The organism is Mycobacterium sp. NGS58, from assembly GCF_059812385.1.
In genome coordinates this window covers 1-107,414 of record NZ_JCALCO010000008.1, presented here as the reverse complement: position 1 = coordinate 107,414, position 107,414 = coordinate 1, and the positions used below count along the sequence as shown (strand labels likewise).

Here is a 107,414-nt window from a genome sequence, read left to right as displayed (position 1 = left end):
TGGGCATGTACAACGCCACCAAGGCCGCGCTGATCCACGTCACCAAGCAACTGGCGCTGGAACTCTCGCCGCGCGTCAGGGTCAACGCCATATGCCCGGGTGTGGTACGGACCCGGCTGGCCGAGGCGCTGTGGAAGGACCACGAGGACCCGCTGGCGTCGTCGATCGCGCTCGGGCGCATCGGGGAGCCGATCGACGTGGCCGCGGCCGTGGCGTTCCTGGTGTCCGACGCGGCGAGCTGGATCACCGGCGAGGCCATGGTGATCGACGGTGGCCTGCTGCTCGGCGCCGCACAGGGATTCCAGTCCGCACCGGGCGGCGGCCGGTGACGGCCGCCGATGTGGCCGACCTAGACGCGCGGGTTCAGGCACTGCTCGACGAGCACGATCCGGCCACCAGTGATCCGCGGGATTTCCTTGGCGCGCAATACGATGCGGGCCTGGCCTGGGTGCACCTTCCGCACGGATTCGGCGGGTTGGATCTGCCGCGCACCGCTCAGGAGCGAGTCGATGCAAGGCTGGCCGCCGCCGGTGCACCGGTGGGCGGCACCCGCAAGAATTACATCGGGATGGGCATGGCTGCGCCGACGATCGCGGCGTTCGGCACCGACGAGCAGAAGCGAAAGTTCCTCCGCCCGTTGTTCACCGGTGAGCAGATCTACTGTCAGCTGTTCAGCGAGCCGGGTGCCGGCTCGGATCTCGCCGGCGTGGCCACCCGCGCGGTGCGCGACGGTGACGACTGGATCGTCAACGGGCAGAAGGTGTGGACGTCACAGGCGCAGCACGCCCAGATGGCCATCCTGGTTGCACGGACCGATCCGACCGTGCCCAAACACCATGGTCTGACCTACTTTTTGTGTGACATGACGCAACCGGGCGTCGAGATCCGGCCGCTGCGCCAGATCACCGGCGAGGCGGAATTCAACGAGGTGTTCCTCACCGATGTCCGGGTGCCCGATGCGAATCGGCTCGGCCCTGAGGGCGGTGGCTGGCGGGTCGCCACCACCACCCTCAACAACGAACGCGTCGCCATCGGGTCGCGCGCCGGGGTTCCGCGGGAAGGCGGCCACATCGGCAAGGTCACCGCGGCCTGGCGCGACGAGCCGGCGCTGCGCAACCCCGCGATGCACGACCAGCTGATGCGGCTGTGGGTTGAGGCGGAGGTCCTTCGGCTGGCCGGTGAACGGTTGCGGCAACAGGCGGCCACCGGTCAGCCCGGCCCGGAAGGCGCCGGCATGAAGGTGGCGTTTGCCAAATTGGCACAAGCGATTTCGGGCTTCGAGATCGAGATGCACGGCGAAGCGGCGCTGCTCTACGATGACTGGACCATGCGCAGGCCCGAAACGGTGGACCTGGTCGGCCGCGGCCCCGGCTACCGCTACCTGCGGGCGCGCGGCAATTCGATCGAGGGCGGCACGTCAGAGATACTGCGCAACACCATTTCCGAGCGGATCCTCGGCCTGCCGGGCGAACATCGTGTCGATAAAGAATCCGCGTGGAAGGACCTCCCCCGATGAGCGCGCACACCGCCGACCTGCTGTACTCCGACACCGAGGAGGCATTGCGGGCCGGCGTCCGCCAGCTCTTCGCCGAGCGGTGCCCGCCCGAATCGGTGACGCGCCTCTACGACCCCCAACCACAAGACTTTTCGGGCGTGTGGCGCACCCTGGCCGCCGAACTGGGCGTGGCCGGCCTGCTGGTTCCGGAGTCGCTGGGCGGTGCCGACGCGAGTGTCCGCGAGGCCGCCGTGGTCATGGAGGAGATCGGCCGGGCCGTTGCGCCGGTGCCGTATTTATCCAGCGCGGTCCTCGCCACGATCGCGCTGCTGCGTGCCGGAGACACCGCGACCGTGCCTGCCCTCGCCCAGGGCGAGCTGACGGCGGCACTGGTGGTCCCGCTGTCGAGCGCACCGGGCGACCCGATCACCGGGTTGCGCGCCGGCGCCGACGGTCTGAGTGGGTCGGTCACCAGCGTGGCCGGTGCCGACGCCGCCGATGTGCTGGTGGTGCCGGTCGCCGGGCGCGACGGACTCGAGCTACACACGGTGGCCCGCGACGCCGCGGGCGTGCAGATTTCACCGCTTCTCGCCCTGGATATGACCAGACCCCTTGCCGCCGTGTCCTTTTCGGGATCTCCGTCGTCCCTTGTCGGCGCCGGCGACGAGCCGGTCACAGAAGCCATCCGGACCGGCGCGGCGCTGCTGGCCTCCGAGCAACTCGGTGTCGCCCAATGGTGCTTCGAAACGACGCTGGAATACGTCAGGCAACGCAGGCAGTTCGGCCGCACGATCGGCTCCTACCAGGCGATCAAGCACCGGTTGGCGGATCTGTGGTTCGAGGTCGGCGCGGCGACCGCCGCGGCGCGGTATGCGGCCGACACCTGCGCCCTGGGCGCGCAAGACGCGGACGCGGCCGCGGCGATCGCCCAGGCCTACTGCGGTGAGGTCGCCGTGCATGCCGCCGAGGAGTGCGTACAGCTGCACGGCGGGATCGGAATGACCTGGGAATATCCCGCGCACCTGTACCTCAAGCGGGCCAAGAGCGACCAGTTGGCATTCGGCACCGCCTACCGTCACCGCGCCCGACTGGCCGAACTGGTGGATCTGCCCGCGTTCTGACGTTCGCGGCGCCTGCGGCTTCGCGCGCGCGAGGCCATCGAGGCGGTACGCATGCTGGGCCATCGCGCCGTGGTCTCCCGCGGCTGGGCCGGACTGGGCCCGATCGACGACCGGCACGACTGCTTCGCCGTCGACCGCGCTCACGGCGGTGGTCATCGCCTCCCAATGCCGCTCGGCCGCGGCGGCGTCATAGGGCGCGTTGTCCGGAACCGCGAATCCGTGACCGGCCGGATACCACTCGATGGTGTGCTCGACACCGGCCGCCGTCAGCGCTTTGTCGAGCTGTTCGGCGTGATCGGCCGTGAACGACGCGTCGTCCTTGGCGCCGCCCACGTACACCGTGGCGCGCATCCGGTCGGCGAGCAGGTGCGGGCTGTCGTCGGTGTCGGTCACCAGACCGCCGCCGTGGAAGGACGCCGCCGCGGCCACCCGGTCGGGCACCCGCCCGGCCACCATGAGCGCCGTCCGGCCGCCCATGCAATAACCGCACACCCCGAATCGCTCGCCGGCCACCTCGGGGCGCGCCGCCAGATAGTCGAAGAACGCGCCGGCGTCCGCGGCCATCCGGTCCGGGGTGACGCTGCCGATCATCGAGAACAGGCGTCCGCGTTCTTTCGGGTCGCTGAAGACCGTCGCCATGTCGAACGGCGCCCAGTCCGCGGTGCGGTAGTAGACATCGGGAAGCAGCACGGCGTAACCGAACCCGGCCAGCTTGGCGGCCATCTGCTCGAACGTGTCGCGCACGCCGCCGGCGTCGGGATACATGACCACCGCGGGCCACGGGACTTGGGATTCCGTGCCGTCGGGGGTGAACAGGTGCACCGTGCAGGTGCCATCGGATGTGGTGACGACGTCGATGATGTTCGGCATGGCACCCGTTCTACTCCGCGCGCCTAGACCCAAATTCATCGGCGCCGACCCGCCGCGCCCGGCCGCGCCGCGCTTGCGATCGCCGCTAAGCTGGCGGCGTGCCGATCCCGACCCCCTACGAGGACTTGCTCCGCTTGGTGCTCGATCAGGGAACGGTCAAAGCCGACCGCACCGGCACCGGGACCCGCAGCCTGTTCGGCCGGCAATTGCGCTACGACCTGTCGGCCGGGTTCCCGCTGCTCACCACCAAAAAGGTGCACCTGAAATCGGTGATCTACGAATTGCTGTGGTTCCTGCGCGGCGATTCGAACGTCGCGTGGCTGCACGAGCACGGAGTCACCATCTGGGACGAATGGGCAAGCAGCACAGGCGATCTCGGGCCGATCTACGGTGTGCAGTGGCGGTCCTGGCCGACGCCGTCGGGCGAGCACATCGATCAGATCAGTGCGGCCCTGGACCTGTTGCGCACCGATCCCGACTCGCGGCGCATCATCGTGTCGGCCTGGAACGTCGGCGAAATCCCGCAGATGGCGTTGCCGCCGTGTCACGCGTTTTTCCAGTTCTACGTGGCCGACGGGCGGCTCAGTTGCCAGCTCTACCAGCGCAGCGCCGACCTGTTCCTGGGTGTGCCGTTCAACATCGCCAGCTACGCGCTGCTGACGCACATGATGGCCGCCCAGTCCGGCCTCGCCGTCGGCGACTTCGTGTGGACGGGTGGGGACTGCCACATCTACGACAACCATGTGGAGCAGGTGCGGCTGCAGCTTAGCCGCGACCCCCGGCCATACCCGGAACTCGTTCTGGGCCCGCGGGATTCGATTTTCGATTACACCTACGACGACGTTGTCGTGAAAAACTACGACCCCCATCCGGCGATCAAAGCCCCAGTCGCAGTATGAAGCGCGCCGGCGGCGTCGCCGGCTCGGGCGGCCTGCAAGCCGGGATCAAGGAGTAGCGCGTATGACCGAGGTGGGCCTGGTGTGGGCTCAGTCGACCTCCGGCGTCATCGGCCGCGGCGGCGACATCCCCTGGAAAGTGCCGGAAGATCTCTTGCGGTTCAAAGAGGTGACCCTGGGGCACCCGGTGATCATGGGCCGTCGGACATGGGAGTCGTTGCCGGCGAGAGTGCGCCCCCTGCCGGGGCGGCGCAATGTGGTGCTGTCCCGCGACACCGGTTTCGCCGCCGACGGGGCGCGGGTGGCCCGCACCCTGGACGAAGCCCTTGCCCGCGGCGGCGGGCCCGAGACGTGGGTCATCGGCGGCGAACAGATTTATTTGCTGGCGCTGCCGTACGCCACCCGCTGCGAGGTCACGGAGATCGAAATCGATTTGCGACGCGACGACGACGATGCGCTGGCGCCGACGCTGGACGACACTTGGCTGGGTGAAACGGGGGAGTGGCAGGCCAGCCGCTCGGGACTGCGGTATCGCTTCCACAGCTACCGTCGGCCCGCCGCGCACCCGTTCGCGCCCACGGCCTGACCTGACATACTCGGACCCGGTCGGACCGGGCAACCACGCGTTTGGAGAGATAGGGGGAATTAGCAGTGACACCCGAACCCAGGACGTTCTCTCGAAAATTCATGGGCTACGACTCGACCGCCGTCGATGCCCACGTCGAGATGCTGACCACCAAGCAGCAGCTGCTGCTCGCCGACGTCGAGAGCCTGCGGGCCCGACTGCAGGAATCCGGCGACCAAACGGCCGCGCTGCGCAAGGAGGTCGCCGCACTGACCGACACGTCGCCGTCGCCGCACGCGGTGCAGCAGCGGTTGGCGAAGATGCTCAGCCGCGCGGTCGACGAGGTGGCCGAGATGCAGGCCGAGGCGCGAGCCGAGGCGGATGCGCTGATCGCGGCGGCCGAGGCGGAGGCCGAAGAAACGCAGCGGAAGCGCGAGCAGATGTTGTCCGACATGGCCGCGCAGCGGGAGGCCATGGAAGCCGAGTATCAGGAGACTAAGGAAAAGCTCGAAGCCGAGCTGACCAGCCTGCGCGAAGACGCCCAGCAGGCGCGTGAGCAGCTTCTGGCCGAGGCCAGGGAGAGGGCCGACCGGGATCGTGACGAGGCTCGGCGGGCCGTGGACGAGGCGAGTCGGCAACGGATCCGGATTCTCGAGCAACTGATGGGCGTCTACCGCGACCTGAAAACGGTTCCGGACGCTCTCGAGGCCGCATACGACGAACAAAAGAACGCGCCTGAGACGGTGCGGTTGGACGAGAAGGTCAGCGCGGGCTCAGCGTCGTAACGCAGGACGTCGGACACGACCGGTATTCTCTGCGCCGTGTCGTCCCGCAGGCTATCGGCCGCCCAAGCCCGGCGGATAGCCGTTGCGGCCCAAGGATTTAGCGAGCCCCGGCCCACCGGCCAGATCACGCGGGCGCACCTGAAACGGCTGATTTCCAGGATTCAAGTGCTGCAACTGGATTCGGTCTCGGTGGCGGTGCGCGCACACTATGCTCCGGTGTTCAGCCGGCTCGGCCCCTACGACCGTGACGTACTCGACCGCGTCGCCTGGGGTCCCCGCTCGTCGCGGCTGCTGGCGGAGTACTGGGCGCATGAGGCCGCGCTGATGGCCGTCGAGGACTGGCCGCTGTTGCGCTGGCGGATGCGCCAGTACCGGCACGGCCGGTGGGGCACCCACATCGTCAAGGCCAACCCGCGGCTCGCCGACGAGATCATCGCGGCCGTCGGCGAGCTCGGACCCAGCACGGCGGGGCAGATCGAAGCGCATCTGGCCGCCGAGCCGCGCAGGAAAAAGGGCACGTGGTGGACGCGCAGCGACACCAAGTGGGTGGCCGAGGCGCTGTTCTCCGCCGGGGTGCTCACCACCGCCACCCGGGTGGGCTTCGCCCGCCACTACGACCTGGTGGAACGGGTGCTGCCGGCCGCCGTGCTGGCCCGCGAGGTCGACGATCACGAGGCGATCCGCGAGCTCACGCTGCGGGCGGCCACCGCGCTGGGCGTGGGAACCGAGGCCGACATCCGCGACTACTTTCGGCTGTCGGGCCAGCAGGTCAAGCCGGCGATCGCCGCATTGGTGGCCGCCGGCGACATCGAGCCGGTCGACGTCGACGGCTGGTCCGCACCGGCCTATCTGCGGGCGGGGCGCGCGGTGCCCCGCGCCGACCGCGGCACCGCGTTGCTGTGCCCGTTCGACCCACTCATCTTCTTCCGCCCGCGCGTCGAGCGGCTATTCGAATTCCATTACCGCATAGAGATTTACACCCCGGCCCGCAAGCGGCAATACGGCTACTACGTATGGCCGCTGCTGATGGACGGACGATTGGTGGCGCGGGTCGACCTCAAGGCCGACCGCGCCGAAAACTCGCTGCAGGTCCTCGGTGCGTTCGGCGAGCCCGATGCGCCCAAGTCCCGCGTCGCCGCGGCACTGGCCGGTGAACTGCAGTCCATGGCGTCGTGGCTGGGCCTGGGCGGATTCCGTGTCGATGGTCGCGGTGATCTGTCCGGCGAGCTGGGCGCGGCGGCCAAGCGGGTCAGCTGATGCCCGCGGCGGCGTCCACTTGCGGCGCTGCCGTTGCCGGTCTCCGGGAAGGAGCGGGTCACCGACGCCGATCCGGCCGGCACGCCTTAAGGTGAGCGCCGTGGCCGAGATCGCGCCGCTGCGCGTGCAACTGATCGCCAAGACCGACTTCTTGGCGCCCCCCGACGTGCCGTGGGCCACCGACGCCGACGGCGGCCCCGCGCTGGTCGAGTTCGCCGGCCGGGCCTGCTACCAGAGCTGGTCGAAACCCAACCCCAAAACCGCGACCAACGCCGGCTACATCAAGCACATCATCGACGTCGGCCACTTCTCGGTGCTCGAACACGCCAGCGTGTCGTTCTACATCACCGGCATCTCGCGGTCGTGCACCCACGAGCTGATTCGGCATCGGCATTTCTCCTATTCGCAGCTGTCGCAGCGCTACGTCCCCGAGAAGGCATCGCACGTCGTGGTGCCGCCGGGCATGGAAGCGGATCCGGAGCTCCAGCAGATCCTGGCCGCCGCCGCGGACGCCAGCCGCGCCACCTACACCGAGTTGCTGACGAAGCTGGAGGCGAAGTTCGCGGATCAACCCAACGCGGTGTTGCGTCGCAAGCAGGCCCGCCAGGCCGCCCGCGCCGTGCTGCCCAACGCGACCGAGACCCGCATCGTCGTGACCGGCAATTACCGAGCGTGGCGCCACTTCATCGCGATGCGCGCCAGCGAGCACGCCGATGTGGAAATCCGGCGGGTCGCCATCGAGTGCCTGCGCCAGCTGACGGGTGTGGCGCCGGCGGTGTTCGCCGACTTCGAAATCTCCACCCTGGCCGACGGCACGGAGGTCGCGACCAGCCCATTGGCGACCGAAGCCTGATGCGCGGGCACGCGGCATCGCGCGGCCACGTGGATGCTAATTACCTTGCCGGGGCCAGGTAACCTGAACACCGTGAGCACGGTCGGATTCGACGCCAAAGCGCGGTTGGGGACATTGCTGACCGCCATGGTCACACCGTTCCGCCGCGACAGCTCCGTCGACACCGACGCGGCCGCACAGCTGGCCAATCACCTGATCGACGCGGGCTGTGACGGGCTGGTGATCTCCGGCACCACCGGCGAATCCCCGACGACGACGGACGACGAGAAGCGCGAGCTGCTGCGCGTCGTGCTGGAAGCGGTGGGCGACCGGGCCCGCGTCATCGCCGGCGCGGGCACCTATGACACCGCCCACAGCGTCCGGCTGGCCAAGGCCTGCGCGGCGGAGGGCGCCCACGGGCTGCTGGTGGTTACGCCGTACTACTCGAAGCCACCCCAGAGCGGGCTGATCGCCCACTTCACCGCCGTCGCCGACGCGACCGGCCTGCCGGTGCTGCTCTACGACATCCCACCGCGTTCGGTGATACCGATCCAGCCCGAGACCATCCGTGTGCTGGCCGCCCACCCGAACATCGTCGGAATCAAGGATGCGAAGGCCGACCTGCACAGCGGCGGCCAGATCATCGCCGAGACCGGCCTGGCCTATTACTCGGGCGACGATGCGCTGAACCTGCCGTGGCTGGCCATGGGCGCCACCGGATTCATCAGCGTGATTTCTCATGTGGCGGCCGGACAACTGCGGGAGATGTTGTCCGCCTTCGGCTCCGGGGACATCGCCACCGCCCGCAAGATCAACGCCTCCGTCTCTCCGCTGTGCGACGCGATGACCCGCCTGGGCGGGGTGACCCTGTCCAAGGCCGGCCTGCGTCTGCAAGGTATCGATGTCGGCGATCCGCGGTTGCCGCAAATGCCCGCGACCCCTGAGCAACTCGACGCGTTGGCCGCCGACATGCGAGCGGCCTCGGTGCTGCGGTGACCCGAGGAGTTTCCGAGAAGTGGATGTAGACCTCGCCCCGCCAGGCCCTTTGGCCACGGGAGGGTTGCGGGTCACGGCTCTCGGTGGCATCAGCGAAATCGGCCGCAACATGACGATTTTCGAGCACCTGGGCCGGCTGTTGATCATCGACTGCGGCGTGATGTTCCCCACCCACGACGAGCCTGGGGTGGATCTGATCCTGCCGGATCTGCGCCACATCTCCGACCGGCTCGACGACATCGAGGCGCTGGTGCTCACCCACGCCCACGAGGACCACATCGGCGGCATTCCGTTCCTGCTCAAGCTGCGCCCCGACATCCCGGTGGTCGGTTCGAAGTTCACGCTGGCGCTGGTCGCCGCGAAGTGCCGTGAGCACCGGATAAAGCCGGTGTTCGTCGAGGTGGCCGAGGGGCAGAAGAGCAGTCACGGCGTGTTCGAATGCCAGTACTTCGCCGTGAACCACTCGATTCCCGACGCGCTGGCGATCGCCGTGCACACGGGAGCGGGGACGATCCTGCACACCGGTGACATCAAGCTCGACCAGCTCCCCCTGGACGGCCGCCCGACCGACCTGCCCGGCATGTCCCGTCTCGGCGACGCCGGGGTGGACCTGTTTCTCTGCGACTCAACCAATTCCGAGCATCCCGGTGTGGGGCCGTCGGAAAGCGAAGTGGGCCCGACGCTGCACCGGTTGATCCGCGGTGCCGACGGCCGGGTCATCGTGGCGTGCTTCGCCTCCAACGTGGATCGGGTGCAGCAAATCATCGATGCGGCAGTCGCTTTGGGCCGGCGGGTATCGTTCGTCGGCCGATCCATGGTGCGCAACATGGGGATCGCCCGGGAACTCGGCTTCCTGCGGGTGGCCGATTCGGACGTGATCGACATCGGCGCGGCCGAGATGATGCCGGCCGAGAAGGTGGTGCTGATCACGACCGGCACCCAGGGCGAACCGATGTCGGCGTTGTCGCGGATGTCGCGCGGCGAGCACCGCAGCATCACGCTGACCGCGGGTGACCTGGTGGTGCTGGCGTCGTCGCTGATCCCGGGCAACGAGGAGGCGGTCTACGGCGTCATCGACGAGCTCGCCAAGATCGGTGCCCGCGTCGTCACCAATGCCCAAGCCCGCGTGCATGTCTCGGGCCACGCGTACGCCGGGGAACTGTTGTTCCTGTACAACGGGATTCGGCCACGCCACGTCATGCCCGTGCACGGGACCTGGCGCATGCTGCGCGCCAACGCCAAACTGGCGGCCCGCACCGGTGTGCCGGAGGAGTCGATTCTGCTGGCCGAGAACGGGGTGAGCGTCGACCTGGTCGCCGGCACGGCCTCGATCGCGGGCGCGGTGCCGGTCGGCAAGATGTTCGTCGACGGCCTGATCAACGGCGACGTCGGCGACATCACTCTGGGCGAGCGGCTCATCCTGTCGTCGGGTTTCGTGGCGGTGACCGTGGTGGTCGCGCGCGGCACCGGGCGTCCGGTCGCCCCGCCGCAGCTGCATTCGCGCGGATTCTCCGAGGACCCCAAGGCGCTGGAGCCCGCCGTGCGCAGGGTGGAGGCCGAGCTGGAAGCGCTACTGGCCGAGAACATCACCGATCCGAGCCGCATCGCCCAGGGCGTGCGGCGCACCGTCGGCAAATGGGTGGGCGAAACCTACCGAAGGCAGCCGATGATCGTGCCGACCGTCATCGAGGTCTGACCCGGTCCGCTAGATCTTTTCGGCGTAGGCCGACCACTCCAGTTGCGACGCTTTGAGTTTGCGGCCGGTGGGCTCGACATAACGCTCGACGAGCTCGTCGGGACCGGCCTGCTCCACCAGCCGCCAGCCGTACTCGCCGAGGAACGCCGCGACGTCGTCGGGCTGTAAGCCGAAGTGCCACAGCTGCCGCCGCTGGCGCACGTTGCGATACAGCGTTCGGGTGCCATACCGGTTGGTGCCGTCGATGAAATCCCTGCGGACGTAGGTGAACACCAAACGGCTGCCGGGCGCGGTCGCGCGCAGCCCGTCCAGCGTGCGCCGGACGGTCGCCTCGGTGAGGTACTGGGTGACGCCTTCGCAGATGAAGAACACCCGGTAGTCGGTGCGATAACCGTGCTCGGCGAGCGAGGTGAGCAGGTCGTCATGCTCGAGGTTCAACGCCACCGATCGAACCGACAGAGGCGGCTCGCCGAGCACCCGGCGGACGGCCTTGAGTTTCCTCGCGACGTTCACCGGCAGATCGACCTCGAACACCGGTATGCGGACCCGCCGCGTCAACTGGTAGGCGCGGGTATCCAGGCCGGCCCCGAGGATGACGACGGCGTTGATGTCGTCGAGTGATTCCTTGAGCTTGTCGGTGATGAAACGCTTGCGGCAGGCCAGATTGGCCCACAATCCCGGACCGGTGAACTCCGAGCCGCGGATCATCATGCGGCGAACCGGGGCGAACCGGGTCGCCCCGACGAGCCACCGCAGGGGCGCGGGCAGGAAGAGTTCGGCGAAGTCGTCGTCGACCAGGCGGCGGCCGGGCGGCTCGTTCTGTTCGACGGCGGCCAGCACCATCGGGCCAAATGCTGTCTGCGCAACCAGGTTTCGTGCCATGACGGTTACTTGTTCAAGAATCCCGCGTCGACGGGCAACGTCACCCCGGTGATGTAGCGCGCCTGGTCGGACACCAGCCACGCCACCGCGTTGGCGATGTCCTCGACGTCCAGCACCTCCACCGGCATGGCGTTGCCCATGGCGCCCGGCGTGTCCGTCGCGGCGGCCATCTTGGCGAGCCACTCCCGGGTGAATTCGTTGTTGATCATCGGAGTCTCTACGCCGGACGGGTGAATCGAATTGACCCGAATCATCTGTCCCGCAAGCAGATTTGCGTAGACGCGCATCAGCCCGACCACCCCGTGCTTGGCGGCGGCGTAGCCGACCGAACCGGCGTCCGGGCTGCCGACCCCGGCCAGTCCGGCGCTCGAACTGATCAGCACGATCGACCCGCCGGTGCCCTGCTTGACCATCGTCGGTATCGCGACCTTGATGGTGTGGTAGACGCCGGTGAGGTTGACGTTGATGACGTCGTGCCAGCCGTCGTCACCGGATTGCATGGGGGCGATCCCGGCGTTGGCTACCACGATGTCCAGTCGGCCGAACTCGTCCAGTCCCGCCTGCAACGCGGCAGCCAGCGATTCGCGGTCGCGGACGTCGCCGCGGGCGGCCACGATGCGCGCGCCGGTGTCCTGCACCAGCTTCACGGTGGCGGCCAAGTCCTCGGGCGTGGCCAGCGAGTAGGGGACGCTGGCGATCTGGTCGCACAGGTCGACGGCGATGATGTCGGCGCCGTCGGCGGCCAGGCGCACCGCGTGCGCGCGGCCCTGCCCGCGTGCGGCGCCGGTGATGAAGGCGACTTTGCCCTTCAGCGGGCCTTCTGGCGAACGGGTCATCAGGGCCGCAGCTGTCCTTTGGCCGGGTCGCCCGCCGATACCGGCTGCAGCATCTTGATGTCGGGGGCCCCGACCAGGTGCTCGCCGGCCGCGGTGAACATCTTGGTGACCGCCGGCGCGGTGCTGTGCGCCTTGAGCGCCTCGGCGTCGGCCCACTGCTCGACGAAGACGAAGGTCTCGTCCGACTGGTGCAACGCGTACAGCTGGCAGCCCGGCTCGTCGTGCACTTCTTCGACTGCCCGCGTGAGAATGTCGCGAACGGTGTCGATCGACTCAGGTTTCACAGTCATGGTGGCGACGACGACAACGGGCATTGATGGGCCTCCTGGGGCGCTGTGGGGGTGGGTGACGAGGACGACTTCAAGCAACCGAATGTCACCCTACTCACGCGATTTGGCGCCCGGGTCGCACCATGCCTGACCCGGCCCCACGGTTACCAGTGTGGCGGGTGGTGTAGATGATGCCGTTGCGACTACTCTTGCCGTCATGCCCAGTAAGACCGCCGCCCGCTCCCGAAGCCGAACGAGCAGGTCAAAGGCCAATTCCCGCGCCAGTGGGTCCCGGGGTGCGCGTCCGGCGGCACCCCGCAAGAAGGCCGGCAAGCCCGCGAGGCGGCGCCATCAGGCGCCGCTGGTCGGGGCGGGGCTGACCTGCGGTCGCGCCGTGCGCGCCATCTGGTTGATGGCCGCCCGGGGGACCGGCGGCGCAGCCCGATCGATCGGGCGAGCCCACGACATCGATCCCGGGCATCGCCGCGACGGCATAGCGCTGCTGTTGCTGGGCTTTTCCGTAGTGGTCGCGGCGAGCTCGTGGTTCCACGCCGCCGGACCGGTCGGCACGTGGGTCGACACGCTGCTGCGGACCTTCATCGGCGCGGGCGTGCTGGCCCTGCCGGTCGCCACCGCCGCGGTGGCGGTGACCCTGATGCGCACCGAGCCCAACCCGGATGTGCGGCCCCGGCTGATCCTGGGTACCAGCTTGATCACGCTGTCGGTCCTCGGTTTGCGCCACTTGTGGTCCGGCTCGCCGGGAGACCCGGAAGCGCGCCGCCGCGCGGCCGGTTTCATCGGCTTCGCCATCGGCGGGCCGCTGTCGGACGGGCTCACGCCCTGGATCGCCGCGCCGTTGTTGTTCATCGGGTTCATGTTCGGGCTGTTGCTGCTGACCGGAACCACCATCCGGGAGGTGCCCGACGTGGTTCGCGCCATGTTCGGCACCCGACTGGTCGGCGACGACGAGCCGTACGACTATGCGGACGAGTTCGACGACGACGCCGAAGCGGGCCGTGACGACTACTACGACGACGCGTCCTCCGTCCCCGGGCCGCCGGCGTGGTCGCCGGACGACGACGCCCAGGCCGCGCTGCAGGACGACATTCCGACCGTGCCCGAACCCGCCGTCCAGCCTGCCGTGGCGGCCTCGCGGGGCCGCAAGCGTGGGCGGCCGGCGGGCAAGCACGACACCGTGGAACTGGACCGCATCGTCGAGGGCCCCTACACGCTGCCCTCGCTCAGCCTGCTGGTGGCGGGCGATCCGCCCAAGAAGCGCAGCGCCGCCAACAACGTCATGGCCGACGCCATCACCGAGGTGCTCACCCAGTTCAAGGTCGACGCCGCCGTGACCGGCTGCACCCGCGGCCCGACGGTCACCCGGTACGAAGTTGAGCTGGGACCGGGCGTGAAGGTCGAGAAGATCACCGCCCTGCAGAAGAACATCGCGTACGCGGTGGCCACCGAGAGCGTGCGCATGCTGGCCCCGATTCCCGGCAAGTCGGCCGTGGGCATCGAGGTGCCCAACACCGACCGCGAAATGGTGCGGCTGGCCGACGTGCTCACCGCCCCATCGACCCGGCGCGACCACCACCCGCTGATCATCGGGCTGGGCAAGGACATCGAGGGCGACTTCATCTCGGCCAACCTGGCCAAGATGCCGCACCTGCTGGTGGCCGGTTCCACCGGATCCGGCAAGTCCAGCTTCGTCAATTCGATGCTGGTATCGCTGCTGGCGCGCGCCACCCCGGAGGAGGTCAGGATGATCCTGATCGACCCCAAGATGGTGGAACTCACGCCGTATGAAGGCATTCCGCACCTGATCACCCCGATCATCACCCAGCCCAAGAAGGCGGCGGCGGCGCTGGCGTGGCTGGTCGAGGAGATGGAGCAGCGCTACCAGGACATGCAGGCATCCCGGGTGCGGCACATCGACGACTTCAACGAGAAGGTCCGCTCCGGCGTCATCACGGCGCCGCTGGGCAGCCAGCGCGAATACCGGCCGTACCCGTATGTGGTGGCGATCGTCGACGAGCTGGCCGACCTGATGATGACCGCGCCGCGCGATGTCGAGGACGCCATCGTCCGCATCACCCAAAAGGCCCGTGCCGCAGGCATCCACCTGGTGCTGGCCACCCAGCGCCCGTCGGTGGACGTGGTCACCGGTCTGATCAAGACCAACGTGCCCTCCCGGCTGGCGTTCGCCACGTCGTCGCTGACCGACAGCCGCGTCATCCTGGACCAGGCCGGCGCCGAAAAGCTGATCGGCATGGGCGACGGCCTGTTCCTGCCGATGGGGGCGAACAAGCCGATCCGGCTGCAGGGCGCCTTCATCACCGACGAGGAGATCCACGCCGTCGTCACCGCCTGCAAGGACCAGGCCGAACCCGAGTACACCGAGGGCGTCACCACCGCCATGCCCACCGGGGAACGCACCGACGTCGACCCCGACATCGGCGACGACATGGACGTCTTCCTGCAGGCCGTCGAGCTGGTGGTGTCCAGCCAGTTCGGCTCCACGTCGATGCTGCAGCGCAAGCTGCGCGTTGGGTTCGCCAAGGCCGGCCGGCTGATGGACCTGATGGAGACCCGAGGCATCGTCGGCCCCTCGGAGGGTTCCAAAGCGCGCGAGGTGCTGATCAAGCCCGACGAACTGGCCGGAACGCTGGCGTTGATCCGCGGCGGCAGCGACGCCGACGGGAGCGACCCCGAGGACTGACTAGAGCCTCAACAGCATCCGCGAGTTGCCGAGGATATTCGGCTTGACGTAGCTGAGGTCCAGGAATTCGGCGACACCGATGTCGTAGGAGCGGCACATCTCCTCGAACACCTCGGCGGTCACCGGCGTGCCCTCGATCTCGGTGAATCCGTGCCTGGCAAAGAACTCGGTTTCGAACGTCAACACGAACAGCCGCTTCAACTGCAGCTCACGGGCTACGTCCAACAGCCGGTCGACGATCGCGTGGCCGATGCCATGGCCGGTCAGCGCCGGGCTGACCGCGACGGTGCGCACCTCGCCGAGGTCCGACCACAGCACGTGCAGCGCCCCGCAACCGACCACCTCGCCCTCGTGTTCGGCCACCCAGAATTCCTGCACGGACTCGTACAACGTCACGAGGTTCTTCTCCAGCAGGATCTTTCCCGCATAGGTGTCGACCAAGTGCTTGATGGCCGGAACGTCGGACGTTCGCGCGCGCCGAATCACCGCCTGATGGCGCTGGGGACTTCTGCTCACGGCTAACAGTATCGACATCGCGGACGGCTGTGCTGGTCAACCGTTATTCTGTTGCCGTGTCGGGGCAGCCGCAGACGGGTCCGGTGGCAGGCCGCGCAAACATCGCCAACCTCGCCAATACGCTGACCCTGCTGCGGCTCGTCCTGGTGCCGATCTTCCTGCTCGCGCTGTTCGCCGGGGACGGCCACCAAAACGGTTTCCGGGTGGTGGCTTTCGTCATCTTCGCGGCCGCCTGCATCACCGATCGGCTCGACGGCCTGCTGGCTCGCAACTACGGCATGGCGACCGAATTCGGCGCATTTGTCGATCCGATCGCGGACAAGACGCTGGTGGGGTCGGCGCTGATCGGGCTGTCGATGCTCGGTGAACTGCCGTGGTGGGTCACGGTGCTGATCCTGGTCCGCGAATTCGGGGTCACCGTGCTGCGGCTGGCGGTCATTCGCCGCGGCGTCATACCTGCGAGTTGGGGTGGCAAAGTCAAGACCGTGGTGCAGGTGCTGGCCATCGGATTGTTCGTGCTGCCCCTGGCGGGGTCGTTCCGGGTGGCCGCGGCGGTGGTGATGGGCGCGGCGATCGTGCTGACCGTCATCACGGGTATCGACTACGTCGTCTCGACCGTCCGGGAAGTACGCCGCACGCCCCGCTGATTCCGGCGGCACCGATCGGGAACCAGACCACCGCCGGCCGCGTTCACCTAGTGAGCACCTGCCGGAGGCAAGCTGAGTACGTGCCGCGCAGGGCCGACTGGACGAAGGAGGGCGGGATGCCGCCATTGGTGCGCGAGGTCATCGGCGACGTACTGCGTGAGGCCCGTACGACACAAGGCAGGACACTGCGTGAGGTGTCCGATTCGGCGCGGGTGAGCCTGGGATACCTGTCCGAGGTGGAGCGCGGCCGCAAGGAGCCGTCCAGCGAGCTGCTGAACGCGATCTGCGACGCGCTGGACGTCCCGCTGTCGTCGGTTCTCACCCACGCCGGCGAGCGGATGGCCAGCGAGGAGCGGGCCGCCGTCGGCGCACCCGTGGACGGGGCGGCCAGCACCAGCATCAAGGTCGTCATTCCGCCGGTAGCGTCGCTGGCGCTGGCCTGAGCGCCGGGCAGCGATCCCACGTAAGGGGTGGGGCGATCGGCGCCGACCCGTTAAATTGAGCGACAGGCGCAGAGCCCGTTCAGGCCCATCCGGGTCCTCAAGAAGCGAAGGTGGAGCTATCTCATGGCCAATCCGTTCGTCAAGGCGTGGAAATACCTCGCGGCGCTGTTCAACGCCAAGATCGACGAGCATGCAGACCCCAAAGTCCAGATCCAGCAGGCCATCGAGGAAGCGCAACGCACGCATCAGGCGCTGACCCAGCAGGCCGCGCAGGTGATCGGCAATCAGCGGCAACTGGAGATGCGGCTGAATCGTCAGCTGGCGGATGTGGAGAAGCTGCAGGTCAACGTTCGTCAGGCCTTGACGCTGGCCGATCAGGCGACCGCGTCCGGTGACGCCGCGAAGGCCACCGAGTACAACAACGCCGCCGAGGCGTTCGCCGCCCAGCTGGTGACCGCCGAGCAGAGCGTCGAAGACCTCAAGACGCTGCACGACCAGGCGCTGGGCGCGGCCGCGCAGGCCAAGAAGGCGGTCGAGCAGAACGCCATGGTGCTGCAGCAGAAGATCGCCGAGCGCACCAAGCTGCTCAGCCAGCTCGAGCAGGCGAAGATGCAGGAGCAGGTGAGCGCGTCGCTGCAGTCGATGAGCGACATCGCCGCCCCGGGCAACGTCCCCAGCCTCGACGAGGTGCGCGACAAGATCGAGCGGCGGTATGCCAACGCGATCGGGGCCGCCGAGCTCGCGCAGGGTTCGGTGCAGGGCCGGATGCTCGAGGTCGAGCAGGCCGGCGTCCAGATGGCCGGCCATTCCCGGCTGGAACAGATCCGCGCCTCGATGCGTGGCGAGGCCCTGCCGACCGGTGGGACGCCGGCCGCGGGGACAACGCCCCCCACCCCGGCGCCCGCCGAAAGCGCGGGCGGCTCGGTCACCGAGAAGCCGCTTGGCCAGTAGTCGAAGCGTCGTTGCGGTGAAAGCGGCACAGCCAGGACCGTGGCGCGCGCTGCTGCACCGCGGGCTGGCCACCGCGGCCGACGTCTCCGACATGGTGGCCCGCAGGATCAGCGCGGTCGCGGATCCGCGCGCACGCCAGCTGCGCCGCCGCCGCCGCGCGCTTCGGTGGGGCCTGATCTTCAGCGCCGGCTGCGTGTTCTGGGCGGCGGTGACGATGCTCCTCGCGGCCTGGGGCTGGTTCGCATTGCTGCTGGAAATCACCGGCGGCGTCGCGGTTTTCATGGCCATCCCGGCGACGCTGTTGCTGCTTCGCTATCGCTGGCTGCGGTCCGAGCCGTTGCCGACCCCCCGGACGGCCGGCGTGCGCAGGCTGCCGCCACCGGGTTCGGCGGCGCGCCCGGCGATGTACGCGCTGGGCGCCTCGGAGCGAGGATTTACCTCATTGCTGGCGGTGATCGAGCGGGGCGCGATGTTGCCCGCCGCCGAGATCCACGACCTGACCGCGGCCGCCACCAGGACCTCGGCGGCCATGGCATCCACCGCCGCGCAGGTGGTCTCGATGGAGCGGGCGGCGCAGGCCAGCGAGGAATCACGGTCGTATCTGGTGCCCACCATCAACGCGTTCACTGCGCAGCTCAGCGCCGGCGTCCGTCAATACAACGAAATGGTAACCGCGGCAGCGCAATTGGTGTCCTCGGCGAACGGCGACGGATCGGCCGCGTCGCAGCAGTATCGCGCCGAGCTGGCGGGCGCAACGGACCGGCTGGTCGGCTGGGCACAGGCGTTCGACGAACTCGGCGGATTGCGCGGGACGGGCTAGCTTCCCCGGCTCACCGGCGTGGCCCGCGGATCACGTTGCTAGAACGATGCTTTGAGCGACGGCAGCAGCAGCGCCGCCAGACCGCGTGCGGTGGCCTTGAGCATGTCGAAGAAGTCGAAGTAGTCCCGCCACAACGTGATTCGCCCGTTCTGGACCTCGAACACGCCGCACACCCAGAACTGTAGCCGCAGCGGGCCGAAGATCAGCGCGTCGGTGCGTTCGGTGAGCACCGCGCCGCCGTCGGCCGCGATGCGGTGGATCTTCACCTCGAAGGCGGCGCGCCCCTCCATCTGGCGAAACAGCTTCATGGCCCTGGCCCGGCCACGGATGGTGGGCAGGCCGACGTTTTCGTAGACGAGGTCCTCGGCCAGCGCGGCGTCGGCGGCGTCGTAATCCGCGTCCTGCAGGGCGTAAAGGAATCCTTCGACCGTACGGATGTTCGCAACGGTTGTGCCAGTTAGCTCGGTCATCTTGCCAGCGTAGGCGCGTGGCGATCGGGCGCTGTGGCAGGGTGAGCACGATGCGTGTCGCCGTGGTCGCCGGGCCCGATCCCGGGCATTCGTTCCCCGCGATTGCGTTGTGCCGGCGCTTCGCCGCAGCCGGCGATGAGCCCACGCTGTTCACCGGCGCCGAATGGCTCGACACCGCCCGCCGCGCCGGCATCGGCGCCGTCGCGCTGGACGGGCTGGCGGCCACCGACGACGACGTCGACGCCGGGGCCAGAATTCACCGGCGCGCCGCGCGAATGGCCGTGCTCAACGTGCCCGCGCTGCGCGGACTGGCGCCCGACCTGGTGGTGTCGGACGTCATCACCGCCGGCGGCGGCATGGCCGCCGAACTGCTGGGCATCCCGTGGATCGAACTCAACCCGCATCCGCTGTACCTGCCGTCGAAAGGACTGCCGCCGATCGGCAGCGGGCTGGCACCGGGCACCGGCATCAGAGGCCGGCTGCGCGACGCCACGATGCGCGCGCTGACGGCGCGATCCGTGCGCACGGGCCTGCAGCAGCGCGCCAACTCGCGCGTCGAGATCGGGCTGCCGGCACGCGATTTCGGGCCGTTGCGGCGGCTGATCGCGACGCTGCCAGCGTTGGAAGTGCCCCGCCCGGACTGGCCCGCCGAGGCCGTCGTCGTCGGGCCGCTGCATTTCGAGCCGACCGACCGGATCCTCGAGGTCCCGGCCGGCTCCGGGCCGGTGGTGGTCATTGCGCCGTCGACCGCCGTGATCGGGACGGAAGGCCTTGCCGAGGTCGCATTGGGGTGTTTGACGCCGGGGGAGACCCTGCCGGCGGGATCGCGCCTGCTGGTGTCGCGGCTGGACGGACCGGAACTGAGGGTGCCGCCGTGGGCGAAGGTCGGACTGGGACGTCAGGACGAGTTGTTGACGCATGCCGATTTGGTGATCTGCGGCGGCGGCCACGGCATGGTGGCCAAGACGCTGCTGGCCGGGGTGCCGCTGGTGGTGGTGCCCGGCGGCGGCGACCAGTGGGAGATCGCCAACCGTGTGCTGCGCCAGGGCAGCGCGCGGCTGATCCGGCCGCTGACCGCCGACGCGCTGGTGGCCGCCGTCAACGAGGTGCTGTCGTCGCCGGGCTACCGGGCGGCGGCGCAGACGGCGGCCGCCGGCATCGCCGACGTCGCCGATCCGGTCCGGGTGTGCCGCGACGCGCTCGCGGTGGCCGGATGATCCGCTGCGCGCCGTCCCGGCCGACCTATGCTTCGACGGGAGGCACCCGATGAGGATCATCACCACGATCGCCGGCGCCCTGCTGGCGGGCTCGCTGGCCGGCGCGGCGGTAGCGCACGCCGACAGCCCCGAGGAACAACAGGCGTGCCAGTTGATGGACGATCCGGCCGCCGCCCAACAGGGACTCGCGCCGGCCGAATACGCCTTCATGCAGCTGCGCGCCACCATGTCGGCCCAACGCGCGCGCGACGTCATGTCCATTGCGGTGCAAGAGGACTGCCCGAACCACATCATCGACCTGCCCGCCAGCTGGAGGTAGCGGCTTCGAGCTCAGGTGTCTCATGCGCGCGGGCTGGGTATGTTGACTGGCGTGCGGCTAACGGAGTTTCACGAGCGGGTCGTCCTGCGCTTCGGCACCACCTACGGGTCCTCGGTGCTGGTGGATCACGTGCTGAGCGGCTTCGACGGACGCACGGCCGCGCAAGCCATCGAGGCCGGCATCGAGCCCCGCGACGTCTGGCGGGCGTTGTGCGTGGACTTCGACGTGCCCCGGGAACAGTGGTGAGCGCGGGGCGCTATTCGTATGCCGGGTAGGTGTTCTGCCGCAACACCGTGGCGAGGTGCACGGCGTTGCCGACCGCATTGCCGGTAGCGGATGCAAACGGCGTCCGGCACCGGGCTCTTCTTCAACGAGTCTTCAACGAGCAGACCAGAGCGATGGCGCGCAAGGATTGCGTAGCGGCTGAGGACATGCCGGTCACTTACCCTGATGCGGCGAGGCCAAACGACGCCCACATCGTCCGATCGGCCCTACCGCCGTGTCCGATGCAGTCCGCAGTCGCCGCACAACGAGCCCCCGGGCAGACGGTAAAAGAGGCAGCAGCTGCGACGCCGGAATGCCAGCTGCCGCCCGGTGAGAACACCGGATCCGGCCATCATTCCGGTGTCCAGCAACAACCGGGTCGTCCGCACAACCGACGGCCGCAGGTCGGGCCGCGCCGTGAGCAGGGCCTGCGCGGCTCCGACGAGCGCGGAGGCGACGTTCCCGGCGACCAGGGCGGGCGCCAGCTTGACCGGTAGGCCGGCGGCGAGCGGCAGCATGTGGTCGGTCACGACGATGCGATACAGCACTTCGGGCGCGGGCAAGGCGATGGGTTCCCCGGCGGGTTGGGGCAGCCGCAGCTGTGCGCCGCCCTTTGCGCGTTGCAGGTCGTCGAGGTCGGGCAGTACGCCGTGACCGATCGAGCATGCGAGCACCGGTGACCACAGCCGGGTGGCGTGCCCCAGGTGAACCAGCGAGGCGCCGATCCGCAGATCACTCGTGCGGTAGCGCCGTGCGGTGGCGTCGATCAGGTCGGCGCAGCCGTCGGCGTAGGACGGCCCGACCGGACGCCATCCCGCCGGGTCGCCACCCACGGTCAACGCGAAAAAGCCACCGTAGGAAGCTATTTCGGCTAGCTCGGTGGAAATGTCCACTTTGGTGCGACCCCCTCTTGGGGAAATCCGGCCCCGTCGTCGTGCGCCCCGGCCGTCATGGGGAGGCGCCGACGGCGAGTACCCGGCTCTCTCGGGTGCAAGAAGATCACAGTGGCGGGACCGCATCGGGCTCGCACCGATTTCTGTCGGCGCGCCCTTTCGGTAGCCGATGCTGCCACAGAGGTGGCGTGCGCGGCGTGTCGGACTTGAATCGAACACCTGTTCGGCTACTGTGGTGAACGTTCGGCCAGTCAACTTGTCGGTGGCTTTCTCTAATGTCACCGACAACCGACCGATACCGGTCAGACGAACACCGACTATAGGAGAGGCACCATGGCGCAAGCCCCCGACCGCGAGAAGGCTCTCGAACTGGCGATGGCCCAGATCGAAAAGAGCTACGGCAAAGGCTCAGTGATGCGTCTCGGCGACGAGACGCGTCAGCCGATCTCGATCATCCCGACCGGATCCATCGCCCTGGACGTGGCCTTGGGCATCGGCGGGCTGCCCCGCGGCCGGGTCGTGGAGATCTACGGCCCGGAATCCTCGGGTAAGACCACCGTCGCCCTGCACGCGGTGGCCAACGCACAGGCCGCCGGCGGCGTCGCCGCCTTCATCGACGCCGAGCACGCCCTGGACCCGGAGTACGCCAAGAAGCTCGGCGTGGACACCGATTCCCTGCTGGTCAGCCAGCCTGACACGGGGGAGCAGGCCCTCGAGATCGCCGACATGCTGATCCGCTCCGGCGCCCTGGACATCCTGGTCATCGACTCGGTGGCCGCGCTGGTGCCGCGCGCCGAGCTCGAAGGCGAGATGGGCGACAGCCACGTCGGGCTCCAGGCCCGGCTGATGAGCCAGGCCCTGCGGAAAATGACTGGCGCACTCAACAATTCGGGCACCACCGCGATCTTCATCAACCAGCTACGCGAGAAGATCGGGGTGATGTTCGGCAGCCCCGAAACCACCACGGGTGGAAAGGCTTTGAAGTTCTACGCGTCGGTGCGCATGGACGTACGCCGGATCGAGACGCTCAAGGACGGCACCAACGCGGTCGGTAACCGCACCCGGGTCAAGATCGTCAAGAACAAGGTGGCGCCGCCCTTCAAGCAGGCCGAGTTCGACATCCTCTACGGCCACGGGATCAGCCGGGAGGGCTCGCTGATCGACATGGGTGTGGAGCAGGGCTTCATTCGCAAGTCCGGTTCCTGGTTCACCTATGAGGGTGAGCAGCTCGGCCAGGGTAAGGAGAACGCCCGCACCTTCTTGATGGAAAACGACGAAGTCGCCAACGAGATCGAGAAGAAGATCAAGGAAAAGCTCGGCATTGGCGCGGTCGTGACCGATGACGAAGTCCTGCCCGCCCCCGTCGATTTCTGAGCCCTCCCGCGAGGAGCAGGCGCGGGCGCTGTGCCTGCGCCTGCTCACCGCGAGAGCGCGCACCCGGGCCGAACTCCACGGCCAGCTGGCCAAACGCGGCTACCCCGGCGACGTCAGTGAGCGGGTGCTCGGCCGGTTGGCCTCCGTCGGCTTGATCGACGACGTCGACTTCGCCCAGCAGTGGGTGCAGTCCCGCCGGGCGAACGCCGGGAAAAGCAAGCGCGCGTTGGCCGCCGAGCTGCAGACGAAGGGTGTCGACGACGACGTGATCACCTCCGTGCTGGCCGAGATCGACTCCGGCGCCGAACGGGACCGGGCCGAGCGGTTGGTCCGGTCCAAGCTGCGCCGGGAGACGCTTGACGGTGACGACGCGCGGGTGACCCGCAGGCTGGTGGGACTGCTGGCGCGCCGCGGCTACAGCCAGAACTTGGCGTGCGAGGTTGTTTTCGCCGAGTTGGCCGCCGAGCGGGACCGCCGCCGGGTGTAGGCCCTTTGACGTGCGGTTTCCCGTGCGCCTACCCGTCGCCGTACCATGGCCCCGTGACTTCGATGGTGGCGCAGGGCGCGGTGCCCGCAGACGCGGCGGCTTACGCCGTGCCGCCGCGCACCTACCAAGTCCGCACCTATGGCTGTCAGATGAACGTCCACGACTCAGAGCGGTTGGCAGGCCTGCTGGAAGCGGCCGGATATCACCGGGCCGCCGAGGGTTCGGACTTTGGAGACGCCGACGTGGTGGTGTTCAACACCTGCGCGGTGCGGGAGAACGCCGACAACAAGCTGTACGGCAACCTCAGCCACCTGGCTCCGCGCAAGCGGGGCAATCCCGAGATGCAGATCGCCGTCGGCGGCTGCCTGGCCCAAAAGGACCGGGACGCGTTGCTGCGCAAGGCCCCCTGGGTCGATGTCATCTTCGGCACCCACAACATCGGGTCGCTGCCCACGCTGCTGGAGCGCGCCCGGCACAACAAGGTCGCCCAGGTCGAAATCGCCGAGGCGCTGCAGGAGTTCCCGTCGTCATTGCCCAGCGCACGCGAATCCGCCTACGCCGCTTGGGTTTCCATCTCGGTCGGGTGCAACAACAGCTGCACGTTCTGCATCGTCCCGTCGTTGCGGGGCAAAGAGGTCGACCGCAGTCCGGATGACATCCTGGCCGAGGTCCGCTCGCTGGTCGACGACGGCGTGGTCGAGGTCACGCTGCTGGGCCAGAACGTCAACGCCTATGGCGTGTCCTTCGCCGACCGGGCCCTGCGCCGCGACCGTGGCGCCTTTGCTCGCCTACTGCGGGCGTGCGGCGACATCGACGGGCTGGAACGGGTGCGGTTCACCTCGCCGCATCCGGCCGAATTCACCGACGACGTCATCGAGGCGATGGCGCAGACGCCGAATGTCTGCCCAGCCCTGCACATGCCGCTGCAGTCCGGATCGGACCGGGTGCTGCGCGCGATGCGACGGTCCTACCGCGCCGAGCGCTACCTCGGCATCATCGACCGCGTCCGGGCCGCCATGCCGCACGCCGCCATCACCACGGACCTGATCGTCGGATTCCCCGGAGAGACCGAAGAGGACTTCGCCGCCACGCTCGACGTGGTGCGCCGTGCCCGGTTCTCGGCCGCGTTCACCTTCCAGTACTCCAAGCGGCCCGGCACCCCCGCCGCCGACCTCGACGGGCAGATACCGAAAGCCGTTGTGCAGGAACGGTATGAGCGGCTGATCGAACTGCAGGAGGCGATCTCGCTGGAGGGCAACCAGGCCCTGATCGGACAGACCGTCGAACTGCTGGTCGCCACGGGCGAAGGGCGCAAGGACAGCCGAACCGCGCGGATGACCGGGCGGGCCCGTGACGGCCGGCTGGTGCACTTCGCCGTCGACACGCCCCCCGACGCCCCGGTGCGGCCCGGGGACGTCATCACCACGGTGGTCACCGGGGCCGCGCCGCACCACCTGATCGCCGACGCGGGGGTCGTCACGCATCGCCGCACCCGGGCGGGTGATGCGCAGGCCGCCAAACAACGCCCTGGCGGCGTCGGCCTCGGCATGCCCGCCGTCGGGCCGCCCGTCGGCCCACCCGAACCCCTTGGATGTGCACTGTGAAAAAAGAAATGGACAACGACGACATACAGCTCGGCGCCCTGCGGACCGAGATCGAGGCCGCAGAACGTCGGGTGGCCCGAGGAATCGACCCCGGCCCACGAGCCTTTTTCGTGTCGATCCTGGTGTTCGTGCTGCTCGCGTCCTTCGTCCTGCCGCACACCGGCGACGTGCGCGGCTGGGATGTGTTATTCGGTAGCCACCACGCCGGCGCGGCCGCCGTGGCCCTGCCGTCGCGCGTGTTCGCATGGCTGGCACTGGTGTTCGGCGTGGGCTTCTCGATGCTGGCGCTGGTGACGCGGCGCTGGGCGCTGGCCTGGGTGGCGTTGGCGGGCACCGCCATTGCGGGCGCCGCGGGCATGCTGGCGATCTGGTCGCGTCAGACCGTTTCCGCGGGGCACCCGGGACCCGGCTGGGGCCTGATCGTCGCTTGGCTCACCGTGCTCGTGCTCATCTACCACTGGGCACGCGTGGTCTGGTCGCGCACCATCGTGCAGCTCGCCGCCGAGGAGCAGCGGCGCCGCGTCGCGGCGGCGCAGCAGTCGATCACCCTGCTCGACGGCCTGGACAACCCGGCCACGCCCGCAGCCCCGGAGACCCGCGACGATCCCGGCGCCGACAAAGGGGCCTGACCTCCGCTAGGGCTTGCGGGTCAGGGCGTCGACGGCCGCCTGCGCCCACTGCCGCCACTGCTCGGCGTTGGCCTTGGCCTCTTCGGCCTCCTTGGTCCGCCCCGCCACCGCGGCCTTCTGAGCCTGCTGTTCGTATTGCTCCGCGCGGGCCTGGAATTGCTCGGCCCGAGCCTGCGCCTGCGGGTCAGACCAGCCCGTGTCCCCGGCGTCGCGCACCTTCTTCTCCACCGCACGCAGCCGCCGCTCCAACTCGGCGGACCGCTCGCGCGGGACTTTGCCGATCGCGTCCCACTTCTCGGTGATCGTGCGCAGCGCCGCGCGGGCGGCGTCGTGGTTGCTGGTGTCGAGCTTCTCCGCCTCGGCCAGCAAGGCCTCCTTGGCGGTCGCATTAGCCCGGAACTCGGCGTCCTTTTCCGCCGTCACCGCGTTACGCGCGGTGAAGAACACGTCCTGGGCGGCCTTGAAACGCCGCCACAGCGCGTCGTCGACCTCCCGGGTCGCCCGCCCGGCCGCCTTCCACTCGGTGAGCAGCTTGCGGAATTCGGCGCTGGTCGCGGTCCAGTCGGTCGAGTCGGACAGCGCTTCGGCCCGCTCGCACAAGCGTTCCTTGGCCTGGCGGATCCCCGAGCGTTCCCGGTCCAGCTCGGCAAAGTGCGATCCCCGGCGCCGGTTGAAGGTTTCCCGGGCCGCGGAGTACCGCTTCCACAACGCGTCGTCGACCTTGCGGTCCACCCCGCTGATCGTCTTCCACTCGTCGAGGATCGCGCGGAACCGGTCGCCCGCGGCCTTCCACTGCGTCGCGTTGGCGGCCAACTCCTCGGCCTCCGCGGCCAGGGCCTCCTTGCGGGCGGTCTGCGCGGCCCGATGCTCCTCGCGCCGGGAGCGGTCCGCGGCGACGGCCGCCTCGGCGTGTTCGACGATGGTGCTCAACCGGCTCGCCAGCGCGTCGATATCGCCGAGCACGGCGGCGGTCGGCAGCGCCTCGGTCAGCTCGGCCGCATGGGCCCTGATCTTGCGTGCGTCACCCGTCCCGGAGGTCAGGCGCTCCTCCATCAGGGTGACCTCGGTGGCCAGGTCATCGAAGCGACGGCCGAAGTGGGCGAACGCCGCCTCCCGATCGCCGGCCTGCCAGGAGCCGACGATGCGCTCGCCGGCGGAGCTGATCAGCCATACCGTGCCGTCGTCGTCCACGCGGCCGAACTGGTGCGGATTGCTGGGCGGCGGCATCACCAGTGGGTGAGCGGTGGTGGGCCGCGGAGTCGGCCGGGGACCGGGACGTGGTCCCGGACGCGGCGCGGGCCGAGCTGAATCGTCGCGAGGCTCGTCCGTCATGCGCTCGTCACTACCCTTTCCCAACCCGTCCGCGCGGTCCATGTCCCGCGCGCCTGCCGCGCGTAGCGGCACCGTCTTCCTGCGTCTGCCGGATGCCCGTCGCCGGGTTCTCCCAACAGGTGCTTAACAGTATTCAAGCAGCTTGCTCTGGCACGCGCCGCCACCTTCCCATTCCCGACCGACCCGACGGCATCGCGCGTGTTGCGCTTCGAATCGTGCACCGGGCGGGACGTGACGCACGCGCCCGGAGATGCCGCACGCGCGGGCGCGGTCGCCGACTCGCCGAACGGGTCAGGGCGATGTTGTGACGCTGATCGCATCGCATGCGGTACGGCGGGCCGGTAAGCGGCTGGTAGCGGGCGCCGCGGTGGCACGGGCTTAGCCGGCGCTCGCCGCCGGCTGTGTCGTTCTCTTAGAGTTCTCCCACGCGTTACATAGATTGCTGAAGTAATAGTTGAACGGTTACCTGCGGCGTTATTCGCAACGTGTTGAACGTCATAGATTCGTAGTTGAACTGAACGCGAATTGTGCGTGTATTTGCTTGCGCCACGGGGAAAGCTGGGTCGAACGGTCTTAAGGCGGAGGGGTCGGTCATGTCAAAAGTTGACGTCGCGGCGTTACTGGCTTTGTGTGCGGCCCTGGCATCGGCGGTCGGCGACGTCATCCGTCAGCGCTCCGCGCACGAGATCACCGACAAGCCGGTCGGCCACCTAGAACTGTTCCGGATGTCGCTGCGGGACACCCGCTGGTGGCTGGGCGGCCTGGCCGCGATCACCAACTACAGCCTGCAGGCCGCCGCCCTGGCGTGGGGTTCGGTCGTCCTAGTGACCGCGCTGCAGGTGACTGCCCTGCTGTTCGCTCTGCCCATCTACGCGCGGCTGGCCCATCACCGGGTGAAGCCCCGGGAGTGGGCGTGGGCGCTCACCCTGGCCGCCGCCCTGGCGGTCGTCATCATCGTCGGCGATCCCGCCGCCGGGCACCAGCGCGCGCCGCTGCAAACCTGGATGATCGTCGCCGTGGTCATGGTGCCGCTCCTGGTGGCCTGCGTGGTGACCGCGCGGCTGCGCGCCGGCAGCCCGTTCTCCGCCGTGCTGCTCGCGGTGGTGGCGGGCTCCTCACTGGCGCTGTTCGCGGTGCTGACCAAGGGTGTCGTCGAGATGTCCGAGAACGGCCCGCTGCGTGTGCTCACGTCGCCGGAGTTCGTGCCCTGGCTGCTGGTGGCCCTGGCCGGGATGATCTTCCAGCAATCGGCCTTCCGCGCCGGCGCGCTGACCGCCTCGTTGCCGACGATGACGGTGGCCAAGCCGGTGGTCGCCGGCCTGCTCGGGGTGCTGGTGCTGGGCGAGACGCTGAACGCCAACGGCCCCAAGGCTTTCGTGCTGATCGGGGCGGTAGCGGTGGTGCTCATCGCCACGATCGCACTGGCCCGCGGCGAAGCCGCCACCATCGACCGGGCCGAGCCAGGGTCAGGTGGTGCCCCGCGAGAAGTACCGGCCCCGGAGGTGACCGAGGCCGACGGCTTCGGTCCCTTCAGTGACCGTCTGGTTGTGGCGGACAGCTTGCGTCGTTGATGCCCGGCTGCCCGGGCACACCGAACTGATGCCCGGGCACGTTAGTTTGGTGGCGTGCTGAGCGCCATCGCGATCGTCCCGTCGGCGCCGGTCCTCGTCCCCGAACTCGCCGGAGCGGCCGCCGCCGAGGTGGCCGACCTCGCCGCGGCGACGCTTGCGGCGGCCGCATTGCTGCCCGACCGCTGGGTGGCGATCGGGACGGGCCCCGACGACGGCCTGCTGAGCCCTGATGCGGTGGGCACCTTCGCGGGTTTCGGCGCCGACGTACGCGTCCGGCTTTCGCCGTGGGCCGACGAGGCCGCCGCACCGGTTGCGTTCCCGGTCTGCGCGCTGCTGGCCGGCTGGGTGCGCGGCCAGGCGCAGCCGCACGCCAGCGCGCAGGTCCGGATCTATCGCACCGATATTGACGCCGACGCAGCACTGGACCGCGGTAAACGTCTGCGCGCCGAGATCGACGGGCTGGCCGAGCCGGTGGGGGTGCTGGTCGTCGCCGACGGCGCGAACACGCTGACACCGGCCGCCCCCGGCGGGTACAACCCGGACAACGCCGCCGCGCAACAGGCGCTGGACGACGCGCTGGCCCTCGGCGATATCGCCGCGCTGTGCCGCCTGCCGCGCCAGATCCTGGGGCGGGTCGCATTTCAGGTGCTGGCCGGAGTGGCCGAGCCCGGACCCCGATCGGCCAAGGAGCTGTACCGCGGAGCGCCCTTCGGGGTGGGTTACTTCGCCGGCGCCTGGCAGCTGTGACGGCCGCCGTGCGCCCCCTGGCGATCATCGGCCCGACCGGCACGGGCAAGTCGCAGTTGGCCCTCGACTTTGCGGACCGGGTCGAGCGGCTCGGCGTCCGCGCCGAGATCGTCAACGCCGACGCGATGCAGCTCTATCGCGGCATGGACATCGGCACCGCCAAGCTGCCCGTCGACGCCCGCCGCGGCATCCCGCATCACCAGCTCGATGTCCTCGACGTCACCGAGACCGCGACGGTCGCCCGCTACCAGGGCGCCGCCGCCGCCGACGTCGAAGCCATCGCGGCCCGGGGTGCGCTGCCGATCATCGTGGGCGGCTCCATGCTCTACATCCAGTCGCTGCTCGACGACTGGTCGTTTCCCGCCACCGATCCCGCGGTGCGCGCGCGCTGGGAGCAGCGCCTGGCCGAGATCGGGGTGCGCGAACTGCACGCCGAGCTGGCCCGGCGCGACCCCGCCGCGGCGGCGTCCATTCTGCCCACCGATGCCCGACGCACGGTGCGGGCGCTGGAGGTGGTCGAGCTGACCGGTCGCCCGTTCGCCGCCTCCGCGCCGCAGATCGGCGCGCCCAGGTGGGACACCGCCATCGTCGGGCTGGATTGCGACACAACACTTCTCGATGAGCGTCTGGCCCGCCGCACCGACGCCATGTTCGACCGGGGCCTGGTCGGCGAGGTGATCGCGCTGCTCGACAAGGGCCTGCGCGACGGGGTCACCGCCTCGCGCGCGCTGGGCTACGCCCAGGTGCTGACCGCCCTGGATGCCAGCGGTCCGGCGGGCCCCAGCGCCGATCAACTGCGGGACGCGCGCGAGCAGACCTTCTTCGGCACCCGACGCTACGTCCGGCGCCAGCGGTCCTGGTTTCGCCGGGATCACCGCGTACGGTGGCTCGATGTCGGTGCGGCGAGCCCGGCGGAGGACACCGCGGTCGTCGACGCCGCCCTGCGGGCGTGGCGCCACGTATCCTGAGCAGGTGAATTTCGCGAAGGGCCACGGCACCCAGAACGACTTCGTGGTGCTGCCGGACCCCCAGGCCGAGCTGAGCCTGACCGAGTCGCGGGTGGTCGCGCTCTGCGACCGGCGCCGCGGTCTGGGCGCCGATGGGGTGCTGCGCGTCACCACCGCCGGTGCGGCGCTGTCCGCCGGCGTGCTCGACCGGGTGCCCGACGGAGTGGGCGCCGGCGACTGGTACATGGACTACCGCAACGCAGACGGGTCCGTCGCCCAGATGTGCGGCAACGGCGTGCGGGTCTTCGCCCACTACCTGCGAACCAGCGGTATGGAGTCCCGCGACGAATTCGTGGTCGGGTCGCTTGCGGGTCCGCGGCCGGTCGCGGTGCACCGCGTCGACGCGACGACCGCCGACATCAGCGTCGACATGGGCAAGGCCAACACGCTGGGCCCGGGCGAAGCGGTCGTGGGCGGCCGGCGGTTCGCGGGCCTGGCCGTCGATGTGGGCAATCCGCACCTGGCCTGCGTGGACCCACAACTGACGGCCGAGGCGCTGGCGGCGCTGGACGTCGCCGCGCCGGTGAGCTTCGATCGCGCCCAATTCCCGGACGGGGTGAATGTCGAGATCCTCACCGCACCGGACGATGGGGCGGTGCACATGCGCGTGCACGAGCGGGGAGTGGGCGAAACGCGCTCGTGTGGCACCGGAACGGTTGCGGCCGCGGTCGCCGCGCTGGCCGGTGCCGGCGCGGCCACCGGCACCCTGACCGTGCGCGTGCCCGGCGGCGACGTCGTCGTCACCATCACCGACGCCACCAGCTTCCTGCGCGGACCGTCCGTATTGGTAGCCCATGGAGAACTCAGCGAGGAATGGTGGCGCGAACAGCAGCGTTAAATCAGGTGCGCGACACCGCTTTCGCGTGCATCATCTCTTATTGCCTATGACAGAACCTGAATTTCGCGACCACGCTCCGGCAATCCCGGAGCCCAGCACGGGCGAACTCGCCCTCGAAGATCGGTCGGCGCTGCGCCGCGTCGCCGGCCTGTCGACCGAACTCACCGACGTCTCCGAAGTCGAATACCGCCAGCTCCGGCTCGAGCGGGTCGTCCTGGTGGGCGTGTGGACCGACGGCACCGCCGCGGACAGCGAGGCCAGCATGGCCGAGCTCGCGGCGCTGGCCGAAACCGCCGGCTCCGAGGTGCTCGAGGGGTTGATCCAGCGCCGTGACAAGCCCGACCCGTCGACCTACATCGGTTCGGGCAAGGCGGCCGAACTGCGCGAAGTGGTGCTGGCGACCGGCGCCGACACCGTCATCTGCGACGGTGAACTCTCCCCGGCGCAGCTGACCGCACTGGAGAAGGCGGTCAAGGTGAAGGTCATCGACCGCACCGCCTTGATCCTCGACATCTTCGCCCAGCACGCCACCAGCCGGGAGGGCAAGGCGCAGGTTTCGCTGGCCCAGATGGAGTACATGCTGCCGCGGCTGCGTGGCTGGGGTGAGTCGATGTCGCGGCAGGCCGGTGGCCGTGCCGGCGGCAGCGGGGGAGGCGTGGGCCTGCGCGGTCCCGGTGAAACCAAGATCGAGACCGACCGGCGGCGCATCCGCGAGCGCATGGCCAAGCTGCGCCGCGAGATCAAGGACATGAAGCAGGTCCGCGACACCCAGCGCAGCCGGCGGGTGCACAGCGATTTGCCTGCGGTCGCCATCGTCGGCTACACCAACGCCGGCAAGTCGAGCCTGCTCAACGCGCTGACCGGGGCCGGAGTGCTGGTCCAGGACGCGCTGTTCGCCACCCTGGAACCCACCACCCGACGCGCCGAGTTCTACCCCAATTCCAAGACGCCCGGCTCTTATGTGCTCACCGACACCGTCGGATTCGTCCGGCACCTGCCCACCCAACTGGTCGAAGCCTTCCGCTCCACGCTGGAAGAAGTGGTCGACGCCGACCTGTTGGTACACGTCGTCGACGGCTCCGACGTCAACCCGCTGGCGCAGATCAACGCGGTCCGCCAGGTGGTCTCGGAAGTCGTCGCCGATTACGGGGCCGACCGCGATGGTGCCGCGCCCCAGGAGCTGGTGGTGGTGAACAAGGTCGACGCCGCAAGCGATTTGACGCTGGCCAAGCTTCGCCATGCCCTGCCGGGCGCCATGTTCGTGTCCGCGCGCACCGGCGACGGTATCGACGCCCTGCGCCGCCGGATCGCCGAGCTCGCCGTTCCGGCCGACACCGCCGTCGACGTGGTGATCCCGTACCACCGCGGCGACCTGGTGGCCCGCTTGCACGCGGACGGGCGCGTCCAGCACGAGGAGCACAACGCCGAGGGCACCCACATCCGGGCGCGGGTTCCGCTGGCCCTGGCCGGCAGGTTGCGCGAGTTCTCCGCGTCCTGAACGCACCCGGGGAACTCCGCGGCGCTCGCCGTCCCGACCTGCTCGACCCGACGCTAGGCGACCCCGCCGGCTGTCTACCAACCGTCCGGTTGGTATATCTTGGGCTGCAGGAATCCCAGTCGCCGGAGGTCTTTCATGAGCAGCGCCATCAAATACCAGCGCACTCTTTTCGAATCAGAGCACGACCTGTTCCGCGAGTCCTACCGCGGCTTCCTCGAGCGCCACGTCGCGCCGTACCACGACGAGTGGGAGAAAGAGAAGATCGTCGACCGCGGTGTGTGGCTCGAGGCCGGCAAGCAAGGCTTCCTCGGCATGGCGGTGCCCGAAGAGTACGGCGGCGGCGGCAATCCCGACTTCCGGTACAACGCGATCATCACCGAGGAAACCACCGCCGGCCGCTACAGTGGCATCGGTTTCGGCCTGCACAACGACATCGTGGCGCCGTACCTGTTGGCCCTGGCCACCGAGGAGCAGAAGCAACGCTGGCTGCCGAAGTTCTGCACCGGCGAGCTGATTACGGCGATCGCGATGACCGAACCGGGAACTGGTAGCGATCTGCAGGGCATCAAGACCCGTGCCGTCAAGCAGGGCGACCATTACGTGCTCAACGGCTCAAAGACCTTCATCACCAACGGAATCAACTCCGACCTCGTGATCGTGGTCGCGCAGACCGACCCGGAAAAGGGCTCTCAGGGCTTCTCGCTGCTCGCCGTCGAGCGGGGCATGGAGGGCTTCGAGCGCGGGCGCCACTTGGACAAGATCGGGCTCGACGCCCAGGACACCGCCGAGCTGTCGTTCACCGACGTCCAGGTGCCGGCCGAAAACCTGCTGGGCAAGGAGGGCATGGGATTCATCTACCTCATGCAGAACCTGCCGCAGGAACGCATCTCGATCGCCATCATGGCCGCCGCGGCCATGGAGCAGGTGCTCGACCAGACCGTGCAGTACACCAAGGAGCGCAAGGCATTTGGCAAGCCGATCGGCAGTTTCCAGAACAGTCGCTTTGTGCTGGCCGAGCTGGCCACGGAGGCGACCGTGGTCCGCATGATGGTCGACGAGTTCCTCCGCCTGCACCTGGACCACAAGCTGACGGCTGAGCAGGCCGCGATGGCCAAGTGGTACTCGACCGAAAAACAGGTCCATTTGATCGACCGCTGCCTGCAACTGCACGGTGGCTACGGCTACATGCGTGAATATCCCGTTGCCCGTGCCTATCTGGATGCGCGGGTGCAAACGATCTACGGCGGCACGACCGAGATCATGAAGGAAATCATCGGCCGCGGCCTCGGCGTCTAGCATTTCGTTTGCTGGATCGCGGGCAGCGATCGCAACACCCGCGGACGATATCGGCGCAGGGATGTGCGGCAATCGCTGCGCGCGACGGAGATTCGTCTGCTGTCTCGCACCGCGCCGCGAGCGTCAAACCGAGCTGATTGTTCGGGGGTAGAGCGTGAATGCGCTGATGGCTCACGTACCGTCGGCGCATGTGTTTCGGGTGCGCCGACCGTGACATCGCGCATTGTCAGCCCCGTGCTCGCGCTACCGGCTCATGCCCGCCGCGCGACCGCGGCCTTCGCAATTCTGGTGTGCGAGTCGGCAGTCCGGCGGCATCACTCGATGGGGCATTCCCGCCGCATTTCCGTGCGATATCCGCGACACCACGCGAACGGTGCCAGGGCGGATCGCGATTGGGCCATGGGCCGGCATCATTTCGACATCGGTGGGGTATCCGTTTTTGTAAAATTCGTGATTTGACTTCGCATTTCTTCTTGGCTGGAGCAAAGTTATGCGAGCCCGACGATAAGGCCGATCGAGCGCGGGTCCATTTCCGGCGCAAGTACCGCCCGGTCGCCGGTTATGCAGGTGTAGTCGCAGAAAGAGCCATGTCCGCCGGCTGGGAGGCTTGGTGAAGGTGCAGAGAGGTCACATGCGCAAGCTGATCGGAAGCGCGCTGGTCAGCTTGACGACCACCGCACTGGCCGCGGTATTGCTGGCCCCCACCGCGGTGGCGAGTCCGATAGGCGACGCCGAGGCGGCGATCATGGCCGCATGGGATAAGGCCGGCGGCGACACCTCGCCATTGGGCGCCCGCAAGGGCGACGTATATCCCGTCGGGGATGGTTTCGCCCTGGACTTCGACGGCGGCAAGATGTTCTTCACCCCGGCGACCGGAGCCAGGTTCGCCTACGGACCCGTCCTGGAGAAATACGAGTCGCTGGGCGGCCCGGCCGGCAGCGATCTGGGCTTCCCGGCCATCGACGAAGTTCCGGGTCTCGCCGGCCCGGACAGCCGGGTGATCACCTTTTCGGCCAGCGACAAGCCGGTGATCTTCTGGACGCCCGAGCACGGCCCGCACGTGGTGCGCGGTGCTCTGAACACCGCCTGGGACAAGCTGGGCAGCTCGGGCGGGGTTCTCGGTGTGCCGGTCGGCGACGAGACCTACAGCGGTGAGGTGTCCTCACAGAAATTCAGCGGTGGCCAGGTCTCGTGGAACCGGCAGACCAAACAGTTCACCACCGAACCGCCGGCGCTGGCCGACCAGCTCAAGGGCCTGCAGGTGGCGATCGATCCCACGGCGGCGATCAACACCGCCTGGCGCGCGGCGGGCGGCCCCACGGGACCATTGGGCGCCAAGCAGGGCGGGCAATACCCGGTCGGCGGCGACGGCATCGCCCAGAACTTCGCCGGTGGCAAGGTGTTCTTCACCCCGGCCACCGGCGCGAACGCCCTCAAGAGCGACATCCTGGCCAAGTACGAGTCACTGGGCGGGCCGGTCGGCAGCGACCTGGGATTCCCCACCACCAACGAAACCGACGGCAACATCGGGCGTTCCAGCCGCATCGCCACCTTCTCCGCGGCCGACAAGCCGGTCATCTTCTGGACGCCCGACCACGGCGCCTTCGTTGTGCGTGGGGCGATGAAGGTTGCGTGGGACAAGCTGCGCGCTCCGGCCGGCAAACTCGGTGCCCCGGTCGGCGACCAGGCCGTGACCGGCGACGTGGTCTCCCAGCAGTTCACCGGCGGCAAGATTTCGTGGAACCGGGCGAAGAACACGTTCAGCACGGAACCGTCCAACCTGGCGCCGCTGCTGTCCGGCCTGCAGGTGTCGGGTCAGGACCAGCCGAGCAATTCGGCCATGCCGGCGCATGCCAAGAAGTCCGCCTGGCACTGGTGGTGGCTGGTGGCCGCCATTCCGGTGGTGGCGCTGCTCGTGCTGTTGGCGTGGTTACTGTTCGTTTCCCGGCGGCGCCGGCCCGTCCACGACGAGGCCGCGGCCTACGCGCCGGGCCGCCGGGGGGACTTCGGCTACGACCCCGACGATCGCTGGGGGCACGACGACGCTGACGTCAGCGCGGACTCGTTCGGGCTCGGCGCGACGCACCAGCCTGAACCGGAACCGGACGCCGGGCGGGTCAGCTGGCAACGTCAGCGTCCTGCCGAAAGCGACTACGGGTTCGAGGAGGAAGACCCCGACGCGGTGGACACCGACTCGATCCCGGTCGTCTCCGGGGAGATGCTGGCAGAGGCCGACTATTCCGAGGCCGGGGCCGACTACACGGACTACACCGACGCCGTCCCCGAGGTTGCCGAGCCCGAGACGGCGGACGACGCCGCCTACGCCGACGCGGACGGCCCCGACGCGGCTTATGTGGCGGAGACGTATCCGTACGACGAGTCTCCCGACGTCGCCGTTCCCAGCACCCCGCCGGAAGGCGACGCCGTGGACGGCGCCCTGGAAACCGCTGAGCCGGAAGACGAATACCTTGACCTCGCCGCGCCGGAACCGGATGTCGAACCGGCAGCGGACACCGCGACGGAAGCCGACGTGGCGGACACCGCGGTGGGAGCCGCCGTGGTCGCCGATGCGGTCGAGGCCGGGCGTCCGGCACGAAGCGGCCGGCACGCCGCGGACGACGCCTCGGAGAACGGCCTGGCTGGACCGGACGGGCGACCGACGATCCACCTGCCGCTCGATGACCCGTACCAGGCGCCCGACGGATACCCCATCAAGGCCAGTGCTCGCTACGGCTTGTACTACCTGCCGGGCAGCGATCTGTATCAGGACACGCTCGCCGAACTCTGGTTTTCGAGCGAAGAGGTCGCGCAGGCCAACGGCTTCACCAGGGCTGACTGACTCAGCCCGCGCGCGTCAGACCTTGCGGATGACGGTGACGACCTTGCCCAGCACGCTCGCATCGTTGCCCGGGATGGGATCGAACGCGGGGTTGTGCGGCATCAGCCACACCTGACCGCCGGCGCGCTTGAACGTCTTGACCGTGGCTTCGCCGTCCAGCATCGCCGCGACGATGTCGCCGTTGTCGGCGACGTTCTGCTGACGGACCACCACCCAGTCGCCGTCGCAGATCGCGGCATCGACCATCGAGTCGCCGACGACCTTGAGCAGGAAGAGCGTGCCTTCACCGACCAATTCGCGCGGCAGGGGAAAGACGTCCTCGACGGCCTCTTCGGCCAGGATGGGTCCGCCGGCCGCGATGCGCCCGAGCACTGGGACGAACGTCGGCTCCGGCAAGGCGTCCGAGCCGGCCACCTCGGTGGCGGGCGCCGCCACGTCGTCGTCGGCCCCGCGGACATCGACGGCTCGCGGACGGTTCGGGTCGCGGCGCAGGTACCCCTTGCGCTCGAGGGTGCGCAGCTGGTGCGCGACCGATGACGTCGACGTCAGACCGACTGCGTCGCCGATCTCCCGGATGCTCGGCGGGTAGCCGCGGCTCGTGACCGAGGCGCGGATGACATTCAGAATGGTGCGCTGCCGTTCGGTCAGCGAGGAATCCACGGAGTGCAGCCGACCCTCGGGGCCGGCCGATGAAATGTCGTTGCTGTCGCCCATGGCACTGAATGTAGCCGCACCGCGAACGAGAATCAAACATGTGTTCGAGTGGCGTGTCGCGTCGTTCGGCCGCTCGGCGGAAAGCGTCCGAATTCGCGCGAATCACAAATGTGTAACTCTTCGAGATATCGGGTATTTGTGTCCTCGTGACAGTGGTAGAGGCCGACGAACTTGTCGGTGGTGTGATCTAGCGTTTGCTCGTGCGACACGCTTCGCTCAAATGTTCGGATTCGAACATACAGGCGATTACTGTCGAACACACGAGCGAGAGCTAGTTGACCGGAGGAAAGAAGATGACAGTCATCCACACGCCAGCGCCGCGGACCAGCAGTCTTCGGCGCCCGATCAATGGACCCGTCCAGGGGGCTCGCTACGGACGGGACGGGCTGGCCCGGTCCCGCCGGCCCGTGCCGTCGCGGCCGGCGGGCGCCGCCACGCGCTACTACGGCACCGGGGTGGCAATGTCGGTCGCTCCGCACCGCAGGCGCGCCACTACCTGGGCGTCGACGATTGGGCTGGCGCTGGCCGCCGGCGCAATCACGCTGTGGCTGGGCCTCGTCGCAAACGTCGGTCAGGTGCTCAACGGCGATTCCACGAACTCGGCGGCCCACGTTCCCGACCGGCTCGCCGTCGTCCGTGTCGACGCGGGGGAGTCGCTGCAGGATTTCGCGCACCGGGTGGCGCCCGGCGCGCCGACCATCCAGGTCGCCGACCGCATCCGCGAACTCAACGATCTTCGCTCGCCCAACCTGATGGCGGGCCAGACCCTCATCGCCCCGGTCGGCTGAGCACCGTTGTGCAGAAACCGCTTTGGGCCGACAGTTGCTGACGCCGGCGGTGACCCCACACGCCCGGCGGCTCCATTAGCAGTGCTGGTCAGCGCGCGGGTACGCTCAAGGTCCTGCGGTACCTTGTCGGCGCGATGAAGGAGCGGTCATGCATTGTCCGTTCTGCCGCCATCCCGATTCGCGGGTGATCGACTCGCGCGAGACCGATGAAGGCCAGGCCATCCGCCGCCGCCGCTCCTGTCCCGAATGCGGACGACGTTTCACCACCGTGGAGACTGCGGTCCTGGCGGTGGTCAAGCGCAGCGGCGTCACCGAACCGTTCAGCAGGGAGAAGGTCATCAGCGGCGTCCGCCGGGCCTGCCAGGGACGTCAGGTCGACGACGATGCGCTGAACCTGCTGGCCCAACAGGTCGAAGACACCGTCCGTGCCGCGGGCTCGCCGGAGATACCCAGTCACGAGGTCGGTTTGGCCATTCTCGGGCCCCTGCGCGACCTGGACGAAGTCGCCTACTTGCGGTTCGCCTCCGTGTACCGGTCGTTCGAGTCCGCGGACGATTTCGAACGCGAGATCCAGGCCCTGCGCGATCACCGCGGAGTGGCAGCCCCAGGCTGACGCCGCCGGCCGTCCCGGCCCGCATCGTCACCGGGCTAGGCTCGCTCTCATGCCCATTGACTTGCATCCCGACCTTGCGGCGCTGGCCCCGCTCCTTGGGACCTGGTCCGGCAAGGGAGCGGGTAAATACCCGACCATCCCGCCCTTCGACTATCTCGAAGAAGTCGTGTTCGCCCACGTCGGCAAGCCCTTTCTGAGCTACGGCCAGAAAACCAAGGCGGTAGCCGACGGCAAGCCGTTGCACGCCGAAACCGGTTTTCTTCGGGTGCCACAGCCCGGTCACATCGAACTGGTTCTGGCGCACCCCAGCGGTATCACCGAAATCGAGGTCGGCACCTACTCGGTCACCGGTGACCTCATCGAAATGCAGATGTCGACCACGGCGGTGGGGTTGACGCCCACCGCCAAAGAGGTGACCGCGCTCGGCCGTTCGTTCCGCATCGACGGCGACGAGCTCTCCTACACGGTGCAGATGGGTGCGGTTGGGCAGCCGCTGCAGGACCACCTCGCCGCCGTGTTACACCGGCAGCGCTAAAGCACCCGCCCGGCGGGGCGTCGTCAGTCGAGTTGTCTCACACCGTCGTTGACGACCCGCCCGGTTACGGCGACCCAGCCCTCGGCGCTCCACCTCGTGTCGATCACGGAGCCCTTGCCCTGAATGATCCGCAGGCTCTGGCTCAGGTAATCGGTGATCCGCATCGCCGCGGACCCGGTCGCCTCGTCCTCGACCACACCGAGGTTGGCGGCGAACATGCGCGCCCGCACCGACCCGGCCGCGCGATCGGTCCAGGCCCACAGGTAGTGCGCGGTGTCGTCGGGATAGTCCGCCGGGTCGGCGGCGAGAATCTCGTCGGCGGAAGAGAATTCGTGCAGGGCGAAGTCAGGCGCCCATTCGGCGCGAGCGTTGATGCTGGCGCGGTCGTCGTCGTAACCCACCTGCAAAATCCCGGCCCGCACTTGCAGGGTGTTGATCGGCGAACCGTTCTCGCGCAGCCACCATGTCGCGCCGACGGCCGGGTGGCCGGCGAAGGGCAGTTCGGTTCGCGGCGTGTAGATGGCGGCGTGCGCGCTGGCGGAGCCGGGGGCCGGGAAGTCGACGAAAACCGTCTCGCTGTAGCCCAATTGGGTTGCCAACCGCTGCCGCTGGGCGGGCTGGACCTGGCGGGCGTCCACCACGCCCAGCGGATTACCGAAGTTGCCGTCCGAATCGGCGAACACCCGCAGCACCGCCACGCGGATCCCCATGGGCCGACTGTACGGCGCCTGCACGGGCCGCGTCGATCGAGGTGATCAGGTGGCGCTGCGCTCGTCGGAACCCATGGCGTTCAGCACGGCGACGCGAGTGGGAGCGGGGCCCGAGACGGCCTGCTCGCCGCCGCCGGTGCGCAGCAGTTGGCGTAGGCTGGCCTGGTCGTACTCGGCGGGGTCTGTGGAATCGATGAAGCGCTCGACGACGTCGATGAAGCGGGCGGGGTCGTCATGGAAGGGGAAGTGCCCCGAGCCTTCGAAGATTTCGAGACGGGAGCCGGGCATCGCGGCATGCGCCATCCGAGCGTGCCGGACTGGAACCACCACATCCTTTGTGCCCCAGACGATCTGCACCGGGATGGCTTCGGTCAAATAACATCGGTCGAGCATGGTGACGATCTGCCCGCGCCAGTCCACCACGGCGCGCAGCGTCCGGCTGAACGCCGCGGACGCCGTCGGTTCGGGCAGGTCGTCGAGGATGCGCAGCACATTGGGCAGGTCGCGACCCAGCCCGCTGCTGCCCAGCGCCGCGCCCAGAACACGTCCCATGATCTGAACCGCCGGCAGCACCAGCGGCAACCGCAGCAGGGCGATCGCTTCGCTGCCCATCGGCAGCGAGGCCCAGCGCAGGACGAAGTTGACGTCCTTGGTGACGCCGCCGGCCCCGACCAGGATCAGTCTTTCCACCAAATGCGGGAATTGGTAGGCGAATTGCATCGCCACACCCCCACCCAGCGAGTGGCCGACGATAGTGACGCGCTCGATGTCGAGCACGCTGAGCAGGTCACGCATCCCGTTTGCGTACGCCGCGATCGAGTAGTCGGCGCGCGGCTTGTCTGATTGCCCGTGGCCGAGCAGATCGGGGGCGATCACCGTGAAACGCTGGGCGAGCTTGGCCTGCACGGTATTCCAGGTGGTGGAGTTGTCGCCGATGCCGTGGATCAGCAGTATCGCCGGCCCGGAACCCGCGATGCGGTAGGCCCGCTTGTAACCGTGGATGGTGCGGAACTCGAGTCTGGGTGCGGTTACTTCACGCACCGGGCGGAGCGTGGGATTGCGCTTCCGCTCGGTCATATCGCCAACCTTGGTGTCGGGCCGGGCTAAGGGCGGTCGGGCTAGGGCGTCATGCTGAGTGGGTCAGGACTTGTCGTCGTCGTCGTACTTCTTCTCCGCCTGCTGGGCCAGAAATCGCTCGAACTCTGCGCCCAGCTCATCGCCGCTCGGCAGATCCTCGTCGCGCGCTAGTAACGATCTGTTCTCCTGAGCGTCGATGAAGGCATCGTACTGGCGCTCCAGCGCGGCCACCACTTGAGCGACCTCGGCGCTCGCTTCCACCTGCTCGTCGATCTTGGCCCGAATCACCTCGGCCGCTTCGGTTAACGCGGTCAGCGGCAGCTCCAGTGACGCGGTCTTGGCGACCTGCTCGAGCAAGGCCTGCGCGGCGGCCGGGTAATCGGTCTGCGTGAGGTAGTGGGGGACGTGCACGGTGTAGCCGACGACCTCGTGACCGTGCTGGCCCATCCGGTATTCCAGCAGGTTGGAGGCGCTACCCGGGACCTGGATCTCGGAGATCCAGGGCTGGAAGTTGGCGATCAGCTCAGGGTTGTTCGAGTGCGCGGTCATAGTGGTGGGCCGGGTGTGCGGTACCGCCATCGGGACCGTGCCGAGGCCGATGGTCTGGCGCACTCCGAGGCGCTCGGCCAGCAGCTGCACCGCGGTGATGAAGCGCTCCCACTTGAGATCCGGTTCCATGCCGGCCAGCAACAGGAACGGTGTGCCGATCGTGTCGCGCATCGAGTACAGGCTCAGCTCGGGATCCTCGTAGTGGGTGAAGTGATCCGTCTTGAACGTCATCAGTGGCCGCCGCGAGCGGTAGTCCAGCAATTCGTCGATCGCGAAGGATGCGACCAACTCGGTGTCCAATACCGCCTTCAAATGCGCGGCCGCCAGCTTGATGGCATGACCGGCGTCGGAAAATCCCTCCAGGGCGTGCACCAGCACGGGGCCGCGACCATCGGACGTCGACAATTGCGGCGCCGGCAACTCGAGCTCATACATGCCAGCCTGCCCTGGCTGGTACTCGTCATCTGGGTCCTGATGGTGAGCCATTTCCGATCGCCTCCTCTCGAGGTTCTCTCCAGGGTGCCCTACCAAGTGTCCCTCGAATCGGTCGGCACCAACATCTATCAGCGAACATCGCGTTCACCCTGTTAGCTGGAACGCGATAATTCTCACTCCTCATCCGCAAACGACACCCGCAGGGTCGCCCGGGCGCTCGCCGGTAAACCGCTTGGCGCACCGCGATGTGTGGGAGTCGGCTTGCCGCCCGCCGGTCAGGCATGATGAAGGCGATGCGCATTCGGATCCTGATGCTGTGCTCGGTGGTGGGGGTGGCGACGTTGTTGACGTCGTGTCACCGTCCGGTCGACCACGTTTCGGGTGCTCCGGTCTCCGCCCCGCGCGTCGGCGGCCCGGTGCAGCGGCTCAGCCAGCCCGAGCAGAAGGCCGTCGCGGGCCCGGTCGAGCCGGACCGGCGCATCGGGGCGATTTTCATCGACGGGGGCCCGCTGCACGTGTGCACCGGTTCGGTGGTGCATTCGACGGGCGGCAACCTGATCATGACCGCCGCGCACTGCCTGGCCGGAGCCTCGCTGATCACCTTCGTTCCCGGTTTCGCCGGGGACGCGCCACCCGGCCCCGCCGACGTGTGGAAGGCCGACGCGGTCTACCTCGATCCGCGCTGGACGGCCAGCAAGGACCCGCACGCCGACTACGCGATCGCGCGGGTCAGCAACGAGGCCGGCGCTCCCGTCGAGTCCCGGGCCGGCCTGGCGCTGACGCTGGGTGTGACGCCGCCGGCGGGCAGCCGCGTCACCGTGCTCGGGTATCCGGCCGGCGTGGGCGGCTCGCCCATCGGGTGTCAGGCCAGCACATCAGTCACCGACACCGGCTTTCCCGCCTTGGCGTGTGAAGGGCTGGTGGACGGCACCAGCGGTGCACCCTGGGTCAGCGGCACCACGCTCATCGGGGTGATCGGTGGTCTCGAGCGGGGCGGCTGCGCCGCGAACATGTCGTACTCGGCGCCGTTCGACGCGCAGACCGCGGAGCTCCTGGCCCGCGCCGAGGCCGGCGGACCCGGCGATCCGGTCCCGAACGACCTCCAGGACGCCTGTTAGTGCTGATCGCCGGCTGAGCCGGGCGTTGGGGGCACACCGCGTGCGGGGGACGGGCCGCCATCGTCGGGTTAGTGCCGGAACTGGTTGAGCGCCCGAACTTTGTTCATCACGTCGAGCGCCGCCACCTTGTAGGCCTCGGAGAACGTGGGGTAGTTGAACACCGCGTCCACCAGGTATTCCACGGTGCCGCCGCAGCCCATCACGGCCTGGCCGATGTGCACCATCTCGGTGGCGCTGGTGCCGAAGATGTGCACGCCGAGCAGCTTGAGGTCCTCGGTGGAGACCAGCAGTTTGAGCATCCCGTAGGAGTCGCCGGCGATCTGGCCGCGGGCCAGCTCCCGATATCTGGCCACGCCGACCTCGTAGGGCACCGAGTTCTTCGTCAGCTCCACCTCGGTGGCGCCGACGTAGGAGACCTCGGGGATGGAGTAGATGCCGATGGGCTGCAGCTCGGTGATGCCGTCGGACGCCTCCCCGAACGCGTGGTAGGCGGCCAGCCGTCCCTGTTCCATCGACGTCGCGGCCAAGGCGGGAAAGCCGATCACGTCGCCGACGGCATAGATATGCGGCACCTTGGTCTGGAAGTTGTCGTCGACGAAGATCCGCCCTCGGTTGTCGGACTCCAGCTCGGCGTTGTGCAGATCAAGATGGTCGGTTTGGCCTTGCCGCCCGGCCGAATACATCACCGTCTCCGCGGGAATCTGTTTGCCGCTGGCCAAGGTGGTCACGGTGCCCGCCGATCCGACGTCGACCGCGGTCACCTCCTCACCGAACCGGAACGTCACCGCCAGGTCGCGCAGGTGGAACTTCAGCGCCTCGACGACCTCCGGGTCGCAGAAGTCGAGCATGTCGTCGCGCTTCTCCACCACGGTGACCTTGGTGCCCAGTGCGGCGAACATCGAGGCGTACTCGATGCCGATGACGCCGGCGCCGACCACCACCATCGACGTCGGCAGCGACTTGAGATCGAGGATCCCGTCGGAGTCGAGCACCCGGTGTTCGTCGAACTCGACGCCGGAGGGCCGCGCCGGCCGGGTGCCGGTGGCGATGACGACGTATTTTCCGGTGATGGTGATCTTTTCGCGCCGCGACGGGTCTTCGACCTCGATGGTGTGCGGGTCGACGAAACGCCCGTGACCGATCAGCAGGTCGATGCGGTTGCGCATCAGCTGGTTGCGCACCACGTCGACCTCCTTGCCGATCACGTGCTGGGTGCGGGCCAGCAGGTCGGCCGGGGTGATCTTCTCCTTGACGCGGTAGCTCGCGCCGTAGAGTTCGCGCTGGCTCATCCCGGTGAGGTACAGGACCGCCTCGCGCAACGTCTTTGACGGGATGGTGCCGGTCTGGACGCACACACCGCCGAGCATCTGGCCGCGTTCGACGACGGCGACCGACTTACCGAGTTTGGCCGATGCGATGGCGGCCTTCTGTCCGCCGGGCCCGGACCCGATGACCACCATGTCGTACTCTGGCGCCGAACTCATGGCTTAAACAGTAAGGCAGCACAACGCACAGTGCTGGGTTCATCCACAGGTCGGCTGCCGGGCCCGTGCCCGTGCGCACCGATTGACGGTGGCGCCCGTCAGCGTGGGTGCTCATGACGACGCATCGAGATGACTTCGAACTATCCCGCCCCGGTGCACTTATCGCCGCGCTGCCGGCCGTTCTCGGCTTCGTACCCGAAAATTCATTGATATTAGTGTCATTGGGCGACGGGAAACTCGGCTCGGTGATGCGCGTGGACCTCTCCGAGGAGCTTGTCGATCGGGTTGAGCATCTGGCGGAGGTCGCCGCCGCGGCCGCCCCCGGGGCCGTGATCGCGGTGATTGTCGACGCAGACGGGGCCCACTGTCCAAGCTGCAACGAGGAATACCGGCAGCTGTCGGTGGCGCTCGCAGAAGCCTTGTCACAGCACGACATCGAGCTGTGGGCCACGCATCTGGTCGACCAGGTCGCGATCGGCGGTCGCTGGCATTGCGCCGAGGGCTGCGGGTCCAGCGGCCTGGTCGACGATCCCGCGTCCTCCCCGCTGGCGGCCGCCGCGGTGCTGGAAGGCCGACGGCTCTACCCGAGCCGCGCCGATTTACAGGCGGTCATCGCGGCCGACGACCCGGCCCGCAGCGAGGCGCTCGTCGGTGTGATCACGCGCCAGGCCGCCCGGCGCCGGGCGGCGAACCCCGCGCAGCCGGTCCGCTGCACCCGCGCCGATGTGGAGACGGCGATGTCCGCCGCCGGCCGGGTCGCGGCCGGGGAATCGCTGTCCGACACGGAGTTGGCGACGCTGGGCTGTGCGATGAGCGACGCGCAGGTGCGCGACATCCTCTATGCCCTTGCGGTCGGGGAGAGCGCCGGCGAAGTCGAGTCGTTGTGGGCGCTGTTGGCGCGCACGTTGCCCTCGCCGTGGCGGGTCGAGGCGCTGGTCCTGATCGCGTTCAGCGCCTATGTCCGCGGCGACGGTCCCCTCGCCGGCGTGTCGCTGCAGGAGGCGCTGCGCTGCGAGCCCGGTCATCGGATGGCCGACATGCTGGACACCGCCCTGCAATCGGGCCTGCGGCCCGAGGACATCAGGGATTTGGCGCTCACCGGCTACCGCCTGGCCACGCGGTTCGGCGTGCAGCTACCGCCGCGCCGGCCGTTCGGCCGCAGGGCGGGATAGGGCTAGAACAGCTCGGGTCAGACCTTCTCGACCTTGACCGCGTGTGCCATCTCGTGCGGCAGGGTGACGTTCTCGTGACCGGGAATGACGATCGTCACCCCGGCGGAGCCGGTCTCGACGGTGACGCGGGCGTTCGGGACGACGCCGGCGTCCTTCAGGCGTGAGATCAGGTCGATGTCGCCCTGGACGTGTTCGGTCAGCTGACGCACCACCACCGCCACCGGCGCGCCGGGCGGCAATTCGGTCAGCCGGACCAGGGGACCGTCCTCGGACCAGGACTCGGGGCCCACGCCCAGGTCGAGCAGCCCGGGGATCGGGTTGCCGAAGGGGGATGTGGTCGGGTTGTTCAGCACCTTCACCAGGCGCCGCTCGACGTCCTCGCTCATCACGTGCTCCCAGCGGCACGCCTCGGCGTGGACCTCTTCCCAGGGCAGGCCGATCACGTCGACCAGCAAGCGTTCGGCGAGACGGTGCTTGCGCATCACGGAAATGGCCAGCGCCCGGCCCTTGTCGGTGAGCTCCAGGTGGCGGTCACCGGCGACGTGGAGTAAACCGTCCCGCTCCATGCGCGACACGGTTTGGCTGACAGTCGGCCCGCTCTGATCGAGGCGTTCGGCGATGCGGGCACGCAGCGGCGTGACGCCCTCTTCCTCGAGGTCGTAGATGGTCCGCAAGTACATCTCGGTGGTGTCAACCAGGTCGTTCATTCAGCACCCTCCGTCGACGCTGAGTCTACTTGTCCAGCTGCGCGAATGGTTGTAACGCCTCCCAGGCAAGCAGTATGCCCGCCGCTGACGCGGCGGGCATACTGTCTGCTACCTAGCTTGGGTGAGGCCTTAGCTCGCGTACGACCGTAGCCTGTCGGCGCGCTCCCCGTTGCGGAGTTTCGACATTACGTCCCGCTCGATTTGGCGGACCCGCTCCCGGGACAGCCCGAACAGCTTGCCAATCTGGTCCAACGTGCGCGGCTGGCCGTCGTCCAGTCCGAAACGCAACCGGATGACCTGGTGCTCACGCTCGTCCAGGGTGGCCAGCACGCTGCGGATGTCGGTGTGCAGCAGCTCGGCGATCACAGCATTCTCTGCCGACATCGCCTCGGCGTCCTCGATGAAATCGCCCAGCGGGGCTTCTTCCTCGGACCCGACCGGCATGTCCAGGCTTACCGGGTCGCGGCTGTGCTCGAGCAGGTCGTTGATCTTCTCGACAGGGATGCCGGACTCGGCGGCAAGCTCCTCGTCGGTGGCCTCGCGTCCCAGGTTCTGGTGCATCTCGCGCTTGATCCGCGCCAGCTTGTTGACCTGTTCCACGAGATGAACCGGCAGCCGAATGGTGCGGCTCTGGTCGGCCATGCCGCGGGTGATGGCCTGACGAATCCACCATGTCGCATAGGTCGAGAACTTGAATCCCTTTGTGTAGTCGAACTTTTCCATCGCACGGATCAGTCCCAGATTGCCCTCTTGAATCAGGTCCAGCAGTGGCATACCCCGACCGGTGTATCGCTTGGCCAGCGACACCACCAGGCGCAGGTTCGCTTCCAGCAGATGACGACGCGCGGCCTGACCATCGCGAACCACGGCCTGCAAATCGCGTTTGCGGTTCTCCCCGAGGCGCTTACGCGTTGCCAGCAGATGTTCGGCATAAAGCCCGGCCTCGATGCGCTTGGCGAGTTCGACTTCGCCGGCCGCATTGAGAAGTGCCGTCTTGCCGATTCCGTTCAGGTATACGCGCACTAGGTCCGCTGCGGGGCTTTGAGCATCCAGATCGCCGTCAAATCTGCTCGTGCTGGCGTTCGCCATAGCGACCTCCCGTTCGGCTTTGTTCTGTCATCGAGTTCAACGACAGATCAGCTCTGAGAGTTCCCAGCGATTCCGTATCTCACACGTGTTGACGTGCAGAAATGTGCCGCCGACCTGAGAATGTCCTGAGAAGTCCGCCGGCGACGGCACCTTCAGGAGAAACGACGCCTAGCCGTGATCGATTCCATCGTGAAACCCCGTAGGCCACTCCGGCTGCGGGCGTCGGGGAGCCTCGAGCGCGGGACGTTCGGCCCGGGGGAACAGGCGGGTGTGCCGGCGGGCGTCGTCGAACCGGCGGGGCTCGTCGGCGCTGCGCGGCGGCCGATCGTTGGCGATCAGCACGGCCATCCAGGGCAACGGGATCGACAGCGCCACGATCGCGAGTGAGATCAGCCCGTTGTGCCACGCGCCGTAGGCGACGGCGGCCAGGATGAGCGCCGGAATCCGGAAAGCCATCAAAGTGAGGTATTTACGGACCCGCGCACGGTGCTGCTCCTCGTACGAGGTCGCGGCGGCGGTGATGAGCACAGGGCGGCTTTTGTTGCCGTCAAAGTCATCGAACCCCGGATCGGAGCCGTGCTTCATTTCTCCACTGTCCCACAACTCGACGATTCCGGCTCAGCCGGTTTCAGGGCCCGCCGGCAGTGCACAATGTCAGGTATGCAGACCCAAACGATCGAACGCACCGAGACCGACGAACGCGTCGACGACGGGACCGGCAGCGACACCCCGAAGTACTTCCACTACGTCAAGAAAGACAAGATCGCCGAGAGCGCGGTGATGGGCAACCACGTTGTAGCCCTGTGCGGCGAGGTGTTTCCCGTCACCAAGGCGGCCAAGCCGGGCTCACCGGTCTGTCCGGACTGCAAGCAGATCTACGACCGGATGAAGAAGGGCTGATCAGCCGGGCGGCTCCGCCGGCGCGACGTCGCGTTGCGCGGTGATGGGATTCGTGGTCACGGGGTTCGACAGCGTGCCCGCCGCCTTCGCTAGTGCGGGGGAGCGCGACAGCAGCCATCTGCGCAGCCGGTGGGCGTGCGTCTTGGGTGCGGGGAATTCCTCCTGGATGGCGGCATTGAGTTCGGCGCCGATCATGATCGCGAAGCCCCCGAAGAACGAGAACAGCAGGAAGGCGATCGGCGTGGACAGCGCGCCGTAGGTGTAGCCGGTCCTGGTGATCCACTGCAGGTAGAGGCGTAGGCCCAGGGTGGCGATTACGAATACCGCGGTGGCCAGCGCCGCGCCGAAGATCAGCCGGTGCGTCGGCAGCGGCTCCGGCAACGACACGCGGTACAAGATCACGACCCCGAGCAGTAAGACGAAGATCAAGGCCGGGTAGTAGCCGTAGCGCAGCGCGTTGGCCAGGCTCACCGGGATGTGTTCGCCCACTTTGCGCGGTCCCAGGACCACCAACGGCGCGGTCGCCACCACGAAGACCAGCCCCACCACGTAGAGGAAGAGCGCAAACAGGCGCTGGCGCACCGGATGGCGCAACGGTGTCTGGTCATGCGCCTCGACCACGGAGTCGACGAACGACGAAATGGCCGACGAGCCCGCCCACAACGAAATGATGAAACCCAGCGACACCACCTCGCCGCGGGCGTGGTTGGCGATGTCACGCACGGTCGGCTCGATGATCTCGTTGACCACGCTGCGAGAGAACACGCTGTGTGCCGTCGAGATCAGCTGGCGCAGGATGCTCGGCAGCATGTCCGGGCCGAACAGCGGAGCCACATAGGCCAAGGTGCCCAGCAGCCCGAGCAGCAGCGGCGGCAGTGACAGCGCCGACCAGAAACCAGCCTGAGCCGACTCAGAGAAAATCGAGTCGTCCCAACTCTTGGAAAGAGTCCTCAGGGTGATCCGCCAAATGTGGTGGCGCGACGGTTTTGCGACCTGCTCGCTCATACCCGTCCAGCATTACCGAAGATCGCTCGCACCGCCCACATTGGCGATGGGCGAGTTCGCTGCGGGCTAGCTTTCGCTGATCTCCAGCACCGCGTCCAGCTCGGTCAGCTTCGCCTCGTGCTCGTTGGCGTGGTGCTGGCAGAAGAGAAGCTCCAGTCCAGAAGGCAGCTTGGCGCGCACACGAGCCGCAGCACCGCAGCGGTCGCAGCGGTCGGCTCTTGTCAGTTCAGGACTCGTCAGAGTTGCATTCATGGCTTCTCCGTTCTCGTACGTTCACTTTCTCAGACGTATGGCGTTTTTGCCTTGTTCCCCGATCGTTATCGGGTGTGTCGTTTCTCACGGGCTGGTCAGGTTTGGTTTAGGCGGTATTTAGGGTGTCGGGTTGTGACCTTCGCCCCTGACTTCCTGGTGCACCTGTGCGGAACCGAGCAGTGGGCCCGGGCCCGCGAGGTGGGCGGCATCCACCCGGACACCGCGAATGGGGGCGAGTTCATCCATCTGTCGACGCCGGAACAGGTGCACCTGCCGGCCAACCGCCTCTACCGTGGTCGCGGCGACCTGGTCCTGTTGCACATCGACCCCGCGAGGCTCGACGCGCCGGTGCGGTGGGAGCCAGGAGTGGCAACCGATCCGGAGTCGATGTTGTTCCCGCACCTGTACGGCCCGCTGCCGGTGGCCGCTGTGGTCCGGGTCACCGCCTACCCGCCGGGCGATGACGGCACCTTCGCGCCGATCGCAGGCGACTGAGCCGGGCGGTCGACGTAGGCGTCGGCCTCGATCTCCACCAACAGCTCGGGCGCGATGAGCGCCGAGACTTCCACCATCGTGGCGGCGGGGCGAATCGCACCGAATACTTGCTCATGCACGGCTCCCACCTCGGGCCAGCGGGAGATGTCGGTGACGTAGATGCGGGTGCGCACCACGTCGCTGAGCGCGGCGCCCGCTTGGTGCAAGGCAATCTCGATGCGGCGCAAAGCATCTCGTGTCTGGGCGGCGATGTCCCCAGCGGGTCCGGCGCCGGTTGTTCCGGCCACCGCCACGTGCGGGCCGACCCGCACCGCGCGCGAATAACCCACCGCCGACTCGAAGGCGGATTCTCCAGGGATCACTTTGCGGCTGGTTGACATGGGAGTCACCGTACGACGGCGGCGTCGTCGGCGCAGCCGAACCGGTGGCAGCGTCCGTTTGGCCGCCGGCACTCAGCAGACGCCGAAACAGCTTGCACAACAAAGATTTTGGAGTAAACGGCCCAATTGCGCCAGGATGCCGGCGAAGCCACTGCGGACGAGCGCTGCGCGAGGCTTGTCCTGATTGTCAGTGCTCCAGGACCAGCTTGCCGATCTGCTCGCACTTGGCGAGCTTGGTCAGCGCATCGGGGTAGGCATCGAAGGGAAATACTTCGTCCACGATCACCGGGAGACCCCTGGCCACGTGATCGGTCACCTGGACGAACTCGAGGTGCGATCCCGTGGTCACACCGATCAGCTCCTGCTGCTTGAAGAACAGCCGTGGCAGCAACAGCGGCACCTCGACCCCGCTGGTGGCGCCGCAGGTGACGAAGCGACCGCCGTTGTCGAGTGCCCGGATCGCCGGTTCCCAGGTCGCGGCGCCGACGCTGTCGATCACAACCTCCACCTTGACGGGGTATGGCCCGGCGGAATCGAACGCCTCAACGGCGCCGAGCTCTTTGGCGCGATTGCGCTTCGCCTCGTCCCGCGACGTCGCATAGACCTCTGCCCCCAAGTACTTGGCGATCAGCAGCGATGCGACGGCCACTCCGCCGCCGCCGCCGACGACCAGCACCTTCGTGCCGGTTCGCACCCGGCCTTTGCGCAGCATCCGCCATGCCGTCACGTGACACACCGGATACGCCGCGCACTCGACCCACGACAGGTGCCCGGGCTTGCGGACCGGATGCCACGCCGGAACGACGACGTAGTCGGCATGACCACCCCACCGGTGCTCACCGAGCAGGTGTGTCCCAGGGTCGGCAATGCTGTCGATGCCGCGGGTGAGGATCGCTTGGTGAGAGGTGATGCCCGCCTCCATCACGACTTCGTCACCCGGCTGCCAGTCGGTCACGCCGGGACCGACCATGTCGATCACGCCGGCGACGTCGGAGCCCGACACGTGCGGGAACGATCGCGGCTTGGGCATCCCCCGCATCAGCCAGAGATCGATGTGGTTGAGAGCGGATGCCCGGACCTCAATGCGGACCTCGCCCGGCCCTGGCACCGGGTTAGGAACCTCGGCACAGCGATACTCGCCCGGCGAGTCCTCGAGGATCCATCCACGCATGGGTCATTACGGTACCGACGTTTGTTGCGCCGGGAAGCGGGTTGGGCCGCCGCCATCGTCAACCGTTGCGGATACCGGGCCGGATGAGCGTCCCGGGCTGCTGCCGCTTAGTCGAGGTAGTCGCGCAACACCTGGGAGCGGCTGGGGTGGCGCAGCTTCGACATCGTCTTGGACTCGATCTGGCGGATGCGCTCACGGGTCACCCCGTAAACCTGACCGATCTCGTCCAGGGTGCGGGGCTGGCCGTCGGTGAGACCGAAGCGCAGCCGAACTACGCCCGCCTCGCGCTCGGACAGCGTCTCCAGCACCGACTGCAGCTGGTCTTGGAGCAGTGTGAACGAGACCGCGTCGACGGCCACCACGGCCTCGCTGTCCTCGATGAAATCGCCCAGCTGGCTGTCGCCCTCGTCGCCGATGGTCTGGTCCAGCGAGATCGGCTCGCGGGCGTATTGCTGGATCTCCAGCACCTTTTCGGGCGTGATGTCCATTTCCTTGGCGAGCTCTTCGGGCGTGGGCTCGCGGCCCAGGTCCTGCAGCAGTTCGCGCTGGATACGGCCGAGCTTGTTGATCACCTCGACCATGTGCACCGGGATGCGGATGGTGCGGGCTTGGTCGGCCATGGCGCGGGTGATGGCCTGACGGATCCACCAGGTCGCGTAGGTGGAGAACTTGTAACCCTTGGTGTAGTCGAACTTCTCAACAGCGCGGATCAGACCCAGGTTGCCCTCCTGGATGAGGTCCAGGAACGCCATGCCGCGGCCTGTGTAGCGCTTGGCCAGCGACACCACCAGTCGCAGGTTGGCTTCCAGCAGATGGTTCTTCGCGCGGTCGCCGTCGCGGCAGATCCACACCATATCGCGTCGCTGCGCGGCGGGCAGTTTGTCGCCGCGCTCGGTCAGCTCGGTCATCAGCTGCGTCGCGTACAACCCGGCCTCGATGCGCTTGGCCAGCTCGACCTCTTCCTCGGCGTTGAGCAGCGCGACCTTACCGATCTGCTTGAGGTAGGCGCGAACCGAGTCGGCGGAGGCCGTGAGCTCGGCGTCCTTGCGGGCCTGCCGCAACGCCTCGGACTCGTCCTCGTCCCACACGAAATCGCCGGAGGCCTTGTCCTTTTCGCTGGGCTCGGCGATTTCCTCCTCGTCCTCTGCGGCGGCCTCGCCGGCCTTGGCGGGCTTCGCGGCGGTCTCTTCCTCGCCCTCGGGGGCGTCGGCCTCGCCCTCATCGGCGTCTTGGCCGTCGGACGCCACGTCGTCCTCGAGGTCTTCGAGGTTCAGGTCGGTGTCGATGTCGAGGTCTTCGCCGGGCTCGCCCTCGAGGTCGGGTTCATTGTCGAGTTCCTCGACGGCGCCGTCGGAATCGAGGGCGTCGGGATCGGCCGGCGCGGCCTTGGCCGCTTTGGTTCCGCGCGCCGACGGCGCCTTGGCGCCGGCGCCCTTGGCCGCGGCGCGGGTCTTCTTGGGGTCGGAGTCGGCCGCGTCGGACTTGGACTTGGTGGACGGTGATGCTGACTTGGCGGCCCGCTTGGCGGGCGCCGAACCGTTGGCAGCCTTGGCCGCCGGTCGCTTGGCGGGGGACGACGGCGACTTCGTGGCGGTGCGTTTCACCGGCCCGTCCGTCGCCGGGCTTGCTTTCGTCGCTGCCACTTACACCCCTTCGTTTGGGCTCACTTTCGGTGGGTATTGGGCATGGTTAACCGAAAGTGTCTGCTATGTCGATGTCGGCGTTGGTATCAGCGTGAGTAGTCGCACGCTATCGGTTGGGCATTCGCCGAGCACCATTGTAACGACAGTGCGCGGTACTACGGCTCTGCCGGGCAAAATCAGTGAGTCACGTCCGAGGTGGAGGCCATCGCCGCGCCGACGATCCCGGCGGTGTTGAGCAGGGCCGCGGCGACCACCGGAGTGCGGTTGGTCAGCAGCGGCAACCATTTGTCGGCCTTGCGGCTGATCCCGCCGCCCGCGATGAACAGGTCGGGCCACACCGCGTTCTCGATGCTCACGAGCACTTTGGTGACCTGCTTGGCCCATTTTTCGTAGGACCAGTCGTTCTTCTCTTTCACCGACGACGCCGCCCGCTGTTCGGCCTCCTTGCCGCCGACCTCGAGATGGCCGAACTCGGTGTTGGGGATCAGCGTCCCGTTATGAATCACCGCGGAGCCGATCCCGGTACCGAAGGTCAACAACACCACGAGGCCCGACTGTCCTTTGCCCGCACCGTAGTGCTCTTCGGCGAGCCCGGCGGCGTCGGCGTCGTTGAGGACGATGACGTCCTGACCGTTCAGTTCGGCGCTGATGATGTCGCGCGCGTTGCTACCGATCCACGCCTTGTCCACGTTGGCCGCCGTCTGCACGATGCCGTGCGTGACGACTCCGGGATAGGTCACTCCGAGCGGGCCGGTCCACCCGAAAGCGTTGACCACCTCTGCGATCGTCTTGGCCACCGCCGAGGGCGTCGCGGGCTGCGGGGTCAGCAGCTTGACCCGCTCGCCGATCAACTGCCCGGTGTCCATGTCGACGATGCCGCCCTTGATGCCGCTGCCGCCGACGTCGATGCCGAACCCGCGACGCTGTGGCCTGCCGTCGCCGGCAGCGCTGACAGGCGTACCCGCGATCGAGTCGGTGCTGGTCATCGAATCTCCTCGGCGTGACTGGACTGTCCGCTCACCTTAGCGCCGCCACGGCACGGCCCGTGGCGTCTGCGCGTTGAGGGCGCTTGTGATCCGATAGACCGGTGACCCCTTCCGATGACGAGCTCGTGCGGCTGCGCTCCGTCGCCGAAACGTTGGCCGCGGAGGCCGCCGCGTTCGTGAGGCGGCGGCGGGCAGAGGTATTCGGCACCGGCGCGCACAGCGATCCCAGTGGCGCCGTGCGATCGAAGAGCACCCCGACCGATCCGGTGACCGTCGTCGACACGGAAACGGAACGGCTGCTGCGCGACCGGCTGGCCGAATTACGGCCCGGCGACGCCATCCTCGGCGAGGAGGGCGGCGGGCCCGCCGACCCGGCGGGTGCGCCGGCCGGATCGGTCACCTGGGTGCTCGATCCCATCGACGGCACGGTGAATTTCGTCTACGACATTCCCGCCTACGCCGTGTCGGTCGGCGCACAGGTCGACGGCGAGTCGGTGGCCGGGGCGGTCGCCGACGTCGTCGGAGAGCGGGTGTACTCGGCGGCGGTGGGCATGGGCGCGCACGTCACCGATGACGGGGGGACGCAGCGGCTGCGGAGCGCCGCCGTCGACGATTTGTCGATGGCGTTGCTGGGCACCGGTTTCGGCTATTCGCGTCAGCGCCGCGCGGCGCAGGCGGCGCTGGTGGCGCGCATGCTGCCGGTAGTCCGCGATGTGCGTCGAATCGGCTCGGCGGCACTGGATCTGTGCATGGTCGCCTCGGGCCGGCTCGACGCCTTCTATGAGCACGGTCTGCAGGTATGGGATCGCGCCGCGGGTGCGCTGATCGCGGCGGAGGCGGGTGCTCGGGTGGTTCTGCCCGCGCCCGGTGTGACCAGGGCCGGCCTGTCGCTGGCCGCCGCGCCTGGAATCGCCGACGAACTGCTCGCCGTCCTGGAGCGCTTCGACGGCGTGGATCCGATCCCGGATTGACCGTCCGCCTCAGCAGCTGCTGGCGTGAATCTTGGCCAGCAGCGCGGGATCTGAGGGTTCGGTGGCGCCGGGACGCAGGGTCGCGAGCACGGCGTCGATGTCGTCGTCGTGGGCCAGCGCGCTGAAGTCGGTGCCCAGGGAGAAGTCGACCGAGTCGTCGGCGCGGTTGTCGTTGAACAGTTCGGTGCACGGCGCCACCAACCACACGGCGGCAGCGGTGGCCTGGCCGGCGGTGCCGAAACGGATCTGGCCCTGACAGGTGAGTCTGGTGCCCGCGTAGAGGGGGTCGTTGGCGGCGGTGGGTTGCGCGAATCCGAGGTCCTTCATGGCGCCCGCGACGTCGCCGGCCTGGCCGCCACGGCCGCTGGCGTTGAGGACGCGAACTTTGGTGTCCGCGAGTTTGGCGGGCATGACGTCGATCATCGCGCTGCGCGACACCTGCTCACCCAGCTGGGCCGGTGCCGAGCCGGCCGACTGCGGCGGCGGGTTGCACACCGCGGCCTCGTGAACTTTGGCGGGTCGCGTCAGCGCGATCGTCCAGATCACGGCGGTGGCGACCGAGAGCACAATCACAACGACGATGGCGGGCCGGGGGTTGCGGCGCCGAAAAGGCCTACCATGCTTGTCAAACGCTGTACCCTCGGTGATTTGCGTGACCACAGCTGCACTCTAGCCGCACGCTAAATCCACTGTTCAGAGACGAGCGCAAGGGTAAAAATAGGGGTGTGACGTAAATCACACCTTAATGGGTCGCGATACGGGCACGAATCATTTGGTGGATGCGTTCGACGCTGGTACAAAGCGATGCTTGGATAACGAGGGCATGTGAGGGGATAGGGCAATGCCTACCGACTATGACGCTCCACGGCGCACCGAGACCGACGACGTTTCGGAGGACTCGCTAGAGGAGCTCAAAGCGCGACGGAACGAGGCGGCTTCGGCCGTCGTCGATGTCGATGAATCTGAATCCGCTGAGAACTTCGAACTGCCGGGTGCCGACCTGTCGGGGGAAGAATTGTCGGTGCGCGTGATTCCCAAGCAGGCCGACGAGTTCACCTGCTCGAGCTGCTTCCTGGTGCAGCACCGCAGTCGGCTGGCCAGCGAGAAGAACGGCGTGATGATCTGTACCGACTGCGCGGCCTGATCGCTGCGCTCACCGTGTCAGGGCCGACAGCACCCGCTCGGGGTGACGGCAGCTCACCAGCCAGTACGGCGTCGGATCGTCCGGATCGTCGAGTACCGCCAAAACCATCGGCCGGACCCATGCCCTATGTAAGACGTACGCCGCCGGGTCCAGCTGGCGGCCCAGCGCGGCCGACTTGGCCGAGGACGGTATCTCAGCGGATCGGGAGATCGCCGTGATTGGCAGATGGGCCGGGCCCGCCCAGAGCTGCACTTCGCCCGGTGCGGCCGGGTCTTCGGTTACCCGGATCTCGATGCGGCCGAGCCACAGCAGCGCCGCGGCCGCCACCGCGAACAGCGTCGCGTACGGCCACCAGGCCGACTGGCGGGTGACGCCCATGTTGAATTCGAAAGCGACGATGCTCGCCAGCGCGAAGGCTGGGGGCCACCACCACCACGGAACCCACAATCGTTCGCGATACCGCACGTTGTGCGGCGCGACGCGCGTCTCGGACACGCAGTCAAGGGTAGTCTTTGGCCCCGTGTCGACCAGTCTGGCCATCGTCCGTCTCGACCCTGAGCTCCCGCTGCCCGTCCGCGCCCACGAGGGCGACGCCGGCATCGATCTCTACAGCGCCGAAGACGTCAAACTGGAACCCGGGCGACGCGCCCTGGTGCGAACGGGGGTCGCGGTGGCCATCCCGTTCGGAATGGTCGGCTTGGTGCACCCACGGTCGGGACTGGCTGCGCGAGTTGGACTTTCGATCGTCAACAGCCCGGGTACCATCGATGCGGGCTATCGCGGAGAGATCAAGGTAGCGCTGATCAACCTGGACCCGACGGAGCCGATCGTGGTGCATCGCGGCGACCGCATCGCCCAGTTGCTGGTACAGCGAGTCGAATTAGTGGAGCTGGTCGAGGTGTCGTCGTTCGACGAGGCCGGGCTGGCCGAAACATCCCGTGGCGATGGTGGTCACGGTTCCTCCGGCGGACATGCGAGTTTGTGATGGCATTAGGTAGACGCACACCCAAAGACGACGAAGCCTCCGGCGCCGACACCTCGGCGGCGGAGGCGGTCGCGGCCCGCGATGCCGACGAGCCGGCCCCCGACGAGCTCGAGGGCCCGTTCGACATCGAGGACTTCGACGATCCCGCGGTTGCCGAGCTGGCCCGGCTCGACCTGGGTTCGGTGCTGATCCCCATGCCCGAGGCCGGCCAGCTGCAGGTCGAGCTGACCGAGACCGGTGTGCCGAGCGCGGTGTGGGTTGTCACGCCGAACGGTCGTTTCACCATCGCCGCGTACGCCGCGCCCAAGACCGCCGGCCTGTGGCGTGAAGTGGCGGGTGAGCTCGCCGAATCGCTGCGCAACGACTCGGCCCAGGTCAGCATCAAGGACGGGCCGTGGGGTCGCGAAGTGGTGGGCACCGCCGCTGGCGTGGTGCGCTTCATCGGCGTCGACGGCTACCGCTGGATGATCCGCTGCGTCATCAACGGCTCGCAGGAGACGATGGAGGCCCTGGAGCAGGAGGCGCGAGCGGCCTTGGCGGACACCGTGGTTCGGCGAGGCGATACGCCGCTGCCGGTGCGGACACCGCTGGCCGTGCAGCTACCCGAGCCGATGGCGCAGCAACTGCGCGAAGCTGCCGCCGCGCAACAGGCCGCACAGCAGGACGACGCCCAAGCACAGCAGGCGCCGTCCAACGAGCCGGCCGCGCGTCGCAGCGTCGACGGGTCGGCCATGCAACAGCTGCGCACCACCACCGGCGGCTGACCGACTACAGGTCGGCCAGCGCGCCCAGGCAGGCCGCGCCCAGGGCGGTGGGATCCGCCCCGATCTGGTCCAGCGTCACCGTCCGCAGCGCCGCGCGCGGCGCCGCGGCGACCCAGTCGATGCCCGCCTGCAACGGGTGGATCGGGTCGTCGACGGCGGAGGCCACCCCCAGCGGTGCGGCCAGCCCGGCCAGCTCGTCGCAGCTCGGCGCGATATAAGCGGCCGCCTCTTCCATGGCGTCGGGCAGATGTGGCCATTGCGCGCCCCAAGACCGACTCAGCTCGTCGGCCAGCCATGGCGGGCTGGACGCGCGCATCTGGGTCGTGGTCGCCGCCAGCCCGTCGGTGCGCAACTGCGCCGCCGAATACCGCGCGGCAAGGGCCGCGGGGGCCGTCCCGGGCGCGCCGGCCCAGGCCGGCAGCGCGGCCAGCACCGCGACCGCCCGGTCGGGATGTTCCAGCGCCCAGGCGGCCGCCACTGCGGCGCCGATTGAGACCCCGCCCACAACGATCGGCTCCGCGCGCGCCGCGTCATCCAGCGCCGCCAGGTAGCCCTCGATCAACCCGTCGGGCCGCGGCGGCGGGGTCACCAACAGCGCGCCGATCTCGGACAAGGGCCTGGAAAAAGCCCGGTGAACGTAGTCGTCGTCGGAGCCGGTGCCGGGCAGCAACACCGTCGTGACACCGCGCAAATCGACCACCACCTCTAGATAGTGCCCCGCCGCTCACCCGCCCTCCAACACGAAGTTTGAGTGGGTTGGCGCTGGGGAACCAACAGGTCTACGGTGTCCGTTGGCATAGATGGAAGCGTCGAGGCTTATCAGCATTTGTCAGGAGTGGCCATGGGGGCCCAAGGGTATCTGCGCCGGCTCACCCGTCGGTTGACGGAGGATCCGGAACAACTCGACTCGGAGGAACTCTCCGACGAGGTCGCAAGCACCGGCGCGCAACGCGCGATCGATTGCGAGCGTGGCCAGGAGGTCACGATGGTGGGCACCCTGCGCAGCGTCGAGTGCAACGGCAGGGCGTGCGCCGGCGGGGTGCGCGCCGAATTGTTCGACGGCAGCGACACGGTGACGCTGGTCTGGCTGGGACAGCGCCGCATACCGGGCATCGACTCGGGCCGCACCCTGCGAGTGCGCGGGCGCCTCGGCAAGCTGGAGAACGGAACGAAGGCGATCTACAACCCGCACTACGAAATTCAGCGGTGACCGACCCCGAAGATCTGGGGGCAATCCCGCGGGAGTCGACGACCGCGCCGGAACAGATGACCACCAACCGCATCAGCCCCGAACGTCTGCTGGCTCAGGCAGGCGGGGTCAGTGGTGTCATCTATTCGTCGCTGCCGGTGGTCGTGTTCGTCATCGTCTCGAGCGTGTCGGGATTGGTTCCCGCGATCGTGGCCGCGCTGGGGGTGGCCGCATTGATTTTGGTGTGGCGGCTCATTCGCCGCGGATCCGCGCAGCCGGCCTTCTCCGGCTTCTTCGGCGTCGCGCTGTGCGCGCTGATCGCCTACGTGCTGGGTGAGTCCAAGGGCTATTTTTTGCTGGGCATCTGGATGTCGTTGGTGTGGGCGGTGGTCGTCGCGGCGTCGGTGCTGATCCGGCGGCCCATGGTCGGCTATGCGTGGAGCTGGGCCACGGGGCGGGGTGACGGCTGGCGCGACGTGCCGCGGGCCGTCTACGCGTTCGACATCGCCTCGGTGGGCTGGGTGCTGGTGTTCGCCGCCCGGTTCATCGTTCAGGGTTTGCTCTACGACGCCGATCGGACCGGCTGGCTGGCGGTGGCGCGGATCGCGATGGGCTGGCCGCTGACCGTGCTGGCCGCGTTGGCGACCTACGCCGCGATCAGGTCGGCGCAGCGGGCCATCGCCGCTGCCGGTGTTCCCGCGGTCGGCATCGAACCCGGCGCCCTCACCGACTGACTACTCGCCGGCCGGACTGTGGCTGCCCAGTAGCAGCTTCTGCAGCTCTTCTTCCGCCTCGGCAACGGCGACGAACAGCAGCTCGTCGCCGCCCTCCAACGGCTCGTCCTCCTCGGGAACGATCACCCGGGGGCCCCGCAGGATCGTCACCAGCGAGGTGTTCCGCGGCAGCTGCAGCTTGCGCACCGGCTTGCCGCCCCACGGCGTGTCGTCGGGCAGCGTGATCTCGACGAGGTTGGCCTGACCCCTGCGAAATTCCATAAGCCGCACCAGATCACCGACGGCGACGGCCTCTTCGATGAGCGAGGCCAGCATCCGCGGCGTCGACACCGCCACGTCGACCCCCCACGCGTCGGTGAACAACCACTCGTTGCGGGGATCGTTGACCCGGGCGACCACTCGCGGTACCGCGAACTCGGTTTTGGCCAGCAGGCTCAGCACGACGTTGGCCTTGTCGTCGCCGGTCGCGGCGACCACCACGTCGAATTCGTGCAGGTGCACCGACTCGAGCAGGCTCAGTTCGCAGGCATCGCCCAGTCGCCAGTGCGCGGCCGGGATGGCGTCGACGTCGACGTGATCGGGATTACGTTCGATCAGCGTCACGTCGTGGCCGTTGCCGATGAGTTCGCGGGTGACCGAACGGCCGACGGCGCCGGCACCGGCAACAGCTACCTTCATGTGCGCCGCTCCTCAAGCCGCTCGTTCGAATTCATCACAAGTCTTCGCTGGGTGGCAGCGCGGCGATGGCCACCGCCTCGGCGGCGCGGCCGGAGATCGCGGCGACATACACCTGGTCGCCGGCCTGGATGACCGATTTGGGCTCCGGCAAAACACCGGCCCCGAAACGGATCAGGAACGCGACCCGGGCGCCGGTGGCCTGCTCGAGATCGGTGACCCGATGCCCGATCCAGTCCTCGTGCAAGACGACCTCGGACACGGCGACGGTGCCGGTCGGATCGCGCCATTTGGCCGTTTCGGACTCGCGCAGCAACGCGTTGAGCAGGCGGTCGGTGGTCCAGGGCACGGTCGCGATCGTGGGAATGCCCAGACGCTCGTAGACCTCGGCGCGCTTGGCGTCATAGATGCGCGCCACGACCCGCTTGACGCCGAACGTCTCCCGGGCCAGCCGCGCCGAGATGATGTTGGAGTTGTCGCCGGACGAGACCGCGGCAAACGCGTCGGCTTCATCGATACGGGCCCTCAGCAGTACATCGCGGTCGAATCCCTGCCCCAGCACCCGCTCGCCGGCGTATTCCGGGCTGAGCCGGTTGAAGGCGGTGCTGTCACGGTCGATGACGGCGACGTCGTGACCGATGCGCGAGAGCCCGTCGGCGACCGAGGAACCGACCCGTCCGCAGCCCATCACCACTACTCGCAACTTGAGGTCCTCTCGACCGCGTCCTGCGCCCTTCACCGGCAACCCACGTCGGCCAGCCGTTTCGGTCGGCGAACATTCTCCTACGAACGCTACCGCCAAACCCGTCTGGGCTTACTCTTGGCTCTCGTGTCCAAACTTTCAACCGCCACCCGTCGGTTGCTTATCGGTCGGCCGTTTCGCAGCGACCGGCTGAGTCACACGCTGTTACCCAAGCGGATCGCCTTGCCGGTGTTCGCCTCCGACGCGCTGTCCTCGGTTGCGTACGCGCCCGAGGAGGTCTTCCTGATGCTCTCGGTGGCCGGGGTCACGGCGTACGCGCTCACACCGTGGATCGGGCTGGCTGTGGCCGCGGTGATGCTGGTGGTGGTGGCCAGCTACCGGCAGAACGTCCACGCCTACCCGTCCGGCGGCGGCGACTACGAAGTGGTCACCACCAACCTCGGCGACACCGCCGGCCTCGTGGTCGCCAGTGCGCTGATGGTGGATTACGTTCTGACCGTTGCGGTCTCGACGGCGTCGGCGATGGCGAACATCGGGTCGGCGATTCCGATCGTGGCCCAGCACAAGGTGTTCTTCTGCGTGGTGTCCATCCTGCTGGTGATGGCGCTGAACCTGCGCGGCGTGCGCGAGTCCGGGCTGGCGTTCGCCATCCCGACGTATGCGTTCATCATCGGTGTCCTGGTGATGATCGGCTGGGGGCTGTTCCGGATCTTCGTCCTGGGCAATCCGCTGCGCGCCGAATCCGCCGGTTTCCAAATGCATGCCGAGCACGGCCAGGTCGTCGGCTTCGCGTTGGCGTTCCTGGTGGCGCGCTCGTTCTCGTCGGGCTGCGCGGCGCTGACCGGTGTCGAGGCGATCAGCAACGGCGTGCCGGCGTTCCAGAAACCCAAGTCGCGCAACGCCGCGACGACGCTGCTGATGCTGGGCGGCATCGCGGTGACCCTGCTGATGGGCATCATCGTGCTGGCCCAGCAGATCGGGGTCAAGCTCGTCGAGGATCCCGCGCGACAGCTCACCGGTGCGCCCAAGGATTACTACCAGAAGACCCTGGTCACCCAGCTGGCGCAGACGGTGTTCGGCAGCTTCCACATCGGGTTCCTGCTGATCGCCACGGTGACCGCCCTGATCCTGGTGCTGGCGGCCAACACCGCATTCAACGGCTTCCCCGTGCTCGGCTCGATCCTGGCGCAGCACAGCTACCTGCCGCGCCAATTGCACACTCGCGGAGACCGATTGGCGTTCTCCAACGGAATACTGTTCCTGTCCGGGGCGGCGCTGCTGGCGATCATCGCGTTCCGCGGTGAGGTCACCGCGTTGATTCAGCTGTACATCGTCGGCGTGTTCATTTCGTTCACGCTGAGCCAGATCGGCATGGTGCGGCACTGGACCCGGCTGCTGCGCACCGAAACCGATCCGCCGGCGCGGCGCAAGATGATGCGCTCGCGGTTGGTCAACACGGTCGGCTTGCTGTCCACCGGCACGGTGTTGTTGGTGGTTCTGGTGACCAAGTTCGCGGCCGGGGCGTGGATCGCCCTGTTCGCGATGAGCTTGCTGTTCGGGATCATGAAAATGATTCACCGGCACTACAACACGGTGAACCAGGAACTGGCGGAGCAGGCCGCCGCCCAGGAGGACGTGGTTCTGCCGAGCCGAAATCACGCCGTGGTGCTGGTGTCGAAGCTGCATCTGCCGACGCTTCGTGCGCTGGCCTACGCGAGGGCCACCCGCCCCGATGTGCTGGAGGCCGTGACGGTCAGCGTCGACGACGCGGAAACCCGCGATCTGGTGCACAAGTGGGAAGAAAGCGACATCAGCGTCCCGCTCAAGGTCATCGCCTCGCCGTATCGCGAAGTCACCCGTCCCGTCCTGGAATACGTCAAGCGGGCCCGGGAAGAGTCGCCGCGCACCGTGGTGACGGTGTTCATTCCGGAGTACGTGGTGGGCCACTGGTGGGAGCAGGTCTTGCACAACCAGAGCGCCCTTCGACTCAAGGGCCGCCTGCTGTTCATGCCGGGCGTCATGGTGACTTCGGTTCCGTGGCAGTTGAGTTCGTCGGAGCGGCGTAAAACCTTGCAGCCGCATGTGGCGCCGGGCGACGCTCGTAGGGGAATCTTCGATTGACCCGCGAATCGACACGCACGCCGCGCGCGGCGCCACCCCCGATGGCGGACCTGACCCTGACCACCGATGCCCCGGCCAACGGCGGCAGTTGCGTCGCGCACCACGAAGGCCGGGTGGTGTTTGTCCGCTACGCCCTGCCCGGTGAGCGGGTTCGCGTGCGGATCACCGCGGATCGCGGATCTTATTGGCACGCAGAGGTTGTCGAGATCATCGACCCGGCGGCCGGCCGCATCACATCGCTGTGTCCCATCGCCGGGGTCGGCGGTGCCGGCTGTTGCGACCTGGCGTTCGCCGCCCCCGAGGTGGCCCGCCGGCTCAAGGCCGAAGTCGTGGCCAATCAGCTGGAGCGGCTTGGCGGGCACGCGTGGAGCGGAGAGGCTGAGCCGCTGGCGGATTCCGCGCCGACGGGGTGGCGCACCCGCGTCCGGCTCGACGTGGGCGCCGACCGTCGCGCGGGCTTTCACCGATACCACAGCGAGGAATTGGTGACCGACTTGCGCTGTGCCCAGCTGCCGGCCGGCTTGCTCGACGGGATCGAAGACATCCGATGGCCGCCGGGGGCCCAGCTGCACGTCGCCGTCGACGACGACGGCGTGCGCCACGTGGTGCGCACACTGCGGCAGGGCAGGCAGACCGCGACCAAGGTGGTAGAGGGTCGCTACGAGGCGGCGCAGCGCGTGGCCGGGCGAAGCTGGCAGGTGCCGGTGACCGCCTTCTGGCAGGCGCACCGCGATGCGGCGGACGTCTACAGCCGGCTGGTCGCCGATTGGGCGCAGCTCGGCGCCGGGCAGCGCGCGTGGGATCTGTACGGCGGCGCAGGCGTTTTCGCGGCGGTGCTCGGCGATGCCGTCGGACATTCCGGACGCGTGCTCAGTGTCGACACCTCGCGCGCGTCGACCCGGGCCGCCCGGGCCACCCTGGCCGACCTGACTCAGGTGCACGTCGTCACCGACTCGGTCCGCCGCGCGCTGGTGGCGCAGCGGGGGCGCGCCGACGTAGCGGTGCTGGATCCGCCGCGGGCGGGTGCCGGGCGGGAGGTCATCGATCTGCTGGCCGCCGCCGACGTCCCGCGAGTGGTGCACATCGGTTGTGAGGCAGCATCTTTCGCCCGCGACATCGGGATATACCGCGGCCACGGCTACGCCGTCGAGAAGATCAGGGTGTTCGACGCGTTCCCCCTGACCCATCACACCGAATGCGTCGCGTTGCTGACCCGTTAGGAACTGTTTGGCGACAACGACCGGCTAGACTGCGTCGCGGGGTGCCGGGAAGTCTGGTCGGCGGTGTCGTTGTCGACCGATCGAAAGGCGCACGTTGCTTACCACCAAAGAACGGGCCGTGATGGTCGAGTCGTGTCGGTTGCGTGCGCGGTCGGTATTCGCCGGTACCCGGGCGCTGCCATCGTGAACGAGACCGCTCGCTACGCGCTGTTGATCTTGTTCTCCAGCGCACTCGGTTTGGTTGCGGTGCTGGCGAATCGACTGACCGAGCGAGTCAAGATTCCCGTGCCGCTGCTCGTGCTGGTCGGAGCCGCCGTCGCGGTGCACGCCGTGCCCGCGGTGCAGCCCCCGTCCGAACGGATCGTCGAACGGGTGATCACCATCGCGTTGGTGTTGGTGTTGTTCGACGGCGGCATGCACATCGGGCCCGCCCGCTTCCGCGCGGCGGCCGTACCGATCCTGTCGGTGGGCGTCCTGGGCACCGCCCTCACCGCGGCCGGGGCTGCGCTAGTGCTGCACTACGCATGTGGGATCGGCTGGTTTCCCGCGGTGCTCGTGGCTACCGCCGTGGCCCCGACCGATCCGGCCGTGGTTTTCTCCGTTCTGGGCAAACGCGAGATCAGCGGTCGCAGCGGCACCATCCTCGAGGGCGAGTCGGGTACCAATGATCCGGTCGGCATCTCCTTGATGTCCAGCCTGATCGCTGCCGGCGGTCTCAGCGCGGCCGGATTTGCCAGCGTGGGAACACAATTCGCCCTCCAGATGGCGGTCGGCCTGGCCGTTGGGGTGCTCGGCGGCCGTGTCCTACTCGTTTTCATGCGCCGCGTTGCGTTGCCGAGCGAAGGTCTTTACTCGCTACGAACGTTGGCATCCTGTCTGATGCTGTACGGCATTGCCACGCTTGCGCACGGCTCGGGATTTCTGGCCGTGTTCGTAGCCGGCATCGTGATCGGCGACGCGCGTGCCCCCTACAAGCCGGAGATCAAGCGATTCCATGCCGCCCTGGCCGGCCTGGCGGAAATCGTCGCATTCGCCGTTCTGGGTTTGACCGTCGACCTGAGTGTCCTTGGCCATCCCGATGTATGGGTTACCGGGCTCGTCCTCGCGGTGGCCCTGACCGTGCTGATTCGGCCGTTGACGGTGGGCTCCTGCCTGGTCCCCGTCCGATTGCAGCGAAACGAACGCACCTTCGTTCTTTTCGCCGGGCTCAAGGGCGCAGTACCCATCCTGCTGGGCGAGTTCCTGCGCGCCGCCCACCTCGCCGACGCCGAACGCCTGTACGGCGTCGTGATCATCGTCGTCGTCTTCTCAGTGCTGGTGCAGGGCAGCTCGGTGCCTGGTGTCGCCAGGCTGCTGCACCTGCCCATGCGCACTGTGGAGACCCGGCCATGGCAGATCGGTGTGCGACTCGCCGACGAACCGCAGGGTGTCCACCGCTTCAGCGTCGCGGCCGGTTCTGTGGCCGAGCGTTCCACGGTTGAGGGTCTCGGCGACCGTGTCGGTGACATATGGGTGAGCATCGTGGTCCGCACCACTGGCCTCGTACCGGTGCGGGGCGACACCGAACTCGAGTCCGGGGACGAGGTCGTCATCCTGGCAGATCCCGAACTCCATGACACCCTGGCCGAACTGTTCGGCCCCGCACAGGAGCGGTGAACGGCTGCCGCGTCGCCTGTTGTACTCGCGGGCGCTGCGTAGACTGACTGGATGCTGGAACAGATCCGCGGGCCCGCTGATCTGCAGCACCTTTCCCAACACGAACTTCGCGAGCTGGCCGCCGAGATTCGCGAGTTCCTGATTCACAAGGTCGCTGCCACCGGGGGGCACCTGGGGCCCAATCTGGGCGTGGTGGAGCTGACGCTCGCGCTGCACCGGGTATTCGACTCACCGCACGATCCGATCATCTTCGACACCGGCCATCAGGCCTACGTGCACAAGATGCTGACGGGCCGTTCCCTCGAATTCGAGAGCCTGCGCAAGAAGGGTGGACTGTCCGGGTACCCGTCGCGCGCCGAGAGCGAGCACGACTGGGTCGAGTCCAGCCACGCCAGCGCGTCGCTGTCCTACGCCGACGGCCTGGCCAAGGCTTTCGAACTGAGCGGGCATCGCAATCGCCACGTGGTGGCGGTGGTCGGCGACGGCGCGCTCACCGGCGGCATGTGCTGGGAGGCGCTGAACAACATCGCCGCCTCGGGCCGCCCGGTCATCATCGTGGTCAACGACAACGGCCGCAGTTATGCCCCGACGATCGGCGGTGTCGCCGACCATCTCGCCTCGCTGCGGCTGCAGCCGGCGTACGAACAGGCCCTGGAGAAGGGCCGCGACGCGCTGCGCTCGTTGCCACTGGTCGGCAAGATCGCCTACCGCGTCATGCACAGCGTCAAGGCCGGCATCAAGGACTCGCTGTCACCGCAGCTGATGTTCACCGACCTGGGTCTGAAGTACGTGGGCCCGGTCGACGGGCACGACGAACGCGCGGTCGAGGCGGCGCTGCGGCACGCCCGCGGCTTCGGGCGCCCGGTGATCGTGCACGTGGTGACCCGCAAGGGGATGGGCTTCGCACCGGCCGAGGACGACGAAGCCGAGCAGATGCATTCCTGCGGCGTCATCGACCCGGTCACCGGACAGGCGACCAAGGTCGCCGGACCCGGCTGGACGGCGACGTTCTCCGACGCCCTCATCGGCTACGCCAGGAAGCGCCGCGACATCGTGGCCATCACCGCCGCCATGCCCGGCCCGACGGGGCTGACCCCGTTCGGGCAGCAGTTCCCGGACCGCTTGTTCGACGTCGGCATCGCCGAACAACACGCGATGACGTCGGCCGCCGGCCTTGCCATGGGGGGCATGCACCCGGTGGTGGCCATCTATTCGACGTTCCTCAACCGGGCCTTCGACCAGATCATGATGGACGTGGCGCTGCACAAGCTGCCGGTCACCATGGTGCTCGACCGGGCCGGCATCACAGGTTCGGACGGCGCCAGCCACAACGGCATGTGGGACATGTCGATGCTGGGCATCGTGCCGGGAATGCGGGTTGCCGCACCCCGGGACGCCACCCGCCTGCGCGAGGAACTCGGTGAGGCACTGGAGGTCGACGACGGTCCCACGGCCCTGCGCTTCCCCAAAGGCGATGTGGGCGAAGACATCCCGGCGATCGAGCGCCGCGGATCGGGCATCGCGGCCGTCGACGTGCTCGCGGTCCCGGCCGGCGGGTGCAACCACGACGTGCTGCTGATCGGTGTCGGCGCCTTCGCGCCGATGGCACTGGCGGTGGCCGGGCGACTGCAGGACCAGGGGATCGGCGTCACGGTCATCGACCCCCGCTGGGTGCTGCCGGTTTCGGAGGGCGTCCTGGAACTGGCGGCCCACCACAAGCTCGTCGTCACGTGCGAGGACAACGGGGTCAACGGCGGGGTGGGCTCGGCGGTGTCCGCCGCCCTGCGCCGCGCCGAGATCGACGTCCCGTGCCGCGACGTCGGGCTGCCGCAGCGGTTCTACGAGCACGCCTCGCGCGGTGAGCTGCTGTCGGAGCTGGCGCTGACCGACCAGGACGTGGCGCGCCGCATCACCGGCTGGGTCGCGGCGCTGGGCAGCGGCGTCACCGAAGCGGAGATCCGCGAGCACCTCGACTGAGCGGCGCTCGGGACTAGTCGTCCTGGGCGCCCTCGGAATCCGCCGACGGCGCCTGCAGCGCCCGGGCCAGAACAGGATCCACCAGTTCCCGTTGCCACGGGCGGGCCTGTCCGGCGCGCAAGAAATTCTCGACGGCGTCCAACGGGTCAGGCGCGGGCATCCAGTCCCAACACAGCCGTCGCACCAGGTCCGGTGACACCAGGTTCTCCGTGGGGACGTGGACTTGCTCGGAGACCTCGGACAGCGCCGAGCGGGCGGCCTCCAGCCGGGCGGCGGCCTCCGGTTTGCGCCTGCTCCACCGCGCGGGCGGCGGCGGACCGTTCGGCGGCTCGCTGTCGGCGGGCGGGTTCTTGGTTCGCCGGGCCTCGTCCAGCGCCGCCAGCCACGTCGCGGCGCTGCGCCGCTGGTTGCGCCCACCGAACACGGGCAGAGCGACGAGTTCCTCGACGGTCGTGGGGTTGGCTAGGGCCGCATCGATGATCGCGGAGTCGGGAAGGATGCGGCGCGGCGCGATGTCGCGGCGCTGCGCGATCCGGTCGCGCGTCAACCACAATTCGCGGACCGCGGCCAGGCCACGCCGATCGCGCACCCGATGGATGCCCGACGTTCGCCGCCACCGCTCCCGCCGCGTCGCGGCACCGGGATCCTTGAACCCCGCGTCGCGCAGGTAGTCGAATTCCTGTGCGGCCCAATCGGATTTGCCCTGCTCGGCCAGGACGTCGGCCATCGCGGCGCGAAGCTCGATGAGCAATTCCACATCCAGGGCAGCATAGTTGAGCCATTCGGCGGGCAGGGGGCGCTTGGACCAGTCGGCCGCGCCGTGGCCCTTGGCCAGCCCGAAGCCGAGCAGCCGCTCGACCATCGTCGCCAGGTTCACCCGTTCGAACCCGGCCAGCCGGCCGGCGAGTTCGGTGTCATACAGCGCCGGCGGCCGCATGCCCACCTCCGCCAAACACGGCAGGTCCTGGTCGGCGGAGTGCAGGATCCATTCGTCGTTGTTCAGCACCTCGGCCACCGGGCGCAGAACCTCGAGCGGGTCGGCGCCGTGGCCCACCGGATCGATCAGCACGGTGCCGGACCCGGCCCGCCGGATCTGGATCAGGTAGGCCCGGTTGGAATAGCGAAAACCCGAGGCCCGCTCGGCGTCCACCGCGAAGGGCCCGTGCCCACGGTCCAGTCGCTGCGCGGCGGCCTCGATCTCGCGGACGCTCACCGAGATGGGCGGGACGCCTTCGGCCGGATGCGGCAGCGGGGTGGGGGCGGGGTCGGAGCCCACGTCGCCGGGCTCGCTGCCGCCCGGCCCGTCGGCCGACGGTTCGCCCATGCTAGGCGCGTGACCGCGAGCTCAGGTCGGTGACTCCCGCGGGTGGTAGGCCCGCGGCGTGTTCCAATACCTCGCAGAACGCCTCGACATGCCCACCGACCGCGGGCGACGTCGCGGTCCATGACGCGCGCAGCTCGAGCTGGTGGGCGCGCGGCGGCCCGGAGATGTCTCCGTAGCGGACGGATGTGGTGGCGGTGACGGTGCCGCCCAGGGCGACGACTTCTTCCATACGTGACTCCAGTGCCTCGACTAGCCAGCTCCACGCTACTTCGGGCAGCAGCGGGTCGACCGCCTCACTGGGGTCAAGGTCGGCCTGGATGTAGGCGACCATGCGAATTGTGCCGTCCCATGCGTCGGCCCCTTCGGGGTCGTACAGCAGGATCAACCGTCCGAAGGCGTCGCCGTCGGACCGCTCCGGAATGATGTCGCGATCGGGATGTTTGACCTCGGCGCCCAGGGCGTAACTGTGGGGAGCCAAGCGTTGCGGCGGCCGGATGGGACCCAACTCGATCTCCGGCCGCACGACGACGGCGTTCATCGCCGCCACCGCTTCGCGGAATGGGGCCGGTTCGGATGGGGTCACTTGGCGCCGCTCCTGTTCATCCCGACCGTTCTGCGTCGGCACGGCTCGGGTCACAGGGATCGACGGTAGACCTACTGCCCGACACGCCGCGACAGGCGCGCCGGGTTTCAAACCCGCCGCGACCAAGCCGTTACCAGGCCTCCACCAAAGCTATATGTGCAGCTCAGACCGCGGTCAGCGGGTAAAACGCGCCTGGCGTTTCTCGCGGTGTGCGGCCAGGCCTTCCTGCACGTCGGGCCCGCTGAAACTGAGGAATTCCAGGCCCACCGAGGCCTCGAAGGTGGGTCCCATCATGCGATACCAGTGGTTGAGGCTGCGCTTGGTCCACTGGATCGCGTTCTGCGCGCCCTGCGCCAGGTTCTCGGCGATGCCGGTGGCGGTGGACAGCACGTCGTCATCGTCGACGCAGACCGACACCAGCCCGATCCGCTCGGCTTCCTCGCCCAGCAGCGTCTCGCACGTCAGCAGGTAGTACTTCGCCTTGGCCATGCCGACCAGCAGCGGCCAGCAGATGGCGGCGTGGTCGCCGGCCGCCACACCGAGCTTGGTGTGCCCGTCGATGAGCTTCGCGGTCCGGCCCGCCACCGAGATGTCGGCGAGCAGGGCCACCACCAGACCCGCGCCCACCGCCGGCCCGCGGATCGCCGACACGATGGGCGTGTCGCAGTCGATGATGTTGTGCACCAGGTCGCGGGCTTCGCGCATGATGCGGATGCGGCCCTCGTAGTCGTTGATCGTCTCGTCGATCAGGTCGAAACTGCCGCCGGAGGAGAAGGCCCGGCCTTCACCGCGCACCAGCACGGCGCGGACAGCGGGATCGCGGCCGATCACCGGCCAGATGTCGGCAAGGTCGCGATGCATCTGCGGCCCCACCGAATTCAGCCCGGGCGAGTCGAGAACCAGGGTCAGCACGCCGTTCTCACCGAGCTCGCAGCGCAGGCTTCCGAACTCGTCGTAACTCGCTGGGGGCTGACTTACTGGCATCACCGAGCTCCTGACGTTCAAACGGTCGCGGTCGTTGATAGTACGCAGCGGCGTGCGGTGTTCTCCGGTCATGGCAGCATTGGGACTGATGAGTACTCGCCGCGACCTTCCCGAGTCGCCGTATCTCGCGGCCGTGACCGGCCGCAAACCCAACCGGGTCCCGGTGTGGTTCATGCGGCAGGCAGGTCGTTCGCTGCCCGAATACCGGGCGCTGCGGGCCCAGACCGACATGCTGTCGGCCTGCTTCGACGCCGAGCTGGTCTGCGAGATCACCCTGCAGCCGGTGCGCCGCCACGACGTCGACGCGGCGATCTTGTTCTCCGACATCGTGGTGCCGCTGCTCGGTGCCGGCATCGACCTGGACATCGTCGCCGGGGTCGGGCCGGTCATCGAGTCGCCGGTCCGCACCGGCGCCGACGTAGCGGCGATCAAACCCCTTGAGCGGCAACGTGTTCAGCCGATATCGGATGCGGTGTCACTGCTGGTGTCCGCGCTCGGGGACGTCCCGCTGATCGGCTTCGCGGGTGCCCCGTTCACCTTGGCGTCCTATCTGATCGAGGGCGGTCCCAGCCGGCACCACGCGCGCACCAAAGCGATGATGTTGGCCGAGCCGGACACCTGGCATGCGCTGATGGAGAAGCTGACCGCGATTACCGTGGGCTTCTTGCGGGTGCAGCTGGAGGCCGGGGTGGACGCCATTCAGGTGTTCGACTCGTGGGCCGGGGCGCTGTCCCTGGCGAACTACCGCGCCTATGTGCAGCCGCACAGTGCCCGGGTGTTCGCCGCGCTGGCCGACTACGGCGTGCCGATGACCCACTTCGGGGTCGGCACTGCCGAACTGCTGGGCGCCATGTCGTCGGTCGGTGCGAATGTGGTGGGCGTGGATTGGCGAACGTCGCTGGCCGACGCGGCCACCCGCGTGCAGCCCGGTACGGCGTTGCAGGGCAACCTCGATCCGGTGGTGGTGTTGGCGGGCTGGCCGGTGGTGGAGCGCGCGGCACGCGCCGTCGTGGACGACGGCAGGCGGGCGATCGACGCCGGCGCCGCCGGTCACGTTTTCAACCTCGGCCACGGCGTGCTGCCCGAAACGGATCCCGGCGTGTTGACCAACCTGGTGTCGCTGGTCCACTCCCTATGAGCTCCCCTTCGTATTGTGTTGTGGGGGGCGGTATTTCGGGCCTGACGGCGGCCTATCGGCTCCGCGTGGCCGCCGGCGACGAGGCGGCGATCACGCTCTTGGATCCGGGAGACAAGCTCGGCGGGGCCCTGCGCACCGAGGTGGTCGGCGGGGTGCCGATGGATCTGGGCGCCGAGGCTTTCGTACTGCGTCGCCCCGAGCTGCCCGCGCTGTTGAGCGAGCTGAATCTTTCTGAGCGCCAGAGGGTTTCGACCGGCGCTCGCCCGCTGATCTACAGCCGGCACGAGTTGCGCCCGCTGCCCGCCGGCACCGTGGTCGGCATTCCGTCGTCGGCGAAGTCGATGGCGGGACTCGTCGACAAGGAAACGGTCGCGCGCATCGAGGCCGAACCCGCCCGTCCGCTGGCGTGGGAACCGGGCAGCGACCCCGCGGTGGCCGACCTGGTGGGTGAGCGATTCGGCGACCAGGTGGTGTCCCGGTCGGTCGATCCGTTGCTGAGCGGGGTCTACGCGGGTTCGGCGGCCACCATCGGGCTGCGCGCGGCCGCGCCGACGGTGGCTGCGGCGCTGGACCGCGGCGCCACCAGCCTGACGGACGCCGTGGGACGGGCGCTGCCGCCGGCCACCGGAGCGCCGGTATTCGGGTCGCTGGAGGGCGGTTACCGGGTGCTGACCGATGAGCTGATCGCGCGCGCTCGGCCGCGCTGGGTGCGCGCCGCGGTGTCGCGGCTCGAGCCCGCCGACGGCGGCTGGTCGGTGATCGACGATGCCGGCGCTCGCCGGCCCGCCGATGCGGTGATCCTGGCCGTGCCGGCGGGGGAGTGCTGCCGCCTGCTCGCCCAGATCGCGCCGCGCAGCGTTGCCGCCGCGAAGCGCATCAGCAGCGCGTCGTCGGTGGTCATGGCGCTGGCCGTGCCGGGCGATACCGCGTTCCCGGGATGTTCGGGCGTGCTGGTGGCCACCGGCGAGCGGTTGCGGGCCAAGGCCATCACGCTGTCGTCGCGCAAGTGGGGTGCCGCCGGTGACTTACAGCTGCTGCGGCTGTCTTTCGGCCGGTTCGGCGACCGCGTGGCGGCCGATACCTCCGACGAGGAGCTGCTGAGCTGGGCGCTGGGCGACCTGGCCACCGTGTTCGGGCTGACCATCGACCCCGTCGACGTCCGCATCCAGCGCTGGATCGACGCGATGCCGCAGTATGGGCCCGGCCATGCCGATCTGGTCGCTGAGGTGCGCGCGGGACTGCCCCCGACGCTCGCGGTGGCGGGCAGCTACCTCGACGGCATCGGCGTGCCGGCCTGTGTCGGCGCGGCAGGGCGCGCGGTCGAGCGTGTGATCAGGGCCATCGGAGACTTGGACGCGCAGGTGGCACGATAGGTTCCATGGCCAAGCTCGACTACGACTCGCTCAACTCCACGATCCGCTACCTGATGTTCTCGGTGTTCTCCGTCGAGCCGGGTGAGCTCGGTGACCAGCGCGACGACGTCATCGACGAAGCGGCGACGTTCTTCAAGCAGCAGGAGGAACGTGGCGTCGTGGTGCGCGGCCTGTACGACGTCGCGGGCCTGCGGGCCGACGCCGACTTCATGATCTGGACCCACGCCGAACGCGTCGAGGCGCTGCAGGCCACCTACGCCGATTTCCGGCGCACCACGGCGTTGGGGCGGGCCAGCTCGCCGGTGTGGAGCAGTGTGGCGTTGCATCGGCCGGCCGAGTTCAACAAGAGCCACATCCCGGCGTTCCTGGCCGGTGAGGAACCCGGCGCGTATATTTGCGTGTATCCCTTTGTGCGGTCCTATGAGTGGTACCTGCTGCCCGACGAGGAACGCCGCCGCATGCTCGCCGAACACGGCATGGCCGCGCGCGAATACAAGGACGTCCGCGCGAACACGGTCCCGGCGTTCGCGCTGGGCGACTACGAATGGCTGCTGGCCTTCGAGGCTCCCGAACTGCACCGCATCGTCGACCTGATGCGGGAACTACGCGCCACCGACGCTCGCCGGCACACCCGAGAGGAGACGCCGTTCTTCACCGGGCCCCGGGTTGCGGTCGAGCAGCTGGTGAACGCGCTGCCATGACCGCGCGGCGACGATGCAGAGCGAAGCGATGAGAAGCGGCGCCAAATGACAACGCCATTCGATCCGACCGATCCGACCCGCTTCGAGGAGATGTACCGCGACCAGCGGACATCGCACGGCCTGCCGGCCGCCACGCCGTGGGACATCGGCGGCCCGCAGCCGGTGGTCCAGCAGCTCGTCGCGCTCGGTGCCATCCGGGGTGAGGTGCTCGACCCGGGTACCGGCCCGGGCCATCACGCCATCTACTACGCGTCGAAGGGCTATTCGGCGACCGGCATCGACGGCTCGGCAGGCGCCATCGAGCGGGCCCGGCAGAACGCCCAAAAGGCCGGGGTCTCGGTCAATTTCGAGCTGGCCGACGCGACGAAGCTGGACGGTTTCGACGGCCGGTTCGACACGGTCGTCGACTGCGCCTTCTACCACACCTTCAGCACCGAGGCCGAGCTGCGCCGGTCCTATGTGCAGGCGCTGCACCGCGCCACCAAGCCGGGCGCGCGGCTGTACATGTTCGAGTTCGGCGAACACAACGTCAACGGATTCAAGATGCTGCGGTCGTTGTCCGAGAAGGACTTTCGCGATGTGCTTCCGGACGGGGGCTGGGAGATCACGTATCTGGGCACCACCACCTATCGGGTCAACGTCAGCGCCGAGTCCATCGAGGCGATGGCCAAGCGCAACCCGGACATGGCCGATCAGGCGGAGAAGTTGCTGGAGCGCTTCCGGGTGATCGAGCCGTGGCTCGAAGGTGAGCGGGCTCACGCCCCGTTCTGGGAGGTGCACGCCACGCGGGTGGACTGACGAGAGGGCTGACAGCCCACGTCCCACCTGTACGCAGGCATTGCACGTCACGACACGTAAACGTCTGTGACGACACGCCGACACGTGTCGCAGTGGTTTATGTCTGGCGGATCCGCGCGGCGGGCGGGGGCGTCTTTAGTGCGTGGAAGAGGTGTTCAGAGGCAGCGAGGCTGTGCGCCGGGGAAGCCTGAGCCCATATCAGCTGCGGACTCAGTTCCGTGCGATCTATCCCGACATCTATCTGTCGGGCGACGCCGCACCGCCGTTGCGATCGCGATGTGTTGCAGCATGGCTGTGGTCGGGCCGGCGCGCCCTGATCGCTGGGCTGGCCGCGGCGAAGTTGCACGGGTCGAATTGGATCGACGACGACGAACCCATCGAGTTGATCTGGCGTAACCCGCATCCTCCGGTGGGCGTGATCACCCGCAATCACCGAGTTGAGCCGGACGAAATCACCCGTATCGCGGGACTGCCGGTGACCACTTCGGCGAGAACGGCCTACGACCTGGCCAGGCAGCTCCCCAGGGGCGAGGCGGTGGCCCGACTCGACGCGCTGATGCGCGCGACACCGTTTGACCTCGAGCAGGTGTCGCTGCTGGTGGAGCGGTACCCGCGCGCGCGGGGGCTGCGACGCCTACGCACGGCACTGCCGCTCGTCGATCCCGGTGCCGCGTCGCCCAAGGAGACTTGGCTGCGTCTGCTACTGGTCGACGCCGGGCTGCCCCCACCGGAGACGCAGGTACCCGTGAACGAGAACTGGCGAACGGTTGGCGTGCTCGACATGGCTTGGGAGAGATACAAAGTGGCCGCCGAGTATGACGGTGATCATCACCGCGCCGACCGTCGTCAGTACGCCCGAGACCAGTGGCGGGTGCGCAAGCTGGAACAACTCGGCTGGATTGTCGTCCGGGTGATCGCCGAGGACAAACCCGAAGGCGTGGTGCGACGCGTGCGCGACGCCCTCATCCGTCGAGGTTGCCGCCAGATATAAAGCGTTGCGATCAGCCTCGGCGTGTCGTCACAACTGGTTATGTGTCGCGGAACAAGGCCCCCGGGCTAGCTCCCCGTCGGCACCAGCCGCAGCGAGACCGAGTTGATGCAGTAGCGCTGATCCGTCGGCGTCCGGTAGCCCTCGCCGGCGAACACGTGACCCAGGTGGCTGTGGCAGTTCGCGCACAGCACCTCGGTGCGCGTGGTACCCATGGAATGGTCCGGCCGCAGGATCACCGCGTCGGACTTCGCCGGGTCGAAGAACGACGGCCAGCCGCAGTGCGACTCGAATTTCTCTGTGCTGCGGAACAATTCGGCGCCGCAGGCCCGGCACTGGTAGACGCCCTCGGTTTTGGTGTCGGTGTATTCACCGGTGAAGGGTCGCTCGGTGCCGGCCTGGCGCAGCACGTGGAATTCTTCCGGGGAAAGTTTCTTGCGCCACTCGTCGTCGCTGAGTTGCACTTTGGGCCGCGACACATCGGGGGAGGTCATACGTCCACGCTAGCTCGAAAGGCGGTGACCCGCCGCCTCAGGCGAGTCCTCGAACACCGCGTCGCGCTCGGGCCCGTCGTTCAGCCACGCGGGATCGATGCCGTCTTCCAGCCGGTTCTCGGCTTTGGCGTCCAGGTACCGGAAGAGCAGCATGGTGAAGGCGACGATCAGTAGGAGCGACCAGCCGTACGTGATCTTGAGGTAGTGCAGCGCGCGGCCGTACCTCATGTACTTGTAGATCAGCCAGTCGTCCAGCGCCATGAAGCCATAGATCCCGAGCCAGGCCGGCCAGTTGCGGATCAGCGAATTACGCAGCACCACCGTCATCAAGAACGGGAACAGCATCATCGAGTAGTAGCCCTGGGCCAGTGACGACACCAAAAACGACCACAGCAGCAGCACGCCCGACGAGCTGGTGAACCAGAACAACGGGTCTCGGGTGCGGTAGTAGCGGTACAGCAGCCACATCGCACCGATCATGAGCAGGGTGAATAGGATTCGCATGAACACGATCAGCCAGGTGGGCAGGCCGAAGTAGACGCCGTTGCCCTCGACGGAACTGTTGAAATAATCCCGGGTGCCCAGGAAGTAGGGCACCGTTTTCGTGACGAAGTCCATGGGATCGCTCACCAATGGCCATGCCGCCACGTTGACGACGACGGGGACCGCGATGGCCGGCACCAGCGTCCGCCACTGGCGGTTCAGCAGCGGCAGCAACAGCAGCGGGCCCAGCACCGGTTTGAGCGTGAGCGTCAGGCCGATCACCAAGCCGGCCCACCATTGGCGTCCGACCCTCCCGTCCAGCAGCCACCGGAAGAACAGCACCTCCGCCAGCAACACACAGCCGTTGATGTTCGTGAACACCAACGTGCTGGTGACGCTCTCCGTGCAGAACATGGCCAGCAACAGGGCGGGCGCCGCCACCGAAGCCAGCGTGTATTTGAACATCCGCAGCAGCAGATACCAGGCGATCAAGATGGCCACCGTGTTGATCAGGATGAACAGGTAGCGCGACGGCGTGAAGGGCAGGTATCCGAACGGCGCCATCAACAGCGTGCCGCCCGGCGGGTACAGGTAGTGCGGGTCGACGTAGTCGAAGTGCTCGTTGTAGATGTCCCAGCCGTGGCGGAAGTTGAGGACAGCGCGGTACACCGGTTTGAAGTCGTCGGTGATGTTGCCGTTGAGGGTGAGGATGATGCTGCGGTGCAGCACCGACATGATGGCCACCGGCCACAGCGCCATCCGCAGCACGGTCGATGTGCTCAGCGGGCCGGTGCGGGGGCGAAAGGCGGCCAGGGTCCAGTCCTGCAAGCCGGTTCGGGTCGATTCAGCTGCCGTCACCAGCGCACCGTACACCGGCGTCCGCGCAAGCCGGAAAGCAGTGTCAGGCCGGGCAGTACGTGTCGGTGTTGGGCAATTTGCCGCTGTTGAGGTAGCCGATCAGCGGCGGGACGGCGCAGCCCGAGAAGATGCTGGCGCCGTGGCCGATGCCCTGCCACATGACCCGCTTGCTGGCCGCGTTGGCATTGATGATGCCGGCCGCGGTCGCCGCGACGCCTTCGCTGCCGACGATCGGGTCGCTCTGCACGCCGAGCAGCAGCACGTCGACCTTGAGTGTCTTCGGTGTGGGCGGCGGCGAGCCGGTGGGCCAGTGCACGCACTTGACCATGTTGAGCGCGGCGACGGTGCCGAAGTCGGGGTAGAGCTTGCCCCAGGCGACGACGAGTTCGCGCACCCGGTCCGGTGTGGGGCGGTTGACCGCATCACTGCACACGTTGACGAACTGGCCGTCGGAGTCCTGGATGGCGTTGGCGTGGTTGATCAAGTTGTTCAGCGCGTTGACGTCGCCGGAGCGGGCGCCCGCCAGCGCGTTGGCCAGGTTGGTGGTGGCGTTGACGCGGCCGCCGACGGGATAACCGAGCGCGACGGTGATGGCGTTGGCCACCTGCGCAACCGACGCGCCACCGGGTCCCTTGCCCGACCGGGCGTCGGCAAGCAGGCCGCTGACGGCACCCTTCGGGTCCGCGCCCAGCGCGCAGTTGACGGCGATGCACTGCGCGGCGAAGGCGTCGAGGGCGGCCTGCTGCCCTTTGGCCCGTTGCTCGGCCGCTGCCTCGGCGTTGGTGCCCAGCGCAACGGGTGAGTCGAGAATCAAGCGGGCCACCTTGTCCGGCCGCGATCCGGCATAGGCCAGCGCCACCTGCGCGCCATTGCCGATACCGATCAGCGCGAGGGCGGGCACATCCCACAGGGTGCGCAACCGCTCGATGTCGGAGGCGGCGTGCGCGTCGTCGTAGGAGGACGCGTTCGGCCCGATCCCGACGGCGTCGCCACAGTTGGTGGTGGCTGTGTTGGAGACGTCGGAGAGGTTGGCCACCGGGTCGTCGCCGGTCTGGAATTGCGACTGGTCGCGCATCTGTTGACGGTCGAACTTGTCCCGGCAGTCGATGGGGCTCGACATCCCGATGCCCCGGCGGTCGACGGACACGATGGGGTGGGCGGCCAGCACGTCGGCGCCCGCCCGTGACAGCCAGATCGGCAGTTGCGCCGAGGACGGCAGATCGGAACCGGTGGTGAATACCAGCGGCCCGGCGTCCTGGGGTGTCTGGTTCGAGCGGGCGCGCACCACGCCGATGCTGAGGCTGCCGCCCCCGCCGTTCACCGGATCCAGGTCGGCGTCGTAGTTCGCGCAATCCAACTGGACACCGGCGGCGGCGGGAACCGCCGCGTCGGCGAACACCCGTGAGGTGCAGTCGTGCCACGCCAGGTCGTTCTTGGGTGCGGCGATCGCCGGCGGGCCGCTGGGCGCCGGTTTCGAGGTCGCCGCCCCCTGCGCTCGCGCACCGGAATCGGTGGCGAACCGGGGATCGGCGGACAGGCCCGGGACGCAGCCGGCCAGCAACGCGGTCACCGCAACCAGGATCGTGGCGCACGTGTACGGCCGACTCATGCCGACCACAGTAGCTAGGCCTTCACGTAGCGGGTGTAAAGGTAGCCGGCGTCGTCGGTCAGGACGTGGGCACACCGCATCGGTGTGTGTAGCTGGCTCGGGCCGGTCGCGATGCGTCGTGCCTGGCCGCCGACGAGGCATGGCGCGATCGTCAGGCACAGCTCGTCGAGCATGTCGCGCTCCATCAGCGAGTCCAGCAGCGTCGGCCCGCCCTCGGTGAGGATGCGGCGCATGCCGCGCGCGCCGAGGGCCGCCAGCAGGGCGGCCTCGTCGATCTTCTCGGGATCGCTGCCGGAGCAGTCGAGCACCTCGCACAGGCCGCTCAGCGCGCGACGCGTCTGCTCGGCCGCGGCGGTACAGGTGAGCACCAGCGGCGACACCTCGGTGCGCGTGAACACCGCCATGTCCCGGTTGAGGTGGCCCGATCCGGTGACGATTGCCAGCTGCGGGACCTCGCTTTGTCCGCGGGCCTGCCGCCGCTGGCGCCGGGCGACGCCGACCTGCGCGCCGGAGTAACCCTCGATCCGTACGGTGCCCGCGCCCACCACGATGACGTCGGCGAGCTCGCGCAACAGGTTGAAGACGAACCGGTCACCCGTGCCGCCCATCGCGCCGCTGCTGCCGCCCGAGGTGGCTCCGCCGTCGACGCTGGTGATGAAGTTCGCCCGCACCCACGTCCCGTCGCGTTCGGGATAGCCGTAGAGCCCGGCGAGGTCGTCGTCGCCGAGTCCGCGCACCGAACCGAGCAGCGACAGCGGCGTCTCGGACGCCGCGGAACTCTCGGGGCCGCCAGAGTCGGGCATAAGTCTGATTGCAGCACGCCGCTACAGTTCCTGCATGCACGGGTCCACCTCCGCGGGCGCTTCGGGCGCCCCGGCTCACCTGGTGGATCGGCATCCGACGGTGTCGCCGGAACGGCTGATCGCCCAATTGCGACCGCCGCCGACGTTCGCCGAAGTGAGCTTCGCGACGTATCGGCCCGATCCGGCGGAGCCGACGCAGGCGGCCGCGGTCGTGGCGTGTCAGGACTTCTGCCGCCAAGCCGTCGAGCGGCGCGCCGGCCGGCGAAAGCTGTTGGGCCGGCGCGAAATTCTGCCCGGCGTCGGGCTATACCTGGACGGCGGGTTCGGCGTCGGCAAGACGCACCTGCTGGCGTCGGCCTACTACCAGTTGCCGGGCGAGGGACCGGGTGGGCCACCGGATGGCCCGGCCCCCAAGGCGTTTGCGACGTTCGGCGAGCTGACCCAGCTGGCCGGGGTGTTCGGCTTCGTCGAGTGCGTCGACCTGCTGGCTGACTACACGGCGGTCTGCATCGACGAATTCGAGCTCGACGACCCGGGCAACACCACGCTGATCTCCCGGCTGCTCTCGTCGCTGGTCGAGCGCGGCGTCTCGGTGGCCGCCACCTCCAACACGCTGCCCGAGCAGCTCGGTGAGGGCCGTTTCGCGGCACAAGATTTCCTGCGTGAAATCAGCACTCTGGCAAGAATTTTCACGACGGTGCGAATCGAGGGGCCCGACTATCGGCATCGCGGGCTGCCGCCGGCGCCCCACCCGCTGTCCGACGAGGAGGTGGTGACGCGCGCCGCCCGGGTCGACGGTGCGACGCTCGACGATTTCGATGCGCTGTGTGCGCACCTGGCCACCATGCACCCGTCGCGGTATCTGACGCTGATCGAGGGGGTCAGCGCGGTGTTCTTGACCGGCGTACACGGCATCGACGATCAGAACGTCGCGTTGCGGTTGGTGTCGCTGACCGATCGGCTTTATGACGCGGGCATTCCGGTGGTGGCCTCCGGTACCAAGCTGGACACCATCTTCAGCGAGGAGATGTTGGTCGGGGGATACCGAAAGAAGTACCTACGGGCCACTTCCCGGCTCCTGGCGCTCACCGCCGCGGCTGACCCAGCTCGCGGATCATGACATAGTCGCTCTCGACGTCGGTGCCCAGCTGGAAGGTCCTGGTGCCGGCCATGGTGAATCCGCTCTTGAGGTAGAAGCGTTGTGCGCGTTGGTTTGCCCGGTTCACGCCCAGCCACACGCAGCGAACGCCCCGATCGGTCGCGACGGCCAGCATGCGTTCCATCAGCGCCGCGGCGGCTCCGCTGGAGTGATAATCGGGCAGGACATACATCTTCGACAGCTCGGCCGCCGGGCGGAGTTGCACGGCCCGCTCTACACCCGGGTGATCGGAGACGCCACGAACCAGCATGGCGTAACCGATGATTCGGCCGCCCTGGCGCGCGGTGACGACGGCGCGATCCGGATCGCTGAGGTACTCGTCGAAGCGGTTGGCCGACAGGTTTGCGTCGATGAACGACGCGATGTTGTCCGCGCTCGCGGCGGGCGGACACGCCAACGGAAAGGTCTGTGCCGCAACGGCAGCTAACTCCGGGGTGTCACCGGACCCGGCCGGCGCGATCTGGAACGTTCCTGTCAGAGGTTCCACTGCGCGAGGTGGTAGCCCGTCTTCTTGTCCAGCAGCACAACGGCGGAGACGGGATCGCGGTAGGCGTCCCAGTAGACGCCGCCGCGCACGATCGCCCCGTTCGGGGCGTTGACGAGCACGTTGTCCAGCGCGTCGGGCGCATCGGAGGCCCGCGGCTTATAGGCGTCGGCGGTCGGCGTGACCCCGTTGAAACTCATGATGGTCGCCATCACGTACGGATTGGGCACGCGGATCGCCCGGACGGTCACGTCGGCGCGATCGACCGTGCTGCCCGGGAAGCCCCTGAAGGTGCCTTCGCGGGTGTAGCCGAATCCCGGCGGCGGGTCGCAGGGCGCCACGCCGCTCACGGTGACGTCGGCGATGAAGGTGCCGTTGTCCACCCGCAGTGTGTCACCGATGTGGCCGATCGGCGCGTCGCCGGCCCATGCGCGGGGCATCGGAAGTGCGGCGACGCCGACAGCGGCGGCCACGGCAACCAGGAAGGCGGACGCCAGCAGCAGCCAGCGGTGCATCTTCGCCATGTCGTGCCTCCTTGGCGCCGTTGCGGGGTCCCTCGCATGATTGCACACGCGCCAAGGCCCAAGGGAGGGGTCGGGCACACCGGTCAGCCGTCTTCGGCGGCGCTTTTGCCGCCGGCGAGGGATTGCAGCGCCGTCGGGAGATCCCGTGGGTTGACGCGGTCGCTCAGGCTGGTGCGGCCTATTGACCGCTCTGGGACAATTTGTCTGTCATGAAGCCACTGCTCACGCTGTGTGGCCTGGCCGTCGCGATCGGCCTGGCCGCACCGGTGCACGCCGACAGCACCGACGACTCGTTCATCGCTTCGCTGCGTGCGGCCGGCATCACCTTTGCCGACCCGGCCAAGGCCGTGGGCGCGGGCAGATGGGTGTGCGACACGGTCAGTCAGGGCACGCAGATGCCCGAGGTCGTCCAGACGCTGCTGTCCAAGAACTCCGCACTGAGCCAGGACAAGGCCAACCAGTTCGCGGCCATCGCGGCCACGACGTACTGCCCGAGCGTCATCACGCCGCGCCCGCCGAACCCCTCTTAGCGTTCGAGATGCCAATCACGGGCAGGTTTGCGACAATCACTGCGTTATGCGATTTCTCCTGGGGCTGACCAGCCTCGCAGCCATGATCGTCCTGGCCGCGCCCGCGCACGCGGACGTCGACAACGATCAGGACTTTCTCAAAGACCTCCGCGACGCCGGTATCACCTATCAGGACGGCGGCAACGCGATCACCATCGGCAAGTCGGTGTGTGACCTGCTCGACGACGGCCAGTCCGACGCGAAGATCGTGACGGACCTGCGCAACCAGAATCCGGCCTTCCAGGGCGCCAGCGCGGCCAAATTCACCTACCTGTCGGCAGCCCACTACTGCCCGAAGTACATCACCGGCGAGGACCGCGGTCCGAAGCCGGACGGTCCCGCCGGCAACTGAGCCAGTCCGGGCCGCAATAGGCTGGTGGCCGTGCGCGTCGATCCCGGACCGCTGACATGGGGCGCGGCCGTTCAGACTTGGCATCTCGACCTGGTCTCCGCGTCCGTTGTCGCGGTGCTCGCCGCGGGGTACGCCTGGTGCTACCGGCGCGGCCGCGGCACCGAAAGCCCGGCCCGCGCCGCGTGCTTCAGCGTCGGCCTGCTGGTGTGGGTGCTGGCCACGATCAGCGCCCTCGGTGTCTACGCCTACGTCCTGTTCTGGGTGCGCGCGCTGCAGGTGTTGTTGCTGCTCTACGTCGTGCCCTTCTTCCTCGCGCAGGCCAAGCCGGTCACCGTTTTTCGTGACGCCGTCGGGTCGGCGGGCCGCGACCGCATCGACCGGCTGTTGGCCAGCCGGCTCGCCCGCGTGCTCGTTCATCCGGCGACCACGTCGGTGGCGATGCTCGCCACGCCGTGGTTGCTGTACCTGACGCCGTGGTACACGGCGGCCCTGCGGAACGAGTGGATCGGTGCGCCGACGCGAATCCTGTTGGTGGTATTGGGCTTCGGCTACTTCTATGCCCGGCTGCAGGAAGACCCCGTGCCCCGCAGGTACCCGCAGTCGATCTCGCTGCTGATCACCGTCGCCGAGGCGCTCGGGGACGGTGTGCTCGGACTGGTCATCTGGCAGGGCTCGTTGATCGGGGCGACGTATTACGCCGGGCTGCAACGGTCTTGGGGTCCGGACACACGGCTCGACCAGACGATCGGCGCCGGCGTCCTATGGATCCTCGGGGATTTGGTGGGGTGGCCGTTTGTGCTGCTGCTGATGCGTGCGATGTCCCGCGACGAGAAGGCGCACGCCGTCGCCGTCGACGCCGAGCTGGACGAGGCGGAGGCGAGGGAACGCAGCAGCGAGACCGAAGGTGCTGCGCCGTCGGGCCTCTGGTGGGAGGACGACCCGCAGCTGCGGGAGCGGTTCCGTCGCGGCTGACGTCCGGTCACCTAGGCGGCGCGGGCCGTCCAGGTGAAGCTCTGCATCTCCGGGATCTGGGGCGTCAGCGCCGCGGCGACGCTGCGGCCGATCTGGTCGGCGGCGGCCAGCGGAGTGTCGGCGTTCAAGAAGCCTTCCACCTCGACGCGCAGGGTCCGCCCGGTCCACCTGGCCCGGGCGTGCGCATGCGTCACACCGGGAACCGAGGCCGCGACCGCCTCGGCGGTGGTGATGATGCCGGGGTCCACGCCGTCGAGCAGGCGGTGCGCGATATCGGCGGTCACTTCCCAGCCGACGTGGCAGATGAACCCGGTGACGACCATGCCGGCGACCGCGTCGGCCCAGCCCCAGCCCAGCGCCACTCCGACCAGCCCCAGAACCGCGCCTCCCGACGACAACGCGTCCAGCCAGGAGTGCTTGGCGTCGGCCACCATGGTCGCCGACCGAATCCGCCGGCCCACGACCAATTTGTAGCGGGCCACCAGCTGATTGCCCACGACGCCCACGACCGCCGCGCCGATGCCCCAGCCCACGTAGCCGGTGCCCCCGTGGCGAAGCAGCTTGGTGACGCTCTCGAAGCCGGCGACGACGGCGCTGCACCAGATCACCAGGGCCACACCAACACCGGCGAGGTCTTCGGCGCGTTCGAAGCCGTAGGGATAACGCTCGGTGGGCAGCTTGCGGGAGGCGCGGAAGCCGATGAACACCAGTGCGCTGGTGGAGACGTCCGCCAGGTTGTGCAGCGCATCGCCCAGCAGCGCGACCGACCCGGACAACAACGCGATGGCCAACTCGACCAGCCCGGTCAGCGCCAGCCCGACGGCGCTGACCGCAATCGCGCGGTTGGCCTGCCGGCGTTCGCCGGCGTCGTCGGCCGCCGTGTCGAGGGGAAAGCTTGCCGCGGGGTCACGGACGCCATTGATCACATGCATACCGCCAGCATGCCCGACTCACCCGCGGCGCCCAAGTCTCGCGCATACGCGCGTGCTACAGCGTCACCCGTTGGCCCGCCACAGCTCTCGGGGAATCCTGATCGACGGCCACGATCGATTTCGGCCGCGGAATTTGTTCCGGTGCGGGGCCGGTCAGCCGGCCGCCGGGTGATCGGACTAATTCGCCGGATCTGCGACGACATCGGGTGGGGTTGGACGTATGACCAGATCGCCCAGGGCATTCACCAGACCCTTGATCCGAGGAACGTCACGTTCCGAGACCTCGGATCCATGGTGAGCCTTGCGCATTCGACCTACTGCCCGCTGCAGCGATGCTGGACCGACCACTGCTGAGCTAGCTGTACTGCCCAGGCAGCCTCGCAGCCGTTCAGCCAGCGGAGGGGCCGATCTTGTCTTTGTATTGCGGGCAGTAGGTAGCCACCGAAAGCCCGACGAAGTAGCCGGCTTGTCGCGGCGACAGGTCGCTGTCCCTCGCCAGTACGAATGCCAGCATCGGGGCGGTTGGATTGGTGTCAAGGCCGTTGCACACCGCATGTGCCGTCGTAATCGCATTGTCGTTGTCGGGCACGGTGATTCCGCCCTTCGAGAGGTTTGCGATGAAGGCGTCGTCCGTGTCATCCGCTGCGGCCGGCGTTGCGAAGCCGAGCGCGGCAGCAGCCAGGAGGACCGCACAGGCGGCCGACCACTTTCCAGCCTTTATCGAACTCATGGCCTCCCTCGGTGCGCGGATCGAATCGGCGGCGGCGAGTCAGGACAACTAGTTTCCAAGGATAGTCGGTGTCCTTCGCGCCGCCCGCTGACGCGCGCACGTCAGGATGAGCAGTATGTGGCCTTGACCCGGCCGAACGACGACGCCAACTTGGCCAGCGCGTCGTTGCTGGAGGCCGTCGTGTCGGGGCCCGAGCCGCCCTGGAACCGACCGGAGCCGCGATCGAACGCAACGGATGCGCAGCCGTTGCGCGTGCCGGCCACGACTTCGCAAACGTCGCCGGCTTCGGCGGTGCAGTGGGCAAGCGCGATGTGGTTCGCCTGCTCCTGGCTGGCTCCGGTTCCCCAGCCGGCGGCTCGTCCGCTTCCGACGGACACCGCCAAGGCCACGAACTCGTCGTCGGCCAGGGCCGTCGGCGTCGGCAGCGCAACGATCGCGCAACCGATCGCAACGACCGAGGCAATGGTTGACCGCACCGCTGCGCTCCTTTGCAAAGCTCAGGAGAGGAATCTAGCGCCAAGAAGGTTGACCGCGCGGCCAAATGCGCCGACGCGCCTGCGGGCTAGGAATTATCTTCTGGGTTTTCGGCCAGATAGGTGACTTCATACCAGCGCCGACTCCGTTCGGCGTCGAACGCATCGGTCTCGGTTGCCAGCTCCAGCCGCACATCCGTCAGATGCGGATTGCCCACCCGGATGCCGTCTTCGAGCTCGGCATGCAGCGCGGGGCCGTCCAGCGTGATATCTGCGAGCGCTCTGCCCGTATACCTCGTCCAACTCACGTCTCACATTTTGCTCCGGTGGCCGACGCCGCACGTGCTACGGACGTTTCACGCGCCCGCCCTTCGAGATTCTCAGGGGTCCTCATCTGAGAGCGCCGCGGCGTTTCTACCCCCAGAGCGTCGCGGTGAAAGATACTGACGTGGCGATGAAGGAGAATCGTCTGCAAGCACCCCGGCAGCCTCGGCCCCTTCAGCCCAACCGACCTATGCCACTGACCACTTGATCTTGAGCTCCCCGACCAGGTTCAACGAACCGTCGCAAACCCCCAACGACACCGCGCAAGGTGTCGTGAGACTGACTGCCTTCCAACGGATTTCCGGGTACCCTCATGGTCGTGGACGCCGATGGGTCGAGCGTGACCCTTAAACGTGTTGACGAATTGAAGCCCGGAGACAGGATCCGCATGAAGGTCGGGCACGCTACCGTCATAGCGACCGAACCCCTCGACGGCGACCGCACCCTGCTCACCTTCACGTACGGTACGAAGGGCCCGGCCGACAACGCTCTGACCGTGGACGTCCTCGACGATGACGAGTGGGGCTGGTAAGGCGGCTTTTCGGTCGTTCGCCCGTCGAACTCATTGCCGGGCCGAACTCCCCCGGGGCTAACGGCAAACATCGCGCGCTCTGCAGGTCAATCGGCGAGAACCTTGTCGGCGACGGTTCGGCGTACGACCATTGATTCGGTCCGGCCTCGGAGGAGGAATCTATGGCCCCACACCGTCTGAAGAGCTTCGCCGGCTTATCGGCCGCGTCGCTCGCGATTGCCCTGTCGTTTCCGCCGGCAGCCTTCGCCGACGAACCGTCCTGGAACGGCCAGTACGCCATCACGTTCATGGTCGGCCCCAAGGCCGGGACCAGCATGGCAGTCGGCGACCCGGAAACACAGCACACCGAGACCTATGGTTTGCGCTCGAGCTGTAACAACGGGAAGTGCGTCGCCACCATCATCAGCGGCCCTCCGCCTACCAACCCGACGGTTCCGCAGCCGGTTCAATTCACCTGGGACGGAAAGTCGTGGTCGCAGGCCACCGATTTTCAGTGGGACTGCATGATGCCCGACACCACGATCCAATGGAATCCGGCCCGGGCGGAGGTGCGCTACACACCCCAACCCGACGGGTCGCTCGCCGGCATCATGCACACCGACATCCTGAGCGGAGCGTGCCAAGGGACAATCGACATGGATATGAGGGCCGAGCGCGTGTGAATCAGGCCCGTGGGACGCGGCCCCCGACCGAGGCGAAGCAACGTTCAGCGTGCAGGGTCGTATTCCCTTGGAGCGCAATGCTTGGCATTGATGCCGGGGACTCCGCGCACGGCCGTGGTGGCGATCAGGTGTGGACTTTCCAGCCCGCTAATGGGGTGGGCGCCGCCGGGGCGTTGGGATCGTTGAACTCGATGTAAATGTCGCCCTGCTTGACGTTGCCGTCGTAGGCGATGAACCCGTGGGCGGTTTGGCCATTGGTGACGCTGCCCGTACGCAGCGGCGGCATCTTGTTGATCTTCTGGTAGTCGATGAGGGACGAGCCGCCCTCGCTATCCCGGTTCGGGTCCTGCTTCCACGGAGACGTGGCGGCGGTGACTGAGGTGTGGCCGTAGGCGAACGGCGTGTCGGACTTGCCGGCGATGGTGAGTTCGATGACGTTGCAACCCCCGCCGCCGTAACAGCCGGACGAGACCCAGGTCGCGTTGTTGAGTGTGACGTCGGCGGTCGCGGCGCTGTACTCCGTGACGTGGATGGTGGTACCGGCTTTGCCGGTCGGGAAGGGCGATTGCTGAGTCGTCGGGTCGGCGGATCCGTGGGGCGCAGTCAAACACGCTGTCAGCACAAGCGTCGCTGCGAAAACGCTAATGTGCGCAGGTCTGGTCACTGCGCGAAGATAGCGCATTCGTGAAGTCCGGCGGATACGGCGCGGGCTTTCGGTTAAAGAGGCCGGCCCCAAACATTCGGTTTTCACTTTATTGCGCCGCCCTCGGCTTTACACTGGGCGGACCATGAGCGCCTACCAGACCGTCGTAGTCGGCACCGATGGCTCGGACTCGTCGCTGCGCGCGGTAGACCGCGCAGGTGCGATCGCCGCGGAACACGGCGCGAAATTGATCGTCGTGACGGCGCACCTCCCCGTCTCCGAGGAAAAGGGCCGCTACGCCATCCCGCCGGGCAGCGACCACGGCCAGGACTACCGAACGGTCGGCGAGGCGCCCTACTACGCGATCCTGCAGAACGCCAGGGAGCGGGCGCATCAAGCCGGGGCCAAGGACGTCGAGGAGAAGTCGGTCGTCGGTGCCCCCGTCCATGCGCTGGTGCAGCTGGTCAAAGACGTCGATGCCGACCTCCTGGTGATCGGCAATGTCGGACTCAGCAGCGTCGCCGGGAGACTGCTTGGATCAGTCCCATCCGAGGTCTCGCGCAAAGTCAAAACCGACGTGTTGATCGTTCACACCACCGGCTGAGGCCTTTTTCGGATCGTTACCGTCCGACGACGGCCACTCTTCAGACCGGTTTGTGAATTTCCCGTTTCGTAGCTAACGGATTCGCCGACGTCAAACGCGTGAACGACAGCGCGTGGAACGGAGTCGACACGCGAAGCCGAGATTTATCGGGGCCGCGGACCAGCACCTTGGCCCACGCGGCTACGGAGAATCCCCGTATCAGCGTTTTCCGGAGACGAATTTTCAACGAACTCGTGTTGATTGGCAGTTTTTAGCGCAGACGGTCGCTACTAGCCGAACGCCTTGCATCGACGGCGCGACAATTGTGTTTCAAGCCCACGGCGACGCTCGACGGCATGCGGTCCATGCCGCCCACTGAGTAAGAGCGACTCGCGCGCATAACTGCCAGGAGCGCTACTGCGCGGTGGCCGGGATTGGCGCGGCGACGCCGCCCAGGTCGATCGTTATGCAGCCCGATGAACCCAGCATCACAGCGGTCAGCACTGCGGCCAGTGCGGCAACTTTCAGCATCTTCTTGGTGCTTTTCGTCCTCATCGGTCACACCTTTCTCCTGGTAGACGCACCGCGGCGGCGCTGCACCGTCGGTTCTCTGATGCTATCCGCATCGTTTTGCATGTGTGCAATATTGCGCAAACCGCCGGAGCGCTAATGGAAGGGGTCGGCGGTCTGGTTGACACGAACGGTGCCCGGCGCTTTGGGGGACATGCCGGCTTCGGCGCCCGCGTGCGTGGCCGCGGCAATTCGGGTCCGGAACACGATCGCAAACCGCTGAAGTAGCCCGCCTGCCGGGTATTGGCGTTAATATCTGGACGAAGGCTATAAGTGCCGAAGACTGCAAATGAAGGGCATGGCCGATGGACGCGAGTGGCGGCAGGCAACGCGGATTAGCCACGGAAAAGTATTTAAAGACCGACGTTAACCTTTCGTGGCATCTAGTTTGGCTATTCGCAATTCTAGAAGGGATCACTGTTCCTTTATTGTCTTTATTTTCACAGGGTGGGCCCAGGGTAGTGCGGGCTTCTCGGACTGCAACTGTTGCTGAGCAGTTCGCGGCTTTCGCAAACAAAATGCTCATCATCGGCGTCTATGGTTTTGTCATAGGATTCGTCGGGGCGTCGGTGATCTGTTTATTGTTGAATTGGATCGTTTTTCCCAGAGTGAGGGTCAGGCTCAATGCATCGCCCATAGTCCGAGTGTTGCATCCCGCCATTGTGGGGGTATGGGGCGGCGTTCTACTGGCTGTCATCTTCTGGATCCAACTGTGTATCGCTGGTTTTCTGACCTTTCCCATGGTAGTGAATTTGATGCTCTTTGGATTTGTTTCCGCCGCGGGAAGCATAGTGTTGACCGGTTCTGCTTATTCCTTCTCGATAAAAGTGCTGCCACGGCTGGGCGTCCAATTGATGACCGCACAGCAACGGGTGCTGTTGTTCAAGATCCCTGTTGTCTCGTTTGCGGTATTAGTCGGGGTTTATGAAGGACTCGCGGCGCCGATTCTCCAACGATGGGAACTGGCTCCTCACCATAAAGTGTTGATGGCATTGCTGGTCGGCGTGTTAGGCGGTGCATTTAGCAGTTCGGTCGTTGTTGCGTTAGCGCACATACGGGCGATCAAGAAGCGCATGTGGCTGCAATTTGCCGTGATGCGCGAAGGAAGCGAATAGATCGAAGAAACTGTGATCCAGCCGGTGTTTCATGCGGCAACCTGTCCGCTGCGTCTCGGGGGAGCATCGGCCAACTCGGCTCGGTTCCCGCTGCCCTAACGGAGTGGATCGGGCCGAAAAAGGGTAGCCGCTCCTCAACGGATTATTTCCGAACCGGAAGAGAAGGAAACGCTGGTGAGCGGTGCGAATAAGGGCCGGAACAAGGTGGACCAGGTGACGGGAAAGTTCAAGGCGGCGTTCGGCCGCGCCATCAACGACCCAGCGCTGGAGGCCGAGGGGAGAGCTGATCAGCGGGCCGCTCACCTGCGAGACGCGGGTGAAAAGGTCAAGGACGCATTCCGTCCGCGACCGCGCCGGCAAATGCCTCGACGGCGTCGACAGATATAGCCATCATCTACCGTGCGGTATCAGGCAGCCGCCAAGGCCGCGGCGCCTGACCTGAAGCCTGGAGCAAGCGCCCGGCGCCGCGGTCGGCGGGACTATTTCTGCATCGCTGCGGAAGGCGCCCCTAGGTCGATCATTATGCAGCCCGACGACCCCAGCATCACTCCGGTCAGCACCGCGACCGCTGCGGCAGCTTTCAGCATCTTCTTCTTGCTTGCGCTCATCCGTATGCCTTTCTGCGGGTAGCAACAACCGCGGCAACAACACCGCCGGCTAGCTGATGCTATCGCGGTCCTTATACGCGTGTGTAATATTGCTCAAAACGTGGAACGGGTTTGCTGACGACTCGAAAGACGCGAATTCAGCCCGCCGCCGAGAACTTGTGAATTTGCGGCAGAACTTCCACCAATTCGAGCTGATTCAGCAGGCGGGTAACACCGTTCAACGCCGGAGGTTGAACCTGGCGGGGCGTGGCGGCGGCCAGACGACCCAGCGGACCGCAGGTAATGGCGGCGGTGCTGTCGGTCGCCGGCAATGCAGAAGTCGTGGGGGTGCGGATCTGCCGACTCGATGGCACCATAAGCGGGTGAACGGGCAAATTTGCACGGGTTGCGGCCTGAAAACCCATCGCTCGTACGGTAGGTGGTCGGATCAACACCCATGGGCCGCTGCGGTTTTCGCGGCCCTCGTGCGGATCGCGAGGAGCGTCGATCGAAGCGATCAGGGTCCGACGGCCGTGATGCTGTTGGTGGTGCCGGCCACTCTCATCGGCTTGGCCGTGGTCTCCGCTTACCCACTGGTGTTCGTGCCCCTGCTGATTCTCTTCGGCGTGGCTCTAGTGGTGCTGGTCCGCAACGAGCAACCCAGACGTAACCCAGCTTGCTGGCGCGGAGACTGCCCGGCCATCAAATAGCGGCGCGGGTCTGCGCGTCCGCGCTCTACGGTTCGCGGTGTCGCGTTGCCTTCGAATTCAACCGGCTCGTTTCGACTCAGCGTTTTCTGGACTCGGCTCGTTGGACCGCGGCCAGCATGCGATCACTGAGGTCCAGGCATTCCCTTTCGCCCACGCCGCCGTTGACGGAAAATCCGATCTGCCGTACCTGAAGAGCGAATCGGCGTAGGTCATCACATAGCTGTTCCACTGGCCCCCCTTTTCTACCGCCCCTTCCACGATAGGTAGTGAACGAGTGTTCGCCCAACCAATCATCAAATCTTAAACGTGACATTGGTCACGTACCCCGGCCCGGTTCGCGCGGCTGACCCGGCGCCGCATTCGCCCCCCCAATTGACACGGCGGACCACGATGGACGACAAAGCGCTGCCACCGGCAGTAGCTGCGGAGTAGCGTCTTGCGCGGCACGGCGGATGAAGGAGCGCAAATGGACCTGCATCTGTCGGGGAAGATAGCCGTCGTCACCGGGGCCAGCAAGGGCATCGGTTTCGCGGTCACCAAGGCTCTCGTCGACGCCGGCGCACATGTGGTGGCTGGGTCGCGGACCCCTGGTAAACAGCTGCCGCTGCTCGAGGAGAGCGGGCAGGTGTCGTATGTGTCCGGGGACCTTACCCAGCCCGGTGCTGCCGAAGAATTGATCGCCGCGGCGGCCTGCCGCGGGGGGATCGACGTCTTGATCAACAACGTCGGCGGCGCCACGGTTCGCCCGGGCGGACTCGCCGGCATCTCCGACGACGAGTGGCGAAAGTCCTGGGATCTGAACCTGATGGGCGTCGTGCGACCGACCCGCGCGGCGCTGCCGGAAATCGAGCGCCGCGGCGGCGGTTCCATCGTCATCGTCAGCTCGATCAGTGCCTATGCTCCCGGCCCGAATACCTACGACTACTGTGCCGCCAAGGCAGCAGTCGCCAACTTCGCCAAGGCATTGTCAAAAGATCTGGCGCCGAAGAACATTCGTGTCAATTCGGTCAGTCCGGGTGCGGTGTCAACTGAGAAGTGGATGGAGCGGGGCGGGATGGCCGACGGGTTCGCCGCTGCCAAAGGTCAGACGGCCGACGAGGTCCGGGCCGAACTCGCAAGCTCCGCGCCGACGGGGCGGTTCACCACTCCTGAAGAAGTCGCCGACTTGGTGGTGTTCCTGGCCAGCGGCCGTGCCACGAATATCACCGGATCCGACTACCGCATCGACGGCGGATACGTCACCACCATCTGATTGCGGATGACGCATGACGCGGTAGCCGTTGTCCACCATCAGATCCGCCGTCACCAACAGGGCGGGGTGTTCTCGGGCCCGTCGACCGCGCAATTCCACAAAACGCGAGACACCCTGTGAGTCCCGGGAATAGCCTCGATCTAGGTTTGGGCCCACCCTACTGCTTGCACCGAACTACGGCTCCGCCTCAAGCGGTTCCCGGAAAGCGTTGTCGACGAACTGTCCAATCGGCGGGGCCGGTCCCGACCCGCAGGGCCCACCCGGGCTGCGACCACAAGAAGGAACATCATGACTCCGACCGATCACCTCGACCGCACCACTGAGCCCAAGCTGATGAGATTGGCCGCCAGAACCGTTCTCGCCGCAGGGGTGGGGATGACGGTGATGGGCCTGACCGCGGCCATAGCCAACGCAGACCCCGCCCCGCCGAACACCCCAGACCCGAACCCACCCATCACGGCAACCCTGCACCCGCCCGGCGCGCCGCATTCAGAATCAGGCCTCTGCAATCAGGACAGCGCTCCGCGTGGCGCCCCGGCGCCGCCTCCTGGGTATTGCGGGTAAGGGCCGTCAAATGAACTGGACGACGTTGGTGGCCAACGCCCTCGTACCTCTCGCGTCCGTGATTTCGAGCGCCGCCGTCGCGATCTGGACGAAGCGCATCGACGCCAGGAATAAGGCGGAAGACCGCCGCCACGAACGTGTTCTCGACTTCGAGAAGAGGGCGGCCGACGATAAGAAGGCCGTATTGAAGTCGCTGATCTCGGCGACCATATACGTCAAACGCGCGGCCCAATACGAGGGGACCGGCACCGCCGAGGAGATCGCCAGCCAGCGGCGCGCCGAGGCCCTCCGAGAGCTCTATGACTTTCGCATGCGTCTGGGCCTCGATGACGGCATTGCCGAGCTGATGGTCTACGCCGCGCCGCCGGTTCGCGAAATGGTGAATCTCCTGCTCGACGAATGGGATCGCCAGTTCCGTGAGCACGGCTACTCACTGACCCAATTGGATTCATGCAAGCGGCAATTGGCGCAGACCACCGCGTGCCCCGCCCCGCAGGAGGACGTCACCGTGTATTACGAGGGCGAACTCAAATGGTCCGAGCTGAGGAAAGTGGAGACGGTGTGGCTGGACAGGCTGGGCCGGGAATCCGATCTCGACCTCGACGCACTTGTGGATCGGTGCGACCGGACCCTGGAGGCCGCGCATCGGGACTTGCGCGGTGGATACGGACTCGACTACTGACTTACGGCAAGCGCCGAGAATCGCCGGAACTGCGATCGCCGAAGCAGATCGGTTGAATAAAGAAGCGCCCTCGGCGGCCGCTTTGTTGACCACGGGGGCTAGCATCGCCGACGGTGCTAGCCCCGCCGCGCTGCCTACTTACTGCCTACCCACCCCACCGCTTCGAAGAAACATCCCCCAGGGCGGTCGCAGCCCGCGTGTGTCAACGCCGCGGGGGCAATACATCGGGCGATGGTATCCTCGCGATGTTTGAAGATAATTAGCGAGTGTTCCGCCGCGCCATGGCAATTCGCGACGCGGTGCCGGCGCTCGGCGTCGAGGCGCGTTGATTACACGGCCCGAACCCAACCCGCGTGCCAGTCAGGACGGGTACTGCGGGCAGTAGTACTCGATTGCCAGGTCTACGAATGCTGCGGGATTGGAGAAACGCGCGACGCGGTCTGTACGGGCAATCTGTTCGGTCGGCTGTCCATTCTTCCGGTCGGTGCAGACGCCTTGCGCGGTCTGAATCGGGTCTACAGACAGGGGCACCACGACATTGTTGTGACGGAGGGCGACGAGGAAGCTGTCATCGTTTGGTGACGCGCATGCATGGCCAGGCGTACCGATGGCGACGGCACAGCAGGCGATAGACGCGATTACGTACTGTCTCATGGGCGATTCCCTTCATCAACGCACCGATGACCACCACGATTGGTGAAGCCGCGAATCTTGGACATCCCAAAGCGGTTTCAAGTCAGCCGGCGGTGAAGCTGCTGGTGTCTCGCAGAAAAGCCGGCATCGGCACGCGGTCATCGCGGGCCGCTGGAACGTGCGATGACCGACCGGAGCGGCGCCTGACGGCATGCCGTCGATGGCGCTCGTGAGGAAAATCGCGACCGCTTCAGGCGCCGCGGCCGACACCTAGAACGATGCGACTCTGCTTGGTGCCCCAAGGTCAATCGTTATGCAGCCCGACGATCCCAACATCACACCGGTCAGCACTGCGGCCGCTGCAACAGCTTTCAGAATTTTCTTGGTGCTGGTCGTCCTCATGGGTCACACCTTTCTACTGGGTAGGGAATACCTGGCGAAATTTGCTGCCCGACTGCGAAACTGCTACCCGATCATCAGATGTTATAGCGGTCTTTCAACTCGTGTGCAATATTTCGCGAATAGCGACAGATTTTGTTGACGACTCGAAGGCGCGCAATAGAGTCCCGCCCGCCGCCTTCGACCAGGTCCACGACAATGCCCGTTGAGGCCGCCGTGGTCATAACCGCGGCCGGCGGCTTGAGGTCTTTGTCTAAGACCCTCCCGAGATCGATTTGGCCCCAGACGATTCGCGATCAAACGGTGCGCTCGGACACCGACGCACGCGCTGTATCCGCAGTGATCGCCGCCAGGTTCGCATGGGTTTGGCCGCGATTACGGCCGCGCTCGCGAAGCGGAAGCGGCGCGGCGGGACGCTGCCGGTCGTCAAGTCAATGACGAACCGGCGGGCAACGCACTACCAACCGTCAATCAGCCAGCTGGCGCAACGTAGACGGGAGCGGGGGCGAGGTCAATCGTGATGCAGCCCGACGACCCCAGCATCACACCGGTCAGCATTGCGGCGAGTGCGACAACTTTTAATACCCTCTTGCTGCTCTTCGCGCTCATCGGTCACACCTTTCTGCTGGTGAGGTGGCCGGGGCGGGTTAACCGCCGCCGGCTGGCTAATGCTATCGCGGTCTTTTGACGCGTGTGGAATATTGCGCAAACTGGGAAAAGGCTTTTAATTGTTCCGGCGCGGAGCGCCGATCCGAGAGTGGAGCTTTGATCTGTTGAGCAACGACTAGCTGCCGGGCGGATTTTGGCGAATCTCCTTGGGCACCGGTAGGCCATCTTGGCGTAGGTCGCCGGGAAAGCACGGTGACGTTGCGACGATGGTCGGTGGATACTCGGGCGGATATGCGGCCTTGATTTCTATGCGGTATCCGTCTGCGAAGTAACCGAATTGGTTCGGTTTCTCGAATCCGTCGCGCTCCATCACCGTGCTACCCCAGCTTCGCCAGAGTTCTCCGGCATGCGCGATGAGATCTGCGGGCGTCGTTCCGGCCGGCCCGATCACCTTGGCGAACAACGAAAATTCGGTGGGGCCGGGGCCGGGGCCGGTGTAGTTGTCGTCGCATCCGAGGTTGCTGCCGCCAATGGTGTCGGTGGTGTCGAGGACGGTGCCCGGCGGTAACCCGTCGACTGTTTTTTGCAGATACCGAAGGACTGAGTCCTGGGCCTCTTGTTGGCTTTTTGGGATTTTCGGTGACGGCGCAACGGGTGTGGGTTCCATGGGGCCTCCTGGGATCATTGTTGCGCCGGACGGGGCTGATGGCCCTGGCCCCGTGTGCTTAGTTGATGTGCCCGATGAGCACGCGGCAAGTACACCGGCTGCCAACAAAACAGCGATGAAGTCCAGCATTTCGCGAGTTTTTGTTTTCGTCATCCTTCTGGCGTCACTTCGGTGGTGTCACATCGGTGCGTCCGGCGATAATGCGCCCCATGTTATCGAGCGCGGGATTCCCACTGTCCCAGTAGCTGCTGTGCGCGGCTATCGAGGGGAGTCCAAGCGGCCAAGCGGGCCCGGGCGCCGCCTCGAAAGTCGTAGCCCCGAAATCTGCTTCGGTCGGGTCTGGGCCGAGTGTCCATCCGGTCGCGACACCGATGATGTCGTGTTGTGCTTTCGTCGCGTATACGTGTGCGCCTGGGTCGAGGTTGAGGTCGCCTGCGTGGCCCGTAAGCACGCCGGGGCTGGCTACTGCGATGACATTGTTGGCGTCGAGGTGGTGACCATTCAGTGCCGCTGCCCCGACTTCCGTTGAGCCGTAGCTGTGTCCGATGACCGTGTTGATCGATGGCCCCCCGGTAAGAGCGTCGTTGTGGGACGCCCGCAACCCGGCTTGGAAGTCGTCTAATGCGGCGGCACCGTTGTGCGCATAGCTGGTAGACGCGGCCTGGAATACGTCCATTGGCCGGTCATATCCCATCCACGTGGTCACCGAGACGTCACCGGGCGCAAGCCGGGCGTCGGCATCCCTTGCAGCCTGATACATCCGCAGGGATTTGTCTTGGCTGCCGCTGAAGCGCCTCGTATCTTGACCCGTTCCCGGCACGAATGTGGCGTCGCGTTTGGCGGTATCGGGATTGTTGATAGAGATTGCGGCGTGGCCTTTGTCGTCGATGATCCCGAGATACTTAGGCGGATTCCGCGGATCAACTTTGCCCCCCGGGGCGACTTGGGCTGCCGGCGGCCCGAGTGAACTCTTCACATCCGCATATCCGTCGCGTGCCTGGATGGCGGCGTCCCACTGTTGTCTCCAGTCGCGATAGGTACTGGTCATGATTCCGGGTGTGAAGCCGCTGGCCCACTCCGGGTGTTCGGCACGCAGGCGGTCCAAATCGGCTTGGTTGGACCTCTGCAGTTCGTCGAGATGCATGCGGTTGTAGTGGTCGCGGTCGGTGAAGGGCATGCCTCCGTGGTTGCCGATGAAATGATTGCGGTCGTATTCCGCGTCTTTTTGCTCTTGTGTGAGCGAGTTCCATACTTGCGCAAACTGCGTTGGGTCGTCCGGCAGTGGGGGCGCCGGCGACAGTGGCCCGTCTTGCGCCCTGATACCGGCGGGGTCGTACCCGTCACGCTTCAGGGTTCCGAGCGCTTTTTGCAAGGTGTTCGAGTAGCCGTCGCGTGTCGCCTGCAGCTGGCCCAGCGCGGCCTTCGTGTCGCGAATGGCGTCGTCTTCGAGTGAGTTGATGTAGCCGTTGAGCGCATTCCGGTCGGCCGCGCTGAGGTTGGGATGGTCGTTTTCAATCTGGACGGCCTCGGCGATCATGTCGTCGAGCCCTTTCAACTGTGCTTCCAGCGTGCCGATCTGGCCGGCGGCAGCCTTTTGCGCCTCGGCCAGTGTTGCGGCGATGTTTTCCAGGTCCGCGCCGATTTTGGGCAGTTGTAAGGACTGCGCGCCAAGGGATTTCGTTACGCGCTGCACTTCAGCGGAGGCATTTATCGGATGGTCGCCGTCCTGGTGATTCCAGGCAGCATCGAAGCGGGAGCGAGCTTGGGCGAACGTTCTGTCGGCCTCCGCAGTGGAGCGGCCCGCGGCGTGAAATGCATTCGCCAGGTTGGCAATCTGCGCCGGACTGCCAGCTTGCAAGCTGCGATTGATCGCCCACGGGTCACCGCCGGCGAGGGCGACCAGCGCAGGGATGCTTATGTACTTGAGCTGCATCGCACCCCGGCTTGTCCGCGACCGCCGATCCGCGTTCGATCAAGCCCAATAGACATCGCCACCCCTTCTGAGCGGGTGTAACCCTACTCCCGGCGCCCCGTCAATTCACCAGCGAAGGCAGGCGCCGAACACCCCAATGCCCAGAGGTGGTCGTTTGGGCGTGCTTCGGCAGCATTCGCGCGCGAAAAACGCAGTCTCACATGTGAAATTGAAATCTGTTGGCGAGAGACGCTGGGGGCCCTCGACTCCACCCTCCGCTCGAGATGTAAGCACCCCTTGAGGATTCGAGAGCAGGCTGCCGAGCGCGACTATCAGCACAACGGATGCTGCCGCCGTCGAGGCCTTCCCGTGGACCAATACAAGGTCCATCGCCGCTGATCCCGAACCCGTATCGCCACGGCGAAGCTGGTCACGTGGAATAGACGGTCGCATCTGCGCCGGCGCGAATCTGGAGAATTCTTAGGCAATTTCGAATCAGTCGGCAGCAGCGAAGGTGCTGCGGTCATCGCGGGCGGTTGGCGACGGTACGCACGGTGTCCGACCGGAGCGGCGCCTGACGGCATGCCGTTGATGTTGAGCATGAGAGCATGCGCGACAGCCTCAGGCGCCGCAGCCGGCGGATTATTCTTGGACGACTCTGGCTGGTGCCCCGAGGTCGATCATTATGCAGCCCGAAGACCCCAGCATTACGCCGGTCAGCACTGCGGTCGCCGCAATAGCTTTCAGTATTTTCTTGGTGCTCATAACTCACGCCTTTCTGCTGGTAGGGACTACCTTCCCGAATTGTTGCCCGATTGGCTGATGCTATCGCCATTGTTTGACGCGTGTGCAAAATTGCGCAAATAGCCGGAAAGGCTTTTGTTGACGGGCGAAGTGCTGGTGTCTAGTACGCTGCGCGACCTGGTAATCGGGTCGGGGCTGGAGTTCGAGGAGCAGGGCTCTTACGAGCCTAAGGGCGTGCCAGGCGAATGGCGACTGTTCGCGGTCGCCTCTTCGTAGCCGCGCTTGATCAGCTCGCGGCGCTCATCCAACAACGCATCCGCCGCCTTGATCGACGGCAGCGGCCTGCCCTGCTTTCGAGCCGCACGGCGAAGCGCCGCCACCAGTCGCAGCTCGTAGTCGATGGTGTCGAGGTCGCGCATGCGGGCCGGCGTTGCCCTGTGCCGGGGGACGGTGAGATCGTCTTCGCGCCTCATTTCGTCCGATTACCCGCGCATTGGCGTGTTAAGCACGGACCGACCCCAGGAGAGCGAGGGGCGGTTGGGACAATGGCAAGAGCCGCTGTTAGACAGAGCGCGGACAGCGTGAAGTGAATGGACTTGTTCACGGTGGCGGTGGTGCTGGCGGGCCGTCCCAACTCCCCGGTGTACCGGCTGGAACCTGCATGCCCATCCAATTGCACGGTGAGGCGAATGTGGCGGTGGCGATTGTGAGCGCAATGGCCGTAATGAATTCGGTGACGAAACGTTGGATGCGATTCATGGATAACTCGGATCTCATGTAGTGGTCGCGGAGGTCGTAACGCCGACATCGGACGCTGGGTGCCGTTTTCACAGGCTGGGCTTGCACAAAATCGGAGGAGTAAAGCACCACCCAGATCGGGTACAACGATGGTTGTGCCCACCCGTCATGAAGACTTGGCGAAGGCGTTCGGCGACTTCGCCGTAGAACTGCAAACCAGCAGCGGCTCCGATAACACGTTGCAGACGATTGTGCAGGCCGCAGCACATATCGTGCCCGGAGCCCGTTGGGCGGGCATCTCGCTGGTGCAAGGCAAACAAGTTGTGCCGAAAGCGCCCACTGACCCGCGGGTAGCCGCGTTAGACGAATTGCAGTCCCAATTCAACGATGGCCCGTGTCTGACCTCGTTACGCGATCACCACACCGTGCAAATCGATGACATGCGCAGTGATCCACGCTGGCCAGTCTTTGCCGGCGCCGCCTACCAGCACGGCGTGCTGAGCCTGTTGTCGTTCCGGCTGTTCGTCGAAGAAAGCACCCTGGGCGCGCTAAATATTTACAGTGACCGGCCCCACGCCTTCTCCGACGAATCGATCTTCGTGGGCGAAATCCTGGCCCAGCACGCCGCGATCGCCATGGTCGGGTCCACTGTCGAAACGCAATTCAAAGACGCCTTGGCGACCCGCGACATCATCGGTCAGGCCAAAGGCATTCTCATGCACTCGATGGACTTGACTGGTCTGCAGGCGTTCAGCCTTCTGACCCGGCTTTCGCAAGACTCCAACAGGAAACTCGTCGAAATCGCCCGCCTGGTTGTCGAACAGCACGAAACTCAGGTGGCGCCAGCGAAACCTTCTCCGGCCCAGATGCTCTAAGAAGTTAACGAATCTCTTTACCGCTCAACCACTTTGTCGTGTGCCCCTAGCGTTCCTGGGGTAATCGCGCAAATGTGGCGGCGGGCGACGCGGGATCGCGGCGTCGCTTAGCCCTCGGTCAGTCATGAAGCGGCTGCCGGGGGCGCTCAATCGGTAAGACGGCGGGGCCTATCGTTGTGCTATGCCGGATTCAGCGCACGATCGTGCGACCGCGGATGACCTAGCAGCCCAACGAAACGAGCAGGTGGCTCAGGGTCATGAGTGGGCCGCCGAGGGAAAGCCCGGCGGTAGCGGCGAGCGGCACAGTGATGCTGCCATCAGGTACCGGCGGGCAGCGGGGAAAGATCGTGCCGAAGCGGAAGCGGCCAGAAATGAAGCCGACGGGGACACGGGCACCTCGTCGTAATTACGACATGAGATGGCGGTAGGTCCGGCTCTGGTTCCCTGCGACAGACGACGAACAATCCCCGCAGGCCACAGAAGACGAAGATGGCACCGACGCGCAATCCCGCAAGCAAGAAAAAGGTGCGATCGCCTCGCTATCCTCTAGCGAATGACGGCTGAGCAGCCTCATCAGCGCCTGGCGCATGTCTTCGGCGACCTCGCAATCGAGCTGCAATCCGAGGTCGGCACATTCCGACAGAATGCACGCGTCAGCCTGACGGCACATTTAGGGGGATCTCATGGGTGATTACAAGGTCATCGTGGTCGGTACCGATGGCTCGGACACATCGCTACGCGCGGTTGACCGCGCCGCGGCGATTGCTGCTGACTCCGGAGCAAAACTCGTCGTCGCCTCCGCATTCCTGGGTAAACAACGAGGCGGAACGGATCCCGATCAGCTTCATGACGACCAATATCGGACCCAAGGCAACGCGCCGGTGTACGACATGCTGCGCATGGCCGCTTCCAGGGCAAGGGATGCGGGTGCGACCGATGTCGAGGAACGCGCGGTGGAGGGCGCTCCGGTGGACGCGCTGCTAGAACTGGCTGATGAGATTGCAGCCGACTTGATTGTCGTGGGCAGCGTTGGCGCCAATTCGATCGTCGGGAAGGTCCTGGGTTCCGTTCCGAAAGCTGTCTCCAATCGCGCGAAGATGAAGGTGGAAGTCGTCAAAACCGAAGACTGAAGCCTCGCACGGACATGCAGCCCACGAGCACCTGCGGGTGCCAGCGCTACAACTCATCAGCGAAAACCGGGCCTCACCTGCAAGAACTCTGGTGCGCGATACTGGGATTGAACCAGTGACCTCTTCCGTGTCAGGGAAGCGCTCTCCCGCTGAGCTAATCGCGCCGGGAAACCATAAGTTTGAGGTGGAGACGGGAATCGAACCCGTGTGCACGGCTTTGCAGGCCGTTGCCTCACCACTCGGCCACTCCACCGTTGGGGTCCACGCCACTTGCACCTTCGAGCGGATGACGGGATTCGAACCCGCGACCCTCACCTTGGCAAGGTGATGCGCTACCAACTGCGCTACATCCGCGCGCCTCGGACGAGATCGTCGCCCGGTGCGAAGCACGACGATAGTCCACGTGAGCGGGCACATACAAATTTCTTGGTACGAGTCGTGTCTAGGCTATCGCGACGACCTGCCACACGACGCGGCCGGTATTGTCGGGGACTGGCGCGTGCTAGTCTTCGACGTCGTTCGCCATCTCGGCGCCGGTCCCGTGGCTCAGTGGGAGAGCGTCCGCTTCACACGCGGAAGGTCGCTGGTTCGATCCCAGCCGGGACCACTCTTGTTCACGCAGGTAAGATACGGTTTTTAGCACTGCGAAGCAAGGCCGGTGTTATGCCGGTGTTATGCCGCTTAGCCGGCTGTTGGGTTCTCCGCTCACCTGAAATGAGTTAGGAGACAGACCAACATGACCGCAGCGACCAACTCGCACCCACGCCCCGCATCCTACGGCGTCGACCTGCCTGCCGGCGCAGTCACAGTCGACGAGTGGCTGGATGCGGGCACGCCGCACGCCTACCGGACCTGGCACGGCTGGCAGCACACAGTGCCCGCCGATGACCCCGGCAACCGGCCATGGTCCGACGTCATCGAGGTGTGCGTGCATGGGACCCAGACCGCCGATGGCGAAGTGACGCGGCACATTTCGGTGCACCAGCTGCACGCCGACAACCCGATCACCGGGGCGCAGGCACGCCAACTAGCCCGCGCACTGATCGCGGCCGCCGCCGAGGTTGACAGCATGGACGCACAAGACGACCTGACAGGAGCGAACTGATGGCCAAGACACAAGCCGCCGAGAACTTGATGGCGTGCCATGACCAGTTGACCAAGGCCCACGTTGCCGCGGTGGATGCGGCGGCTGCCCTCGACGGGTGGCAGGCCAATGACGCCTTCCACCTGTACGAGCAGATCGCCGATGCGCTGGGTGAGTGCCACCAACTGCTCGACCACTTGGACAGCAACCACCTCGGCCCTGAGTGCGGGGACTGGCGGCACGAGCATGTGCGGAGCGAGCGCCATGGCTAGCCGGGCCTGCCCGCGCTGCGGTCTAGAGGTCAGCCGTTCACGGCGCACCTGGCCTGACCGGCATCCGGCCGCCGCCGTCGCGCTGGCCGTCGTGGTGCTGGCTATGGCGGTGGCCCACCCCTGGCTGCTGGCCGTTGTCGCGGCCGGCGGGGGCGTGTACGCGGCCGTGCGCCGCCAGCAGCGCCGCGACGCCCTGGCCGCACGCGCCGAATGGGAACACCGGCGACTGATGTCGGCGGCCGCGCGGTGGTCACCGATGGAATTAGCCGCGATGGAATTAGCCGCATTAGCCGCGGCGCCGCCAAACCGGCCAGCGGCAGCGGCGGCGCCGCGGCGCCGTGCAGCGGACCACTGGTCCCCCACAGAGCCTATGCGGGCTGGCCGCCGATAACTGCTCGTAGTCGGGCGATGAAATCTTTCGCCTGTTTGCGGGCACGCTCATTCGGCCGGTCGGCCGAAATCTCGATGGGCTTCTCGCCGCGGAAGAAGACGAGCACAACGGGTCGAACATCCGGCACTTGTGTGAAGTCATCGAACTTGACGACGGCACCAAGTTTCAGCTGCTCGACCTCTCGTGCCGAACGCAGCCAGCCGCTGATCGGAGGCAATGCAGCGTTTCCGTCGCCGGCGCCTTCCAGGGTCAGAGACCCGATGGATTCACCCGCTATCCAGTAGACGGTTAGGTTGCCGGCATCTGTATTGGGCGCGCCGACAACAAAACCATCTACTGCCTCCTGCTTTCCGCCCATGTACCACGCGAGAACGTGCAGAAACGCTTGGAGTTGGGCGTCGGTCAGTCGCAGGTAGCCGATGTCGGTCCCGCCGACAACGGCGCTGTACAGGGCGGCCACGTATTTCTGATCGTCCTCCATGCACCCGAGGTTAGACGTAGACGGTGACGCCGTAAGGCTGCGCGGGTGTGACACGATTATGACTGTGCCGGAGATGCAGGTTGAGCAGCTGTTCGTCGAGACACTCATCGACATACGTAAGAAGTTGAGCAGCAACCCGAGCGAATACGACTTGCTGAAAGTCGCTGGCCTACTGCGGCCTATCTTGCTGGAGAACCTTCTGGATACCGCGAGCGCGTCCGCGTCCATGGATGTGGAGTTTCGGGTCCTGAAGCCGGGACCGGCGCAGGTACCACCAGAGGTGCAGCGGCAGATCGATGAGGCGTGGGACAAGTTCCTCGCAGTCAATCCCGGCGTGACCCGTGTCGATGTCGCCGTTGGGTTCCGCGGGGATGTGCTGACGGGTATATCGAGTCAGCCAGGGGATCAGGTGCTCGACTTGGCGCGCACAGATTTCCTGGATCACGGGATCATCACCTACCAGGACCGTGACTACACCGTGAAGGACGTGTTGAAGGTCGCGGCGAACAGTCTCGGCGGCATCCACCACGACGACGGCGCACCCAACCAGAACAAGCGCGCTGAGAAGCTACGCAACTACATGCAGGGCTCGACAATGATGGGCAGGTCGATGCCCGCGTGGCTCACCTACCAAATCGCCCTTTGCACGCTGCGCGCCTGTAAACCACTGGCAGACGAACTGGTTCGGCTCGGCCTGTACTCGCCGGTGCCCAGTGAATGGGTGTGGTCAGCGGATGGCCAGTGCAGCGTCAAGGGTCAACAGACCGAGGCCAGTTCATAGCTCGCGGTAGTCGACCGGCGCATACCAGCCGGCCGCGCAATCCGGCAACAACTGCTCGCCCGCCACACCCACGCGCACGAACACCTCCCGAACCCCGCCGCAATACGTCGGCCACGACGACACCCGCGCCGAACCGTCCATCGTCCACGGCGGCCCACCATTCACCCGCTCCCACGCATCCAAAAAATTTGCGACCCGCGCGCACGACTCGTCGACGTCATCGCGCCTGTGCGCGACCTGCAACCAATTCACCGCCCGAAACCAATCGCCGGGATCCTGGTAGTCACCCAACTCCGGCGGCTCACCCACCACCTCCACAGGCATCTATTTCACCCGCCTCATCGGCCGCGCCGCACCCCAACGCGCCTGCGCCGCCTCCCGGTGCGGGATCGACTTCCCATCCGCCGCGCCCCGCAGCAACGGCACCGCCGTCAGGTGCTCGGCCACCGCCTTGCGCTGCAGTCGAATCTCGGCCACCAAGCTCGCAGCCAACGGCACGCGCGGCTCATCGCGGCGCAACTCCTCGTCAAGCCGCTGCTGCAGCAACTCGGCGTGCTCCGCGGCCTGCACCGCGGAGTCGACCCGCGCCGCCTCAACCGGCGACCAAGCTAGCTGCTTACCGACACGCGCCGCCTCCGCCGCCAACACCGCATCCGTGCGATCCCGCAACGCCTTTCCGGCCCTCAAGCGCCGCCTACGCGGCCGCCTAACCACCTCATCGCTCACCGCCGAAACCTCCCTCTAGCTGCCACTTCAACGCCACCGGCCTTGGGGCCGCGCCCAAAACCTGGGGCGCATTCGCATCGCCGCACCGGCACACGCTAGGCAGAACGGCGATGCCTTCCGAGAGCAGGGGTTACCCCGCCCACCCCTTTTGAGCTGCTCTGATGTTGTCACAGCAAACCCGTCATGGCGTCTGCTGGGTGCAGTGGTGGTCTACGTTTGCCGCTGCGCCTGGCGCGGCCGCGGGCTGCCTCCTGCTGCGTCTTGATGCCGTGGCATGGGATGCAGCGGGTGGCGAGGTTGTCGAGGTCATCTGTGCCGCCCTCGGCGCGGGGCACTATGTGGTCGGCGTTGAGGTCGCCTGCGTTTGGGGTGCCTTCGTAGCCGCAGTCGATGCACGTGTAGTCGTCGCGTTGAAAGCATTTCTTTTGCAGGGCTGGTGGCACTGTGCGGCCGCCATCGTGTGTGTTCCAAGGC

123 protein-coding genes, 4 tRNA genes and 1 pseudogene (1 of these 128 running past the window's edge) are annotated in these 107,414 nt (G+C 67.2%); 72 read left to right on the top strand and 56 right to left on the bottom strand.

The features are described from left to right. The 3 genes in view from AC5Y4H_RS10205 to AC5Y4H_RS10195 are tightly spaced (each overlapping or abutting the next) and all read left to right on the top strand, a layout consistent with a single transcriptional unit that may run on beyond the window. A protein-coding gene (locus AC5Y4H_RS10205) for an SDR family oxidoreductase (RefSeq protein WP_499981057.1) crosses the window boundary here: on the top strand, positions 1-329 show its 3' portion. Its footprint begins 454 nt before the window's first position; only the last 329 of its 783 coding nucleotides appear in the window; its start codon lies off the left edge, out of view; the stop codon is at positions 327-329. Continuing rightward, a complete protein-coding gene (locus AC5Y4H_RS10200) occupies positions 326-1,516 on the top strand; it encodes an acyl-CoA dehydrogenase family protein (protein ID WP_499981055.1) in 1,191 nt (396 codons plus the stop codon). Before AC5Y4H_RS10205 ends, AC5Y4H_RS10200 begins: the two co-directional genes overlap by 4 nt. Beyond that, entirely contained in the window at positions 1,513-2,616 is a 1,104-nt protein-coding gene (locus tag AC5Y4H_RS10195) for an acyl-CoA dehydrogenase family protein (RefSeq protein ID WP_499981053.1), read from the top strand. Before AC5Y4H_RS10200 ends, AC5Y4H_RS10195 begins: the two co-directional genes overlap by 4 nt. A gap of 135 nt (positions 2,617-2,751) precedes the next feature. On the opposite strand, the pseudogene AC5Y4H_RS10190 reads toward AC5Y4H_RS10195, so the two are convergent. After that, a pseudogene (locus AC5Y4H_RS10190) lies at positions 2,752-3,486 on the bottom strand (dienelactone hydrolase family protein); the annotation flags it as partial. A gap of 98 nt (positions 3,487-3,584) precedes the next feature. Between AC5Y4H_RS10190 and AC5Y4H_RS10185 the strand changes: the two are divergent. From AC5Y4H_RS10185 to AC5Y4H_RS10155, 7 genes are all read left to right on the top strand, one after another. Then, complete coding sequence (locus tag AC5Y4H_RS10185) at positions 3,585-4,385, top strand: thymidylate synthase (protein WP_499981052.1); 801 nt, start codon at positions 3,585-3,587, stop codon at positions 4,383-4,385. Between the two features lie 61 nt (positions 4,386-4,446). Continuing rightward, positions 4,447-4,968: a dihydrofolate reductase gene (locus AC5Y4H_RS10180; RefSeq protein ID WP_499981051.1), complete on the top strand. Its 522-nt coding sequence runs from the start codon at positions 4,447-4,449 to the stop codon at positions 4,966-4,968. Positions 4,969-5,069: 101 nt separating this feature from the next. After that, positions 5,070-5,732 carry a cell division protein DivIVA gene (locus AC5Y4H_RS10175; RefSeq protein WP_499981255.1) on the top strand — a complete coding sequence of 221 codons (663 nt, stop codon included), beginning with the start codon at positions 5,070-5,072 and terminating at the stop codon, positions 5,730-5,732. 36 nt (positions 5,733-5,768) lie between these two features. Further along, positions 5,769-6,989: a winged helix-turn-helix domain-containing protein gene (locus tag AC5Y4H_RS10170; RefSeq protein ID WP_499981048.1), complete on the top strand. Its 1,221-nt coding sequence runs from the start codon at positions 5,769-5,771 to the stop codon at positions 6,987-6,989. A 100-nt stretch (positions 6,990-7,089) separates the two neighbouring features. After that, entirely contained in the window at positions 7,090-7,842 is a 753-nt protein-coding gene (gene thyX / locus AC5Y4H_RS10165) for an FAD-dependent thymidylate synthase (RefSeq protein ID WP_499981045.1), read from the top strand. Between the two features lie 72 nt (positions 7,843-7,914). Next, positions 7,915-8,817 (top strand): 4-hydroxy-tetrahydrodipicolinate synthase, encoded by a 903-nt coding sequence (dapA, locus tag AC5Y4H_RS10160; RefSeq protein ID WP_499981044.1) that lies wholly within the window; start codon positions 7,915-7,917, stop codon positions 8,815-8,817. Positions 8,818-8,836: 19 nt separating this feature from the next. Then, the gene (locus tag AC5Y4H_RS10155) at positions 8,837-10,513 is read left to right on the top strand and encodes a ribonuclease J (RefSeq protein WP_499981040.1); all 1,677 of its coding nucleotides are present in this window, start codon (positions 8,837-8,839) and stop codon (positions 10,511-10,513) included. A gap of 9 nt (positions 10,514-10,522) precedes the next feature. Here AC5Y4H_RS10155 and AC5Y4H_RS10150 read toward each other — a convergent pair whose 3' ends face one another. From AC5Y4H_RS10150 to AC5Y4H_RS10140, 3 genes are read right to left on the bottom strand one after another with little or no spacing between them, the layout of a single operon-like run. Next, positions 10,523-11,395 carry an SAM-dependent methyltransferase gene (locus AC5Y4H_RS10150; RefSeq protein WP_499981039.1) on the bottom strand — a complete coding sequence of 291 codons (873 nt, stop codon included), beginning with the start codon at positions 11,393-11,395 and terminating at the stop codon, positions 10,523-10,525. 5 nt (positions 11,396-11,400) lie between these two features. Beyond that, positions 11,401-12,231, bottom strand: coding sequence for a mycofactocin-coupled SDR family oxidoreductase (locus AC5Y4H_RS10145; RefSeq protein WP_499981037.1), 831 nt, complete (start codon positions 12,229-12,231; stop codon positions 11,401-11,403). Beyond that, a complete protein-coding gene (locus tag AC5Y4H_RS10140; protein ID WP_499981034.1) occupies positions 12,231-12,545 on the bottom strand; it encodes a putative quinol monooxygenase in 315 nt (104 codons plus the stop codon). Before AC5Y4H_RS10140 ends, AC5Y4H_RS10145 begins: the two co-directional genes overlap by 1 nt. 172 nt (positions 12,546-12,717) lie before the next feature. On the opposite strand from AC5Y4H_RS10140, the gene AC5Y4H_RS10135 reads away from it, so the two are divergent. Next, positions 12,718-15,219, top strand: coding sequence for an FtsK/SpoIIIE family DNA translocase (locus tag AC5Y4H_RS10135; protein ID WP_499981031.1), 2,502 nt, complete (start codon positions 12,718-12,720; stop codon positions 15,217-15,219). Here the strand turns inward: AC5Y4H_RS10135 and AC5Y4H_RS10130 are convergent, their stop codons facing one another. After that, a complete protein-coding gene (locus tag AC5Y4H_RS10130) occupies positions 15,220-15,753 on the bottom strand; it encodes an amino-acid N-acetyltransferase (RefSeq protein WP_499981025.1) in 534 nt (177 codons plus the stop codon). A 38-nt stretch (positions 15,754-15,791) separates the two neighbouring features. Here AC5Y4H_RS10130 and pgsA point away from each other — a divergent pair, with 38 nt between their 5' ends. The 4 genes from pgsA to pspM all read left to right on the top strand — a co-directional run bounded on the left by pgsA (position 15,792) and on the right by pspM (position 18,596). After that, positions 15,792-16,382, top strand: coding sequence for a CDP-diacylglycerol--glycerol-3-phosphate 3-phosphatidyltransferase (gene pgsA / locus AC5Y4H_RS10125; protein ID WP_499981022.1), 591 nt, complete (start codon positions 15,792-15,794; stop codon positions 16,380-16,382). Between the two features lie 116 nt (positions 16,383-16,498). Next, positions 16,499-16,825: a transcriptional regulator ClgR gene (gene clgR / locus AC5Y4H_RS10120; protein ID WP_499981019.1), complete on the top strand. Its 327-nt coding sequence runs from the start codon at positions 16,499-16,501 to the stop codon at positions 16,823-16,825. Positions 16,826-16,948: 123 nt separating this feature from the next. Further along, entirely contained in the window at positions 16,949-17,776 is an 828-nt protein-coding gene (gene pspA, locus AC5Y4H_RS10115) for a phage shock protein PspA (RefSeq protein WP_499981016.1), read from the top strand. Further along, on the top strand, positions 17,766-18,596 hold the full coding sequence (pspM, locus tag AC5Y4H_RS10110) for a phage shock envelope stress response protein PspM (RefSeq protein ID WP_499981012.1): 831 nt from the start codon (positions 17,766-17,768) through the stop codon (positions 18,594-18,596). The genes pspA and pspM overlap by 11 nt, the downstream gene beginning before the upstream one ends. Positions 18,597-18,634: 38 nt before the next feature. On the opposite strand, the gene AC5Y4H_RS10105 is transcribed toward pspM, so the two are convergent. Further along, positions 18,635-19,066 (bottom strand): limonene-1,2-epoxide hydrolase family protein, encoded by a 432-nt coding sequence (locus AC5Y4H_RS10105; RefSeq protein WP_499981009.1) that lies wholly within the window; start codon positions 19,064-19,066, stop codon positions 18,635-18,637. Between the two features lie 50 nt (positions 19,067-19,116). Here AC5Y4H_RS10105 and AC5Y4H_RS10100 point away from each other — a divergent pair, with 50 nt between their 5' ends. Genes AC5Y4H_RS10100 through AC5Y4H_RS10090 form a run of 3 tightly spaced genes read left to right on the top strand, consistent with a single transcriptional unit; the run spans position 19,117 to position 20,848 of the window. Further along, complete coding sequence (locus AC5Y4H_RS10100; RefSeq protein WP_499981007.1) at positions 19,117-20,283, top strand: glycosyltransferase; 1,167 nt, start codon at positions 19,117-19,119, stop codon at positions 20,281-20,283. A gap of 49 nt (positions 20,284-20,332) precedes the next feature. Next, complete coding sequence (locus tag AC5Y4H_RS10095; protein WP_499981005.1) at positions 20,333-20,602, top strand: hypothetical protein; 270 nt, start codon at positions 20,333-20,335, stop codon at positions 20,600-20,602. Positions 20,603-20,653: 51 nt separating this feature from the next. After that, positions 20,654-20,848: a DUF3046 domain-containing protein gene (locus AC5Y4H_RS10090; protein ID WP_499981003.1), complete on the top strand. Its 195-nt coding sequence runs from the start codon at positions 20,654-20,656 to the stop codon at positions 20,846-20,848. Positions 20,849-21,093: 245 nt separating this feature from the next. Here AC5Y4H_RS10090 and AC5Y4H_RS10085 read toward each other — a convergent pair whose 3' ends face one another. Continuing rightward, complete coding sequence (locus tag AC5Y4H_RS10085) at positions 21,094-21,759, bottom strand: (2Fe-2S)-binding protein (protein ID WP_499981001.1); 666 nt, start codon at positions 21,757-21,759, stop codon at positions 21,094-21,096. Between the two features lie 333 nt (positions 21,760-22,092). Between AC5Y4H_RS10085 and recA the strand changes: the two genes are divergently transcribed. From recA to AC5Y4H_RS10065, 4 genes are all read left to right on the top strand, one after another. Continuing rightward, entirely contained in the window at positions 22,093-23,133 is a 1,041-nt protein-coding gene (gene recA, locus AC5Y4H_RS10080) for a recombinase RecA (RefSeq protein ID WP_499980998.1), read from the top strand. Next, entirely contained in the window at positions 23,099-23,620 is a 522-nt protein-coding gene (gene recX / locus AC5Y4H_RS10075; RefSeq protein ID WP_499980995.1) for a recombination regulator RecX, read from the top strand. The genes recA and recX overlap by 35 nt, the downstream gene beginning before the upstream one ends. Positions 23,621-23,682: 62 nt before the next feature. After that, positions 23,683-25,224, top strand: a complete 1,542-nt coding sequence (gene miaB, locus AC5Y4H_RS10070; protein WP_499981254.1) for a tRNA (N6-isopentenyl adenosine(37)-C2)-methylthiotransferase MiaB — start codon at positions 23,683-23,685, stop codon at positions 25,222-25,224. After that, positions 25,212-25,853: an Rv2732c family membrane protein gene (locus tag AC5Y4H_RS10065; protein WP_499980991.1), complete on the top strand. Its 642-nt coding sequence runs from the start codon at positions 25,212-25,214 to the stop codon at positions 25,851-25,853. Before miaB ends, AC5Y4H_RS10065 begins: the two co-directional genes overlap by 13 nt. A gap of 6 nt (positions 25,854-25,859) precedes the next feature. Here the strand turns inward: AC5Y4H_RS10065 and AC5Y4H_RS10060 are convergent, their stop codons facing one another. Continuing rightward, positions 25,860-27,185, bottom strand: a complete 1,326-nt coding sequence (locus tag AC5Y4H_RS10060; RefSeq protein WP_499980987.1) for a DUF349 domain-containing protein — start codon at positions 27,183-27,185, stop codon at positions 25,860-25,862. Between the two features lie 593 nt (positions 27,186-27,778). Between AC5Y4H_RS10060 and AC5Y4H_RS10055 the strand changes: the two genes are divergently transcribed. From AC5Y4H_RS10055 to AC5Y4H_RS10025, 7 genes are all read left to right on the top strand, one after another. Beyond that, positions 27,779-28,756 carry a DMT family transporter gene (locus AC5Y4H_RS10055; RefSeq protein WP_499980984.1) on the top strand — a complete coding sequence of 326 codons (978 nt, stop codon included), beginning with the start codon at positions 27,779-27,781 and terminating at the stop codon, positions 28,754-28,756. A gap of 54 nt (positions 28,757-28,810) precedes the next feature. Beyond that, a complete protein-coding gene (locus AC5Y4H_RS10050) occupies positions 28,811-29,503 on the top strand; it encodes a class III extradiol ring-cleavage dioxygenase family protein (protein ID WP_499980982.1) in 693 nt (230 codons plus the stop codon). Positions 29,504-29,511: 8 nt separating this feature from the next. Next, complete coding sequence (gene miaA / locus AC5Y4H_RS10045) at positions 29,512-30,471, top strand: tRNA (adenosine(37)-N6)-dimethylallyltransferase MiaA (RefSeq protein WP_499981252.1); 960 nt, start codon at positions 29,512-29,514, stop codon at positions 30,469-30,471. A 4-nt stretch (positions 30,472-30,475) separates the two neighbouring features. Next, positions 30,476-31,348 (top strand): diaminopimelate epimerase, encoded by an 873-nt coding sequence (dapF, locus tag AC5Y4H_RS10040; protein WP_499980981.1) that lies wholly within the window; start codon positions 30,476-30,478, stop codon positions 31,346-31,348. Between the two features lie 46 nt (positions 31,349-31,394). After that, a complete protein-coding gene (gene hflX, locus AC5Y4H_RS10035; protein WP_499980979.1) occupies positions 31,395-32,846 on the top strand; it encodes a GTPase HflX in 1,452 nt (483 codons plus the stop codon). A gap of 135 nt (positions 32,847-32,981) precedes the next feature. After that, entirely contained in the window at positions 32,982-34,142 is a 1,161-nt protein-coding gene (locus AC5Y4H_RS10030) for an acyl-CoA dehydrogenase family protein (protein WP_499980977.1), read from the top strand. A 631-nt stretch (positions 34,143-34,773) separates the two neighbouring features. Beyond that, on the top strand, positions 34,774-36,981 hold the full coding sequence (locus AC5Y4H_RS10025) for an LGFP repeat-containing protein (RefSeq protein ID WP_499981251.1): 2,208 nt from the start codon (positions 34,774-34,776) through the stop codon (positions 36,979-36,981). A gap of 15 nt (positions 36,982-36,996) precedes the next feature. Here AC5Y4H_RS10025 and lexA read toward each other — a convergent pair whose 3' ends face one another. Next, positions 36,997-37,695: a transcriptional repressor LexA gene (gene lexA, locus AC5Y4H_RS10020; RefSeq protein ID WP_499980974.1), complete on the bottom strand. Its 699-nt coding sequence runs from the start codon at positions 37,693-37,695 to the stop codon at positions 36,997-36,999. Positions 37,696-37,988: 293 nt separating this feature from the next. Between lexA and AC5Y4H_RS10015 the strand changes: the two genes are divergently transcribed. The 3 genes from AC5Y4H_RS10015 to AC5Y4H_RS10005 all read left to right on the top strand — a co-directional run bounded on the left by AC5Y4H_RS10015 (position 37,989) and on the right by AC5Y4H_RS10005 (position 39,631). Beyond that, positions 37,989-38,483 (top strand): LysM peptidoglycan-binding domain-containing protein, encoded by a 495-nt coding sequence (locus tag AC5Y4H_RS10015; protein ID WP_499980971.1) that lies wholly within the window; start codon positions 37,989-37,991, stop codon positions 38,481-38,483. A 148-nt stretch (positions 38,484-38,631) separates the two neighbouring features. After that, positions 38,632-39,096 (top strand): transcriptional regulator NrdR, encoded by a 465-nt coding sequence (gene nrdR / locus AC5Y4H_RS10010; RefSeq protein ID WP_499980968.1) that lies wholly within the window; start codon positions 38,632-38,634, stop codon positions 39,094-39,096. A 49-nt stretch (positions 39,097-39,145) separates the two neighbouring features. After that, on the top strand, positions 39,146-39,631 hold the full coding sequence (locus tag AC5Y4H_RS10005; protein ID WP_499980966.1) for a peroxynitrite isomerase: 486 nt from the start codon (positions 39,146-39,148) through the stop codon (positions 39,629-39,631). A 23-nt stretch (positions 39,632-39,654) separates the two neighbouring features. Here AC5Y4H_RS10005 and AC5Y4H_RS10000 read toward each other — a convergent pair whose 3' ends face one another. The 3 genes from AC5Y4H_RS10000 to AC5Y4H_RS09990 all read right to left on the bottom strand — a co-directional run bounded on the left by AC5Y4H_RS10000 (position 39,655) and on the right by AC5Y4H_RS09990 (position 42,453). Beyond that, a complete protein-coding gene (locus tag AC5Y4H_RS10000; RefSeq protein ID WP_499980963.1) occupies positions 39,655-40,341 on the bottom strand; it encodes a PhzF family phenazine biosynthesis protein in 687 nt (228 codons plus the stop codon). Between the two features lie 45 nt (positions 40,342-40,386). Next, positions 40,387-41,418, bottom strand: a complete 1,032-nt coding sequence (locus tag AC5Y4H_RS09995; RefSeq protein WP_499980960.1) for an alpha/beta fold hydrolase — start codon at positions 41,416-41,418, stop codon at positions 40,387-40,389. 63 nt (positions 41,419-41,481) lie between these two features. Continuing rightward, a complete protein-coding gene (locus tag AC5Y4H_RS09990) occupies positions 41,482-42,453 on the bottom strand; it encodes a proteasome assembly chaperone family protein (RefSeq protein WP_499980958.1) in 972 nt (323 codons plus the stop codon). Positions 42,454-42,683: 230 nt separating this feature from the next. Here AC5Y4H_RS09990 and AC5Y4H_RS09985 point away from each other — a divergent pair, with 230 nt between their 5' ends. Next, positions 42,684-43,520 carry a trypsin-like serine peptidase gene (locus AC5Y4H_RS09985; protein WP_499980954.1) on the top strand — a complete coding sequence of 279 codons (837 nt, stop codon included), beginning with the start codon at positions 42,684-42,686 and terminating at the stop codon, positions 43,518-43,520. A gap of 68 nt (positions 43,521-43,588) precedes the next feature. Here the strand turns inward: AC5Y4H_RS09985 and sthA are convergent, their stop codons facing one another. Beyond that, positions 43,589-45,004 (bottom strand): Si-specific NAD(P)(+) transhydrogenase, encoded by a 1,416-nt coding sequence (gene sthA / locus AC5Y4H_RS09980; RefSeq protein ID WP_499980953.1) that lies wholly within the window; start codon positions 45,002-45,004, stop codon positions 43,589-43,591. Between the two features lie 113 nt (positions 45,005-45,117). Here sthA and AC5Y4H_RS09975 point away from each other — a divergent pair, with 113 nt between their 5' ends. Next, the gene (locus AC5Y4H_RS09975; protein ID WP_499980950.1) at positions 45,118-46,176 is read left to right on the top strand and encodes a DUF4192 domain-containing protein; all 1,059 of its coding nucleotides are present in this window, start codon (positions 45,118-45,120) and stop codon (positions 46,174-46,176) included. A gap of 17 nt (positions 46,177-46,193) precedes the next feature. Here AC5Y4H_RS09975 and AC5Y4H_RS09970 read toward each other — a convergent pair whose 3' ends face one another. The 3 genes from AC5Y4H_RS09970 to AC5Y4H_RS09960 all read right to left on the bottom strand — a co-directional run bounded on the left by AC5Y4H_RS09970 (position 46,194) and on the right by AC5Y4H_RS09960 (position 48,575). Continuing rightward, positions 46,194-46,883 carry an iron-dependent transcriptional repressor DtxR gene (locus AC5Y4H_RS09970; RefSeq protein WP_499980946.1) on the bottom strand — a complete coding sequence of 230 codons (690 nt, stop codon included), beginning with the start codon at positions 46,881-46,883 and terminating at the stop codon, positions 46,194-46,196. Positions 46,884-47,012: 129 nt separating this feature from the next. Continuing rightward, positions 47,013-47,972, bottom strand: a complete 960-nt coding sequence (sigB, locus tag AC5Y4H_RS09965) for a sigma-70 family RNA polymerase sigma factor SigB (RefSeq protein ID WP_067127016.1) — start codon at positions 47,970-47,972, stop codon at positions 47,013-47,015. A 168-nt stretch (positions 47,973-48,140) separates the two neighbouring features. Beyond that, positions 48,141-48,575 carry a DUF3099 domain-containing protein gene (locus AC5Y4H_RS09960; protein WP_499980943.1) on the bottom strand — a complete coding sequence of 145 codons (435 nt, stop codon included), beginning with the start codon at positions 48,573-48,575 and terminating at the stop codon, positions 48,141-48,143. 57 nt (positions 48,576-48,632) lie between these two features. Here AC5Y4H_RS09960 and AC5Y4H_RS09955 point away from each other — a divergent pair, with 57 nt between their 5' ends. Beyond that, a complete protein-coding gene (locus AC5Y4H_RS09955; protein WP_064879665.1) occupies positions 48,633-48,872 on the top strand; it encodes a DUF3039 domain-containing protein in 240 nt (79 codons plus the stop codon). Here AC5Y4H_RS09955 and AC5Y4H_RS09950 read toward each other — a convergent pair whose 3' ends face one another. Together AC5Y4H_RS09950 and AC5Y4H_RS09945 are read right to left on the bottom strand one after the other, a co-directional pair. Further along, a complete protein-coding gene (locus AC5Y4H_RS09950; protein ID WP_499980941.1) occupies positions 48,873-49,877 on the bottom strand; it encodes a YihY/virulence factor BrkB family protein in 1,005 nt (334 codons plus the stop codon). It lies immediately after the preceding gene. A gap of 66 nt (positions 49,878-49,943) precedes the next feature. Next, a complete protein-coding gene (locus AC5Y4H_RS09945) occupies positions 49,944-50,129 on the bottom strand; it encodes a DUF7455 domain-containing protein (RefSeq protein ID WP_067346704.1) in 186 nt (61 codons plus the stop codon). Positions 50,130-50,261: 132 nt separating this feature from the next. Between AC5Y4H_RS09945 and AC5Y4H_RS09940 the strand changes: the two genes are divergently transcribed. Beyond that, on the top strand, positions 50,262-50,624 hold the full coding sequence (locus tag AC5Y4H_RS09940; protein ID WP_499980936.1) for a DUF952 domain-containing protein: 363 nt from the start codon (positions 50,262-50,264) through the stop codon (positions 50,622-50,624). Here the strand turns inward: AC5Y4H_RS09940 and AC5Y4H_RS09935 are convergent. The 4 genes from AC5Y4H_RS09935 to ppgK all read right to left on the bottom strand — a co-directional run bounded on the left by AC5Y4H_RS09935 (position 50,576) and on the right by ppgK (position 54,804). Beyond that, positions 50,576-51,004: a RidA family protein gene (locus AC5Y4H_RS09935; RefSeq protein WP_499980933.1), complete on the bottom strand. Its 429-nt coding sequence runs from the start codon at positions 51,002-51,004 to the stop codon at positions 50,576-50,578. The two genes, AC5Y4H_RS09940 and AC5Y4H_RS09935, sit on opposite strands and share 49 nt — an antisense overlap. 187 nt (positions 51,005-51,191) lie before the next feature. Then, positions 51,192-52,175 (bottom strand): alcohol dehydrogenase catalytic domain-containing protein, encoded by a 984-nt coding sequence (locus AC5Y4H_RS09930; protein WP_499980929.1) that lies wholly within the window; start codon positions 52,173-52,175, stop codon positions 51,192-51,194. Positions 52,176-52,282: 107 nt separating this feature from the next. Continuing rightward, a complete protein-coding gene (locus tag AC5Y4H_RS09925; RefSeq protein WP_499980926.1) occupies positions 52,283-53,818 on the bottom strand; it encodes an RNA polymerase sigma factor in 1,536 nt (511 codons plus the stop codon). Between the two features lie 176 nt (positions 53,819-53,994). Then, positions 53,995-54,804 carry a polyphosphate--glucose phosphotransferase gene (gene ppgK, locus AC5Y4H_RS09920; RefSeq protein ID WP_499980924.1) on the bottom strand — a complete coding sequence of 270 codons (810 nt, stop codon included), beginning with the start codon at positions 54,802-54,804 and terminating at the stop codon, positions 53,995-53,997. A gap of 101 nt (positions 54,805-54,905) precedes the next feature. Here ppgK and AC5Y4H_RS09915 point away from each other — a divergent pair, with 101 nt between their 5' ends. Beyond that, complete coding sequence (locus tag AC5Y4H_RS09915; protein ID WP_499980919.1) at positions 54,906-55,775, top strand: inositol monophosphatase family protein; 870 nt, start codon at positions 54,906-54,908, stop codon at positions 55,773-55,775. A gap of 9 nt (positions 55,776-55,784) precedes the next feature. Here the strand turns inward: AC5Y4H_RS09915 and cei are convergent, their stop codons facing one another. Continuing rightward, positions 55,785-56,435, bottom strand: coding sequence for an envelope integrity protein Cei (gene cei / locus AC5Y4H_RS09910; RefSeq protein WP_499980916.1), 651 nt, complete (start codon positions 56,433-56,435; stop codon positions 55,785-55,787). Between the two features lie 181 nt (positions 56,436-56,616). Here cei and AC5Y4H_RS09905 point away from each other — a divergent pair, with 181 nt between their 5' ends. Continuing rightward, entirely contained in the window at positions 56,617-56,919 is a 303-nt protein-coding gene (locus AC5Y4H_RS09905; RefSeq protein ID WP_036468275.1) for a DUF4193 domain-containing protein, read from the top strand. Positions 56,920-56,928: 9 nt separating this feature from the next. Here the strand turns inward: AC5Y4H_RS09905 and AC5Y4H_RS09900 are convergent, their stop codons facing one another. Next, complete coding sequence (locus AC5Y4H_RS09900) at positions 56,929-57,414, bottom strand: DUF3093 domain-containing protein (RefSeq protein WP_499980914.1); 486 nt, start codon at positions 57,412-57,414, stop codon at positions 56,929-56,931. Positions 57,415-57,439: 25 nt separating this feature from the next. Here AC5Y4H_RS09900 and dut point away from each other — a divergent pair, with 25 nt between their 5' ends. Both dut and AC5Y4H_RS09890 read left to right on the top strand, forming a co-directional pair. Continuing rightward, entirely contained in the window at positions 57,440-57,904 is a 465-nt protein-coding gene (gene dut / locus AC5Y4H_RS09895; RefSeq protein ID WP_499980912.1) for a dUTP diphosphatase, read from the top strand. After that, complete coding sequence (locus AC5Y4H_RS09890) at positions 57,904-58,668, top strand: DUF3710 domain-containing protein (RefSeq protein ID WP_499980909.1); 765 nt, start codon at positions 57,904-57,906, stop codon at positions 58,666-58,668. Before dut ends, AC5Y4H_RS09890 begins: the two co-directional genes overlap by 1 nt. Before the next feature lie 4 nt (positions 58,669-58,672). Here the strand turns inward: AC5Y4H_RS09890 and AC5Y4H_RS09885 are convergent, their stop codons facing one another. Beyond that, a complete protein-coding gene (locus tag AC5Y4H_RS09885) occupies positions 58,673-59,371 on the bottom strand; it encodes an alpha/beta hydrolase (protein ID WP_499980906.1) in 699 nt (232 codons plus the stop codon). A gap of 138 nt (positions 59,372-59,509) precedes the next feature. Between AC5Y4H_RS09885 and AC5Y4H_RS09880 the strand changes: the two genes are divergently transcribed. Both AC5Y4H_RS09880 and AC5Y4H_RS09875 read left to right on the top strand, forming a co-directional pair. Further along, entirely contained in the window at positions 59,510-59,878 is a 369-nt protein-coding gene (locus AC5Y4H_RS09880) for an OB-fold nucleic acid binding domain-containing protein (RefSeq protein ID WP_067346731.1), read from the top strand. Positions 59,879-59,934: 56 nt separating this feature from the next. Then, the gene (locus AC5Y4H_RS09875; RefSeq protein ID WP_499981249.1) at positions 59,935-60,591 is read left to right on the top strand and encodes a DUF3159 domain-containing protein; all 657 of its coding nucleotides are present in this window, start codon (positions 59,935-59,937) and stop codon (positions 60,589-60,591) included. Here the strand turns inward: AC5Y4H_RS09875 and AC5Y4H_RS09870 are convergent, their stop codons facing one another. Next, positions 60,592-61,269 (bottom strand): potassium channel family protein, encoded by a 678-nt coding sequence (locus AC5Y4H_RS09870; protein ID WP_499980903.1) that lies wholly within the window; start codon positions 61,267-61,269, stop codon positions 60,592-60,594. A gap of 34 nt (positions 61,270-61,303) precedes the next feature. Further along, positions 61,304-61,969: a potassium channel family protein gene (locus AC5Y4H_RS09865; protein ID WP_112633567.1), complete on the bottom strand. Its 666-nt coding sequence runs from the start codon at positions 61,967-61,969 to the stop codon at positions 61,304-61,306. A gap of 126 nt (positions 61,970-62,095) precedes the next feature. Between AC5Y4H_RS09865 and AC5Y4H_RS09860 the strand changes: the two genes are divergently transcribed. The 4 genes from AC5Y4H_RS09860 to dxs all read left to right on the top strand — a co-directional run bounded on the left by AC5Y4H_RS09860 (position 62,096) and on the right by dxs (position 68,943). Then, the gene (locus tag AC5Y4H_RS09860; RefSeq protein ID WP_499980901.1) at positions 62,096-64,090 is read left to right on the top strand and encodes an APC family permease; all 1,995 of its coding nucleotides are present in this window, start codon (positions 62,096-62,098) and stop codon (positions 64,088-64,090) included. A 41-nt stretch (positions 64,091-64,131) separates the two neighbouring features. Beyond that, positions 64,132-65,310, top strand: a complete 1,179-nt coding sequence (locus tag AC5Y4H_RS09855) for a class I SAM-dependent RNA methyltransferase (RefSeq protein ID WP_499980896.1) — start codon at positions 64,132-64,134, stop codon at positions 65,308-65,310. Between the two features lie 183 nt (positions 65,311-65,493). Further along, positions 65,494-66,966, top strand: coding sequence for a cation:proton antiporter domain-containing protein (locus AC5Y4H_RS09850; protein WP_499980893.1), 1,473 nt, complete (start codon positions 65,494-65,496; stop codon positions 66,964-66,966). Positions 66,967-67,017: 51 nt separating this feature from the next. Continuing rightward, the gene (dxs, locus tag AC5Y4H_RS09845) at positions 67,018-68,943 is read left to right on the top strand and encodes a 1-deoxy-D-xylulose-5-phosphate synthase (RefSeq protein WP_499980891.1); all 1,926 of its coding nucleotides are present in this window, start codon (positions 67,018-67,020) and stop codon (positions 68,941-68,943) included. A 13-nt stretch (positions 68,944-68,956) separates the two neighbouring features. Here the strand turns inward: dxs and AC5Y4H_RS09840 are convergent, their stop codons facing one another. From AC5Y4H_RS09840 to AC5Y4H_RS09830, 3 genes are all read right to left on the bottom strand, one after another. Further along, entirely contained in the window at positions 68,957-70,267 is a 1,311-nt protein-coding gene (locus tag AC5Y4H_RS09840) for an HRDC domain-containing protein (protein WP_499980886.1), read from the bottom strand. A gap of 1 nt (position 70,268) precedes the next feature. Continuing rightward, the gene (locus tag AC5Y4H_RS09835) at positions 70,269-70,805 is read right to left on the bottom strand and encodes a DUF3000 domain-containing protein (RefSeq protein ID WP_499981247.1); all 537 of its coding nucleotides are present in this window, start codon (positions 70,803-70,805) and stop codon (positions 70,269-70,271) included. Between the two features lie 219 nt (positions 70,806-71,024). After that, positions 71,025-71,834, bottom strand: coding sequence for an enoyl-CoA hydratase/isomerase family protein (locus AC5Y4H_RS09830; protein ID WP_499980885.1), 810 nt, complete (start codon positions 71,832-71,834; stop codon positions 71,025-71,027). 88 nt (positions 71,835-71,922) lie between these two features. Between AC5Y4H_RS09830 and hemE the strand changes: the two genes are divergently transcribed. The 5 genes from hemE to AC5Y4H_RS09805 all read left to right on the top strand — a co-directional run bounded on the left by hemE (position 71,923) and on the right by AC5Y4H_RS09805 (position 76,835). Further along, positions 71,923-72,972 (top strand): uroporphyrinogen decarboxylase, encoded by a 1,050-nt coding sequence (gene hemE, locus AC5Y4H_RS09825; protein WP_499980882.1) that lies wholly within the window; start codon positions 71,923-71,925, stop codon positions 72,970-72,972. Beyond that, positions 72,969-74,345 carry a protoporphyrinogen oxidase gene (locus AC5Y4H_RS09820; protein ID WP_499980879.1) on the top strand — a complete coding sequence of 459 codons (1,377 nt, stop codon included), beginning with the start codon at positions 72,969-72,971 and terminating at the stop codon, positions 74,343-74,345. Before hemE ends, AC5Y4H_RS09820 begins: the two co-directional genes overlap by 4 nt. 5 nt (positions 74,346-74,350) lie before the next feature. Continuing rightward, positions 74,351-75,046: a hydrogen peroxide-dependent heme synthase gene (hemQ, locus tag AC5Y4H_RS09815; protein WP_499980877.1), complete on the top strand. Its 696-nt coding sequence runs from the start codon at positions 74,351-74,353 to the stop codon at positions 75,044-75,046. 45 nt (positions 75,047-75,091) lie between these two features. Then, on the top strand, positions 75,092-75,844 hold the full coding sequence (locus AC5Y4H_RS09810) for a class I SAM-dependent methyltransferase (protein WP_499980873.1): 753 nt from the start codon (positions 75,092-75,094) through the stop codon (positions 75,842-75,844). A 142-nt stretch (positions 75,845-75,986) separates the two neighbouring features. Continuing rightward, positions 75,987-76,835 carry an endonuclease domain-containing protein gene (locus AC5Y4H_RS09805; RefSeq protein WP_499980870.1) on the top strand — a complete coding sequence of 283 codons (849 nt, stop codon included), beginning with the start codon at positions 75,987-75,989 and terminating at the stop codon, positions 76,833-76,835. Positions 76,836-76,900: 65 nt separating this feature from the next. Here the strand turns inward: AC5Y4H_RS09805 and msrB are convergent, their stop codons facing one another. The 4 genes from msrB to AC5Y4H_RS09785 are packed head-to-tail and all read right to left on the bottom strand — an operon-like array spanning position 76,901 to position 81,079. Continuing rightward, on the bottom strand, positions 76,901-77,311 hold the full coding sequence (gene msrB / locus AC5Y4H_RS09800) for a peptide-methionine (R)-S-oxide reductase MsrB (RefSeq protein ID WP_499981244.1): 411 nt from the start codon (positions 77,309-77,311) through the stop codon (positions 76,901-76,903). 24 nt (positions 77,312-77,335) lie between these two features. After that, a complete protein-coding gene (gene aftC / locus AC5Y4H_RS09795) occupies positions 77,336-78,682 on the bottom strand; it encodes an arabinofuranan 3-O-arabinosyltransferase (protein ID WP_499980865.1) in 1,347 nt (448 codons plus the stop codon). Positions 78,683-78,710: 28 nt separating this feature from the next. Continuing rightward, entirely contained in the window at positions 78,711-80,276 is a 1,566-nt protein-coding gene (locus AC5Y4H_RS09790) for an alpha/beta hydrolase (RefSeq protein ID WP_499980861.1), read from the bottom strand. Between the two features lie 14 nt (positions 80,277-80,290). After that, a complete protein-coding gene (locus tag AC5Y4H_RS09785; protein WP_499980860.1) occupies positions 80,291-81,079 on the bottom strand; it encodes a pyrimidine reductase family protein in 789 nt (262 codons plus the stop codon). Here AC5Y4H_RS09785 and zapE point away from each other — a divergent pair. Next, positions 81,078-82,199 (top strand): cell division protein ZapE, encoded by a 1,122-nt coding sequence (zapE, locus tag AC5Y4H_RS09780; protein ID WP_499981242.1) that lies wholly within the window; start codon positions 81,078-81,080, stop codon positions 82,197-82,199. The genes AC5Y4H_RS09785 and zapE overlap by 2 nt on opposite strands. On the opposite strand, the gene AC5Y4H_RS09775 is transcribed toward zapE, so the two are convergent. Continuing rightward, positions 82,165-82,725, bottom strand: a complete 561-nt coding sequence (locus AC5Y4H_RS09775) for a GNAT family N-acetyltransferase (protein WP_499980859.1) — start codon at positions 82,723-82,725, stop codon at positions 82,165-82,167. The two genes, zapE and AC5Y4H_RS09775, sit on opposite strands and share 35 nt — an antisense overlap. Beyond that, complete coding sequence (locus AC5Y4H_RS09770; protein ID WP_499981241.1) at positions 82,713-83,237, bottom strand: hypothetical protein; 525 nt, start codon at positions 83,235-83,237, stop codon at positions 82,713-82,715. Before AC5Y4H_RS09770 ends, AC5Y4H_RS09775 begins: the two co-directional genes overlap by 13 nt. 218 nt (positions 83,238-83,455) lie before the next feature. Here AC5Y4H_RS09770 and AC5Y4H_RS09765 point away from each other — a divergent pair, with 218 nt between their 5' ends. The 3 genes from AC5Y4H_RS09765 to AC5Y4H_RS09755 are packed head-to-tail and all read left to right on the top strand — an operon-like array spanning position 83,456 to position 85,139. Then, on the top strand, positions 83,456-83,776 hold the full coding sequence (locus AC5Y4H_RS09765; protein ID WP_499980857.1) for a DUF732 domain-containing protein: 321 nt from the start codon (positions 83,456-83,458) through the stop codon (positions 83,774-83,776). Positions 83,777-83,822: 46 nt separating this feature from the next. After that, positions 83,823-84,167 (top strand): DUF732 domain-containing protein, encoded by a 345-nt coding sequence (locus tag AC5Y4H_RS09760; protein ID WP_499980855.1) that lies wholly within the window; start codon positions 83,823-83,825, stop codon positions 84,165-84,167. Between the two features lie 30 nt (positions 84,168-84,197). Then, positions 84,198-85,139 carry a cytochrome c oxidase assembly protein gene (locus AC5Y4H_RS09755; protein WP_499980853.1) on the top strand — a complete coding sequence of 314 codons (942 nt, stop codon included), beginning with the start codon at positions 84,198-84,200 and terminating at the stop codon, positions 85,137-85,139. A gap of 11 nt (positions 85,140-85,150) precedes the next feature. On the opposite strand, the gene AC5Y4H_RS09750 is transcribed toward AC5Y4H_RS09755, so the two are convergent. Continuing rightward, positions 85,151-86,071 (bottom strand): cation diffusion facilitator family transporter, encoded by a 921-nt coding sequence (locus tag AC5Y4H_RS09750; RefSeq protein ID WP_499980851.1) that lies wholly within the window; start codon positions 86,069-86,071, stop codon positions 85,151-85,153. 168 nt (positions 86,072-86,239) lie between these two features. Between AC5Y4H_RS09750 and AC5Y4H_RS09745 the strand changes: the two genes are divergently transcribed. Then, a complete protein-coding gene (locus AC5Y4H_RS09745; protein ID WP_499980849.1) occupies positions 86,240-86,425 on the top strand; it encodes a DUF732 domain-containing protein in 186 nt (61 codons plus the stop codon). A 34-nt stretch (positions 86,426-86,459) separates the two neighbouring features. Here AC5Y4H_RS09745 and AC5Y4H_RS09740 read toward each other — a convergent pair whose 3' ends face one another. The 3 genes from AC5Y4H_RS09740 to AC5Y4H_RS09730 form a co-directional block, all read right to left on the bottom strand. Then, positions 86,460-86,801 (bottom strand): DUF732 domain-containing protein, encoded by a 342-nt coding sequence (locus AC5Y4H_RS09740; RefSeq protein WP_499980845.1) that lies wholly within the window; start codon positions 86,799-86,801, stop codon positions 86,460-86,462. A 101-nt stretch (positions 86,802-86,902) separates the two neighbouring features. Continuing rightward, a complete protein-coding gene (locus tag AC5Y4H_RS09735) occupies positions 86,903-87,277 on the bottom strand; it encodes a DUF4189 domain-containing protein (protein ID WP_499980843.1) in 375 nt (124 codons plus the stop codon). A gap of 86 nt (positions 87,278-87,363) precedes the next feature. Next, positions 87,364-87,582, bottom strand: coding sequence for a hypothetical protein (locus tag AC5Y4H_RS09730; protein ID WP_499980840.1), 219 nt, complete (start codon positions 87,580-87,582; stop codon positions 87,364-87,366). 404 nt (positions 87,583-87,986) lie between these two features. Between AC5Y4H_RS09730 and AC5Y4H_RS09725 the strand changes: the two genes are divergently transcribed. After that, positions 87,987-88,130, top strand: coding sequence for a hypothetical protein (locus tag AC5Y4H_RS09725; protein WP_499980839.1), 144 nt, complete (start codon positions 87,987-87,989; stop codon positions 88,128-88,130). A gap of 161 nt (positions 88,131-88,291) precedes the next feature. Further along, positions 88,292-88,792: an Rv2253 family sensor-like surface protein gene (locus AC5Y4H_RS09720; protein WP_499980837.1), complete on the top strand. Its 501-nt coding sequence runs from the start codon at positions 88,292-88,294 to the stop codon at positions 88,790-88,792. Positions 88,793-88,916: 124 nt separating this feature from the next. Here AC5Y4H_RS09720 and AC5Y4H_RS09715 read toward each other — a convergent pair whose 3' ends face one another. Continuing rightward, on the bottom strand, positions 88,917-89,438 hold the full coding sequence (locus AC5Y4H_RS09715) for a hypothetical protein (RefSeq protein ID WP_499981239.1): 522 nt from the start codon (positions 89,436-89,438) through the stop codon (positions 88,917-88,919). 142 nt (positions 89,439-89,580) lie between these two features. Between AC5Y4H_RS09715 and AC5Y4H_RS09710 the strand changes: the two genes are divergently transcribed. Then, positions 89,581-90,039 (top strand): universal stress protein, encoded by a 459-nt coding sequence (locus tag AC5Y4H_RS09710; RefSeq protein WP_499980835.1) that lies wholly within the window; start codon positions 89,581-89,583, stop codon positions 90,037-90,039. 393 nt (positions 90,040-90,432) lie between these two features. Here AC5Y4H_RS09710 and AC5Y4H_RS09705 read toward each other — a convergent pair whose 3' ends face one another. Continuing rightward, on the bottom strand, positions 90,433-90,573 hold the full coding sequence (locus AC5Y4H_RS09705) for a hypothetical protein (protein ID WP_499980833.1): 141 nt from the start codon (positions 90,571-90,573) through the stop codon (positions 90,433-90,435). Between the two features lie 320 nt (positions 90,574-90,893). Between AC5Y4H_RS09705 and AC5Y4H_RS09700 the strand changes: the two genes are divergently transcribed. After that, positions 90,894-91,703 (top strand): hypothetical protein, encoded by an 810-nt coding sequence (locus AC5Y4H_RS09700; RefSeq protein WP_499980830.1) that lies wholly within the window; start codon positions 90,894-90,896, stop codon positions 91,701-91,703. 174 nt (positions 91,704-91,877) lie between these two features. Beyond that, positions 91,878-92,090 (top strand): CsbD family protein, encoded by a 213-nt coding sequence (locus tag AC5Y4H_RS09695; protein WP_499980828.1) that lies wholly within the window; start codon positions 91,878-91,880, stop codon positions 92,088-92,090. A gap of 92 nt (positions 92,091-92,182) precedes the next feature. Here AC5Y4H_RS09695 and AC5Y4H_RS09690 read toward each other — a convergent pair whose 3' ends face one another. Continuing rightward, positions 92,183-92,311 (bottom strand): hypothetical protein, encoded by a 129-nt coding sequence (locus AC5Y4H_RS09690; protein WP_499980824.1) that lies wholly within the window; start codon positions 92,309-92,311, stop codon positions 92,183-92,185. A gap of 137 nt (positions 92,312-92,448) precedes the next feature. Beyond that, on the bottom strand, positions 92,449-92,715 hold the full coding sequence (locus tag AC5Y4H_RS09685; RefSeq protein WP_499980821.1) for a hypothetical protein: 267 nt from the start codon (positions 92,713-92,715) through the stop codon (positions 92,449-92,451). A 60-nt stretch (positions 92,716-92,775) separates the two neighbouring features. Between AC5Y4H_RS09685 and AC5Y4H_RS09680 the strand changes: the two genes are divergently transcribed. From AC5Y4H_RS09680 to AC5Y4H_RS09665, 4 genes are all read left to right on the top strand, one after another. Continuing rightward, positions 92,776-93,000, top strand: a complete 225-nt coding sequence (locus tag AC5Y4H_RS09680) for a hypothetical protein (RefSeq protein WP_499980817.1) — start codon at positions 92,776-92,778, stop codon at positions 92,998-93,000. A gap of 466 nt (positions 93,001-93,466) precedes the next feature. Continuing rightward, positions 93,467-94,252 (top strand): oxidoreductase, encoded by a 786-nt coding sequence (locus AC5Y4H_RS09675; protein WP_499980813.1) that lies wholly within the window; start codon positions 93,467-93,469, stop codon positions 94,250-94,252. 288 nt (positions 94,253-94,540) lie between these two features. Further along, positions 94,541-94,816: a hypothetical protein gene (locus AC5Y4H_RS09670; RefSeq protein WP_499980811.1), complete on the top strand. Its 276-nt coding sequence runs from the start codon at positions 94,541-94,543 to the stop codon at positions 94,814-94,816. Between the two features lie 10 nt (positions 94,817-94,826). Then, positions 94,827-95,498, top strand: a complete 672-nt coding sequence (locus tag AC5Y4H_RS09665; protein WP_499980810.1) for a hypothetical protein — start codon at positions 94,827-94,829, stop codon at positions 95,496-95,498. A gap of 360 nt (positions 95,499-95,858) precedes the next feature. Here AC5Y4H_RS09665 and AC5Y4H_RS09660 read toward each other — a convergent pair whose 3' ends face one another. Further along, positions 95,859-96,152, bottom strand: a complete 294-nt coding sequence (locus tag AC5Y4H_RS09660) for a DUF732 domain-containing protein (RefSeq protein WP_499980809.1) — start codon at positions 96,150-96,152, stop codon at positions 95,859-95,861. Between the two features lie 898 nt (positions 96,153-97,050). On the opposite strand from AC5Y4H_RS09660, the gene AC5Y4H_RS09655 reads away from it, so the two are divergent. Beyond that, a complete protein-coding gene (locus AC5Y4H_RS09655) occupies positions 97,051-97,218 on the top strand; it encodes a hypothetical protein (RefSeq protein ID WP_499980806.1) in 168 nt (55 codons plus the stop codon). A 96-nt stretch (positions 97,219-97,314) separates the two neighbouring features. Here AC5Y4H_RS09655 and AC5Y4H_RS09650 read toward each other — a convergent pair whose 3' ends face one another. The 3 genes from AC5Y4H_RS09650 to AC5Y4H_RS09640 form a co-directional block, all read right to left on the bottom strand. Then, positions 97,315-97,806, bottom strand: a complete 492-nt coding sequence (locus AC5Y4H_RS09650) for a hypothetical protein (RefSeq protein ID WP_499980802.1) — start codon at positions 97,804-97,806, stop codon at positions 97,315-97,317. Positions 97,807-97,969: 163 nt separating this feature from the next. Then, positions 97,970-99,739, bottom strand: a complete 1,770-nt coding sequence (locus tag AC5Y4H_RS09645) for a putative alpha/beta hydrolase (RefSeq protein ID WP_499980799.1) — start codon at positions 99,737-99,739, stop codon at positions 97,970-97,972. A gap of 941 nt (positions 99,740-100,680) precedes the next feature. Then, positions 100,681-100,881, bottom strand: a complete 201-nt coding sequence (locus AC5Y4H_RS09640) for a hypothetical protein (RefSeq protein ID WP_499981271.1) — start codon at positions 100,879-100,881, stop codon at positions 100,681-100,683. Positions 100,882-101,349: 468 nt separating this feature from the next. On the opposite strand from AC5Y4H_RS09640, the gene AC5Y4H_RS09635 reads away from it, so the two are divergent. Both AC5Y4H_RS09635 and AC5Y4H_RS09630 read left to right on the top strand, forming a co-directional pair. Continuing rightward, the gene (locus AC5Y4H_RS09635; protein WP_499980795.1) at positions 101,350-102,075 is read left to right on the top strand and encodes a GAF and ANTAR domain-containing protein; all 726 of its coding nucleotides are present in this window, start codon (positions 101,350-101,352) and stop codon (positions 102,073-102,075) included. A gap of 683 nt (positions 102,076-102,758) precedes the next feature. Next, positions 102,759-103,205, top strand: coding sequence for a universal stress protein (locus AC5Y4H_RS09630; protein WP_499980793.1), 447 nt, complete (start codon positions 102,759-102,761; stop codon positions 103,203-103,205). An 89-nt stretch (positions 103,206-103,294) separates the two neighbouring features. Here AC5Y4H_RS09630 and AC5Y4H_RS09625 read toward each other — a convergent pair. From AC5Y4H_RS09625 to AC5Y4H_RS09615, 3 genes are all read right to left on the bottom strand, one after another. Then, positions 103,295-103,369, bottom strand: a tRNA-Val gene (locus tag AC5Y4H_RS09625). A gap of 18 nt (positions 103,370-103,387) precedes the next feature. Next, positions 103,388-103,458 (bottom strand) — tRNA-Cys (locus AC5Y4H_RS09620). Positions 103,459-103,486: 28 nt separating this feature from the next. Further along, positions 103,487-103,559 (bottom strand) — tRNA-Gly (locus AC5Y4H_RS09615). A 181-nt stretch (positions 103,560-103,740) separates the two neighbouring features. On the opposite strand from AC5Y4H_RS09615, the gene AC5Y4H_RS09610 reads away from it, so the two are divergent. From AC5Y4H_RS09610 to AC5Y4H_RS09600, 3 genes are all read left to right on the top strand, one after another. Then, positions 103,741-103,812: transfer RNA gene (locus tag AC5Y4H_RS09610), tRNA-Val, on the top strand. A gap of 129 nt (positions 103,813-103,941) precedes the next feature. After that, positions 103,942-104,310: a hypothetical protein gene (locus tag AC5Y4H_RS09605; RefSeq protein WP_499980791.1), complete on the top strand. Its 369-nt coding sequence runs from the start codon at positions 103,942-103,944 to the stop codon at positions 104,308-104,310. Then, positions 104,310-104,561 carry a hypothetical protein gene (locus AC5Y4H_RS09600; protein ID WP_499980789.1) on the top strand — a complete coding sequence of 84 codons (252 nt, stop codon included), beginning with the start codon at positions 104,310-104,312 and terminating at the stop codon, positions 104,559-104,561. Before AC5Y4H_RS09605 ends, AC5Y4H_RS09600 begins: the two co-directional genes overlap by 1 nt. 37 nt (positions 104,562-104,598) lie before the next feature. On the opposite strand, the gene AC5Y4H_RS09595 is transcribed toward AC5Y4H_RS09600, so the two are convergent. Further along, the gene (locus tag AC5Y4H_RS09595) at positions 104,599-104,781 is read right to left on the bottom strand and encodes a hypothetical protein (RefSeq protein ID WP_499980786.1); all 183 of its coding nucleotides are present in this window, start codon (positions 104,779-104,781) and stop codon (positions 104,599-104,601) included. A gap of 148 nt (positions 104,782-104,929) precedes the next feature. After that, on the bottom strand, positions 104,930-105,433 hold the full coding sequence (locus AC5Y4H_RS09590; protein WP_499980782.1) for a hypothetical protein: 504 nt from the start codon (positions 105,431-105,433) through the stop codon (positions 104,930-104,932). A gap of 73 nt (positions 105,434-105,506) precedes the next feature. Between AC5Y4H_RS09590 and AC5Y4H_RS09585 the strand changes: the two genes are divergently transcribed. Beyond that, positions 105,507-106,214, top strand: a complete 708-nt coding sequence (locus AC5Y4H_RS09585; RefSeq protein WP_499981238.1) for a hypothetical protein — start codon at positions 105,507-105,509, stop codon at positions 106,212-106,214. Here the strand turns inward: AC5Y4H_RS09585 and AC5Y4H_RS09580 are convergent. The 3 genes from AC5Y4H_RS09580 to AC5Y4H_RS09570 form a co-directional block, all read right to left on the bottom strand. After that, entirely contained in the window at positions 106,209-106,538 is a 330-nt protein-coding gene (locus AC5Y4H_RS09580) for a hypothetical protein (RefSeq protein WP_499980780.1), read from the bottom strand. The two genes, AC5Y4H_RS09585 and AC5Y4H_RS09580, sit on opposite strands and share 6 nt — an antisense overlap. Then, entirely contained in the window at positions 106,539-106,901 is a 363-nt protein-coding gene (locus AC5Y4H_RS09575; protein WP_499980777.1) for a hypothetical protein, read from the bottom strand. A 206-nt stretch (positions 106,902-107,107) separates the two neighbouring features. Next, a partial coding sequence (locus tag AC5Y4H_RS09570) for an HNH endonuclease (RefSeq protein WP_499980774.1) occupies positions 107,108-107,414 on the bottom strand: 307 nt, incomplete at its 5' end.

Bases quoted from the DNA above. Each gene is read 5' to 3' on its own strand.
- AC5Y4H_RS10195 (WP_499981053.1), top strand. From the start codon at position 1,513: ATGAGCGCGCACACCGCCGACCTGCTGTACTCCGACACCGAGGAGGCA.
- AC5Y4H_RS10180 (WP_499981051.1), top strand. From the start codon at position 4,447: ATGACCGAGGTGGGCCTGGTGTGGGCTCAGTCGACCTCCGGCGTCATC.
- AC5Y4H_RS10175 (WP_499981255.1), top strand. From the start codon at position 5,070: ATGGGCTACGACTCGACCGCCGTCGATGCCCACGTCGAGATGCTGACC.
- AC5Y4H_RS10150 (WP_499981039.1), bottom strand. From the start codon at position 11,395: ATGGCACGAAACCTGGTTGCGCAGACAGCATTTGGCCCGATGGTGCTG.
- AC5Y4H_RS10145 (WP_499981037.1), bottom strand. From the start codon at position 12,231: ATGACCCGTTCGCCAGAAGGCCCGCTGAAGGGCAAAGTCGCCTTCATC.
- AC5Y4H_RS10140 (WP_499981034.1), bottom strand. From the start codon at position 12,545: ATGCCCGTTGTCGTCGTCGCCACCATGACTGTGAAACCTGAGTCGATC.
- AC5Y4H_RS10135 (WP_499981031.1), top strand. From the start codon at position 12,718: ATGCCCAGTAAGACCGCCGCCCGCTCCCGAAGCCGAACGAGCAGGTCA.
- AC5Y4H_RS10130 (WP_499981025.1), bottom strand. From the start codon at position 15,753: ATGTCGATACTGTTAGCCGTGAGCAGAAGTCCCCAGCGCCATCAGGCG.
- clgR (WP_499981019.1), top strand. From the start codon at position 16,499: ATGCCGCCATTGGTGCGCGAGGTCATCGGCGACGTACTGCGTGAGGCC.
- pspA (WP_499981016.1), top strand. From the start codon at position 16,949: ATGGCCAATCCGTTCGTCAAGGCGTGGAAATACCTCGCGGCGCTGTTC.
- AC5Y4H_RS10105 (WP_499981009.1), bottom strand. From the start codon at position 19,066: ATGACCGAGCTAACTGGCACAACCGTTGCGAACATCCGTACGGTCGAA.
- AC5Y4H_RS10100 (WP_499981007.1), top strand. From the start codon at position 19,117: ATGCGTGTCGCCGTGGTCGCCGGGCCCGATCCCGGGCATTCGTTCCCC.
- AC5Y4H_RS10095 (WP_499981005.1), top strand. From the start codon at position 20,333: ATGAGGATCATCACCACGATCGCCGGCGCCCTGCTGGCGGGCTCGCTG.
- recA (WP_499980998.1), top strand. From the start codon at position 22,093: ATGGCGCAAGCCCCCGACCGCGAGAAGGCTCTCGAACTGGCGATGGCC.
- recX (WP_499980995.1), top strand. From the start codon at position 23,099: ATGACGAAGTCCTGCCCGCCCCCGTCGATTTCTGAGCCCTCCCGCGAG.
- miaB (WP_499981254.1), top strand. From the start codon at position 23,683: ATGGTGGCGCAGGGCGCGGTGCCCGCAGACGCGGCGGCTTACGCCGTG.
- AC5Y4H_RS10065 (WP_499980991.1), top strand. From the start codon at position 25,212: ATGTGCACTGTGAAAAAAGAAATGGACAACGACGACATACAGCTCGGC.
- AC5Y4H_RS10060 (WP_499980987.1), bottom strand. From the start codon at position 27,185: ATGACGGACGAGCCTCGCGACGATTCAGCTCGGCCCGCGCCGCGTCCG.
- AC5Y4H_RS10055 (WP_499980984.1), top strand. From the start codon at position 27,779: ATGTCAAAAGTTGACGTCGCGGCGTTACTGGCTTTGTGTGCGGCCCTG.
- hflX (WP_499980979.1), top strand. From the start codon at position 31,395: ATGACAGAACCTGAATTTCGCGACCACGCTCCGGCAATCCCGGAGCCC.
- AC5Y4H_RS10030 (WP_499980977.1), top strand. From the start codon at position 32,982: ATGAGCAGCGCCATCAAATACCAGCGCACTCTTTTCGAATCAGAGCAC.
- AC5Y4H_RS10025 (WP_499981251.1), top strand. From the start codon at position 34,774: ATGCGCAAGCTGATCGGAAGCGCGCTGGTCAGCTTGACGACCACCGCA.
- lexA (WP_499980974.1), bottom strand. From the start codon at position 37,695: ATGGGCGACAGCAACGACATTTCATCGGCCGGCCCCGAGGGTCGGCTG.
- AC5Y4H_RS10015 (WP_499980971.1), top strand. From the start codon at position 37,989: ATGACAGTCATCCACACGCCAGCGCCGCGGACCAGCAGTCTTCGGCGC.
- nrdR (WP_499980968.1), top strand. From the start codon at position 38,632: ATGCATTGTCCGTTCTGCCGCCATCCCGATTCGCGGGTGATCGACTCG.
- AC5Y4H_RS10005 (WP_499980966.1), top strand. From the start codon at position 39,146: ATGCCCATTGACTTGCATCCCGACCTTGCGGCGCTGGCCCCGCTCCTT.
- AC5Y4H_RS10000 (WP_499980963.1), bottom strand. From the start codon at position 40,341: ATGGGGATCCGCGTGGCGGTGCTGCGGGTGTTCGCCGATTCGGACGGC.
- AC5Y4H_RS09995 (WP_499980960.1), bottom strand. From the start codon at position 41,418: ATGACCGAGCGGAAGCGCAATCCCACGCTCCGCCCGGTGCGTGAAGTA.
- AC5Y4H_RS09990 (WP_499980958.1), bottom strand. From the start codon at position 42,453: ATGGCTCACCATCAGGACCCAGATGACGAGTACCAGCCAGGGCAGGCT.
- AC5Y4H_RS09985 (WP_499980954.1), top strand. From the start codon at position 42,684: ATGATGAAGGCGATGCGCATTCGGATCCTGATGCTGTGCTCGGTGGTG.
- sthA (WP_499980953.1), bottom strand. From the start codon at position 45,004: ATGAGTTCGGCGCCAGAGTACGACATGGTGGTCATCGGGTCCGGGCCC.
- AC5Y4H_RS09975 (WP_499980950.1), top strand. From the start codon at position 45,118: ATGACGACGCATCGAGATGACTTCGAACTATCCCGCCCCGGTGCACTT.
- AC5Y4H_RS09970 (WP_499980946.1), bottom strand. From the start codon at position 46,883: ATGAACGACCTGGTTGACACCACCGAGATGTACTTGCGGACCATCTAC.
- sigB (WP_067127016.1), bottom strand. From the start codon at position 47,972: ATGGCGAACGCCAGCACGAGCAGATTTGACGGCGATCTGGATGCTCAA.
- AC5Y4H_RS09955 (WP_064879665.1), top strand. From the start codon at position 48,633: ATGCAGACCCAAACGATCGAACGCACCGAGACCGACGAACGCGTCGAC.
- AC5Y4H_RS09950 (WP_499980941.1), bottom strand. From the start codon at position 49,877: ATGAGCGAGCAGGTCGCAAAACCGTCGCGCCACCACATTTGGCGGATC.
- AC5Y4H_RS09945 (WP_067346704.1), bottom strand. From the start codon at position 50,129: ATGAATGCAACTCTGACGAGTCCTGAACTGACAAGAGCCGACCGCTGC.
- AC5Y4H_RS09935 (WP_499980933.1), bottom strand. From the start codon at position 51,004: ATGTCAACCAGCCGCAAAGTGATCCCTGGAGAATCCGCCTTCGAGTCG.
- AC5Y4H_RS09930 (WP_499980929.1), bottom strand. From the start codon at position 52,175: ATGCGTGGATGGATCCTCGAGGACTCGCCGGGCGAGTATCGCTGTGCC.
- ppgK (WP_499980924.1), bottom strand. From the start codon at position 54,804: ATGACCAGCACCGACTCGATCGCGGGTACGCCTGTCAGCGCTGCCGGC.
- AC5Y4H_RS09905 (WP_036468275.1), top strand. From the start codon at position 56,617: ATGCCTACCGACTATGACGCTCCACGGCGCACCGAGACCGACGACGTT.
- AC5Y4H_RS09890 (WP_499980909.1), top strand. From the start codon at position 57,904: ATGGCATTAGGTAGACGCACACCCAAAGACGACGAAGCCTCCGGCGCC.
- AC5Y4H_RS09880 (WP_067346731.1), top strand. From the start codon at position 59,510: ATGGGGGCCCAAGGGTATCTGCGCCGGCTCACCCGTCGGTTGACGGAG.
- AC5Y4H_RS09875 (WP_499981249.1), top strand. From the start codon at position 59,935: ATGACCACCAACCGCATCAGCCCCGAACGTCTGCTGGCTCAGGCAGGC.
- AC5Y4H_RS09870 (WP_499980903.1), bottom strand. From the start codon at position 61,269: ATGAAGGTAGCTGTTGCCGGTGCCGGCGCCGTCGGCCGTTCGGTCACC.
- AC5Y4H_RS09855 (WP_499980896.1), top strand. From the start codon at position 64,132: ATGGCGGACCTGACCCTGACCACCGATGCCCCGGCCAACGGCGGCAGT.
- dxs (WP_499980891.1), top strand. From the start codon at position 67,018: ATGCTGGAACAGATCCGCGGGCCCGCTGATCTGCAGCACCTTTCCCAA.
- AC5Y4H_RS09840 (WP_499980886.1), bottom strand. From the start codon at position 70,267: ATGGGCGAACCGTCGGCCGACGGGCCGGGCGGCAGCGAGCCCGGCGAC.
- AC5Y4H_RS09835 (WP_499981247.1), bottom strand. From the start codon at position 70,805: ATGAACGCCGTCGTCGTGCGGCCGGAGATCGAGTTGGGTCCCATCCGG.
- AC5Y4H_RS09830 (WP_499980885.1), bottom strand. From the start codon at position 71,834: ATGCCAGTAAGTCAGCCCCCAGCGAGTTACGACGAGTTCGGAAGCCTG.
- hemE (WP_499980882.1), top strand. From the start codon at position 71,923: ATGAGTACTCGCCGCGACCTTCCCGAGTCGCCGTATCTCGCGGCCGTG.
- AC5Y4H_RS09820 (WP_499980879.1), top strand. From the start codon at position 72,969: ATGAGCTCCCCTTCGTATTGTGTTGTGGGGGGCGGTATTTCGGGCCTG.
- hemQ (WP_499980877.1), top strand. From the start codon at position 74,351: ATGGCCAAGCTCGACTACGACTCGCTCAACTCCACGATCCGCTACCTG.
- AC5Y4H_RS09810 (WP_499980873.1), top strand. From the start codon at position 75,092: ATGACAACGCCATTCGATCCGACCGATCCGACCCGCTTCGAGGAGATG.
- AC5Y4H_RS09790 (WP_499980861.1), bottom strand. From the start codon at position 80,276: ATGAGTCGGCCGTACACGTGCGCCACGATCCTGGTTGCGGTGACCGCG.
- AC5Y4H_RS09785 (WP_499980860.1), bottom strand. From the start codon at position 81,079: ATGCCCGACTCTGGCGGCCCCGAGAGTTCCGCGGCGTCCGAGACGCCG.
- AC5Y4H_RS09770 (WP_499981241.1), bottom strand. From the start codon at position 83,237: ATGCACCGCTGGCTGCTGCTGGCGTCCGCCTTCCTGGTTGCCGTGGCC.
- AC5Y4H_RS09765 (WP_499980857.1), top strand. From the start codon at position 83,456: ATGAAGCCACTGCTCACGCTGTGTGGCCTGGCCGTCGCGATCGGCCTG.
- AC5Y4H_RS09760 (WP_499980855.1), top strand. From the start codon at position 83,823: ATGCGATTTCTCCTGGGGCTGACCAGCCTCGCAGCCATGATCGTCCTG.
- AC5Y4H_RS09750 (WP_499980851.1), bottom strand. From the start codon at position 86,071: ATGCATGTGATCAATGGCGTCCGTGACCCCGCGGCAAGCTTTCCCCTC.
- AC5Y4H_RS09740 (WP_499980845.1), bottom strand. From the start codon at position 86,801: ATGAGTTCGATAAAGGCTGGAAAGTGGTCGGCCGCCTGTGCGGTCCTC.
- AC5Y4H_RS09725 (WP_499980839.1), top strand. From the start codon at position 87,987: ATGAAGGTCGGGCACGCTACCGTCATAGCGACCGAACCCCTCGACGGC.
- AC5Y4H_RS09720 (WP_499980837.1), top strand. From the start codon at position 88,292: ATGGCCCCACACCGTCTGAAGAGCTTCGCCGGCTTATCGGCCGCGTCG.
- AC5Y4H_RS09710 (WP_499980835.1), top strand. From the start codon at position 89,581: ATGAGCGCCTACCAGACCGTCGTAGTCGGCACCGATGGCTCGGACTCG.
- AC5Y4H_RS09705 (WP_499980833.1), bottom strand. From the start codon at position 90,573: ATGAGGACGAAAAGCACCAAGAAGATGCTGAAAGTTGCCGCACTGGCC.
- AC5Y4H_RS09700 (WP_499980830.1), top strand. From the start codon at position 90,894: ATGGACGCGAGTGGCGGCAGGCAACGCGGATTAGCCACGGAAAAGTAT.
- AC5Y4H_RS09690 (WP_499980824.1), bottom strand. From the start codon at position 92,311: ATGAGCGCAAGCAAGAAGAAGATGCTGAAAGCTGCCGCAGCGGTCGCG.
- AC5Y4H_RS09685 (WP_499980821.1), bottom strand. From the start codon at position 92,715: ATGGGTTTTCAGGCCGCAACCCGTGCAAATTTGCCCGTTCACCCGCTT.
- AC5Y4H_RS09675 (WP_499980813.1), top strand. From the start codon at position 93,467: ATGGACCTGCATCTGTCGGGGAAGATAGCCGTCGTCACCGGGGCCAGC.
- AC5Y4H_RS09670 (WP_499980811.1), top strand. From the start codon at position 94,541: ATGACTCCGACCGATCACCTCGACCGCACCACTGAGCCCAAGCTGATG.
- AC5Y4H_RS09665 (WP_499980810.1), top strand. From the start codon at position 94,827: ATGAACTGGACGACGTTGGTGGCCAACGCCCTCGTACCTCTCGCGTCC.
- AC5Y4H_RS09660 (WP_499980809.1), bottom strand. From the start codon at position 96,152: ATGAGACAGTACGTAATCGCGTCTATCGCCTGCTGTGCCGTCGCCATC.
- AC5Y4H_RS09655 (WP_499980806.1), top strand. From the start codon at position 97,051: ATGCAGCCCGACGACCCCAGCATCACACCGGTCAGCATTGCGGCGAGT.
- AC5Y4H_RS09650 (WP_499980802.1), bottom strand. From the start codon at position 97,806: ATGGAACCCACACCCGTTGCGCCGTCACCGAAAATCCCAAAAAGCCAA.
- AC5Y4H_RS09645 (WP_499980799.1), bottom strand. From the start codon at position 99,739: ATGCAGCTCAAGTACATAAGCATCCCTGCGCTGGTCGCCCTCGCCGGC.
- AC5Y4H_RS09640 (WP_499981271.1), bottom strand. From the start codon at position 100,881: ATGCGCGACCTCGACACCATCGACTACGAGCTGCGACTGGTGGCGGCG.
- AC5Y4H_RS09635 (WP_499980795.1), top strand. From the start codon at position 101,350: ATGGTTGTGCCCACCCGTCATGAAGACTTGGCGAAGGCGTTCGGCGAC.
- AC5Y4H_RS09630 (WP_499980793.1), top strand. From the start codon at position 102,759: ATGGGTGATTACAAGGTCATCGTGGTCGGTACCGATGGCTCGGACACA.
- AC5Y4H_RS09605 (WP_499980791.1), top strand. From the start codon at position 103,942: ATGACCGCAGCGACCAACTCGCACCCACGCCCCGCATCCTACGGCGTC.
- AC5Y4H_RS09600 (WP_499980789.1), top strand. From the start codon at position 104,310: ATGGCCAAGACACAAGCCGCCGAGAACTTGATGGCGTGCCATGACCAG.
- AC5Y4H_RS09590 (WP_499980782.1), bottom strand. From the start codon at position 105,433: ATGGAGGACGATCAGAAATACGTGGCCGCCCTGTACAGCGCCGTTGTC.
- AC5Y4H_RS09585 (WP_499981238.1), top strand. From the start codon at position 105,507: ATGCAGGTTGAGCAGCTGTTCGTCGAGACACTCATCGACATACGTAAG.
- AC5Y4H_RS09580 (WP_499980780.1), bottom strand. From the start codon at position 106,538: ATGCCTGTGGAGGTGGTGGGTGAGCCGCCGGAGTTGGGTGACTACCAG.